This is a genomic window from Streptomyces sp. S063 (assembly GCF_002832675.1).
In the GTDB taxonomy this organism is placed as follows: domain Bacteria; phylum Actinomycetota; class Actinomycetes; order Streptomycetales; family Streptomycetaceae; genus Streptomyces; species Streptomyces sindenensis.
In genome coordinates, this window is the sequence record NZ_CP021707.1 from 1713175 (window position 1) to 1826513 (window position 113339).

Consider the following 113339-nt stretch of genomic DNA (forward strand, 5'->3'; position numbering starts at 1 on the left):
GCAAGGAGGGGGACGGCTCCGGCGACCAGCTCTACATCCAGGGCCACGCCTCCCCCGGCATCTACGCCCGCGCCTTCCTCGACGGGCGGCTCACCGAGCAGCACCTCGACAACTTCCGCCAGGAGTCCGGTGGCGAGGGCCTGCCCTCCTACCCGCACCCGCGGCGGCTGCCCTGGCTGTGGGAGTTCCCCACCGTGTCGATGGGCCTCGGCCCGCTCTCGGCCATCTACCAGGCGCGCTTCAACCGCTATCTGGCCAACCGCAGCATCAAGGACACGGCCAACTCGCACGTCTGGGCCTTCCTGGGCGACGGCGAGATGGACGAACCCGAGTCGACCGCCGCCCTGGCCCTCGCGGCCCGTGAGCAGCTCGACAACCTGACCTTCGTCATCAACTGCAACCTGCAGCGCCTCGACGGCCCGGTCCGCGCCAACTTCCGCGTGGTCCAGGAGCTGGAGGCGCAGTTCCGCGGGGCCGGCTGGAACGTCGTCAAGACGCTCTGGGGCAACGCCTGGGACGAGCTGTTCCAGCTGGACACCCAGGGTGCGCTGCTGCGCCGGCTGCGCGAGGTCCCGGACGCGCAGTTCCAGACGTACGCCACCCGCGACGTCGCCTACATCCGCGAGCACTTCTTCGGCACCGAGCCCGCCCTCGTCGAGCTGGCGAAGCTGCTCACCGACGCGAAGATCGCCGAGTGTTTCTACACCTCGCGCGGCGGCCACGAGGCCCGCAAGGTCTACGCGGCGTACCGGGCGGCGGTCGAGCACAAGGGCGCGCCGACCGTGATCCTGGCCCAGACCGTCAAGGGCTACACGCTCGGCAAGGGCTTCGAGTCCAAGAACGCCAACCACCAGATGAAGAAGCTGTCGATCGACGAGTTCAAGGGCATGCGCGAGCTGCTCGGCCTCCCGATCCCCGACAGCGCCTTCCAGGACGGCCTGGTCCCCTACGGCCACCCCGGCGCCGACTCCCCCGAGGTCCGCTACCTCCAGGAGCGCCGCGCCGCCCTCGGCGGCCCCGCCCCGGCCCGCCGGCTGCACGCCTCGGCGCCGCTGCCGCAGCCCGAGGAGCGCGCGTTCAAGGCCCTGTACAAGGGGTCCGGCAAGCAGGAGATGGCCACCACCATGGCGTTCGTCCGCCTGGTGAAGGACCTGATGCGGGACAAGGAGACCGGCAAGCGCTGGGTGCCGATCGTCCCGGACGAGGCCCGTACCTTCGGTATGGAGTCGCTCTTCCCGTCGGCCGGTATCTACTCGCCGCTGGGCCAGACGTACGACCCGGTCGACCGCGACCAGCTGATGTACTACAAGGAGGCCAAGGACGGCCAGATCCTCAACGAGGGGATCACCGAGGCCGGCGCCATGGCCGACTTCATCGCCGCCGCCACGTCGTACGCGACGCACGGCGAGACGATGATCCCGTTCTACATCTTCTACTCGATGTTCGGGTGGCAGCGGACCGGCGACCAGATGTGGCAGCTCGCCGACCAGCTCGGCAAGGGCTTCATCGTCGGCGCCACCGCCGGCCGGACGACCCTGACGGGTGAGGGCCTCCAGCACGCGGACGGCCACTCGCACCTCATCGCGGCCACCAACCCGGCCTCGCTCAACTACGACCCGGCGTTCGCGTACGAGGTGGCGGTGATCGTCAAGGACGGTCTGCGCCGGATGTACGGTCCCGACGCCGAGGACGTCTTCTACTACCTGACGGTCTACAACGAGCCGAAGCCCCAGCCCGCGATGCCCGAGGGCGTCGAGGAGGGCATCGTCAAGGGCCTGTACCGCTTCAAGGAGGGCACGCCCGCGACGGCGGACGCGCCGCGCCTCCAGCTGCTGGCCTCCGGTACGGCGATCCACTGGGCCCTGGAGGCCCAGGAGCTGCTGGCCGCCGACTGGGGCGTCACGGCCGACGTCTGGTCCGCCACCTCGTGGGGCGAGCTGCGCCGCGACGCGCTGGCGGCCGACGAGGCGCTGCTCCGCGGTGAGCAGCAGGTGCCGTACGTGACGCAGGCGCTCTCCGGCGCCCCGGGCCCGGTGCTCGCGGTCAGCGACTGGATGCGCCAGGTCCCGGACCAGATCAGCCAGTGGGTGGAGCAGGACTGGTCCTCGCTCGGCACGGACGGCTTCGGCCTCTCCGACACCCGTGACGCGGCCCGCCGCCACTTCGGCGTCGACGCCCGGTCGATCGTGGTGGCCTCGCTGGCCCAGCTCGCCAAGCGCGGCGAGGTCCCGGCCTCGGCGGTCAAGGAGGCCCGGGAACGCTACGGCCTCTGAGCCCGGCCTGACCCCCGGCCGCGGGGGCGGAGGTGCCCGACAGCACGTCCGCCCCCGCGGCCGTGCGCTGTCGCTGCCGCCACAATGGGCGCATGCGTGCTGCCCGGCTGATCAAAATGGTGCTGCTCCTGCAGGCCCGCCCCGCGATGACCGCCGCCGAGCTGGCGGCCGAGCTGGAGGTGTCGGAGCGTACGGTCACCCGGGACGCGCAGGCCCTGTCCGACGCGGGCGTCCCGGTGTACGCGGAGCGCGGCCGGGCCGGCGGCTACCGGCTCGTCGGGGGCTACCGCACCCGGCTGACCGGTCTCGCCCGGGACGAGGCGGAGGCGCTGTTCCTCTCCGGGCTGCCCGCCGCGCTGCGCGAGATGGGCCTGGAGGACGCGGCGTCGGCCGCCCGCCTCAAGGTGTCGGCGGCGCTCACGCCCTCCCTGCGCGACGCCTCGTCCTCGGCGGCCCGCCGTTTCCACCTCGACGCGCCCTCCTGGTACCACGAGCCGGAGACCCCCGAGTTGCTGCCCGCGATCGCCGACGCGGTCTGGGACGACCGGCTGCTGCGGGTCCGCTACCGCCGGGGCGGGGGCCGCGACCACGCCGGTACGGAGGTGGCGCGGGAGCTCGCTCCGTACGGCCTCGTCCTCAAGGCCGGGATCTGGTACCTCTGCGCCCGGGCGGGCGAGGACGTCCGGGTCTACCGGATCGACCGCTTCACCGCCGTGGAGGCGGCCGACGAGCGCTTCGAGCGGGACGAGGGCTTCGACCTGCCCGGTTTCTGGGCCGAGCGGGCCGCGCAGTTCGCCCGGTCCCTGCTGCGTACGGAAGTGACCGTACGGGTGTCCGAGCGCGGCGGGCGGATGCTCGCGTACGCCGGTGACCGGGCGGCGGCCGCCTCGGCGCTCGCGGAGGCCTCGGAGCCGGACCCGGACGGGTGGCGGACGCTGACGCTGCCGGTGGAATCCCTGGACGTGGCGTACGGCCAGCTGTTGGCGCTGGGACCCGAGTTGGAGGTGGTGGCGCCCGAGGAGCTGCGGGCGCGGTTCACCGAAGCGGCCGAACGCCTGCGCGAGTTGTATCGCTGAAAGGCTTCAATTCGGCTTCTGCGCGTGCGGGAGCCCCCGGCAGGCAGGATGCTGGACCCGTGATGGACGAAACGGGATTCTGGGAGATCATCGACAGCACCCGCGAGGCCGCCGAGGGCGACCCCGAGGACCATGCCGACCTGCTGGTGGAACGGCTGACGCGGCTCGATCCCGATTCCGTGCTGGACTTCGCCCGGCACTTCGAGGCCCGCTACAACCGCGCCTACGCCTGGGATCTGTGGGGCGCCGCGGCCGTGCTGCTGGGCGGGGCGAGCGACGACGCCTTCGACTGGTTCCGCTGCTGGCTCATCGGCCAGGGCCGGGAGGTCTTCGAGGGCGCGCTGCACGATCCGGACGCCCTGGCGGAGCTGCTGGACGACTTCGACGAGGAGATCGACGGGGACGGCGAGGAGCTGGGCTACGCGGCGGACGAGGCGTACGAGCAGCTGACCGGGGTGGTCGCGCCGGATCTGGGGCTGCCGCCGCAGCCCGCCGAGCCGCTGGGCTCGCCGGTCGACTTCGAGGACGAGGAGGCGCTCGCCGCCCGCTTCCCCGAGCTGTGGGACCGCTTCGGGCCGCGGTGATGCCCGGCGCTCAGGCGGGGCCGTGGGGGCCGTCGGGGCCGAGCGAGCGGCCCATGCAGACGTCGTCGACGTACCGTCCGTTCAGGAAGAACTCCCCGGGCAGCACACCTTCGACGGCGAAGCCCTCGGAGGCGTAGAGCGCGCGGGCGGGAGTGTTGTGGCCGAGCACCCGCAGGGTGATCCGGTTGGCGCCCTGGCGGCGGGCCTCGGCGAACGCGGCCCGCAGCAGGGTCCGCCCCACCCCGGCCCCGCGCGCCCAGGTCGCCACGGCGAGACCCCGTATCTGGCGGACATGGGCGTTGGAGGCGAGAGGGGTGGGCGGGACGAGGCGGATGTACCCGGCGATGCCGGTCTGCCCGCCCGCCGTCTCCGCCTCCACCACGAGGAAGTCCTCCGGCCCGTGCCCCTCGTCGAAGAAGGGCTCGTACGGAGGCACCGGCCTCGGCAGGACCGCGTGCAGCGTCGACCAGGTGGACCGGTCGAGCTCGGCGAGTGCGTCGTCGTCGGCGAGCACGGCGGGGCGGACGGGGCGGAGTACGGGGGCGGCCATGGGGTCACTGTGTCATGGGGTGTTCCCCGTGTTCGAGGCGTTTGATGGGGCAGGATGGGCCCATGCCGAGCTCCCGTATCGCCGTCAGCGGATCGTCCGGACTCATCGGAGCGGCGCTGGTGCGCTCGCTGCGCGCCGACGGCCACGAGGTGGCCCGCCTGGTGCGCCGGCCCGCCAGAACCGGCGACGAGGTCGAGTGGGACCCCCAGCGGGGTTACGTGGACGTGGCCGGCCTCGTCGGCTGCGACGCGATCGTGCATCTGGCCGGGGCCGGGGTGGGCGACCACCGCTGGACCGAGGCCTACAAGCGGGAGATCCGGGACAGCCGGGTCCTGGGGACCGCCGCTGTCGCCGAGGCCGTGGCCTCGCTCGACACTCCGCCCCGGGTCCTGCTCTCCGGGTCCGCCATCGGCTTCTACGGCGACACCGGGAGCTCCCCGGTGGACGAGACCGCGCCGCCCGGGGACGGGTTCCTGCCGTCGGTCTGCGAGGAGTGGGAGGCGGCCACCGCCGCCGCCGAGGAGGCGGGGGTGCGCACCGTGCACGCCCGGACCGGGCTGGTCGTCGGGCGCGAGGGCGGTGCCTGGGGGCGGCTCTTCCCCCTGTTCAAGGCGGGTCTCGGCGGGAAGCTGGGCAACGGCCGCCAGTACTGGAGCTTCATCGCCCTGCACGACCATGTCGCGGCGCTGCGCCACATCCTGGACACGGAGTCGCTGACCGGGCCGGTGAACCTGACCGGGCCGAGGCCGGTCACCAACGCCGAGGTGACGGCCGCGATGGGCCGGGTGCTGCGCCGCCCCACGCTGTTCCCCGCGCCGGCGCCCGCGCTGAAGCTGGTGCTCGGGGAGTTCGCGGAGGACGTGCTGGGCAGTCAGCGGGTGATCCCGGCGAAGCTGCTGGACTCCGGCTTCTCGTTCGCCTTCCCCGACATCGACGGGGCGATCCGCGCCGCACTGCGCTGAACCGGGCGGTCCGCACCGCACCGCGCCGAGCCGGGCGCGCGGCGGTCCGGGCCGGGGCCGTCCGGGCCGGGCGGCCGGGTCCGCGAGCGCCAACGGACCCCTCGCGCGCATCGGGCCGCGTGTGCGACCCCGTGCCCCGGTGCTCCCCGGCGCGCGTCTGACCCAGTATCAGCCATCCTCCTAGCCTCGATGCGAACTCCGGCTTTCCGGGGACCTGTTGGGGGCAAGAACCCCCCACCAGTCGCACCGACTCGGGGAGGGGCACGTGCGCAGCACGGCACATCACGCAGACGTGATCATCATCGGGGCCGGAATAGCCGGTCTGTCAGCGGCCCATCTGCTGACCGGGGCAGGGCTCGGCGTCCGGGTTCTGGAGGCCGAGCCCGGGTGGGCGGGCGGCTCGCCACCGACGAGGTGGACGGGTTCCGGCTCGACCGTCTCGGCCCGCTGCTCTGCACCTCCTGGCCCGAGCTGACCGGCACTCCGGGGCTCGGTGCCCCGGAGTTGCGGCAGTTCGCGCCGGGGGTTCTGGTGCACAGCGAGGGGCGCCGCCATCTCACCGGCGACATACGGAGCGCGAGGGGCGCACTCAGGTCGGCACGCACCCGATCGAGCGCCCCCTGGGTTCATCGCGCTCCGCGTACGCCCCGCGCGCTGCGGGGCTCCGCGCCTTCCGGGGCTCCCTTCTCCGGGGCAGCCGGTTCGGCGCAGGGCGTGTACGGGCACGAGCTCGGCGCTCCTGGGCGCGGTGGCGGCCGGGGCGGCGTGGTGACCGGCGCGATCGACCGGGCCCGGCTGGGCGCGGCGCTGCACCGGCTGGCCTTGGCGCCGGAGGCCCGGCTGCTGGCCCGCCCGGAACGGTCGGCCGCCGAGGCCCTGGCCGGTGTCGGGCTGCCCGGCCGTACCGTGGAGGGCATCCTGCGCCCGTTGCTCGCCGCGCTGCTCAGCGACCCGGCCCTCACCACGTCGAGCCGGTCCGCCGATCTGGCGCTGCGGGACTACGCGCGGGGCGGCCTGTGCGTACCGGCGGGCGGGTCGGCCGCGCTGCCGGAGCTGCTGGCGGCCGCGCTGCCGCCGGACACGGTCCGGACCGGGGTGCATGTGACGGCCGCCGACATCACCTCCGTACACACCAAGGAGCACGGCGAACTGGGCTGCCGCTCGCTGCTGCTGGCGACCGGGGCGGGGGCCGCGGCCGAGCTGCTGCCCGGGCTGCGGGTGCCGTCCTTCCACCCGGTGACGGTCCTTCACCACACCGCGTCCGCCGCGCCGCCCACGGGCAGGTCGCTGGTGCTGGACGGTGACCGGTCGGGCCCGGTGGCGTACACCTCGGTGATGAGCGAGGTCGACCCCTCGCGCGCGCCGGAGGGCCGGGCGCTGATCACCTCGACGGTGCTCGGGACCCCGCCGCCGGATCTGGACCGCTCGGTGCGGGCGCATCTGGCGGCGCTGTACGGCGTCGCCACGGACGGCTGGGAGCTGCTGGCGGCCCATCACGACCCGGAGGCGGTGCCCGCGATGGAGGCCCCACACGATCCGCGCCGCCCGGTGCGGGTGCTGGCCGGGCTGTACGTGTGCGGCGACCACCGGGACACGAGCACGGTCCGGGGCGCGCTGCACTCGGGCCGCCGGGCGGCGGAGGCGATCCTCACCGACCTGGGCGTCCCGGGCACCCATGGGGTAAGCCTCCCCCGGGCGGCGTGAGGCCGGCCGAAGGGCCTGCCCCGGGCCGCCCGAGCAGGGGGGGCCGCGTTGTGCCCCGGCCGCGTGAGACCGGGGCCGCCAGCGGCGGCGTGACGCGGACCGCAGGGTCTACGGGCCCGGGCCCGTGTCGCTCGTCCCGCCCGGCCTCCGCGGGCTCAGCCGAGAGCCGCGACCCGGTCGCGGTAGCCGCGTACGGCGACCGCGTCCCGGTAGGGCTCCAGGCTGCGCTCGAAGGCGCGGACGTACTCCGTGGCGCGCACCGAGCGCATCTCGGCCGCCTGCTGGGCCGCCTCCGCACCGAGCTGGCAGGCCTGCTCCAGCTCGCCGAGGCCGAGGCGGGCCGAGGCGAGGACCACCCGGCAGAACAGCCTGCTGCGGGCGTACGCCGGGGCGCGCAGCGCCAGCGACCGCTCGGCATGCTGGGCGGCGGCCCGGTACTGCTGGAGGTCGCGGTGGCAGTGGCTCAGCTCGTCGGCGAGCTGCGCCTCGTCGAAGGTGCGGGCCCAGTGCGGCACCTCGTCGCCGGGGCGCGCGGTCTCCAGGGCGTGTTCGGCGCGGGTCAGGGCGGCGGTGCAGGAGCGCGCCTCGCCGAGCACCGCGTGTCCGCGCGCCTCGACCGCGTGCAGCAGCGCCTGGACGAGCGGCGGGGCGGCCGAGCCGATGCCCTGCTGGGCGACGCGGGTGAGCTGGACGGCTTCCCTGCCGTGCCCGAGGTAGACGGCCTGCCGGCTCATGGTGAGCAGCACATAGGCGCCGTAGCCGCGGTCCCCGGCGGCCTGGGCGAGCCGGAGCGACTGGACGAAGTACCGCTGGGCGAGGCCGTGGGCGGCGATGTCGTACGAGGTCCAGCCGGCCAGCCGGGTCAGGTCGGCCACCGCGGCGAACAGCCGCCGCCCGGCGGCCTCGCCGTACGTGCCCCGGAGCATCGGCTCGGCCTCGTGCTCCAGATACCGCACGAGGGCCTGCCGGGCGTGCCCGCCGCCGTAGGCGTGGTCGAGGGTGCGGAAGAGCTCGCCGACCGAGCGCAGGGCGGCGATGTCCCCGGTGCCGACCCGCTGGCCGGGGCCGCGGTCGGTCTGGCGCTGGCGCGGGACCACGGGCAGCGCCCCGCCCCCGGGGTGCGTCCCGGCGGCGGGCGCGTGCGTCGCGGACGGGTGCGTGGCGGCGGGCCCGGACGGCGTGGACCGCTGTGGTCCGGCGGGCGGGCGCGGCAGGTTCCGGGGCTCGGTGCGCAGCGCCCCGTCCGTACGTCCGGAGCCGGTACGCCCCGGGTCCGTGCGCCCCGGCGCGGGGGCTCCGGCCTCTCCCCCGGCGCGGCGGGCGGCCCCGCCGTCCCGGGCCACCCATTCGTCGGCCCGGCCGATCAGCCAGTCGCGGCTGGGAACGACGAGCCCGGCGGGCGTGAAGGCGATCTTGCGCAGCTCCGTGTGCGTACCGGAGTCCTTGCGCCAGAGGCCGCTGACGATGTCGACCGCCTCGGCGGGGGTGGCCGCGAACTCCAGGCCCGCGTAGACGGGCGCGCAGGCGTCGAGCCCGAGGTCCTGCGCGGAGAGCCGCCGTCCGAGCCGCCGGGTGAACACCTCGGCGATCAGCGCGGGGGTGGTGCCGCGCGGCTGCTGCCCCCGCAGCCAGCGGGTGACCGACGTCTTGTCGTACCGCAGGTCGAGGCCGTGTTCGAGGCCGAGCTGATCGACCCGGCGGGCGAGGCCCGCGTGGGAGAACCCGGCTTCCGCGATGAGTGAGGCGAGTCGGCGGTTGGGCGTGCGCTGCGAGGGTCGTTCCGACATCAGCTGTACGGTCTCCTGCCTTCGGGGCCGGCCGGGCAGCCCTCATGGGAACGGCGCGAATTTAGCGGCCACCGGGGCGGCCACTGCCGCCCTTTGCTCCACGTTCATCCGATCGTGTGAGGATTCCGGACGGAGCTGACGGAAACGCCCGACACATGAGTGCACGCCCGGTGGGCCCGTGGGGCGGCCGTTCCACCTGCCGGGGGGCCATTCGGGCGACGGTCGTACAGTGGATGCGGGCGCGATCAGTGCAGGGCACCGTCACCCCGGGGACACCCCTCCGGGCCTGCGGGGCCCATAGAGGGAGGCATCGGTGAGCGAGCTGCGGTTCGTCCGTCTGGGCTTCGGCGAACAGGCCGTCGAGTACACGGAGGCCTGGCAGAAGCAGCGCGAGGTGCACGCGGACCGGTTCGAGGACCGGGTGCCGGACACCTGTCTGCTCCTGGAACACCCGCCCGTCTACACCGCGGGTCGCCGCACGGCGGACAACGAGCGTCCGCTGGACGGCACTCCCGTCATCGACGTGGACCGGGGCGGGAAGATCACCTGGCACGGGCCGGGCCAGCTCGTCGGCTACCCGATCCAGAAGCTGCCCCGCCCGGTCGACGTCGTCGCGCATGTGCGCCGGCTGGAGGACGCGCTGATCCGCACGGCCGCCGACTTCGGCGTGGAGACCTCCCGGGTGGAGGGCCGCAGCGGGGTGTGGGTGCTCGGCGATCCGGTGGAGCAGCGCCAGGCGCTGGGCGGGCTGTCGCTGGACTTCGACCCGAGGCTCCAGGACGAGGAGTTCGACCCCCGGCTGAACGGCCCGGAGTACGCCCCGTCCAACGCGGGCCAGCGCCGCGAGGACCGCAAGCTGGCCGCGATCGGCATCCGGGTCGCCAAGGGCGTCACGATGCACGGCTTCGCGCTCAACGTGAACCCGGACAACACCTGGTTCGACCGGATCGTCCCGTGTGGCATCCGGGACGCCGGGGTCACGTCCCTCTCGGGCGAGCTGGGCCGGGAGATCACGATCGAGGAGGTGCTGCCGGTCGTCGAGGGGCACCTGCGGGACATCCTGGAGAACGCGGATCTCGCACCGCGCGAGATCGAGCGGCCGCAGACCTCGGTCCCGGCCTGAGGGGCCACGGCCGCACCGGCCCGGGACCCACGGGCCGTACCGACCAGTAGCCCGGCCATCGCCATCGGCCGGGGAATAGGCCCCGTCGGCCGCAGGTTGGCCAGACGTAAGGCCGTTCGATGTAGGGGCGTACCCTGGTGTTCGCCGAAGAATCCAAAGTGAATCCCTCGCGCATCGCTCGCGCATCCCACGCGAACCCGACGCGAATCCAACGCAGCAGAGAGCAAAGGGGAGCCGGAGTGTCCGCTGTCGCACCCGACGGGCGCAAGATGCTGCGCCTGGAGGTCCGGAACAGCCAGACCCCCATCGAGCGCAAGCCCGAGTGGATCAAAACGCGGGCGAAGATGGGCCCCGAGTACAAGCAGCTCCAGCAGCTGGTGAAGGGTGAGGGGCTGCACACGGTCTGCCAGGAGGCGGGCTGTCCCAACATCTTCGAGTGCTGGGAGGACCGCGAGGCCACCTTCCTCATCGGCGGCGACCAGTGCACCCGGCGCTGCGACTTCTGCCAGATCGACACGGGCAAGCCGCAGGCGCTGGACCGTGACGAGCCCCGCCGCGTCGGCGAGTCCGTCGTCACGATGGACCTGAACTACGCCACCATCACCGGCGTCGCCCGCGACGACCTGGAGGACGGCGGTGCCTGGCTGTACGCGGAGACCGTCCGCCAGATCCACACGCTCACCGCGGAGCGGGAGGCCGGCGCGACCAAGGTCGAGCTGCTGATCCCCGACTTCAACGCGGAGCCCGAGCAGCTCGCCGAGGTCTTCTCCTCGCGCCCCGAGGTGCTCGCGCACAATGTGGAGACGGTGCCGCGGATCTTCAAGCGGATCCGCCCCGGTTTCCGTTACGAGCGCTCCCTGGAGGTCATCACCCGGGCCCGCGAGGCCGGTCTGGTGACCAAGTCGAACCTGATCCTCGGCATGGGGGAGACCCGCGAGGAAGTCAGCGAGGCGCTCCAGGACCTGTACGACGCGGGTTGCGAGCTCATCACGATCACGCAGTACCTGCGCCCCTCCGTACGGCACCACCCGGTCGAGCGCTGGGTGAAGCCGCACGAGTTCGTCGAGCTGAAGGACGAGGCCGACGCGATCGGCTACTCCGGCGTGATGTCGGGTCCGCTGGTGCGGTCCTCGTACCGCGCGGGGCGTCTCTTCCAGCAGGCGATGGACGCCCGCGGTGTCGCCGCCGGGACCGTCCAGGCCGCGCCGGCCGTGTGAATCCGCTCACGAGCGACCACCACGCCCCCGCCGCATGACCGAAGCGGTCCGTGCGCTCCCCGCAGGTGAGGGACGCGTACGGACCGCTTCGGCGTGCGCTCCACCGGAATCAGGGCTTCATTGGTGTTTGACCACCCGGTCACGCGCTGGTAACACCGAGCAGTGACCCTGGGTGCACGTGCGGCAGCGACCCCAGCAGCCGCCGCCGTCACCGCTTCCCGCACTCTTCCGCGCCACCGGGCGCGCCCATTCCGAGGGGGAACACCACGATGCAGGCCGCACCGGTCCGCGCCCACGCCCTTCCGTCCGTCACCACCGCCCTGCGCGCCGTCGAGTCGCTGCTGCTGAGCGGCGGCCAGCGCACCGCACGCCGCAACGCCTGGACGGCCGTCCTGGAGGACCGCCGCCGCGCCAAGGACCGGGTGGAGTCCCAGCACGTCCTGGACGCGGTGGCCGACCACCGCTCCTAGGCCGGCTCCCCCGCCCCGGGGCCGCTCGCCGCGTACCCGGACCGCTCCCGCGTTCCCGGACCGCTCCCACGTTCCTGGGTCGCTCCCCCGCCACGTAAACTTCAGTACATGGCGAGGAAGGCAAAAACTGAAGGCGCGGACAGCGCCGAGAACGCGGGGCGACTCAAGCAGATCGCCCTGACCTACAAGATGACCAGGCGGACCGACAGCAAGATCGGTCTTGTCGTCGCGGGTGTCGGAATCGTCACGTTCGGTGTCCTCCTCGGCATCGGCTTCGCGATCGGCCACCCGGTCTATCTGGGCATCCTGGGCTTCGTCCTGGCCGTCCTCGCGATGGCGATCGTCTTCGGCCGACGCGCCGAGCGGGCGGCCTTCGGCCAGATGGAGGGCCAGCCCGGAGCGGCGGCCGCCGTCCTGGACCGGATCGGACGCGGCTGGACGACCACCCCCGCGGTGGCGATGAACCGCAGCCAGGACGTCGTCCACCGGGCGGTCGGCAAGGCCGGCATCGTGCTGGTGGCCGAGGGCAACCCGAACCGGGTGAAGGGCCTGCTGGCGGCCGAGAAGAAGAAGATGGCCCGCATCGTGGTGGACGTGCCGGTGCACGACATCATCGTCGGCAACGGCGAGGGCCAGGTGCCCCTGAAGAAGGTCCGCACCAAGATGCTGAAGCTCCCCCGCGTCCTGACCGGCCCGCAGGTGACCACCACCAACGACCGGCTGCGCGCGATGGGCGACCTCATGAGCAACATGCCGCTGCCGAAGGGCCCGATGCCGAAGGGCATGCGGATGCCGCGCGGCGGAAAGATGCGCTGACGGCGGCGGCCGACGTACGTACACGACGGGGCGGCCCCGGGACCTTTCACCGGTCCGGGGCCGCCCCGTTTCTCATGTCCGTACGATCCGTACTGTCGAGGTCACATCCGGACCTGAACGGAGCGCGACAGCCGGTCGTGCAGCCCGCGCCCGTCGCGGTCCCAGACCAGCGCGGGGATGACGAGCAGGAGCAGCACGGTCCGCACGGCCACCCGCACGAACCCGAGCCGCCCGCCGTCGTCGGCGACCACGCGCACGCCCAGCAGCCGCTTCCCCGGGGTGCAGCCGATGGTGCCGACGGTCAGCAGACTCATCACGAGGAAGATCCCGAGCGCCCAGTTGCCCGCCGCCTGCTGGTCACCGCGAGCGAACAGCCCGTATGCGATCAGCATGCAAAGGGTCCAGTCGATGAAGATGGCTCCGAAGCGCCGGCCGAGCGGCGCGATCGAGCCGGGCCCCTCCTCGGGCAGCCCGAGGCCCTTGCCCCGGTGGCCGAAGTCGGCGCCCATCTCCTCGGCGGCCGCGCGGGGCCCCGAGAGCCACGATCCGATTGCTTGCCTGTTGTCCACCCGTCCACGGTACTGCGCCCGGGTTTGGGCCCGGCCGGGCGGGGCACGGAAACAGCCGCGCGGAGACCGCCGCTGAGATGCCGCCCACCACCGCCCCGGTTAACTTGGGCGAAACAAATGGGTCACGCTTGAGAAATCGAGTCTGCCTATGGTCGGGTCCAGCGTGCGCCACCGCACTGGCCGCACCACGAGCTACACAACCCCCGCCCCTCCCGGGTCGGGAGGAGGAGGAGTTGGATGTTCCAGAACGCCGACGAAGTGCAGAAGTACGTAGCGGACAACGACGTCAAGTTCATCGATGTCCGGTTCTGCGACCTGCCCGGGGTGATGCAGCACTTCACGATCCCGGCTGCGACCTTCGACCCGGCCGAGGAACTGGCCTTCGACGGTTCGTCGATCCGCGGCTTCCAGGCCATCCACGAGTCGGACATGGCGCTGCGCGCGGACCTGTCGACGGCTCGGGTGGACCCCTTCCGCCGCGACAAGACGATCAACATCAACTTCTTCATCCACGACCCGATCACGGGCGAGCAGTACAGCCGTGACCCGCGCAACATCGCCAAGAAGGCCGAGGCCTATCTCGCCTCGACCGGCATCGCGGACACCGCGTACTTCGGCCCGGAGGCCGAGTTCTACGTCTTCGACAACGTCCGCTTCCAGACGTCGGCGAACGAGAGCTTCTACCACATCGACTCCGAGGCGGGCGCCTGGAACACCGGTGCGCTGGAGAACAACCGGGGTTACAAGGTCCGCTACAAGGGCGGCTATTTCCCGGCCCCGCCGGTGGACCACTTCGCCGACCTGCGGGCCGAGATCTCCCTGGAGCTGGACAAGAACGGCCTCCAGGTCGAGCGCCAGCACCACGAGGTCGGCACGGCCGGCCAGGCGGAGATCAACTACAAGTTCAACACGCTGCTCGCCGCGGCCGACGACCTGATGCTCTTCAAGTACATCGTGAAGAACGTCGCCTGGCGCAACGGCAAGACCGCGACCTTCATGCCGAAGCCGATCTTCGGCGACAACGGCTCGGGCATGCACGTGCACCAGTCGCTGTGGCAGGGCGGCTCGCCGCTCTTCTACGACGAGCAGGGTTACGCCGGCCTGTCGGACATGGCCCGCTACTACATCGGCGGCATCCTCAAGCACGCCCCGTCGCTGCTGGCCTTCACCAACCCGACGGTGAACTCCTACCACCGCCTGGTCCCCGGCTTCGAGGCCCCGGTCAACATGGTGTACTCGCAGCGCAACCGCTCCGCCGCGATGCGCATCCCGATCACCGGCTCGAACCCGAAGGCCAAGCGCGTCGAGTTCCGCGCCCCGGACCCGTCCTCCAACCCGTACCTCGCGTTCTCCGCGCTGCTGATGGCGGGCCTGGACGGCGTGAAGAACAAGATCGAGCCGGCCGAGCCGATCGACAAGGACCTCTACGAGCTGGCTCCCGAGGAGCACGCCAACGTCCAGCAGGTCCCGACCTCCCTCCCGGCCGTGCTCGACGCCCTGGAGGCGGACAACGAGTACCTCCAGGCGGGGGGTGTCTTCACGTCGGACCTGATCGAGACCTGGATCGACTACAAGCGCACGAACGAGATCGCTCCGATCCAGCTGCGGCCGCACCCGCACGAGTTCGAGCTGTACTTCGACATCTAAACCACAGGTCGCCCTGACCGCGAGCCGTCGGCCGTGTCCCTCCGGGGGCGCGGCCGACGGCCGTTCCGTAGACCGAAGCGCCCGCGTGCGTCTTCTGCCCCGTCGCCGACCCCGTCCACGTCGCGCATCTCCCGATGGCACGCGGAATGGCCTGCTACGGCGAGGAGTTCAGCGCCTTGCGCGACGATTCCTCGCTCGGCCGGGCCGGGGCAGGAGCGCGAAGAGCCTGAGGCCGGAGAATGTCCGCCATGAGAGTCGGCCGCGCGTCAGAGCTCCCCGTCCTCCACATCCTTCGCCGACACCGCATAGCCCGGCACGGACGGCCAGCGGACCGTCAGGACCACCGACTCCTCCTCCGCGAACCATGAGTGATCGACTCCCCGCCCCCACACGACGTAGTCGCCCTGCTCCTCCAGCAGGACGTCGCGGCCCGGCAGTTCGACGCGGAAGCGGCCGCTGATGAGAACCAGCAGAGCCGTGCGCTCCTCGCCCCTCACCCACTGCGATCGTCTGTCGGCGCGCGGGTGGACGCCCCATTTGATCTCCACGGCCTCGCTGTGGCGCGGGTCGTCGGCGTCCTTGAAATGCCCGAGGAGCCATCCTCGGTCCAGTGCCGCGTCCTTGCCCGCGTTGCCTACGTACACGCTGTCGTTCACGTGGGGGAACGCTAGCAGCGCAGATCGTGCGGTGGCGCGGTATCGACGTTCCACGCCTCCCGCAGACCCCTGCCGCAGAAGACGTGGACGGAGTCGGCCTCGCGCACGATGGCGCACTCCGCTTTCGGGCGGGCCGGTCCGACGCATCGGCAGCTCCGCCTCCGTACGTTCACACGGTCCACCCGGAAGTCCTCACCGCAGCAGAGGCCGTGCCCGTCCCGCCCAGTACTCGTCCGCCGTGATGCCCAGCAGGACCACGTCGTGGTACGCGCCCGCGAAGTACTCGTGCTGGCGCAGGCGGCCCTCCTCCACGAAGCCGAGTTTGCGGTAGAGGGCCAGGGAGGCGTCGTTGAAGGCGTAGACCTCCACCTCGCACTTGTGGCAGCGCTGTTCGGCGAACATGTAGGTGAGGATCAGTTCCGTGGCCTCGAAGGCGTAGCCCTGGCGGCGGTGTTCGCGGGTGACCTCGATGCCCGTACGGAAGCGGCCCGCCCGGGTGTCCGTCTCGCCGACCGACACCGCGCCGACGAAGGCGTGCTCGAAGCGGGTCTCGATGACCAGTTGGTACGAGGACGCGTTCGGGGTGCGGCCGGCGCGCTCGGTGGCCCAGGCGCGGAAGCTCTCGTCCGAGCGCGGGGGCTCGACGACATCGGCGTTGCGGGCGTCCACGGTGTGCAGGGCCAGGGCCCGGAAGCCCTCCCAGTCCTGCGGTTCGATGCCTCGCAGGCGTACTCTCTCGCCGGTCCACAGGTCGGTCATCTCGCTCCAGCCGGATGGTGAGGGGGCAGGTCGGTCGGTCAGGTTACGTGGAGCTTGATCGTCCTCGCGCAGGCCAGGGACTCCATGTGTGTCGTGTCCACTTCCACGTCGTACGACACCCCTCGGTGCACCTTCTCCGCCTGTGCCGCCGCCATGCCTCGCGGGCGGTCACCCCGCGCGATCTCGCGGGCCTCCGCGACCGCACCCTCGCAGTGGACGCCCACCCACAGGACGTTCAGGCCCGTCAGCGCCTTCCGCCACGGTTCCTGGGAGGCCGGGCCGCCGAGGAACACGTCGTCGATGATCACCTTCGCGCCCGCCCGGACCGTCGCGGCCACGCCCTCGCGCCACGCCGTCTCCAGTCTCCGGAACTCCTCGCCGATGGCCACCCCGCCGTCCGCCGCGAACTCGATGCCTTCGCCCGCCGACCTCAGGGACGCGGGCAGGGAGTCCACGAAGGTGTCGATCGCGGCGGCGAGCCACGGGGTCGGCAGCTCCGCCTGGAGGCAGCGGGCGATGCCGGACTTGCCGGAGCTGGAGCCGCCGTTCAGCACGATCACCTGGGTTGTCACCCGGACACGGTAGAGGCAACGCGTGCGGTCTTCGACGTGTTTTCGGGCCGCCGGGCGCCACGTCCGGCCAGTCGGCAGCCCAGACAGCCCGGGTGCCCCGGTCGGGCGGCGGTGTCCCGCACCCTCCAGGGCCACTCGCTCTCGGGGCGAGGGCCGCTCGGCTTGCCCCAGCCGGCGAGGTGGAGGAGCCAGGTCAGCGCGCCCGCGCCGAGCGTGACGGCGGCGCCCGCGAGCGCCAGGGGCGCGGAGACCGTGGTCACGGCGACGCCCGTGAGCGTCAGGCCGATGACCGCGACCGTTGTACCCGCCCAACCGGCGGCCGTGTGGCCCAGGTCGACGTGGCCGTGTGCACTCATGACTCTCCCCGGAAAGCGGACAGTAGGCTGATCGAGAGACACTTTATCTCACGAACTAAGTTACTTAGATGCTAAGGGAATTTCTGCGTGGACGGCAATTCACGGCCGGACGCCGCCCCGGACCGGCCGAGCGCCACCCCGGAGCAGGCGCATGCCCGGATGGACCGGCTGATGGCGCTGGGCATCGTCGCCCAGCACGACATCGCGGGCCGGCTCGGGCTCAACATCACCGATCTGACCTGTCTGGGGTTCGTCCTGGAGGCCGAGGGCACGGGGACGGCCGCGACCGCCGGTGAGCTGGCCCGGCGCAGCAACCTGACCACCGGCGCCATCACGGGCGTCATCACCCGGCTGGAACGCGCCGGCTACGTACGCCGGGAGAGCGACCCGGCCGACCGCCGACGGGTCCGGGTGGTCGCCGACGAGACCGCCGCCGCCCGGCTCTTCGAGGTGTACGGCCCCAACTACCAGCGGTTCGCCGCCCTGTTCGCCGATTACGGACCGGACGAGATCGCCGTCCTCTCCGACTGGTTCGAGCGGGCCGCCGAGATCATGCGCATCTCGTTGGACGAGGTGCGCGGCGGTACGGACGCCTCTTAGGCGGGCCTGATCGTGGCCAGCTGCGCGAGCAGCAGGGTCAGGCGGTACGCCGTCCCGTAGTCGGGGGCCGTGAAGGCGACCGTACGGGCGCCCGCCGCGCGCGAGACGCCCGGCACGAGCATCGCCAGGTCGATGGTGTGCGGGCTCGCGAGGTCGACCTCCACGTCCAGCGGACCGGTGAGGGCCAGGGGCGGGATCTCCGTGCGGCGGGTCACCGCGTCCGCCGCCGCCCGGCGCAGCCTGTCCTGGGCCTCCTCCGGGTGCAGGGTCACCGCCGCCGCCATGCCCAGGGCCTCCTTGACCGGGACCGTGACCGTCCCGGGGGCCAGATCGGTCATCTCGGCGCAGGCCGCGTCGTCGCCGCTGAGCAGGACGACCGGTACGCCCAGGTGGCCGGCCATGGCGGCGTTGAGCCCGATCTCGCCCAGCGAGCGGCCCGCCACCCGTACGTCGAGGATCTCGCCGTTCATCGTGTGCGCCAGAACGCCCGGGCCTTCGCCCGCGCGGACGTGGTAGCCGACGAACAGCGCCGCGTCGGTCTCCTCGTCGAGCCCGGCGAGCATGTTCAGCGCGCGCGGCTTGCCCCGGACCAGGCGGGCGCGGCGGTCGAGTCGCTCCGGCAGGAGGTTGCGGAAGGTGCCGTGCGCGTCCGCCACCAGGACGTCGGCCGTGGGCTCGGCGTCCAGGACACCCGCGATCACCGCGTTCGCGTCGGCCGTCATCAGCTCCCGGCCGCGCTGGTAGTCGTAGCGCTCGGGGTTCGTCTCGGAGGAGTGGACGATCCCCGAGACGCCTTCCATGTCGACCGAGATGAGTGCCTTCATGGGGCTGGGATCCTACCTGGCGTCGTTCTGCCGGTCAGGCGCCCGCGAGGCTCGCCCGGGCCGCGTTCATGAACGCCGTCTTGGCCTCCTCCAGGTGCTCGTTGACCTCGACGTCCCCGATGTCGCGCCACACGGCGGCGTTCTCCTCCGCGCGTTCCGCCGAGCGTTGCGTGGCGCGCTGGGCGAGAGCCGTCAGGCCACCGCCCAGCGCCACGCCCGCGAGCGAGACGACCGAGGTCCACAGATCGGCAGCCATGGTGATGCCCCTTCCCCCGTGCCCTTGTGCGGTCGGAGCCATGGTCCCGTACGGGTGGAGCCCGGCAGCCGGGTGCCCCCGGACTCGTCGCTCGGCGGTCCGGGGGCAGTGGTCGGGGCGGCGGTCTGTTCGGTCAGCGGCCGTAGCGGATCAGGGCGCGAACCATGCGGCAGGTGGTGTCGGACGGCGGGTGGATGCCCATGCGCTCGGCGGTGATCCGTATCCGGTGGTTGCCGGCGCTGGAGGGCTGGTAGACCCCGCTGTCGAGCAGGGCGATGGCGAGGCGCATGGCCTTGAGGCGGCGGTTGTGGGAGACATACCACTCGCGGGGGCGGCCCGCGGGCAGCCGCTTCTTCGCGGGCGGCGCGGGGAGCGGCGGGTGGAAGGGCATCGGGAGCTGTCGGTCGAGCGGCTCGGTCGTGGCTGTGGCGACGGCCATCGGCATCCTCCTGGCAGCGTGGTGGAACCCTCACGAACTCCCTCCATTTTACTGCCCCCCACTGACAATCGCCCCTGGCCAGAGGCGCTTTCGGCAGTCCCTCGCGTACCCTTGGCCCCATGGAGATCTGGATCAATCCCGCCTGTTCCAAGTGCCGCGGCGCGGTGTCTCTGCTGGACGCCGAGGGGGCCGATTACACCGTCCGCCGCTACCTGGAGGACGTGCCCTCGCCCGAGGAGATCCGGGCCGTGCTGGACCGGCTCGGTCTGGAGCCGTGGGACATCACGCGGACGCAGGAGGCGGTGGCGAAGGAGCTGGGGCTCAAGGAGTGGCCTCGCGACGCCGGTTCGCGGGAGCGGTGGATCGTCGCCCTGTCCGAGCATCCCAAGCTGATCCAGCGGCCGATCATCACCGCCGATGACGGCACGGCCGTGGTCGCGCGGAGCGAGGAGGCCGTGCGGGACGCGCTGGGGCGGGGTGCCTGAGAACGGCGTGCCGGAGGGCGGGATACCGGAAGGCGGGGTGCCTGCGTGCGTGGGTCCGTTGACGAACCGCCAGGTCTCCGCCGGGATGGCGTTCTTCACCGACTTCGTCGTCACCGGTGCCGTGCGTGGTGCCGACGCCACGAGTACGCCGGCCGAGGTGACCGCGCTTCTCGGCGACGGGTTCGTCGAAAGCCGTACCGGGCTGGGGCAGTTGCTGCGCTGCTACGACCTGGTGGAGGTCGCGTGGGAGCGGGAAGGTGACGGCCTGCGCGGCTTCTGCATCACCGTGCAGACCCACCGGCTCGACGTCCCGTTGCCGGTCGACGAGCTCGCCGCGGACCTGGACCGGGCCGGCTTCCCGCTCGTGGAGGTCGCGCCCGACGGGGTCGGATGCCGGCGCTTCGTCCGGGCGGACAGCCGGGTGGGGGTACTGGTCGACGAGGAGAGCGGCCAGGTGCTGGCATTGACGGCACCCGCCTGGTTCGCGCCCGGCCCTCGCGGGGAGCCGTCGCCCTGGCCCCGGGAGGCCGGACGCGACCGGGTCCGGCATCTGGCCGGGCTCGGCGCGGCGGAGCGGGAGGCCTGGGCGCGGCGGCGGCAGCCCGACGAGGCGGACGCGGCGGCGCGCTGGTGGTGGTTCCTGTGGACCTCGTGCAGGCAGCTCCTGCCGGGCGAGGGTGCACAGAGATTCGGTCACGATCGTTCTGTCTGGCAGGAGTTGGGGCTCTGGCTGCTCGACGCGTGCGAGCTCGTCGGAGTCCTCGACCGTACGGACGCCGTCTGCGAGACCGTGCGGTACGGGCTGCTCGAACCGGATGCGGCCGTACGGGCCTGCCTGGACGCCGTCCCGGTGTCCCGGGCGGACGTGGCGACCCGGGAGTCGACTCCGTACACACGGGAGAACCTGGCGGCGGTCAACGCCTCCCGGGCCGCCAAGCGGCTCACCCTCGCGGCCGGGGAGCTGCTGCCCCGAGTACGGGACCGTGCGCTGCGGGCCGAGGTGGAGGCCTGGCTGGAGCTCCGGACCCGGCTGATGTGAGCCCCCGGGCCCGGCTGATGTGAGCCCCCGGGCGTGGGCCGGGCCGCCGTCTCAGCGTTCGTCCGTGCCCGCTCGCTTGGCCGTGGACAGGGCGATGCGGTTCCAGGTGTTGATCGTGAAGATCAGGGCCAGCAGGTGGGCCAGCTCCTCCTCGGTGAAGTGCGCCGCCGCCCGGTCGTAGACCTCGTCCGGCACCCCGGCGTCGCCGATCCGGGTGACCGCGTCCGTCAGCGCCAGGGCGGACCGCTCCCGGTCCGTGAAGAAGTGGTCCGCCTCCTGCCACACCGCGACCATGTGCAGCCGCTCCTCGCTCTCGCCCGCCTTGCGCGCGTCCGTGGTGTGCATGTGCAGGCAGTACGCACACCGGTTCAGGTGCGAGGCGCGGATCTGGACCAGTTCGACCAGGGCCGGGTCCAGGCCCTCGCGGGCCGCCGCGTCCAGGCCGATCACGGCCCGGAACGCCTTCGGGGCCGCCTTCGCGAAGTTCAGCCGGGGGGCCGCCGTGGTCGGGTTGGGCCGGACGGTGGTGGCCTCGGCGGTGGTGCGGTCGTTCGTCTTGATCTCCGTCGTCGTCATGGGTACGAATCTAGGGCGACAAGCGACTGGGTGTGGGGTGCACTTCTGTGATGGATTCATGGGTCAATTCGGCGGAGATCCTGGGCAGCGATCTGCCCCTGGAACTCTCCGGCACCGGTAACCGCCGGGCCTTGCTGATGGACGCGCTGCGCGAGGCCGTGCGCAGTGGGCGGCTCGCCCCGGGCACCCGGCTGCCGCCCTACCGTTCCCTCGCCGCCGACCTGGGCCTGGCCCGCAACACCGTCGCCGACGCGTACGCGGAGCTGGTCGCGGAAGGGTGGCTGGCGGCCCGGCAGGGTTCGGGGACCCGGGTCGCCGAGCGGGCCGCCCCCGTGACCCCGGTCCACCGGCCGCGCCAGCCCGAGCGCGTCGCCCGCCCGGTCCACGACCTGGTCCAGGGGCAGCCGGACCCCTCCGTCTTCCCGCGCACCGCCTGGCTGGCCTCGGCCCGGCGTGCGCTGGCCGCCGCCCCCGACGACGCGTTCGGGCCCGGCGATCCGCACGGACGGCCCGAGCTGCGGCGGGCCCTGGCCGGCTATCTCGCCCGGGTGCGCGGGGTGCGGGCCACACCGGATCGCATCGTGCTCTGTTCGGGCGCCGCGCACGGGCTGCGGCTCCTCGCGGAGGTGGTGGGCGGGCCGTGGGCGGCGGAGGAGTACGGACTGCCCTTCCACCGCGAGCTGCTCGCCTCCCACGGGGTCGGCACCCGGCCGCTCGGCGTGGACGCGGACGGCGCCCGGGTCGACGGGCTCACCCGCCGCGACCGGGCCGTACTCCTCACACCCGCCCACCAGTTCCCCACCGGCGGGCCGCTGCACCCCGCGCGGCGGGCGGCCGTCGTCGACTGGGCCCGGGCCACCGGCGGACTCGTCGTCGAGGACGACTACGACGGGGAGTTCCGCTACGACCGGCAGCCCGTGGGGGCCGTCCAGGGGCTCGATCCCGAGCATGTGGTGTTGGTGGGGTCCGTGAGCAAGAGCCTCTCCCCCGCCCTCCGGATCGGGTGGATGGTGCTCCCGCAGCGGCTCGTCGCCCCCGTCGTCGCGGCCAAGGGCGAGCGGGAGCAGTTCTCCAGCGCCACCGAGCAGCTGACGCTCGCGGACTTCGTCGAGTCGGGCGCGTACGACCGGCAGGTACGCCGGATGCGGCAGCGCCACCGTCGCCGGCGGGACCAGTTGGTGGCGGCCCTGGAGCGGCGGGCCCCGCACGTCCGGGTCACCGGGATCGCGGCCGGGCTGCACGCCGTGGTGGAGCTGCCGCCCGGCTCCGAGCGGTCGGTGGTCCGGGCGGCGGCCTGGCAGGGGCTCGCGGTGGAGGGCCTGGGCGACTATCTGCACCCGGGGGCTGAGGACGCCTCCCGTGGACCCGGAGACTCCCGTGGCCCCCATGGCCCCGGTGGCCCCCGCGGCGCCCATGCCGGTGGGGCCGGTGCCGTGCCTGCCGCCGACGCCTCCCTCGTCCCCCACCGCGACGGGCTCGTCGTCGGGTACGCGACCCCCGCCGAATCCGCCTACCCGGAGGCGCTCGACGCGCTGTGCCGCTCCCTGCCGCCGGCCGCCCCGCCTGCGGCTACGCCCGCGCCTGCGCCTCCGCCGCCGCCAGCAGCTCCGTGAGGTGGAGGCCGAAGCGCGCGTCGCAGGCGTGCGGCACTCCCGTACGTACCGCTTCGGCCAGGGCGTCCACCGCACCCCGGAACGCGGTCTCCGCGCCGGCCCAGCCAGGGACCGACGCCGTGCCCCGCTCGCCCCGCAACTCGATCTCGACGCCCGCCGCGCCGGGCGGGGCGCTCAGCCCGAGGGTCACCGTGCTGGACGCGCCGGAGGCGTGGCGCAGGATCAGATGCGTGGTGTCGGCCGGTCCCGCGGCGGCCGTCAGGTGCTCCACTTCGCCGAGGACCGGGATCAGCACGGAGAGCGCGTGCGGGCCGACGTCCCACAGGCCGCCCTTCTCGCGCCGCCACGGGGAGTCCGCGTACTCGCTGGCGGAACCGGCGGCGTAGAGCGACCCCAGCCACTGCGCGCGCGCCGTGAACCAGCCGCCCACCGCTGCCTGTTCGGCGATCCAGGCGGCGGTCTCGGGCGCGAAGCGCAGCGTGCAGAAGACGACCGACGCCACCCCTGACTTCTCCGCCGCCTCGGCCACCGCGCGGGCCCCGGCGACCGTCGTGGCGACCGGCTTGTCCATCAGCAGGTGGCAGCCCGCCTCCGCCGCCCGGACCGCGAGCGGGGCCTGGACGTCCGGCGGCAGCGCGAAGGCCACCGCGTCGCTCGCGTCCAGGAGCGCGTCGATGCCGTCCTCACCGACGTACGCCCGGGTCCCGTGGGCGGCGGCGAGCGCGCCCGCCGCCTCGGCCCTGCGGCCCCACACTCCGCTCAGCTCGACGCCGGGGTGGGCGGCGAGCGCGGGGGCCTGGGTGTTGCGGGCCCAGGGGCCGGTGCCGAGGAGGCCGATGCGCAGAGGAGGAGTGGTGTCCGCAGTCGTCATACGTGCCAGTGTGCCGGGCGCGGCGGGCGAGCGGACAGGGGCCGCCTCGCGCGTGGCCGCGAGCCGCGCCGGGGCTCGAACATCGCCGGACCCCACTGGGCGCCGGCCCCGAATGCGGTGGCGCGAAGCCACCCCGCCCCGTTACGTTTCCCGAGCCGGCCGCGGGACTCCGGCGCGACTCCCGGGACTTGCCTGTGAAGCGATGATTTCGTTGTTCGCGCCCCCATTCCCCGGTCGGCACTCCAGCCACCCGGGGGACGACCATGAACACGCCCGACAGCCGCGCCGACAGCGCCGCGGACCTCGTCGCCGCCGAGGACGTCCTCCTCTTCGTGAACGCGGCGATCACCGCGACCGGGCAGCGCGAGTTCCGCTCCCGCGCCGTCGACCAGCAGCTCTCCCTGGACTTCCTGCACACCTACGTACGGGTCAACTACCGGCGCGTGTACGCGGCTTCGCTGGCGCTGGACATCAACCACCACAACGCGGCGCTCATCGTGCGCCGACTGCTGGAGACGGCGGACGAGGCGAGCCCCGAGGAGCGGCGTACCGAGGGCCGGCTGATCGCGGCCCGGCTGGCGGCGCTGCCGCCGCAGCGCGTCTACCGGCTCTTCGGCGAGCTGCGCCGTGCCAAGGTCAACAACCGGCGCACCCGGGCCATCATGCGTAACTGGCTGGCGGCCCGGCCGGATCTGGGCCATGACGCCGTGAAGTACCGGGCCGGGCTGAAGACCGTCGCCCGGCACATCCATCTGCCCTGCCCCGAGGGGGGCGAACCACTCGCCGAGGTCGGGGCGTTCCTGTTCCGGCCCGGGCGGGCACGCCGTTACGAACATCGGATGCTGGATGCCTGGCGGCGCGCCCACTACGAGCAGGGGGCCGTGGCCGAGCTGCCGTTCACCGTGGCGGAGGGGTTCGCCGCCAAGCACGGGATGAAGCGCGAGGTGTTCCTGAAGCGGGCCGCGCCACGGATGACCCGGCTGGAGCGGCTGCGCACCCAGGAGCAGCGGACCGTGGGCGACCGGCGGCCGGATGCCGATCTGACCGTGATGCCGCTGACGCGGCTCGCGCTGTATGTGCTGTCGCTCGGCTTCGAGGAGCGCGCGGGGCGCCGGGCCGAGCTGACCGGCGCTCTGCGCGCGGCGGCCCGGCGGGCGGCGGGCGCGCACGCGGGGAGCTGGGGGCGGGTGCACGCGGTGCTGGACGACAGCTTCTCCTCGTCCGGGTCGGGGCAGAAGCGGCGTCGGCCGCTCGCCGTGGCGCTGGCCTGCCATCACCTGCTGGAGGTACTGGCCGCGCCGGGTGCGTACCGGGGGCTGTGGACCTCGGGGGCGGGCGACGCGCTGCTCGTACGCCCGTGGGGGCCGACCCCGCTGGGGATGCGGATCCTGGACGCGCTGGAGCCGGAGGGTGACGGGGCCGCCCCGGACCGGCTGGTGATCGTCTCGGACGGCTGGGACAACGCCCCGGCGGGGCTCGCGGGCGAGGTGCTGCGGGTGTGGCGGCACCGGCTGGACCCGGGGCGGCGTACGGCGGTGGTGCACGTCAACCCCGTATACGACGCGGAGGGTTTCGACGTGCGGCGACTGGCGGCGGGGGTGGCGACGGCCGGGATCCGGGACGCGGAGGATCTGCCCGCGCTGGTGGAGATCGCCCGGTTCGCGGAGGGGCGTACGGGGCCGGCGGAGCTGTACGCGTATCTGGACCGGCAGGTGGCCCGGTTCACCGGAGAGGGGGCTGCCTCGTGAAGCGGCCGGAGCCGGCACCGACGACCGTCCGCACCGCGCGGGCGCCCGGAGAGGACGTGACACCGTGAACCGGCTGGAGCTGACCGGATTCACCACCCGGCCGTCGCAGGTGTGGGGCGGTGTCCGGCTCGTCCCGCTGATCCGCGAGGCGTCGGTGGAGGGGCTGCGGCTGCACCGCGAGGTGTACGAGGGGCTCGGCGCGGGGATCGTCGAGCTGGACCCCCGCTCCCACTACATCTCGTACATCCCGCACGGGCTGGTCGCCGACTGGTCGGGCGAGGAGGACGGCGGCCGGGGCCCGGGGGCGGGCCGGCAGTCGGCCGCGTACGGCACCCAGTTCGGTGGCGGCGACGCGCCCCGGGCCATCCCCCTGCCGCCGGTGCCGCACCACCGGATGGCCAAGCGGCGGCCCGGCGACCGGCTGCGGTTCCTGCCGCTGCACCTGGCGCTGGAGGGGTATCTCGCGCTGCACTTCGGCGGTCCGTCGACCGCCTGGGAGGAGTGGTCGCGCACGGCCTTGCGCGACGGGCTCTCGCCGCGCGCCGAGGATGCCTACCTCGGGCGGTCGGTGCGCGGGCTCGGGGACGCGCTGCGGATATTCGAGATCCACCCGGACCAGTGCGGGGTGATGGTGTACGTCTCCGACGCGCTTGCCGCCGCGTTCGTGGTGCCGCACCCGGACGACTACCGGCTGCTGCACGCCTCGCTGGTGGAGGACCTCTACGGGGAGCTGGTGCACCAGTACGCGCTGTACGGGGCTCCGGTGGCCGACACTCCGGTGCGGATCGGGGGCGCGGACCACATCCGGGACCTGGGCGAGCTGCGGTCGGCCGCGCGGGCGCAGGAGCGGGCGTGGGCCGAGGCGCACGACACCCTGTTCGCCCGGGAGCTGCTGGACACCTCGTACGCGTTCGAGCGGGTGTACCGGATGAAGTCCTTCACCCTGTGGCGCTTTCTGCCGCCGTTCGTCCGGGACGGGGGCGGACAGCACATCGGGGAGACGATCACCGATCACAGGGGGCAGCTCGCCTACCTCAAGACGTTCCGGCTCTCCGACGCCCAGATCCGCCGGGGCCATCTGCTGCGGACCGTGGCCGGGGCCGACTGGCAGCTGGACCGGGCGGCCGCCGCGCTGGGGTCGAGCCGGGAGGAGCTGGTGCGCCGGATGCGGGCGGCCGGGTTCTCGGCCCTGCTCAGGAGCAGCCTCTGAAACGCGGCCTCCGAGGCCGCCCGCCCACCGCGGAAAACCGCAGGAAACCTCGGTAACACGGGGTTCACACATGGGCAACGGACGGGAAATCGCGCCTTGCCAAGCTGCGCTGCATAGACCGCTGCACCCGCAAAGGATGGCGTCCGTGACGTTCAAGGCTGAGTACATCTGGATAGACGGCACCGAGCCGACCGCCAAGCTTCGCTCCAAGACGAAGATCATGGACGGCGCGCCGTCGGGGGACGTGGCGGATCTACCCATCTGGGGGTTCGACGGCTCCAGCACCAACCAGGCCGAGGGCCACGCGTCCGACCGGGTGCTGAAGCCCGTCTTCACCTGTCCCGACCCGATCCGGGGCGGTGACGACGTCCTCGTGCTGTGCGAGGTCTTCAACATCGACATGACGCCGCACGAGTCCAACACGCGTGCCGCGCTGCGCCCGGTCGCCGAGCAGTTCGCGGGCCAGGCCCCGATCTTCGGTATCGAGCAGGAGTACACCTTCTTCGACGGCCACCGGCCGCTCGGCTTCCCCGAGGGTGGTTTCCCGGCCGCACAGGGCGGCTACTACTGCGGGGTCGGCGCGGACGAGATCTTCGGCCGGCAGATCGTGGAGAAGCACCTCGACAACTGCCTGGCGGCGGGGCTCGGGATCTCCGGCATCAACGCCGAGGTCATGCCCGGCCAGTGGGAGTTCCAGGTGGGCCCGCTGTCCCCGCTGGAAGTCTCCGACCAGCTGTGGGTTGCCCGTTGGCTGCTCTACCGCACCGCCGAGGACTTCAGCGTCTCCGCGACGCTGGACCCGAAGCCGGTCAAGGGCGACTGGAACGGCGCGGGCGCGCACACCAACTTCTCCACCAAGGCGATGCGCGAGGGCTACGACGCGATCATCACCGCGTGCGAGTCGCTGGGCGAGGGCTCCAAGCCGATGGACCACGTGAAGAACTACGGCGCGGGCATCGACGACCGGCTCACCGGTCTGCACGAGACCGCCCCGTGGAACGAGTACAGCTACGGCGTCTCCAACCGCGGCGCCTCGGTCCGTATCCCGTGGCAGGTCGAGCAGGACCGCAAGGGGTACATCGAGGACCGCCGGCCGAACGCCAACGTCGACCCGTACGTCGTCACGCGGCTGATCGTCGACACCTGCTGCACCGCCCTGGAGAAGGCCGGCCAGGTCTGATCCCGACACCGACCGCGTACGTGTGAGGGGCCCGCCGGTTCGCCGGCGGGCCCCTCCCGTGCAGGCGCGCGGGTCCCTCCCGCGTGAGCGCGCGGGCCCCTCCCGCGTGGGTCCGGCGGGCACCGCGTGAGGAACGTAACGCGAAGCGCCCGTATCGAGGGGCGAGAGGGGTCTGATGCACCGCCGCGATGTCTGCTTCAATGGAGCACATGGTCGGCTTCCAGTACATCGCGTCGGGTCGCAGCGACCTCGAACCGTTCTGGCCTTCCCGTCAGCACCATGATTTCGACCGGGTGTGTTGCCGCGCGTGGAACGCGCAGGCCCACTAAAGCCGCTCACCCCGGCCTTCGGTCCGCGCGTACGACGAACGTCCGTCCCTGACGACTTCTCGCGCGAAAGAGCTGACCCTCATGGCGAACACTCGTACTCTCTCCGCCGCGTCCGCCGCCACCTCGGCGTCCCCGGCATCCGCTGCGGCCCGTCCCACCGCCCGTTCCGTCCCCGCCCGTCCCCTGCCCGCGCACCCGAACCGGCACCGGCTGCGCGCGGTCGACCGCGAGGAGGTCGCGGCCCCGGCCGATGTGGCGGGCTTCCTCCCGCCCGGGGCCACGTGGCTGCCGGCCCCGCCGGACACCCTGCCCTCGCTGCCGGGCCGGCCGCCGATGATCGGGTACCTGGTGCTCGTGCCGGCCGACCGGCAGCCCGCGGACGCGGGGGCCGTCGCAGGCGCCGAGGAGGTGTCGGCCGGGCCGGTGCGGATCGACACCACCCGGCGTACGGCCTCCGTCGACGGGGTCGCCCTCGATCTCACGTATCTGGAGTTCGAGCTGCTGGCCCATCTGGTGGCACACCCGCACCGGGTGCATACCCGCGACCAGTTGGTGACGACGGTGTGGGGCTACGGGCATGTGGGCGACGGGCGCACCGTCGACGTCCATGTCGCCCGGCTGCGCCGCAAGTTGGGCGCGGAGTACCGCCGCTCGATCCAGACGGTCCGCCGGGTCGGGTACAAGTACACGCCCTGAAAGGCCGGTTCGGCCCATCCCAGCGCCGCACGACACAGCGCACCTCCGGCGGCCCCGGAGCACGGTTCCCGTCGACCGCGCTCCGGGGCCGCCCCGTGTGCTCGGGCCCGTACGGCGCCGCGCACCGGCTCTGCTGGCTCCTGTGCGGAGGCGTAGGGGGCGGGTGCGGGGGTGTTGCCAGGTACACCCCTGTCCGGTGGTGGACCGGCTGACGCTGCGAGGCCGGATCGGGTGAGACTGGCACCCGGACCGGGGATCGGCCCGGCTCCGGTGAGGGGAGAGGATCCACAATGAAGGTGATCACGGGGCGGTTGCGGCCGTCGATGCTGGCGGCGGGCCGGGGGCTGCTTCTGTTCGTGGCCGCCATGACGGTGTCCGTCGCCCTGTTCGTGCTGGCGGTGATCTCGATCTCCTTCATCCTGCTGGGCATCGGCGTGTTCACCACCCCGGTGGTGCTGGAGGCCGTCCGCAAGCACGCCAACCAGCGGCGGTTGTGGGCGATGACCTGGTCGGACGTGCGGATCCCGGTGCCGTACCGGCCGTTCCCGAGGGATCTGCGGCCGGGTGTCACCGGTCAGGTGGAGCGCACCACGCTGATGCTGAGGGATCCGGCGACCTGGCGGGACATGCAGTGGCTGCTGATCGACATGACCGTCGGTGCGGTGGTGGCGTTCCTGGGGGCGGCCCTGATGGTCTACCCGGTCGAGGGGCTCGTCCTCGCGGCGGGGTTGTGGCGGGTGTTCCAGGACGATCCGTACTGGTACGGGTTCGTGCCGGTGGACAGCCAGGCGACGGCTTTCGCGGCCCTGGCGCTGGGGATCGTGCTCTTCCACGTCGGGCTGTGGGCGAACAGGCCGCTGCTGCGGCTGCACTTCTCGCTCGCCCGTACGGTGCTGGCGCCGACCCAGGACGAGGAGCTGGCGCAGCGCGTCGAGCGGCTGACCGAGACCCGGCACGAGGCCGTGGACACCGCCGCCGCCGAACTGCGGCGCATCGAACGGGATCTGCACGACGGGGCGCAGGCCCGGCTGGTGGCGATGGGCATGAACCTGGGCACGATCGAGGCGCTGATCGAGAAGGATCCGGCGCAGGCGAAGAAGATGCTGGCGATGGCCCGGGAGTCGTCGGCGGAGGCGCTCACCGAACTGCGCGACCTGGTCCGGGGCATCCACCCGCCGGTCCTCGCGGAACGGGGCCTCGGCGACGCGGTCCGGGCGCTGGCGCTGCGGCTGCCGCTCGCCTCCGAGGTGACGGTGGAGCTGCCGGGGCGGGCGGAGGCCCCGGTGGAGTCGGCGGCGTACTTCGCGGTCAGCGAGGCCCTGGCGAACACGGTGAAGCATGCGGAGGCCGAGCGGGTGTACGTGGACCTGCACCATGCGGAGGGGATGCTCCGGGTCTCCGTGACGGACGACGGCAAGGGCGGAGCGGTGGTCGGATCGGGGTCGGGCCTGAGCGGGATCGAGAGGCGACTGGGTACATTCGACGGCGTCCTGGCCGTCAGCAGTCCCGCGGGCGGTCCCACCATGGTGACCATGGAGATCCCTTGCGAGTTGTCCTAGCCGAAGATCTCTTCCTGTTGCGCGACGGCCTGGTGCGCATGCTGGAGGCGTACGACTTCGAGATCGCCGCGGCTGTGGAGACCGGACCCGAACTGACCAAGGCACTCGCAGAGTTGGAGCCGGACGTCGCGGTCGTCGACGTCCGGCTCCCGCCGTCGCACACCGACGAGGGCCTCCAGTGCGCCCTGGCCGCCCGCCGGGCCCGGCCGGGGCTTCCGGTGCTGGTGCTCTCGCAGCACGTGGAGCAGTTGTACGCCCGGGAGTTGCTGGCGGACGGCAACGGCGGAGTCGGGTACCTCCTGAAGGACCGGGTCTTCGACGCGGACCAGTTCATCGACGCGGTACGGCGGGTGGCCGCGGGCGGCACGGCGATGGACCCGCAGGTCATCTCCCAGCTTCTGTCGCGCCGTTCGCAGGACAAGCCGATCGGCGGCCTCACCCCGCGCGAGCGGGAAGTGATGGAGCTGGTGGCGCAGGGCAGGTCGAACGCCGCCATCGCCGCGCAGCTGGTCATCACGGAGCGGGCGGTGGCCAAGCACACGTCGAACATCTTCGGGAAGCTGGACCTGCCCCCGTCGGACGACGACAACCGCCGGGTGCTGGCGGTGCTGGCGTATCTGGACCGCGGCTGAGCCGTTTCCCGTTCAGCCGGTGAACCAGCCCGCCGCGTCCAGCCGGAACGCGCCGCCCGGGGCCATCGTGCGGAGGTCCCGCTCCAGGGCGGCCAGCCGGTCCTCGCCGAGCGTCCGGGCCCAGTCCGCCCGCAGCCGGTCGAAGCCCTCGGCGGACCGGGCCAGCAGGTCGACGCCGTGCGGGGTGAGGCGGATGAGGGTGCGCCGGCCGTCGGCGGGGTCCGGCGCGCGCTCCACGTAGCCGAGGGTCTCCAGCTTGTCGACGGTCTTCCCGGCGGCCTGTTTGGAGACCCCGAGGCGCCGCCCGATCTCACTGATGGCCGCGCCGTCGGGGCCCACCGCCTGGAGGGCGAAGCCGTACGCGGGGCGGGTCTCGGGGTGCCCGTGCTCGGCGAGGTCCCGGTGCAGGGCGTCGATGATCGAGCGGAAGCCGGCGAAGAGCAGGAGCGGCAACTCGAAGCCGTTGCGAGACTCGACAACCTGGTTTACCTTTTTTTCGTCAACCATGTTGTCGATCATATCTCCGTAAGAGGTTCGCCATGCCCTTCGCCGATCTCACCCCCGATACCGCCCCGCCCGCATCGCGGCGCGCCCTGGAAGCCGTGACGGAGCGCCTCGGCTACCGGCCCGCCGCCGTCGCCCGGCTCGCGGCCTCGCCGCACACCCTGGACGGCTTCCTGAAGATCAGCGCGATCTTCGACGCCTGCACGCTGGACCCGCTCTCCCGCGAGGTCGTCGTCATGACGATGGCCACCCGCAACGACTGCCACGTCTGCGTCGCGATGCACACCGCGAAGCTGACCGCCCTGAGGGCCGGCCCGGCGCTCATCGCCGCCCTGCGTGACGGCACGGAGGCCCCGCTGCCCGACGAACGCCTCGACGCCGTACGGCGGTTCACGCTGGCGGTGCTCACCTCGGCCGGCGCGGTGGACGACGCGGACCTGCGGGACTTCCTGGCGTACGGCCACACCGAGCAGAACGCCCTGGAAGTGGTCCTGGGCATCGGCGCGTACACCCTGTCGACCCTGGCCAACCGGCTCACCGGGGCCCCGGTGGACGAGCAACTGGCGGCGTTCGCGCGATAGGCGGGGGTGAGGTGAACGGGTCGGGCTTCCCGTCCGTATGGGACGTCACGCTTCTCCCTCGAAGCAGAGGAGTCCCATGCGACGCATATCGCGCAAGAAACGTTCCACGCCGGCCAACCGGGCCATCGCCGCCTCCGTAGCCCTGATCCTGGGGGGAGGTGGGCTGGTCGCGGTCAATGTCTACGCCTCAGCGGGAGAAGGACCGTCCGGTTCTTCCCCGCCCACCCGGGCGCAGAGCGCCGGCAGCCGACTGTCCACCATCGACTGCCCCGAAGCCGTCAACGGACTGCCCGAGGTGCCGGACGGGGCGCGCGGGGAGGTCGACCGTGAACTCGCGGCGATGGATACCCAGATCACCGACGCCTACCGGCAGTTCGCGGACCGGAAGGAGCAGATAGCCCGCGACCCCGGGCTCGCGGAGAACGCCGTGCTCGGCCCGTTGCGCAACAAGCGGACGGCGAGCCTCGACCGTATCGGTATCGCCATCGGACGCGTGGGCGAGCGGCCGGCGGGACTGGAGAGCCTCGCCGGATGCAGCCTGCGCGCCGACGACAGCCGCCCCGGAAACGGCGACGGCACCAATGGCGGCGACGGCGGCCAGGATGACGGCCAAGGTCAGGACCAAGGCCAGAATCAAGGTCAGAACGAGGGCCAGGGGCAGGACCCCGGGCAGGGGCAGGACCCCGGGCAGGACCAGGGCCAGGGCGGCAACGGGCCCGTGGCCGCCGATTTCGTCGATATCCGGTCCGTCCAGCCAGGCGTCGACCGGCCCCGTCAGCGCCGCGGGGCGTCCCGGGGCACCTTCACCACCGACTGCGGCCGTAATGAGAACGGGAAATTCAACCCCGACAACGTCATCGTGGCGCCCGGCGTGAGCAACGGCGCGCACCATATGCACGATTACATCGGCAATCAGGCCAACGACGCCTTCGCGAGCGACGACGATCTGGCGGACGGCGCGACCACCTGCCGCAACCAGGGCGACCGCTCCACCTACTACTGGCCGGTCCTGCGTCTTCAGAACGGGCAGGACGAGGACGACGTGAACGCGGACGGCGGCGGCCGGGACCAGAACGTCGGGGAGATCCAGACCCCGTCCCAGGTGACACTGAAGTTCGTCGGCTCGCCCGTCGGCCGGGTCACCGCGATGCCGCGCTTCCTGCGGATCATCACCGGGGACGCGAAGGCGTTCACCAACGGCGACGCCAACGCCAACGCCTCGTGGAGCTGCACCGGATTCGAGGACCGCCAGCTCAAGGACAAGTATCCGATCTGCCCCGAGGGCAGTCAGGTGGTGCGGACGTTCGCCTTCCAGAACTGCTGGGACGGGCAGAACACCGACAGTGCCAACCATCGCACCCATGTGGCGTTCGCGCAGAGGAACGGCCGGTGCCCGAACGGGTTCCGGGCGGTGCCGCAGTTGGTGCAGCGCATCGTCTACGACGTTCCGCCGGGGCCGGGCTTCGCCGTGGACTCGTTCCCGGAGCAACTGCACAAGCCGATCACCGATCACGGTGACTTCATCAACGTTTTCGACGACCGGCTGATGAAGAAGATGGTGCGGTGCATCAACGACGGCCGCCGCTGCCGCTGACGCGGCGCGTGCGGCCCCCGTGAACCTGCGCGGTCAGCCCGGGTGGTGACCGGAGTGCCCGTCCTCGCTCCCCCCTCCGCCACCGTTCCCCGAGTGGTGGGGCGAGGCGGTCTCCACCGACCCCCCGAGCCGGCCGCGCAGCGCCGCGACCACGTCCGGTCCACCGACGGCGACCCACCGCCGTCCGACGAGGTACGAGCCCCCGTAGTCCTTGGCCTCGTTGATCCACTCCCGCTGGCCGCGGTCGGTGGCGAAGGTGGTGAGGACGTAACGCCCTTCGTCCGTCTCGCAGTTCGCCTGCCGGAGTTCGGCCGCGTCGGTCTGCACGTTCGGGGCGCAGCCGGCCTCCTCCGCCAGCTCCTCCAGCGTGCCCGTCGCGGCCGGCTTCGGCGTGGGCCGCTGCTGCCCCCTGCCGTCGTCGGCCGGTTCCGTGCTGCACCCGGCAAGGAGCAGAACTCCCGCCAGGACCAGGGCAGTTGCTCCGCCGCGCCGCGCGTCTCGCCATTCCGGTTCTGTCGCCATCGGCCCATCCTGCACCCGAATCCGGGCTCAGGGGTGGGCTACGGCAAGACTCACGAGATACGCCTCCTCGACCTGGCCGTCCGGGAACAGGGCGGTCAGCAGGGCCCGTTCGCGGTCGAAGAAGTCGCGGACCGCCACCGGATCGCCGATCAGGAAGTCGGAGTGGGTGGCCATGTTGGCGATATGCGCGTCCAGCGGTACGCGACGGCTCCAGGCCACCTGCCGGGTGCGGAAGTCGAGCCCGTCGGGCAGCACGGCACGGTGCCGGTCCCATACGTCAGGGGCTTTGGGGATGTCCACCCCGAAGAAGACCCGCATCCGGTTCTCCTGCTCGACCAGCCACTCCACCGTCGGGTCGCCGTCGTTCCACCACAGGGCGAGCGCACCGCCCGGCCGCAGCACCCGGCGGGTTTCGGGGACCGAGCGGGCGGGGTCGGTCCAGTGCCAGGCCTGGGCGTACGTGATCAGGTCCATGGAGCCGGTCCGCAGCGGCAGGTTGTTGCCGTCGCCCCGGACCAGGGGCACGTCCGGCAGGCTCCGGGCGAACTGCTCGGCCATCCCGTCGCCCGGCTCCACCGCGGTGACCCGGGCCCCGCGCTCGTACAACCGGGCCGTGCCGAGCCCCGTGCCCGCGCCGACGTCCGCCACCCGGGCCCCGGCGAGCGGGATCCCGGCCAGCTCCTCGACGGCGTCGAACAGGGCGGGCGGATAGGAGGGGCGGTGGGCGTCGTAGGCGGCGGCGACGGCGTCGAAGGAGCGGGCCTGCACGGGTTTCGTCATACAGCGATCATCGCGCGACGCCTCCCGGAACCACAGGGAAAGTCCCTGCACGCCTCTGGTCCGCCCGCATACCCCTCAGTACATTGACAACATGTCTAACACGCAGCCAGCGGCGGTCGCGTCGGAGCGGACGCACCTCAAGGCCCGCAAGGTGTCCTTCGCCTGGGAGAAGACCCCCCTGCACTGGGTGCCGGGCGATCCGTTCACCACGCACACCATCAACGTGCTCCATCTGCTGCTCCCCGCCGGGGAACGCTGGTTCATCCACGTCTACCGGCAGATCCTCCCGTACATCCACGACGACCGGCTCCGCGAGGACGTCATCGGGTTCATCGGGCAGGAGGCCGTGCACTCGCAGGCGCACGACGATGTGCTGCCGCATCTGCGGGAGTTGGGACTCGACCCGACCCCGTACACCGCGCAGGTCGACTGGTTCTTCGAGAAGCTGCTGGGGGACCGGACGCTGCCGCCGGGGCGGGCGTCGACGTGGTGGCTGATGGAGCGGGTGGCGATGATCGCGGCGATCGAGCACTACACCGCGTTCCTCGGCGACTGGATCCTCAACGCCGAGGCCCTGGACCGCAAGGGCGCCGACCCGACCATGCTGGACCTGCTGCGTTGGCACGGCGCGGAGGAGGTGGAGCACCGGTCGGTGGCCTTCGACGTCTTCATGCATGTGGACGGCGGCTACCGGCGGCGGGTGCGCACCTGGGCGGCGGCGTTCTCCGCGCTGGTGTTCCTGTGGCAGCGCGGCGCCCGGTTCTTCATGGAGAACGACCCCACGCTGCTGGACGGCAAGGCCTCCTTCAAGGCGTTCCACGCGAGCGGGAAGCAGGGCACGCTGCCGAGCACGGGATCGATCCTGCGCTCGGTCCCCAGCTATCTCAGCCGGTCCTACCACCCCTCGCAGGAGGGCAGTACGGCCCAGGCCGTGGACTATCTGACCCGCTCCCCCGCCGCTCTGGCCGCCGAGGCCGAGACGGCGAAGGGGGCCTGACCGATGGCGCTTCCCCGTCTCCGTACCGTCGTGCTGGTCTCCGGTGCCGCCCTGCTCACCCGGCGCGCCCTGAAACGCCGGATCGCCCGGTCCCCGCTGTGGCCGCTGCCCGCCCTGCCCGAGCCGATATCGGGTCACGCGAAGCGGCGCGCGACGGCGGTCCGCAAGCTGCTGGTCACCGGGCGGACCGAGGTGGCCGAAGGGGTCGTCCAGCTCCGGCTGGAGGGACCCGGCCTGCCGCCCTGGTCGCCCGGAGCCCATCTGGACCTGGTGCTGCCCTCCGGTCTGGTGCGGCAGTACTCACTGTGCGGCGACCCGGCGGACACCGGGGCGTACACGGTGGCGGCCCGGCTGGTGGCGGACGGCCGGGGCGGTTCGCGAGAGGTGCACGAACAGCTCCAGGAGGGCCTGGAGGTGGAGGTGCGCGGGCCGCGCAACCGTTTCCCGCTGACCGAGGCTCCGGGGTACGTCTTCGTCGTCGGCGGTATCGGGATCACCCCGGTGTTGCCGATGCTGCGGGCGCTGGCCGCGTCGGGGGCCGAGTGGCGGCTGCTGTACGGGGGCCGGTCGCGGGCGTCGATGCCGTTCCTGGAGGAGATCGAGAAGCTGGGCGCGGACGGGGACCGGGTCGCGGTCGTCACCCAGGACGAGGCGGGCCACCCGGACGTGGCGGGGGCGCTGGCGGACCTCGCCCCGGGGACAGCGGTCTACTGCTGCGGGCCCGAGCCGCTGATGGCGGCCGCCACCGCCGCACTGCCCGAGGGCTGCACCCTGCACCTGGAGCGGTTCTCGGCGGGGACGGGCGGCACGGCGGGCTCCGAAGGCGCCGAGGCGTTCGAGGTGGAGTTGCGGCGCAGCGGGCGTACGGTGCCGGTCGCGGCCGGGCAGTCGGTGCTGGCCGCCGTCCGCACGGAGCTGCCACATGTGGCGTACTCCTGCGAGCAGGGGTTCTGCGGGACCTGCCAACAGCGGGTGCTGGAGGGCGAGATCGACCACCGGGACGAGCTGCTCACCGAGGACGAGCGGGGCGACTCGATGCTGATCTGCGTCTCTCGGTGCCGGGGCGGGCGTCTCGTCCTGGACCTCTAGGGCCTCCTCGGGCGCACCCCGGATAGGCTGTTCGCATGACGACCGGGGTGCGGCGCAGGATGGGCGTCGACGAGCGCAGACAGCAACTGATCGGCGTCGCGCTGGACTTGTTCAGCCGCCGCTCGCCCGAGGACGTGTCGATCGATGAGATCGCAGCCGCGGCGGGCATCTCGCGTCCGCTGGTGTATCACTACTTCCCCGGGAAACAGAGCCTGTACGAGGCGGCGCTGCGGCGGGCCGCCGACGAGCTGGCGACCCGCTTCCTGGAGCCGCTCGAAGGGCCTTTGGGCGCACGGCTGTTGCGGGTGATGGGACGGTTCTTCGACTTCGTCGACGAGCACGGGCCCGGGTTCTCGGCGCTGATGCGCGGCGGGCCCGCGGTCGGTTCCTCGACGGCGAACGCCATGATCGACGGGGTGCGGCAGGCCGCGTACGAGCAGATCATCACGCACCTCGGGGTGGCCGAACCGCCCGCCCGGCTGGAGCTGGTGGTCCGCTCCTGGGTGTCGCTCGCCGAGTCGACGGCGCTGATCTGGCTGGACGGGCGGCGCATTCCGCGCGAGGAGCTGGAGGTGCAGCTGGTGCACGACTTCGCGGCGCTGGCCGCCGTGAGCGCCGCGTACGACCAGGAGATGGCGGGCATCGTGCTGCGGGTGCTGTCCCAGGAGCCGGCGGACGGCCCGTTCGGGGACCTGTTGGCCCGGCTCTCCGCGATCGCCCCGGACGTGCCCGCCGTACCGGCGCAGCGGCTGCCGAAGGCGTAGCGCTGCCGTCCGGCTCAGGCGGGCAGGCCGTTGCGGTGGGAGACGCGGCGGGCGGCGGCCAGCAGGGCGTGGATCTGCGGGCCCGCCTGGTCGATTTCGGTGACCGGGCGGGCGAAGGGCAGCCGCACGTCCTCGTGGCTGTCCGGGTATTCGAGTCGCAGGGTGACGCCGTACCGGTCCATCGCCAGCGGCACGGCCCGGGTCATGCCGCGCTCCGGGCGGGGGTGGACCAGGCGCAGCAGCAGCGGGACCAGTTCGGCGTGATCGTCGACGAGGTGGGTGAGCATGCCCGCCTCACAGGCGGCGATCGGGTCGGTCTCCGCCTCCTCCAGCTCCTCCAGGGTGACGAAGGTGCGCCCCTCGGCATCTTCCAGGACGGCCTGGCCGAACTCCATGCACGTGGACTGCTCGGTGTCGGTGCTGTACGGGGCGGCCAGTAGCCCGGTGACCGTGACGCGGGCGCGCAGCCGGTCGCGTACGGGAGTGGCGGCGATGTCCGTGAACTCCAGGCGGGCCGGGACGCGTTCGACGCCGGCCGCGTGGTTGCCGTCGTTCGGGGCGTGCAGGTGGATGTGGCCCATCGCTCCCGTGCCGTCCAGGCGGCGGACCTCGGTGTGCAGCCCGTCGCTGACCACCGTCATGGAGTGGGCGACGGTCAGGATCGACCGGACACGCTCGGCGCGGGTCGGCTGCGAGGCGCGGGGGCGGGAAAGACGCATCCGGGTTCTCCAGGGAGGGTCAGCGGAACCCAAGTGGTTACTTAGGTATGCCTAACCTTACTCACTGGCGGTGGACGCGGGTAGTCCGGGGGCGCGCGTGACGCTCACGCCCTGGTCGCAGCTGCGGTTCGGCCCCGGCAGGAGTGGGAGCCCGGCCCCGCTCAGAGCTGTAGTTCGGTGCGGAGGGCGGCGGCGAGGCCGACCTCCGCGTTGTCCGACCGGCCGCGCTCGAAGGCCCGCTGGTACGCCTCGTCACCGACGGCCGCCCGCGCCTGGCGTTCGCACCGCTCGCGGACCGGGCCCAGCTCGGGCGTGCCGCGCTGGGGGTGGCCGACCATCCGCCAGTACGCCTGCCCGGTGCCGTAGACCCGGGCGGCCTGGGCGCCCGCACCCTGGGCGGCGATGGCGGCGGCCAGCAGGTCCAGGCCCAGCGCGATGCCGAATCTGTCGCGGAGCCGGTGCTTGCCCGCGAGCATCGCCCGGGCGTGTGTGGCGGAAGCGTCCGGGCGGCCCTGGAGCAGGGCGATCAGGGCGAGCTGGTAATCCGCGTAGGAGCGGGTCCAGAACTCGCCGCCGCGTTCGCAGGCCCGGCGCAGCGCGGTGGCCGCCGCCTCGGACTCGGCGAGCCGGCCCAGTGCGGTGAGCGCGAAGACGATGACGAGGCGGCAGCGCAGCCGGTGGCCGGAGTCCACGGGGACGCCCTCGGTCATCCGCAGGACGCGCCCGGCCGCCTCCAGGGCCGCCTCGGGCTCCCCGGTCATCAGCTGTGTGATGCCGGTGAGATACGTGGCGCCGAGCATGCCCTCGTCGTCCCGGTCGTACAGGGCGGTGGCCGTGCAGAGCGCCCCGTACTTCTCGGCGGTCGCGAAGTCGCTCTGGAGCAGGGCCGCGACGCCCAGGACCCAGTGCAGCCTGGTCCGGCGGGGTCCCTCGGCGGGGCCCGCGTCCAGGGCGCGCTGGGCGTAGTTCCGGGCCTCGGCGAGGTGGCCGCAGCAGGCCCAGAAGAAGCCGACCCGGCCCGCCATCTCCTGGGCCCCTTCGACGTCGTGGGCGAGCAGGTGCTCCAGGGCGACGCACAGATCCAGGTGGGTGTCGGACACCTTGTGGTACCAGAACACCTGGTCCGGGCCGGTCCAGCCCTCGTGGGCGCGCCGGGCGAGGCCGAGGAAGCTTCGCGCGTGCCGGTCGGCGGCGGCGCGGGCCTCCCCCAGCTCGGTGAGCCACATCCGGCCGTACTCGCGCAGGGTGTCGAGCATCCGGTAGCGATCGCCGTCGCGCTGGACGACCGACTGGGCGACGAGCCCCTGGAGCGCCCGGTCCACTGCGTCGGGGGTGAGCGGCCCCCCGGCGCAGACCTCGCGGGCGACCTCCGCGTCGAAGTCGGTGCGCAGCGGGGTGAGCCGGGCCCACAGGAGGCGTTCCAGCGGGGTGCACAGCTCGTGGGACCAGCCGATGGCGGTGCGCAGGGTGCGATGGCGGCGGGGCCAGGCCGTCTCGTCGGCGAGGAGGTCGAGCCGGGAGGTGCCGGGGGCCGGGGACGCGCCGGGAGCGCTTGGGGCCCCGGCCGCGCAGGAGGAGCCGTACGCGCCGGCCACGCCGACGGTGACGCCCGGGACGTCGAAGCGGACGCCGATGCGGGTGGCGAGCTGGGCCACGCTGTGCCGGCCGATGCCCGCGGCGGCCAGTTCGATGGCGAGCGGAATGCCTTCGAGGCGGCGGCAGATCTCGGCGGCGGCCGCCTCGTCCCCGGGGGCGTCGAGGCCGGCCCGCGGGTCGGTGGCGCGCAGCCGGTCGGCGAAGAGCCGGAGGGCGTCGGGCGCGCCGTCGACCGGGAGCGGCGGCACCTCGACGACGTGCTCGCCGCGGGTGCCGAGCGGCTGCCTGCTGGTGACCAGGACGGTCAGGGCGGGCGAGGTGGTGAGGATCTCGGCCAGCAGGTGGGAGCAGGGGCCGCGGAGGTGTTCGGCGGAGTCGAGGACGAGCAGGAGGTGCTTGTCGCCGAGCCATTCGCAGAGCGCTTCGACGGGCATCCGCAGGGTGTGGTCGGCGAGCCCGACCGCGTCGGAGACGGTGGGGAGCAGCAGCCGGCCGTCGTAGAGCGGGGAGAGGTCGGCCCACCAGGCGCCGTCCGGGTAACGGTCGGCGACCGCGCGGACGGCCCGGAGCGCGAGCCGGGTCTTGCCGACCCCGCCGGGGCCGATCAGGGTGGTCATCCGCCGGGTGGTCAACGCGGTGTGCAGCCGGGCCAGTTCGGCCCGCCTCCCGACGAAGCTGCTCGTCTCCTCGGGAAGGTATCCCACCTTGGTCATCATCACCGTCCGCACGCTGGGGCAGGGTGCGCCGGCGGGCCGACGGCCGCGGGCCGGCCCCGCCCTTCCCCGGAGGGGCGGGCGGGGCCGGCCGGGCGGTACCGGGTACGGCTGTCGCGGCTCCGTTGCCGACGTCTGCCGTCACCGTAGTGCCGCGGGTGGTCAGCGCAGAGTGAAGACGGCCGCAGTGCGTCCCGGGACGGTGAAAGTGGCTGATTTCCCGTCGTACCTGGCTCGTTTGACCGTAAGATCCGCACCCTTGGCCTGGACCGGGTGCAGCGCGTACGTCTTCCCGGCCGGTGCGGCGAGCCGCTGGGTGGCGGTGTCCGGGGCGGCGTTGAGGACGACGACGAGCTTGCCGAGGCGCATGGTGATCACGCCGGGGTCTCGTCCTTGCCGGAGAGCGGGAAGGACAGGGTGGACTGCACCTGGTCGGCGGTGCGCAGGGAGAACTCCTTCTCGGTGGAACGGATGGTGAGCAGGTCGCGGTAGGCGGCCGAAGCCCCCTCGATCTGGCCGCAGTCGGGGGCGATGGTGCCGCGGTCGGCCAGGAGCGGCTTGGCGTACGACCACTTGTCCCGGTTGTCGGCGGCGGGCGGGAGGCCCCGTCCGAAGCCGTTGCCGTCGCGGCAGTCCCAGTGCAGGGCGTTGAACCAGTCGCCGCTGTCGTAGGAGTTGCGGTCCAGGGACTTGGAGCGCAGCAGGTCGCTGCCCGCCTGGGAGAGCGAGGGCCCCTGGGAGAGGACGGAGGCGGCCATGGCGACCACCTGGGCCCTGGCCCGCTCGGCGGCCGTGGCGTCGGCCGGGAGCTTGAAGGCGAGGGCGTCGAAGAGGGTCTCGTTGTCGTGGGCGTCGGAGTAGGCCAGCGCGTCACCGGGTACGGCCGCGTATCCGGCGGGCGCCCCGTTGTAGTCGACGTCGGAGCCCTTGACCGTGCGCCCGGAGGTGTCGGTGAAGGTGTAGTCGGCGAGGTTGCCGGTGAGGCCGACCTTGATCAGGTCCTGGTAGTGCAGCAGCCGGGCCTTCTGCTCGGCGCGGGTGCCGTTGGCGGGTGAGGAGTTGGGATCGGTGTAGAGGCCGGAGGCGAAGCCCTGGACGCCGGGGTCCTCGTCGAAGGGGCCGCCGCCGCGCACGGCGTCGCGGGCCCGGTCGGAGAAGGTGGCGATGCCGGTGCCGGCCATGTTCTTCTGGGTGGCCTGGACGAAGCGGGCGTCATCGGCGATCTCGCCGAAGTTCCAGCCCTCGCCGTAGAGGATGATCTTCTTGCCGTCGACGCCGTCCTTGGCGAGGGTGAGCCGGTCCAGCGCCTTGCGGACCTCAAGGATGTTGTCCTTGGGGTGGTGGCCCATCAGGTCGAAGCGGAAGCCGTCGACCTTGTACTCCTTCGCCCAGGTGACGACCGAGTCGACGACGAGCTTGCCCATCATGGTGTTCTCGGGCGCGGTGTTGGCGCAGCAGGTGGAGGTGGCGACGGTGCCGTCCTCCAGGAGCCGCTGGTAGTAGCCGGGCACGATCCGGTCGAGGACCGACTTGTCGTCCTGGCCGGAGGCGACGGTGTGGTTGTAGACGACGTCCATGACCGTGCGCAGGCCGGCCTGGTTGAGGCCCTGGACCATCTGCCGGAACTCGACCGTGCGTCGCGTGCCGTCCGGGTCGGAGGCGTAGGAGCCCTCGGGGACGGTGTAGTGGAACGGGTCGTAGCCCCAGTTGAAGCCGTCCTTGGCGGCGGCCCTGCTCACGCACTCCTGCTGCTTCTCGGAGTCGGGGGCGGGGCGGTCAGGTCGCAGTCGGGGGTCGCCTGGTCCTTCTTCTTCTCCGGGACGGTCCCGATGTCGAAGACGGGCAGCAGGTGGACGTAGCTGGTGCCGGAATCGGCGAGCTCCTTGAGGTGCCGCATGCCCTGGGAGCGGGTGTCGGTGAAGGCGAGGTATTCGCCGGGGTGCTTCGCCGTGCGGTCCGTGATCGAGAAGTCCCGGACGTGCAGCTCCTGGATCTGGGCGTCCCGCAGCGGGGTGGCGGCGGGCTTCTTCAGGCCGGACCAGCCGCGCGGCGCGAGCTTCGGGTCGGTGAGGTCGACGACGAGGCTGCGGGCGGAGTCGGCGGTCAGAGCGGTGGAGTAGGGGTCGGTGACCTTGTTGGTCACCAGTTTCCGGACGGTGGGGGCCCAGACGGTCACGGCGTACCGGTAGGGCTTGCCCCGCCAGCTCTTCTTCCCCGTGACGGACCAGACGCCGGTGCGGTCGTCACGCTTCATCGGGACGGTACGGCCGTCGAGTTCGAGCGAGACGGTCTGTGCGGTGGGGGCCCAGACGGAGAGCGTGGGCGTCGACTTCGCGAAGACCGGGCCGAGTTCGGCGGAGGCGGCCTTCTCGCCGTACAGGTCGTCCAGGATCCCGGCCGTCTGTACGCCGGTGGCGGCGAGCAGGGCCCCGTTGGCGGCGCGCTGGGTCGCGATCAGCTGGCCCCGCAGGGACTCGCGGACGCGGTCGCGGTCGCGGGCGTCGACGGTGAACGCCGGATAGTCCTTCAGATGGGGAACTCGGCCTTCTGCGCGTCGCTCAGCTCGCCCCGCTGGAGCCGCAGCCACTGCCCCTCGTCGGAGAGCGCCCCGTCGACGACGGAGATGCCGCCCTTCTTCGCGTACACGAGCTGCTGGCTGGTGGCGTCGGTGGCCTTCACCTTCCAGACGACGGTGTTCGCGTCGATCCACTGCGCCTCGGCCTTGGACAGGTCGGGGCCGCGCCGCCGCCGGTCTGCGGGAGGAGGTAGCCGGGCTTGCCGCCGAGCATCCAGACCTCGTGGCCGTAGGTGGCGAGGTCGAGGGACTGGTCGCTGGGCAGGTCCTTCTCGTCGCCCTTGTGCAGGATGTAGCTGAGGCTGGTGGCCCCGTCGACGAGCGGCACCTCGAAGGTGACCCCGTAGGCGTCCTTCTTCACCGGCATCAGCGGCTTGGCCCAGTCGGTGGGCTCCTTCGCGCCGGCCCAGGTGTGCAGCCCCCAGCCGTCGTAGTTCCCGTCCGGGCGGTGGTAGTGGAGAACCGCCTTCGTCGTGTCCTGCGGCGGGGTCTCGGGGGCTTGGGCCGTCTGCCCGTCCTTGCCCTGCTCGATCCAGACCTGGCCGGTCACGCCGAGGTCGATGGTCCGCCGCGGTCCGTCGGCCGTGCCGTTCTTCTCGACGGTGTACGGGACCGAGTCGGTGCCCTTCTCCAGGTCGATCCAGGCGAACGCGCCGTACGCGTCCCGCCCGATGAACTCGGCGGTCTTCTCGCCGGCCTTGAGCTGCCAGCCGTCGTAGTCGCCGTCGGGGCGCTGGTAGTGGACGACGGCCCGGTCGCGCTCGACGGCGACGGGCTTGCCGGGCGGCGGGGCCTGACCGGCGGTGGTGGAGGCGAGAGCGCTGGACGTACGCCCGGCGCGGTCGACGACGACGGCCTTGTAGCGCAGCGGGGTGCCCGCCTCGACGGTCTCGTCCAGGTGCTGGGTGACCTTGTACGGGGCGTGGTCGGCGGTCCCGAGGGTCCGCCACTTCCCGTTGCCGGTCTGGGCGGCGAAGACGACCCGGTTGAGCTGTCCCCCGTCCACGTCGGCGGTGATCTCGACAGTGCCGGTGGCGCCGGCGGCCGGGGCCTTCAGGGAGATGGCGGGCTTGGCCGCGGGGGCGCCGACGGTCCTGTCCGCCTTCAGCACGACGCTGGAGAGCGCGGGCACGGTGACGGTGACCTTCTTGTCCTCGCCGCTGCGGACCGTTCCGGAACCGCCGTACAGGGTACGGAAGTTCATATCGGCCGACTCGGTGGCGAACCGGACCTTCCTCGGGGTCGTCGCATTGTTGGAGGCGACGAGGTATTCGTACGGCCGCTTCGTCTCGATGCGCGAGGTGGCGTACACCGAACCGTCCGCGAGCCGCTCGATCTGGGTGCCGTCGCGCAGCGCCGGGTGCTCCTTGGCGAGCTTCGAGAGCGCGGCGATGGAGCGGTAGACGGGGTGCTTCGTGTCGTACGCGTCCGAGGCGTGCGTGCGGTCGGTGCCGAGCTGGTCGTCGTCGAGGTAGTCGGCGGTCTTCGAGGCGAAGAGGGTCTGGCGGGAGTCCTTGTCGCCGCCCGCGCCGGTGAAGCCCTGCTCGTCGCCGTAGTAGATCACCGGGTTGCCGCGGCCGAGGAACATCAGCTCGTTGGCGAGCCGGGCCCGCTTCAGCAGCTCGGCGTCATCGGCCTTCGGGTTGTCCTGCTTCAGGAAGGTCCCGATGCGGCCCATGTCGTGGTTGCCGAGGAAGGTGACCTGCTCGTAGGCGTTGGCCTTGTCGGTGGTGTAGCGGAAGTCGTTGCCGTACACCGAGGCGAGCCTGTCGGCGGGCGCGCCCTGGGAGGCGAACTGCCGGGCGGCCTCCTGGAACGGGAAGTCCAGCGTGGAGTCCAGGCGGCCCCGGGTGACGTACGGGGAGGTGACCTCGGTGTCGGCGGAGTAGACCTCGCCGAACATGAAGAAGTCATCCCGGCCGCGCTTGGCCGCGTAGGCGTCGAGCGCGGTGGCCCACTGGGTCCAGAAGTCCAGGTCGACGTGTTTGACGGTGTCGATCCGGAACCCGTCGATGTCGAAGTCGCGGACCCATTTCTGGTAGATCCTCTCCATGCCCTTCACGACCTCGGGACGCTCGGTCCACAGGTCGTCGAGCCCGGAGAAGTCGCCGTACTCGTTGGACTCGCCGGCCCAGGTCGAGTCACCCCGGTTGTGGTACATGGTCGGGTCGTCGAGCCAGGACGGGACCTTCTTCTCCGTGCCGGGGGCCTGCACCGGGGTGTACGGGAAGGAGTCCCGGTCCACCTTCTCGACGCCTCCGCGGTCGTCGAAGGGGCGGCCGTCCTTGTCGAGGTAGGGGAAGGCGCCCTTGGGCTTGTAGCCGTAGGCCTTCTCCGCGTAGTCGACGGTGTCGGCGGTGTGGTTGGTGATGACGTCGAAGAAGACCTTCATGCCCTTGGCGTGGGCCTTGTCGATCAGCTTCTCCAGGTCGGCGTTGGTGCCGAAGTGCGGGTCGACCTGGGTGAAGTCGGTGATCCAGTAACCGTGGTAGCCCGCCGACGCGTCCTTGCCGGTGCCCTGGACGGGCCGGTTCTTGAAAATCGGCGCCATCCAGAGGGCGGTGGTGCCGAGGCCCTTGATGTAGTCGAGCTTCTGGGTGAGCCCCTTGAGGTCGCCGCCCTGGTAGAACCCCTTGTCGGTGGGGTCGTGGCCGTGGTCCAGGCGCGAACCGGTCAGCCCGCCCCGGTCGTTGGAGGCGTCGCCGTTGGCGAAGCGGTCGGGCAGCACGAAGTAGAACTGCTCGCGGGTGAGGTCGTGCCGGGCCGCCTCACGGGCGAGCTTCGCGTCCGAAGGCGGGGACGGCGGCCGGGGTGACGCGGCGGCGGTGGCCGCCGGGACGACGGGCAGCAGCGCCACGCACAGGGCGGCCACCGCCCCTCGTCCGAGGGTGGTTCGGGACACGGAGGATGCTCCTCGGGGCTTGATCGGGTGCGGAGACGGGCCGGTGGCGACGCCACCGGCCCGCTGCGAGGGGTACGGGTCAGCCGCGCCAGACGTCGGCGGTCAGCGTGACCTTCCCGGAGGCCGGGACGGTGGCGGTGCGGTTGGCGCCGCTCTCCCAGGTGACGTTGCCGTTCGCGTCCTTGCGGACGTACTTGTAGGCGAACGTGGTCCCGGCGGGCAGGGCGACGTCCAGCTTCCACACGGGGTACGTGGCCGGGTCGAGCTTGGGCGCGTTCGCCGGGTTCCAGTTGCCGAGGGCGGCCTGGTCGCCGGTGACGTGGATGTTCTGGCCGGGCTGGGTGGTGGCGTCGACGCCGAAGGAGGCGCCGGAGGAACCGCTGCCGGGGCCCGGGTCGGGGTTCGTGCCGCCGCCCCCGGAGCACGTGCGGGCACCTGCGTGCAGGGCGACGGCGGTGCCGGCCGGGACCGTGGCGGTGAACTGACCGGAGCCGTTGACGGTGACGCCGTTGCCGGACTGGACGTCGCAGTAGTCACCGGCGGGCAGCGAGGTCTGGAAGGTCCGGCTCAGCGCGGAGCCCTCGTGGTTGATGGCGACGTACGCCTTGGTGCCCCGGCCGAAGGCGATCCGGTCGCCGCCGTCGTCCCACCAGTCGGTGACGCCCTGGCCGCGCGCCGCGTTGCGGAAGCCGACCATGGAGGAGATCTCGCGCCAGGCGTGCTGGCACTTCCAGCCGTCGCTGTAGCAGGCGTTGACCTGGCCGCCGCCGGGCGGACCGGCGGCGTAGTCGCTGAACTCGTAGCCGGAGTGGACGTCCGGGGAGCCGTACGGGTGAGCGAGCATGAAGACGTTGGCGAGGGTGTAGGCGGAGCCGTTCTTGTAGGTGAGCGTCTCGCCGTTGCGCTCGGTGTCGTGGTTGTCGACGAAGACGCCGGACTTGCCGGACTCCATGAAGCCCCAGGCCTCACCGAAGTTCTTCAGATGGGCGAGGTTCTCGTTGAGGAAGACCTGCTTGAGGCTCCGCCCGTAACGGAACTCCTGGACGTCCCCGGTGCCGAGGTACTCGGAGGGCGAGACGGCCTCGCCGGCCCCGTGGATCGCCTCCTGCTTCCAGTAGACGTTCGGGTTGGTCAGCCGGGACTTGATGTTGACCAGGTCGGCGGCGGGGATGTGCTTCGCGGCGTCGACCCGGAAGCCGTCCACGCCGAGCGAGAGCAGGTCGTTGAGATACCCGGCGATCTTGCCGCGGACGTAGTCCTCGCCGGTGTCCAGGTCGGCGAGGCCGACCAGTTCGCAGTTCTGGACGTTGGCGCGGTCGTTGTAGTTGGAGATCTCGGCCCGGCAGTCGTCCATGTCGCTGCCGGAGTAGAGGCCCGGGTAGTTGTACTTGGTGTACGCGGAGCCGCCGGTACCGGTGCCGTTGCCCGCCGCCATGTGGTTGATGACGGCGTCCGCGACGACCTTCACGCCGGCCGAGTGACACGTGTTGACCATGGCGGAGAAGGCGGCACGGTCGCCGAGACGGCCGGCGATCCTGTAGCTGACGGGCTGGTAGGAGGTCCACCACTGGCTGCCCTGGATGTGCTCCTGGGGCGGCGAGACCTGGACGTAGCCGTAGCCCGCCGGCCCGAGGGTGTCGGTGCAGGCCTTGGCTATGGAGGCGAACTTCCACTCGAACATCACGGCGGTGACGTCCTTGTCGCCCGGAGCGGCGGCCTGCGCGGGGGACGCGGCGCCGAATCCGGTGGGGACGACGAGGGCGGCGGCGCCGGCCACGAGGGCGAGCGCGGCAGACAGGGGTCTGCGTGCCATGTCTTTCCTCCTGCGGGTGGGGAAACGCGGGTGACGGTGCAGCCTCAGTCGGCAACGCGCCATGCCCTCAAGGCTCCTGAAGGTTCTTGCTGCAAGAATGCAAACCTTGCCGCGGACCAGACCGTACGAGGCCGTCAGGCACCGGTCAACCCTTTGGACATCCAGCGCTCACATCCACGAAACAAGCCATTTTTCTTCGCGGTTTCTTACTGCAAGGTCTTTCGCAAGATATTGCGGGCCTGTTACGTTGCCTCTGACTCCGGTCCGGTCGGCCGAGGGTTCCGGCCCGTCCGCAACGGTCCGGACTCCACGCGCCCGGCCGGCCGGGCCGGTCACGACAGAGAGAGGCACCCGGAGTCGCTACAACTCCCCGCCGGCCCTCCCTGGGCCGACTCCTGGTGCCTCTCCTGTACGTGTCCCTCTCGGGTCCTACGCGCGTACCGCCGCCGTCGAGCCCCGTACGACCAGCTCCGGTTGGAAGACGTACTCCGTGCGCTGCACCGGGCTCCCGCCGATCTCCTCCAGCAGCGCCCCCACCGCGGCGGCCGCCATCGCCTGCACGGGCTGGCGCACCGTGGTCAGCGGCGGGTCGGTGAACGCGATGAGCTGGGAGTCGTCGAAGCCGACGACGGAGACGTCGCGCGGCACGTCGAGTCCCCTCCCCCGGGCGGCGCGGACCACGCCCAGCGCCATCAGGTCGCTGCCGCAGACGATGCCGGTGCACCCCGCGTCCAGCAGGGCGCCCGCCGCCACCTGACCGCCCTCGACGCTGAACAGCGTGGAACAGACGAGCGTTTCGGCCTCGGAGCGGTCCATGCCGAGCACCGAGACGGCCGCCTCCACGAACCCGTCGCGCTTGCGGCGGGAGGGGACGTAGCGCTGCGGGCCGATGGCCAGGCCGATCCGGCGGTGGCCGAGGTCGGCGAGGTGCTGGAGGGCCATCCGTACGGCAGCGTTGTCATCGGGCGAGACGAACGGGGCGCTGATGCGCTCGTTGTAGCCGTTGATCAGGACGAACGGTACGCCGCGCTCGGTGAGCGCGGCGTACCGGCCCGGGTCGGCGGAGGTGTCCGCGTGCAGCCCGGACAGGAAGACGATGCCGCCGACGCCCCGCTCGACGAGCTGCTCGACGAGTTCGTCCTCGGTGGCCCCGCCCGGGAGCTGGGTGCAGAGCACGGGGGTGTAGCCGTGCCCGGCCAGCACCTGTTCGACGGACTGCGCGAACGCCGGGAAGATCGGGTTGGTGAGTTCGGGTGTCACCAGGCCGATCAGTCCGGCGCTGCGCTGCCGCAGCCGTACGGGGCGTTCGTAGCCCAGGATGTCGAGCGCCGCGAGCACCCGCTGACGCGTGGAGTCCGCGACGCCCTGCTTCCCGTTCAGGACCCGGCTGACCGTCGCCTCGCTGACCGCCGCCTGGCCGGCGATGTCGGAGAGGCGCGGCGCTGCCGTGGCCCTGGGCGCGGGGAGTGTCACACCGTCCACCACACCGTGGTGTCGGCGGGCAGCTCGGCCTCGGCGCCGTCCACGGTGACCGGGGAGCTGGCGAGCAGCACCCGGCCGCGGGCGGCGATCCGGACAGGGGCACCGGTGGTGTTGACGGTGCAGACGAAGCCGGGGCGGGCGAAGACGAGGACGCCTTCGGGGCCGTCCAGCCATTCGACGTCCGTGCCCGCGCCGAGCCCCGGGTGGTCACGGCGGGCGGCGATGGCGGCCCGGTACAGCTCCAGGGTGGAGCCCTCCACGCCGGTCTGCGCCTCGACGGACAGCTCGCCCCAGCCGGCGGGCTGCGGGAGCCAGCTGCCGCCGTCGCCGAAGCCGTACGACGTGCCCTCGCGGGTCCAGGGGATCGGGACGCGGCAGCCGTCGCGGAAGCCGTCCTGGCCCTCGGCGCGGAAGAACGAGGGGTCCTGGCGGGCCTCGTCGGGCAGGTCGGTGACGTCGGGCAGGCCGAGCTCCTCGCCCTGGTAGACGTAGGCGGAGCCGGGCAGGGCGAGCATCAGCAGGGAGGCGGCGCGGGCGCGGCGCAGGCCGAGTTCGCGGTCGCCGGGGGTGCGGATCTGGGTGCCGAGGCCGGCCGGGTTGGCGTACCGGGTGGCGTGCCGGGTGACGTCGTGGTTGGAGAGCACCCAGGTGGTGGGGGCGCCGACCGGGCGCATGGCGTCGAGCGAGGAGTCGATGACCTTGCGGAGCTCGGCGGCGTCCCAGGCGGTGGAGAGGTACTGGAAGTTGAACGCCTGGTGCATCTCGTCGTGGCGCACGTAGTTGGCCGTGCGCTCGACGGTCGGCGTCCACGCCTCGGCGACGGCGATCCGCTCGCCCGGGTACTCGTCGAGGATGGTGCGCCAGCTGCGGTAGATGGCGTGCACGCCGTCCTGGTCGAAGAACGGCATGACGTCGTTGCCGAGCAGCTTGAGCTGGTCGTGGGTGCCGAGGTCGGGCAGGCCCTCGGCCTTGACGAGGCCGTGGGCGACGTCGACGCGGAAGCCGTCGACGCCCATGTCGAGCCAGAAGCGCAGGATCGAGCGGAACTCGTCGGCGACGGCCGGGTGTTCCCAGTTGAAGTCGGGCTGCTCGGGGGCGAAGAGGTGGAGGTACCAGTCGCCGGGGGTGCCGTCCGGATTCACCGTACGGGTCCAGGCGGGGCCGCCGAAGATGGACTCCCAGTCGTTGGGCGGGAGTTCGCCGTTCGCGCCCTTTCCGGGGCGGAAGTGGTAGCGCTCGCGCAGGGCGGAGCCGGGGCCCTCGGCCAGGGCGCGCTTGAACCACTCGTGCTGGTCGGAGGAGTGGTTGGGGACCAGGTCGACGATGACGCGCAGGTCCAGGGCGTGTGCCTCGCGGATCAGCGCGTCGGCGTCCAGCAGGTTGCCGAACATGGGGTCGATGGCCCGGTAGTCGGAGACGTCGTATCCCGCGTCGGCCTGCGGGGAGGCGTAGAAGGGGGAGAGCCACACCGCGTCGACGCCCAGGTCCTTGAGGTGGGGCAGGCGGGCGGTGACGCCGGGGAGGTCGCCCATTCCGTCGCCGTTGCCGTCGGCGAAGCTCCGCGGATAGACCTGGTAGATCACCGCGTCCTGCCACCAGCCGGTGCGGTGGCCCGGGGCGTCGTCGGACGTGCCGGTGGAGGGGGCAGCGAGATGCTGGGTCATGTCGTCCCTGGGGTGTCTGGGTGGGGAGCGGCGCCGATGACCGGGTCGGGGTTTCCGGCGCCGCCGTGACGGGTGCGGTGGTGCGTGCGGGTGCGGGCGTCCTGGTGGTGTCAGCCCTTGACGGCTCCGGCGGACATACCGGTGACCAGGTGCTTCTGGGCGAAGAGGAAGACCAGGGCGGCCGGGATGGCGATGAGCACGGAGGCCGCGGTCATGGGGCCCCACTGGGCTCCGTACTGGTTGACGAACTTCTGGAGCCCGCCGGCCAGCGTGAGGTTCTCGTCGCCGACCAGGAAGGCGGAGGCGTAGGCCACTTCGCCCCAGGCGGTGATGAAGGAGTAGAAGGCGGTGACGGCGAGGCCCGGCTTGGCCAGCGGCAGGATCAGCCGGAAGAAGGTGCCGAACGGGGTCAGCCCGTCGACCTCGCCCGACTCGTCGATCTCGCGCGGGATGGTGTCGAAGAAGCCCTTCATCATCCAGGCGCAGAACGGCACCGAGATGGTGAGGTAGGTGATGACGAGACCGGTCGGCTGGTTGAGCAGCCCGAGGGTCGACATGATGTTGTAGATCGGCACGATGAGGACGGCGACCGGGAACATCTGGGTGATCAGCAGCGTCCACATCAGCCCGCGCTTGCCGGGGAAGCGGAAGCGGCTGACGGCGTAGCCGGTGGTGGCGGCGACGAAGACGCCGATCACCGTGGAGAGCGCGGAGATGATCACGGAGTTGGCGAACCAGTTGAGGAACTCGGTGTCGCGGATGAGGTTCGTGTAGTTGACGAACGTCGTCTCGCGGAAGAAGTCCGTGGTGGTCGCGTACTTCGCGGGCTTGAGCGAGGTCAGCAGGACCCACAGCACCGGGAAGACCGCGATCACCGAGGCGACGATCAGGGTGAGGTGCAGGACCACGGAGGCGAGCGGGGAGCGCTCGCCGCGGAGGCGGACCTTGCGGACGGCGTGCCGGGCGGTGGTGTCGGTCACGGTGGTCACCAGTTGTCTCCCTGGGAGCGCAGGACCCGCCGGTAGACGACGGCGAAGACCATCAGGAGGACGAGGATCAGCACGCCCCACGTGGAGGACTGCGCGTAGTCGCGCGGGCTGATCTCGAAGGAGAACTTGTACGCCTGGGTCACCAGGATCTGGGTCGCCTCACCGGGTCCGCCGCGGGTCAGCAGGAAGATCACCGGGAACATGTTGAAGGTCCAGATGGTGGAGAGCAGGACCACCGTGGTGGAGACCGGGCGCAGTCCGGGCAGCGTGATGTGGCGGAAGCGCTGCCAGGCGGTCGCGCCGTCCATCTCGGCCGCCTCGTACTGCTCGGAGGGGATGGACTGGAGTCCGCCGAGGAGGGCGACCATCATGAACGGGACGCCGAGCCAGACGTTGACGGCGATGACCGCGAACTTCGCCCAGGTCGGGTCGTTCAGCCACGGGACGGCGTCGATGCCGGCGCCGCCGAGGATCTTGTTGAGCAGGCCGCGCTCCTCGTTGTAGAGGAAGCGCCAGGCGAAGACCGAGACGAAGCCGGGGATGGCCCAGGGCAGGATGAGGGCCATGCGGTAGGCGGAGCGTCCGGCGATGCGGCGGTTGAGAATGTTCGCCAGGGCCATGCCGAGGACGAACGTGATGCTCACGCAGGAGACCGTCCACACCAGTGTCCAGCCGAGCGTGCCGAGGAACTGCGAGCCGGTCAGCGCGTCGACGTAGTTGTCGACGCCGATGAACTCGTAGGTGGCGGGGATCTCGTTGACCCCGATGGAGCGGGCGACGTTGCGCTCGTCGGCGTCGGTCATCGAGAGGTAGATGCCGCGGACCAGCGGGTAGCCGATGATCACGCCGATCACGAGGACGACCGGGGCGACCATGGCCCAGGCGTACCAGTGGACCGACAGGGCGCGCCGGAGGCGGCCGGGGGTCGGCGGTGGGGTGCCAGTACCGCGGCTCCGGCCGCGGGCGGTGTTCCCGCCCGCGGCCTTCACCACCGACTGGCTGGTGTGGACAGCCATGAGTCGGCCAACCTTCCTGTTACTTCCAGTCCTTCAGGAGCTTGCGGTACGAGTCGCCGGTGGCCTTGGCGGCCTTCTCCGGCGTGGTCTGGCCGGTGAGGACCTTGGTGTACTCGACGCGCAGCGGCTCGAAGAGGCTGCCGCCCTCGGGGATCCAGGGGCGCTCGACGGCGGTCTCGACGACCGGCTTGAAGAAGCCGACGATCTCGCTGTCGACCGCTTCCTTCTTGGCGTACGCGGAGGTGCGGGTGGGCAGCAGGTTCAGCTCGCCGGCGGCGGTGGCCTGGCTGTCCACAGAGGTCATGTACTCGACGAAGGCGTAGGAGGCGTCGAGGTTCTTGGAGCCGGCGTAGACGGCGAGGTTGTGGCCGCCCTGCGGGGCGCCCTGGGCGGCGGAGCCGGCCGGGACCGGGGCCACGCCCAGGTTGTCCTTGTCCGTGAACTCACTGCCGGTCAGGGTGTCGGCGACGGCCCAGGGGCCGTTGATCATCATCGCGACGTCGCCGTTCTTGAACGCCTGCATCATGTTCTCCCAGCCGTCCGAGGCGTCCGTCTTCGCGGTGCCGTCGTCGACCAGTTCCTTGACCGCCTTGAACGCCTTGACGCCCTCGGGCTTGTCGATGGTGACGCTCTTGGAGCCGGCGTCGACCATGTCGCCGCCCTCGCCGTACAGGAAGGAGAGGAAGTAGTACGGGTCGTCGCCGCGGAGGTAGAGGCCGGTCTTGCCGGTCTTGTCCTTGATCTTCTTGGCGACGGTCTTGAGGTCGTCCAGGTTGGCGGGCGCCTCGACACCGGCCTCCTTGAACATCTTCTTGTTGTAGAAGATGCCCATGGAGTCGATGACCTGCGGGACGGCGTAGGTCTTGTCCTCGTACTTGGTGGAGGCGACCGCCTGCTTGAGGAAGTCGTCCTGGTTCTTCAGGGCGGCGGTGCCGTCCAGCGGGGCCAGGTAGCCGAGGTTGGCGAAGTCCGGCGTCCAGGCGACCTCGGAGCGGATCACGTCGGGCGCGCCGTCGCCGGCCTGGGCGGCGTTCTTGAACTTGTTCTGTGCCTCGCCGAAGGGCACGTTGACGTACTTGACGTCGACCTTCGGGTGCTTCTTCTCGAAGCCTTCGGCGAGCTTCTTGAAGACCTTGTCCTCGCTGCCGACGCTGGAGGTGTCCCACCAGGTGACGGTGCCGGAGAGCTCGCCCGAGCTCTTGCTGCCGCCGGACTCGTCGTCGCTGCCGCAGGCGGTCGCCGCGAGCGCCAGGGCCGCGACCAGGGCGGTGGCCGTTATGCCACGTCGCATCTGAACTCCTTCAACTGCCGTACCGCTCCGTCGCGGCGCCGGGTCGACGTGAACGTAACAAGGATGAAAGACGACCGAAAGACCTTGCGGAAGATTTCTGCAAGCCTTGGTGATCGTTACATTCGCGTGTCCTCAAGGTTGCCGTCAAGCCCCTTGACGACGGCCGTCCGCCCCTGGCAGGGGCGGGCAGGCCTGGCCCTATCCGCAGGGCGACGGTCCGGACGCGGTCCGCGATCCAGGGCCGCAAGTCCTTGCAAGGCGTTGCCGGAGAAGCACCCGGAGCCCCCTCCCGCCCGGTCCCGCGCACAGTGGGCAATCCGACACGGGCCCGGTACAGTCGCATCCCATGACCGCACGGCTTGCCGATATCGCAACTCAGGCGGGGGTCAGTGAAGCGACGGTCAGCCGAGTCCTGAACGGCAAGCCCGGAGTCGCGGCGGCCACCCGCGAATCCGTCCTCGCGGCGCTCGACGTCCTCGGCTACGAACGTCCGGTGCGGCTGCGCAGGCGCAGCGCGGGGCTGGTCGGCCTGATCACCCCGGAGCTGGAGAACCCGATCTTCCCGGCGCTGGCCCAGGTCATCGGCCAGGCGCTGACCCGGCAGGGCTACACCCCGGTGCTGGCCACCCAGACCCCCGGCGGCTCCACCGAGGACGAGCTGACCGAAATGCTGGTGGACCGGGGCGTCTCGGGCATCATCTTCGTCTCCGGACTGCACGCGGACACCTCGGCCGATATGCAGCGCTACGAGCAACTGCGCGGCCAGGGGGTCCCCTTCGTCCTGGTCAACGGATTCTCCGCGAAGGTGCAGGCGCCGTTCATCTCCCCGGACGACCGGGCGGCGATGCGACTGGCGGTGACGCATCTGGTGGCGCTCGGCCACACCCGGATCGGCCTGGCGGTCGGCCCCAAGCGCTTCGTGCCGGTGCTGCGCAAGATCGAGGGCTTCCACGCGACGATGCGGGAGCAGCTGGGCCTCGCCGAGGAGGAGATCGAGGAACTGATCCAGCACTCCCTGTACACGCTGGAGGGCGGCCAGGCCGCCGCCACAGCCCTGATGGGGCGCGGCTGCACGGCGGTCGTCTGCGCGAGCGACATGATGGCGCTCGGGGCGATCCGGGCGGCCCGCCGGGAGTCCAGGGAGGTCCCCCGGGATCTCTCCGTGGTCGGCTACGACGACTCGCCCCTCATAGCGTTCACGGACCCGCCGCTGACCACGATCCGGCAGCCGGTGACGGCGATGGGCCAGGCCGCGGTCCGTACGCTGCTGGAGGAGATCGGCGGAACCCCGGCCCCGCACAGCGAGTTCGTCTTCATGCCCGAGCTGGTGGTACGCGGCACGACGGCCGCCGGACCCGCAGGCGGGTCGGGGTCGGCTTCTCGTCCTTGAGGCGCAGGACGTGCGACCGGAACCCGACCGGAGGATGATCGTAGGCAGAGGAAGCTCTATGGAAGACTCTCTGCCTATGGGTGAAACACAGGTGACAGCACAGGAAGGCCGGTCGACGGCCGGTCCTTCACCCATCGCGGCCGAAGCGGCCCCCGAGACCGCTGCCGTCCCGTCCACCCCTCCCCCGGCCACCGGGAAGACCGGATGGCGGGCGCGTATCCGCTCGCTGCGGACGCCGGGCCGCCCCCGGCTCTGGTTCGAGATCCTGCTCATCGCGGTCAGTTACTGGCTGTACTCGCTCGTGCGCAACGCCGTCCCCGAGCAGAAGGCCGCGGCCCTGCGCAACGCGGACTGGATCTGGTCGGCGGAGAAGTCCCTGGGTCTCGCCTTCGAGGAAACGGTCAATCACGCGGTGAATTCCGTGACCTGGCTGATCGTGTCGATGAACTACTACTACGCGACGTTGCACTTCGTCGTGACCATCGGCGTCCTCGTCTGGCTGTTCCGCCGCCACCCCGGCCGCTACGCCGCGACCCGGCTCGTCCTCTTCGCGACGACGGCCGTGGCCCTGCTCGGCTACTACCTCTACCCCCTGGCGCCACCCCGTCTGATGAACGGTGCGAACTTCATCGACACCGTGCTCGTGCACGAGACGTGGGGCTCGATGGCCTCGGGCAACTTCAAGAACATGTCGAACCAGTACGCGGCGATGCCGTCGATGCACATCGGCTGGTCGCTCTGGTGCGGTCTGACGATCTTCGCCCTGGCCTCGGTGCCGTGGGCCCGCGTCCTGGGGCTGCTCTACCCGACGCTCACGCTGGTCGTCATCGTGGCCACCGCCAACCACTTCTGGCTGGACGCGGTGGGCGGCATGGTCTGCCTCGCGTTCGGTTACGCGGTCTCCCGCGTCTGGTACGGCTCGCTGCCGCACCGGCTGCCGAAGGGGGTGCCCGGGACGGCGAAGGGCCGGCTGACCGGACTGCGCGCGGCGCGCCTGCCCCGCCCGGCCTCCGAGCCGGACCCGAAGCCGCGGACGGAGCCGGGGGCGGAGTCCGAGCCGGAGGCGGCCGGGGCGCGCAGGTCGTAGTCCTCGCACGGCGAGGAACGCGGTGGGGGCGGACATGATGTCCGCCCCCACCGGGCTTCGGGAACACCCGCCCCTCAGCCCGCCGCCCCGTAGAACCGCTCCTCCACCACCGCCCGAGCCCGCCGAGTGATCCGCCGGTAGTCGTCCAGCATGTCGCCGACGTGCCCCGGCTCGTACCCCAGATACCGGCCCACCGCCGCCAGCTCCCGCGCGTCGGACGGGAACGTGTCGCCCGGCCGCCCCCGCACCAGCATCACCGCGTTGCGCACCCGCGCCGCCAGCACCCACGCCTCGTCCAGGGTCTGCGCCTCCTCGGCCGGGAGCAGGCCGGCCGCACACGCGGCGGCCAGCGCCTCGCGCGTACGCGTCGTACGCAGGCCGGGCTCCGCCCACCCGTGCTGCATCTGGATCAGCTGGACGGTCCACTCGACATCGCTCAGCCCGCCCCGCCCCAGCTTCGCGTGGAGCGTGGGGTCCGCACCGCGCGGCATCCGCTCGGACTCCATCCGCGCCTTGAGCCGCCGGATCTCGCGTACGGCGTCCTCGCCCAGCCCCTCCATCGGATACCGCAGCGGATCGACCAGATCGACGAAGGCGCGCCCCAGCTCCTCGTCGCCCGCCATGTGTTCGGCCCGCAGCAGCGCCTGGCTCTCCCAGACCAGGGACCAGCGCCGGTAGTAGGCCTCGTACGACTTCAGCGTGCGGACCATCGGGCCGGTCCTGCCCTCCGGACGCAGATCGGCGTCGATGAGCAACGGCGGGTCCGCGGTGGGCAGTTGGAGCAGCCGCCGCATCTCCCCCACGACCGCGTTCGCCGCCCGCCCGGCCTCCTCGTCACTCACGCCCTCGCGCGGCTGATGGACGAAGAGGACGTCGGCGTCGGAGCCGTAACTCAGTTCGTGTCCGCCGAAGCGGCCCATGCCGATGACGGCGAACCGGGTCGGCAGGGTGTCGCCCCACCGCTCGCGGACGGCGGCCCGCAGCGCGCCCGCGATGGTGACGGCGTTGAGGTCGGTGACGGCGGAGCCGACGCGGTCGACGAGGGCCCCGTGGTCCTGCTCGGCGGGGCTGTCCTCGGTCCCGTACGAGCCGATGAGATCGGCGGCCGTCGTACGGAACAGTTCCCGGCGGCGCACCCCGCGCACCACCGCGACCGCCGACTCCGCGTCACTCGCGCGCCCCACCGCGGCCAGCACCTCCTGCTCCAGGTGCTCCCGGGTGCGCGGCTTCAGCCCCTCCGGGTCGCCGAGGATCGCCACCGCCTCCGGGGCCCGCATCAGCAAGTCCGGGGCGAGGCGGCCGGCGGAGAGGACCCGGGCGAGGTTCTCCGCGGCGGCGCCCTCGTCGCGGAGGAGCCGGAGGTACCACGGGGTCTTGCCGAGCGCGTCGGACACCTTGCGGAAGCCGAGGAGCCCGGCGTCCGGGTCGGCGGAGTCCGCGAACCAGCCGAGGAGCACCGGCAGGAGGGTGCGCTGGATGGCGGCCTTGCGGGTCACCCCGGAGGAGAGGGCCTCCAGGTGCCGCAGGGCGGCCGCCGGGTCGGCGTACCCGAGGGCTTCCAGGCGGATCGCGGCGGCCTTCGCGCTGAGCCGGGACTCGCCGGGCGCCAGCTGGGCGACGGCGTCCAGCAGCGGCCGGTAGAAGATCTTCTCGTGCAGCCGCCGTACGACGGAGGCGTGCCGCTTCCAGGCCTTGTTCAGCTCGGCGACCGGATCGGTGCGCATCCCGAGCGACCGGCCGAGCCGCCGCAGATCCGCCTCGTCCTCGGGGACCAGGTGGGTGCGGCGCAGCCGGTGGAGCTGGATGCGGTGCTCCATGGCGCGCAGGAAGCGGTACGCCTCGTCCAGCTGGGCGGCGTCCGCGCGGCCGACGTACCCGCCCTCGGCGAGCGCCCGCAGCGCCTCCAGGGTGGAGCCGCTGTGCAGCGAGGCGTCGCTGCGCCCGTGCACCAGCTGGAGGAGTTGGACGGCGAATTCGACGTCCCGCAGCCCGCCGGGCCCGAGCTTGAGCTCGCGCTCGATGCGGTCGGCGGGGATGTTGTCGACGACCCGGCGGCGCATCTTCTGCACGTCGGGGACGAAGTTCTCCCGGTCGGCGGCCCCCCAGACGAGCGGCGACACCGCCTCGACGTACTCGGCGCCCAGCTCGGGGTCGCCGGCCACCGCCCGGGCCTTCAACAGGGCCTGGAACTCCCAGGTCTTGGCCCAGCGCTGGTAGTAGGCGAGGTGGGAGCTGAGGGTGCGCACGAGCGGCCCGTTGCGGCCCTCGGGGCGGAGGTTGGCGTCGACCTCCCAGATGGTGCCCTCGACGGTGGTGTCGGAGCAGATCCGCATCATGTGCGCGGCCAGCCGGGTGGCGGCCTGCATGGCCTTGGTCTCGTCGACCCCGTCGCGCGCCTCCCCGACGAAGATCACGTCGACGTCGGAGACGTAGTTCAGCTCCCGCCCGCCGCACTTGCCCATGGCCACGACGGCGAGCCGGCACCGCGCGGCGTCCTCGGGCGCGGCGGTGCGCGCGATGGCGAGCGCGGCGCGCAGGGTGGCGGTGGCGAGGTCGGCCAGCTCGGCGGCGGTCTGGGCGAGACCGGTCGTCCCGCAGACGTCCCGGGCGGCGAGGGTGAGCAGGCACCGGCGGTAGGCGACCCGCAGCGAGTCCGGGTCGACGGCGTCGGCGAGCCCCTGCTCGAACTCGGCGACGCCGGGGTTCAGGTCGGCCGATTCGTAGGTGACGAGCGCCTGCCAGTCACGGGGGTGCCGCGCCAGATGGTCCCCGAGCGCCTCGGAGGCGCCGAGGACCCCGAGGAGCCGGTCGCGCAGGGGCTTGGCGGTGACGAGGGTGTCGAGCAGCACCTGCCGCTCGCTCTCCTCCCCCGCCTCCACGATCCGGACCAGTCCGCGCAGGGCCAGATCGGGGTCGGCGGTGGCCCCGAGCGCCTCCAGGAGGACCGGATCGGACCGTACGGAGGCGAGCGCGTCCAGGTCGAGGAGCTGCTCGGCGGCGGACGGGTCGGTGAATCCGTGCCGCAGCAGCCTGGTGAACGTACTGCTTCTGCGCCCCGGCGCGGTCGTCATCCCGTGCTCTCCTGCCAGCCGAACCCGAACTGCTTACCTGCTCGCCGCTCCCTCGCCGCGTCACAGCTCTCCGAGCCTAGTCCCGCGCCGATGAATTCGGGGCGGCGGCGGAGTCCACCCACGGGGGAAACACCTGACAGCACCCCCGTGACAGCACCGTTCGACGCCCCCCGGAGGAACGATGTCCACGACCGAGCAGCCCCCGGCCACCGAGCTGGACGCCCGCTACAGCAGCGAGGGCGCGACGGCCCGCCCCTGGCCGGAGACGGCCGCCGTTCTGGCGGGCGCCCCGCTGTACTGGCTCTCCACGGTCCGCCCCGACGGCCGCCCCCACGTCACCCCGCTCATCGGCGTCTGGTCCCAGGGCGCCCTCCACTTCTGTACGGGCCCGCAGGAGCGCAAGGCACGCAATCTGGTGACCAACCCCGAGGTGGTCCTGACGACGGGTGCGAACACCCTGGATTCCGGATTCGACGTCGTGGTGGAGGGCCGGGCGGACCGGGTGACGGACCACGGGCGGCTGACCGCCCTGGCCCGGGAGTGGGAGGCGAAGTACGGCGCCGACTGGCACTTCGACGTCGAGGACGGCAGCTTCGTCCAGGCGGAGTCGGGCCACGCCCATGTGTTCGCGGTCCGCCCCCGTACGGCGTTCGGCTTCGGTAAGGGGGAGCCGTACAGCCAGACGCGCCACCGCTTCACGTGACCGGCCGGGCCGTCCCGACGACGACGGTGGCGTACAGCTCCTCGGAGACCCGGACCCGCGGGGTGAGACCGGCGGCGCGCAGGATCTCCACCGCCACGTCCCGCTGCCGCTCACTGGCCTCCACCAGCAGGCTGCCGCCCGGGGCGAGCCACGCGGGCGCCTCGGCCGCGACCCGGCGCATGACATCGAGGCCGTCGCCGCCCCCGTCGAGGGCGACGCGCGGTTCGTGGACGCGGGCCTCGGCGGGGAGCAGCTCGACATCGGCGGTCGGAACGTACGGAACGTTGGCAAGGAGCACATCGACGCGGCCGCGCAGGCGGACCGGAAGGGGGGCGAAGAGATCACCCTCGTACACCTCTCCCAGGTCGCCGACGTTGCGCCGGGCGCAGCGTACGGCGGCGGGTTCGACGTCACAGGCGTGCAGGTCGACCCGGTCCAGGGCGGTGGCGAGGGCGACGCCGAGCGCACCCGAACCGCAGCAGAGGTCGACGACGACGGCCCGGCGGGGTGCGAGGGCCGCGGCCTGCGCCACGAGGAACTCCGTACGCCGCCGGGGCACGAAGACCCCGGAGTCCACGGCGATGCGGCGGCCGTGGAACTCCGCCCAGCCCAGGACGTGTTCGAGCGGGAGCCCGGCGGCGCGGCGCTCGACGAGGGCGGACAGTTCGTCGGGGGAGGCGGCGGCCTCGTGGAGGAGGCGGGCCTCGTCCTCGGCGAAGACGCAGCCGGCGCGGCGGAGGGCCAGGACGGTGGTGGAGAGCGAGCTGACGGGGTGAACCGGCATACGAGCGAAGCCTTTCGGGAAAACCGATGGGCGCTCGGCGATTCGTCCTAGGCCGGCCGGTCAGCTGCTGGTGCTGCCGGTCGTCCGACGTGATCGCGCGGGGTGAGCACCCAGCCTGATCCAGCGGTAATGGGTCTCACCTCCTCGGTCGGTCTCCTCGTTCCCCGTGGCGTACGGGGGTCGTAACAGTACAACAGCCCGCTCCCTCGCCCGTGCGGGGCGCGGAAGCGGGCTGGACGAGCGGTAGGGCGGCTCAGAGATCCACGCTGTCCCGCGACTTCGTCGGCGTCAGGAACAGCGACGCGATGACACCGATCACGGCGATACCGGCCGAGATGAGGAAGATGTGGCCGGTGGCGTCCCCGTACGCGGCCCGCACGACCGACCGCGAGGCTGGCGACGATGGCGAGGGCGGGTGCCAAGGGGGCCGGCGCGGCGGGACGCGGCCACCTCGGCGCCCGTCTCAGGAGTCCGGCTGGTCGGAGTCCGGCTGGTCGATGCGGATCTCGTAGGCGATCTCCCAGCGGATGTCCGGCACGACGACGTCGGCCGTCTCCACGGGGCGGCCCTCGCGGTCGAAGTAGGTGCGCTCGATCTCGATGACCAGGTCGCCGATGGAGATCCCGAGCAGGTTGGCCTGTTCACGCGTCGCGCGGGCCGGGCGGGGCAGTTCGATGCCGGTGGCGATGTCCACCCCGATGGAGCGCATGCGCCGTACGACGCCCATCTTGCCGTGCGGCCCCATCTCCGGGAGCAGGACCGGCGTCCCGCCCGTGATGGCCATCGGCTCCCAGCTCTTGGCGAGTTGTACGGGCATGCCGTCGGCGAGGAACTCGTAGTCCGTCACGACGCAGAGGTCGCCGGGCTCGATCGCCAGGCGCTCCGCGATGTCCTCGGGAGCGGGGACCCGGGCCGTACTGGTGCACTCCCAGTCCGCCTCGTGGTCGAGCTCGGCCATGTCCGAGGCGAACGGACTCTTGTTCCGCTGCTCGCGGTGGCGTGAACGGATCATGCGCCGACGCTCGCGGGCCCGGCGGACATACGTACCGGAGCCGGCGCGGCCTTCAAGAATGCCCTCGATGATCAGACGCTCCATGGCCCGCTGCGCCACGGACTGACCGACGCCGTACTCCTCGGCGAACCACGCCCGGGACGGCAGCTTGTCACCGACGGCCCATTCACCGGCTCGGATGCGAGCCCGCAGCTTGTCCGCCACCTGCAAGTACGGCGTATCACGTGGCATTTGAGCAGCTCCGTGTGTTCGGCGTCGATATGGGCGTCGCTGGTTGACAAAGCTAACCCATCAGGTTGAAGCTGAATATTCAGCATTACATGGAGTGACGTCCGTTCACCAGGGGAGAAGTGTGCGCTCTGCACAAGCGCGGGTCGCGGCGCTGACCGGCATGCTCGGCGCCGCCACGGGCACCGAACCGCGCGTCGCCGCCGACCTGCACGCTTTCCGCGTCGAGGCCGATCTCCCCGCCGAGTTGAGCACGACCGCGCAAACGGCCGTCCTCGCCGCCCTGGCCACGGCGGACCGCTACGGACACACGCGTACCCGCGCCGCCGAGTACGTCTGGGCCGAGATCAGCAGAGAGGCGAACGTGACCACGACCGAAACCCCCGACACGGCCTACCGCGCCCTGCTCGGCCACACGACGACCTGCACCGCCTGCCGGACCGGGGAGATCTGCCCCGACGCGGCCAAGCTCGTCCGCGTCTGGCGGGAGACCCGTCGATGAGGGCCGGCATCGATGAGCGCTCCCGGCCACATCAGCCCCACCACGCCCACCATCCGCACCAGCGACGGAGGCACCTGATGCGCAGCACCCACCAGGCGTTACCGACACCACCGGGGAGGCCCGGATGATCACCCTCTCCGCAACCGACGTCCTCGACTGCGAGGCGTGCTGGAACGCCCCGGTCACCGCCGCCCGGCAGACCCCCGCCGGCCGCGACCTTCTCTGCGAGGAGTGCGCGGAGGGCGATTACCCGCGCCGCGTCGACCTCTTCCCGCCGTTCGGCATCTACGGCCTGACGACCCGCAAGCTCCTGAACGACGGCCGCCACGGCAGCGGCCCCCCGAAGCTCTCGCCCGACCCGGGCCCACCGCTGCCCAACCCTCCCCCGGCCCCGTCACCGCCGGGAACACCGCCGGTGTAGGGCCCGCACTCCCGCCCTGCCCGCGCCCCGCGCTCGGATCAGCCGCCGAGGAGCTCGGGGTACGGGCAGGGCCCCGGCGGGGTCACCAGGTGGCAACAGTCGCCGCGTGGTGATCCGCGATGACCGCACGATCTATCGGCGCGTCGTGGGGAATCTGCAGGGACACACCCGCCAGGGCGCTGTACAACCGGTGTCCGGCCAGGCTCGGCGCGACCTGGACCACCAGATCGGAGTCGATGGCCAGCAGTCCGCTGTCGAACAGGCGGTGCACGTCCGACCGCAGCATCAGTCCCTCCTCCACGCGGTGATGCTGCGTGTCGGAGAACGGGCGCACGTGGGCGGCCTCCAGCACCTCCGCCGGTGCTGCCCCCCGTAACAGCGCAGACCAATCCGTACTGGCGGACCAACGCGCGACGGAAGGCATCCTGACCTCGCCGCACCGCTGCTGTGGAGCGCCGTGTTCCGCCGGGAAGTTCCGGAGGGCGCTGCTCAGGTTGTCAAAACCCGGGGCATCCGGATGCCGCGTCGACGCGATGTGATCGATGGCGGACGTGGTGCCGAGCTCTCGGCCTCCGTCATGGCAGGAGCATACGGACGGGCACTGACATCAACCCCGGCGACAACGTCGGCCCGAATGCGTAAGGTGACAGTCTTCGGCAGGCGGAAGCCTCCTGGAGTCCCCCGAGGCTGTGCCGATCACCATGCGCCCCGACACCACCCCCGCCCGGCTCCGGCTCGACCTCGCCCTGGACGGGCTGGCGGACGCCTTCGGCGGTATGACCGCGCGCGCCGACGAGGTCCAGTGCGACTGCCACTGGGGCAGCCCTACGGAACTTGCGTTGCTGAAGACCCCGGACGTGGCCCTCGCTCCGGATCTCCTCCGCCGCACCTGGGACGCCCCCGACTGGGCCGACCACGGGGCAGTGCTACGCCGGATCCTGCCCCAGTTCGCCCGGGTGTTGGTGGGCGGCGAGGTGGAGCCCATGTTCGGTATGCACGAGGTCGGCCGTTCGTTCGCCCGAGGACACTGGCAGCGGTGGCCCACGCGGCAGTGCTCTGCGGTCCGGGAGTTCCTGCACGCCTGGTGGGCCCACAGCCTCCTGGATCCGGCGCCCGCCGTTCCCGTCCACGAACTGTTCGCCCTGTGCGCCGAGGCCTCGTCCACGACGGGCCCCTGGCTCACCGTCTGGGAGTCGCTCGACGGCGAGGTGCCCGATCGGCACCTCGCCGAGGCTGTCACCGCGTGGGAGTACGGCCTGCTGGGCGACCAACTGCCCTGGGACGCATGGGACGACGAGGACGAGAGTGGCCTGCGGGGCGAGCTGACCACCTGGCTCGTCCGCCACGCGCCGACACGGCTGCGCACCCGGGAGGGCTGCGGAACTCTGCTCCACCGCATCCGGCTGATCGGGCTCTCCGGCCCGGCCCGATGGGAGGACCCGCACTGGCCGGGCCACCGGTACTGAACCAGCCGCCCCTCGGATCCGGTGACTGTGCGGCGCCTCCGGGACGACCCGGAGTGCACGCAGGCACAGCGCGGCTTCCCGGAAGCCCTTCAGAAGCTCATAACGGCCATGCGGTCGTCCTGGCCCCCTCTGAAGCCGCTCCGCGTGAACCGCGGGCTCCGTCGGGTGCCGTGACGAGGAGGAGAAGTTTGGATCAGCTCGCAGGCCATGGTCTAGGCGGGTGCGTCGCGGGCGGACAGTTCCACGGTCAGTTCCATACAGCGCAGGCGGGCTGGCGAGAAGTCGTAGGGCATTTTGCCGGTGGCCTCCAACACACCCATGGCCCCGCCGAAGGCAGAGGCTGAACCGTTCTCTTCGTCATCCCCGGTCTCGGGGTGCGCAGCGTCCCAGGCGTCGAAGAGGGCGTCGTCGTCCTCGTCGAGATCGGACTCCTCGATGACGGCGTGCAAGGCGGTTTCGAAAGCGTGCCGTTCGGCGGCCACGTGGGCCACCCGTGGGTCGTCGACGGCGACGCTGTCGTCGAGCGTCTCCTCGGCGTTGTCGATGCGGTCGGACTCCTCCCGCAGAGCGGAATGCGTGGCCAGGGCGACGAACCGCGTGGCCTGGACGGCTGCTCCGAGGGGGCCGAAGATCCGCTCGGTGACCAGCAGAGTGTCCAGGTCGGCCTGGCGCAGCGACCCCTCGGGCAGGCCCTTGAGGCGATCGGTGACGAGGTCGGAGAGCAGTCCCATCCGGCTGCCCTCGACGCGCATCCGCCGCACGGCGGTCCGTTGGCGCCACAATTCCGCCTCCTGTGCGGCGAGGGATTCCTCCACGCGCTCCAGCATGGTCTCGATACCGTCTCCGCCGTGCTCACCGGCGGAATCCTCGCCGGTGGCGAAAGCGTCGCGGATGTCCTCCAGCGCGATCCCGGCGCCGGCCATCCTGCGGATCCACAGCAGACGGATCATGTCCTCGTACCCGTAGCGGCGGCGGTCATCGCGGCCCCGCTCGGGCTCGGGGAGCAGACCGATCTCGTGGTAGTGGCGAATCGCCCGCGGCGTGCAGCCGGCGAAGGCGGCCGCGTCGCCGATCTTGACCTGACGGGGTGGCACGAAAGACGCGGGCATGGGCGGGGGCCTTCTCTCCAGGGGGCGGGACGTATGTCCACCGGACCACATGACGCTGCGGAAGGTGCAACTCTCCCCCTGGAGGGCATAGCCGTCAATTCTGAACGAACTGCTCAATAGCTGTTCCCTCTGCCGGCGCCATCGCCGGCAGAGGGAACTTTCCTGAAGACGGAAACCTCTCCGGCGCCCTGGGGCATCCTGTTGTCCGACGCATGGTGCAGCCCTACTCAGTAGACACGACGACGGGTCCGAAGATGCAGCTGATCGAGGAATTCATTTCCAGATACATCAGAGAATACGACTTCTACAGCCAGGCTGCCCGGCTGGCCGCCGAAACGCTGGAAAGCAACCTCCACAGGTCAGGCATCCGCTGTATCGTGACACATCGCGCCAAGGACATATCCCGGCTGGCCGAGAAATGTGAGAAGCGCAACGCAGAAGATCCCTACAAGGAAATCCAGGACATCTACAGCGACATCGTCGACCTGGCAGGCGTACGCGTCGCCCTCTACTTCCCCGGGGACCGGGACCGCGTGGACAGAATCATCAACAGGTTCTTCCACCTCCTGGAGGAGAGGCGAGATTTCCCGGATCCCGCGAAGGCAAACCCCTCCAAGAAATTCTCCGGTTACTCCGCCGCGCACTACAGGGCCCAGCTCTCCGAACGCAGCCTGGGGGACAGCGACAAGAGGTACGCCAAAGCGCGAGTGGAGATCCAGGTCGCCTCGGTTCTGATGCACTCGTGGTCCGAGGTCGAGCACGACCTCATCTACAAGCCACTCGAAGGAGGCCTCTCGCAGGAGGAGCTCCACATTCTGGACCAACTCAACGGGCTGGTCCTGGCCGGTGAAATCGCCCTCGAAATGCTGCAGAAGGCAGGAGAGGTCCGTGTCGCCAGCACCGACCGCACCTTCCTCAACCATTACGAACTCGCCGCCCATATACTCGCTCACGCAAACCAGGAACGCAAAAGCCCGGTCGGAGAGTCGGGAATCGGCCGTGTCGACCTCCTCTTTCAGCTTCTCACCGATCTGGAGTTCAACACACCCAATTCGCTGGCACCCTTCATTTCATCCCTCCACGAAAACCTGGAGGAGCGCCCACTGGCCGATCAGGTGATTGATGCGATAATCTCAGAGGATCCTGGGCGGTACCGGAGGTTCGAGGAAATCCAATTCCAGATGAGCTTCTCGTCCATGAACCCCCCTTCTTCCGACCAGCCCACAGTGTCCGATGAAATCGTCGGCCGGTTCTGGTCCAAATGGACAGCGCTGGAGAAGACCCTGCGTGCGCTCGCTGTCGTGGACCCCGAGGACACCCGCTTCATGGGGGTGGGGGCTCTCATCAACAGGATCCCGAACCTCACCGAACCCCTCAAGCGCGAACTCGACTACCTGCGGCGGATCCGGAACGACCTGGTCCACAGCGGCGAAATACCCGGGGCTGCTTTCCTTCAGGAAGCGATCGAGAGGATCGTCGCCGTCACGGCTCGGCTGTCCAAGCTGAAGGAGCCTCCGCAGGCCGGGTGAGCAGCCGCCCGCCTCGGCGATCCCGCGACCGCCCGCAACCCACCGGAACGCCCCGGGCCGGAGGCTCATCGCCTCCGGCCCGGGATCACACCTCGACGACCTCAGCCGTCCGAACTACCGCTACAGCACCGGCAGAAGCGCCTTCAGCTCGAAGGCCGTGACCTCGCTCCGGTACTCCTCCCACTCCTGCTTCTTGTTGCGCAGGAAGAAGTCGAAGACGTGCTCGCCCAGGGTTTCGGCGACCAGTTCGCTCTTCTCCATCAGCGAGATCGCCTCGCCCAGGTTCTGCGGGAGCGGTTCGATGCCCATCGCGCGGCGTTCGGCGTCGGAGAGGGCCCAGACGTCGTCGTCGGCGCCGGCCGGGAGTTCGTAGCCCTCCTCGATGCCCTTGAGGCCCGCGGCGAGCAGGACCGCGTACGTCAGGTACGGGTTGGCGCCGGAGTCGATGGAGCGCACCTCGACACGGGCCGAGCCGGTCTTGCCGGGCTTGTACATCGGTACGCGGATGAGCGCGGAGCGGTTGTTGTGGCCCCAGCAGATGTACGAGGGGGCCTCGCCGCCCGCGCCGGCCGCGCGGGAGGAGCCGCCCCAGATGCGCTTGTAGGAGTTGACCCACTGGTTGGTGACGGCCGAGATCTCCGCCGCGTGCTTCAGGAGGCCCGCGATGAACGAGCGGCCCACCTTGGAGAGCTGGTACTCCGCGCCCGACTCGTAGAACGCGTTGCGGTCGCCCTCGAAGAGGGAGAGGTGGGTGTGCATGCCCGAGCCCGGGTACTCCGAGAACGGCTTCGGCATGAACGTCGCCTGCACGCCCTGCTCCAGCGCCACCTGCTTCATCACCAGACGGAACGTCATGATGTTGTCCGCCGTGGAGAGCGCGTCCGCGTACCGCAGGTCGATCTCCTGCTGGCCGGGGGCGCCCTCGTGGTGGCTGAACTCCACCGAGATGCCCATCGATTCGAGCATCGTGATCGCCTGCCGGCGGAAGTCCATGCCGACGTTCTGCGGCGTGTGGTCGAAGTAGCCCGAGCTGTCCGCCGGCGTCGGGCGGGCGCCGTCGACCGGCTTGTTCTTCAGCAGGAAGAACTCGATCTCGGGGTGCGTGTAGAAGGTGAAGCCCAGGTCGGACGTCTTGGCCAGGATCCGCTTCAGGACGTAGCGCGGGTCCGCGAAGGACGGCGAGCCGTCCGGCATCAGGATGTCGCAGAACATCCGTGCCGTACCGGGGGCCTCCGCGCGCCAGGGCAGGATCTGGAAGGTGCCCGGGTCCGGCTTGGCGATCATGTCCGACTCGTAGACCCGTGCGAAGCCCTCGATCGCCGAGCCGTCGAAGCCGATGCCCTCGTCGAAGGCCTGCTCCAGCTCGGCCGGGGCGACGGCGACGGACTTGAGGAACCCGAGGACGTCGGTGAACCACAGCCGCACGAAGCGGATGTCGCGCTCCTCAAGGGTCCTGAGGACGAATTCCTGCTGCTTGTCCATTGCCACATCCTTGCAGTTCAGACGGTCCGTGCACCACCGCCCGGGGTAGGGGGACACTTCAGTATCGCGACCCGGGATTTCCCCCAGATTACGCACACGGTGTGAGAGAGAGCACTCGGCCACCCACTACGATCGGCGACCGAGCGGCGGACAGCTTCGGGGCCCGCTCCCCCTGCGGCTTCCCGCCTGTCCGCGCCCCCCGGTCCACGGACCGTTCCCCGCCTCCCGGCCCCTTCGCAGAAGGACTCACACGACATGAGTTTCGACCCCCGGTACCCCCAGCCCCAGGCCCCCGACCCTCGCGCGCGCTCCACCCGCAACCGGGCCGTCGCCATAGGGCTGAGCGCCGCCGTCGTGGCCGGTCTCGTCGCCTTCGGCTCGTTCATGCTCCTGGAGAACTCCGCGGCCGACGAGAAGTCCGACAACGCCTCGGCAGCCCACGACGGCAAGCACCCCGGCGGGCACGGCGACGCCAAGGGCGGGGCCATCGAGGGACTGAAGTCCTGGGACGCGGCGAAGCTGACCCGCAACCACGTGGCGGGGACCGTCGACTATCCGATGAAGCCTCCGGTCGGCGGCGACCACAACCCGTCCTGGATGAACTGCGACGGCGACGTATACGAAAAGGCCCTCCCCGACGTCAACGCGGTCCACTCCCTGGAGCACGGCGCGGTCTGGGTCACGTACAACGACAAGGCCGCCGACGGCGACGTGGCCGCGCTCGCGCAGCGCGTCAGGAAGACCCCGTTCACCCTGATGAGCCCGTACGCCGGCCAGGAGGGCGCGATCACGCTCAGCGCCTGGGGCAAGCAGGTCACCGTGGACTCCGCCGACGACCGGCGGGTGGACCAGTTCCTCGCCCAGTACGTCCAGGGCGCCCAGACGCCCGAGCCCGGCGCCCCCTGCACCGGCGGGCTGGAAACGGCACCGCGGTGACGGACACGGCTGACGCGGCAGAAGCGGCTGACCCGGCAGTCGGTGCGGAACGGCGGAAGACCGCGCGGGTGCGGTGGGCGGCCGGGGCAGCCGTTGCCCTGGCCCTGCTCTTCGCCGGGGCCGCCGCCGTCGCCTCCGCCCGTGAGGACGGTTCGGCGCCCCGCGCGGCCGGCGCACCCGCCCCGGACTCCGCCGACGCAGGGTTCGCCCGGGACATGGCCGTCCACCATCAGCAGGCCGTCGAGATGTCGTTCATCGTCCGCGACCGTACGAAGGACGAGGACGTACGCCGTCTCGCGTACGACATCGCCAACACCCAGGCCAACCAGCGCGGCATGCTCCTCGGATGGCTCGACCTCTGGGGGCTGCCCAAGGTCGCGGGCGGCGACGAGCCCCCGATGGCCTGGATGGGCGGCAGCGACGGGGACCAGCACGCCCACGGCGGGCATCATCCGGACGGTGACGGCGACGGTGTGCTCATAGCGGGGATGGCTTCCCGTTCCGAGCTGGAGCGGCTCGCGCGCCTCGACGGCGAGGAGGCCGAGGTCTTCTACCTCCAGCTCATGACGGACCACCACAAGGGCGGCGTCGCCATGGCCGAGGCCTGTGCCTCCCGGTGCACCGTCCCGGTGGAGCAGCGGCTCGCCCGAGGCATGGTCGAGGGGCAGCAGTCCGAGCTGGGGCTCATGCGCGACATGCTCACCGAGCGCGGGGCGAAGCCGCGTACCTGAGAAGCCGCGCGGGGGAGCATGTCGCGCGGGTGAGCATGTCGCGCGGGGGCCCGGGGCATACCGCCCCCGCGTCAGCTTGCGTCCCCGGGCCTGCGCACCCGAACGGGTGATTGCGGTCGCGCCTGCCCTCCCGGCCGATGACGATGGGTGCGCTCGGGGCCGTACGGCAGTGCCATCGGCACGCAGGAGGAAATCCCCCATGACGACCGCCAAAGACATCATGCACAGCGGGGCCCGCTGGATCCCGGCCCACGAGACCCTCGACCGTGCGGCGCAGCTGATGCGCGAGCACAACGTGGGGGCCCTGCCCGTCTCCGCCGACGGCGACTCGGACCGGATGATCGGCATCATCACCGACCGCGACATCGTCGTCGGCTGTGTGGCCAAGGGGCACGACCCGTCGAAGGTCACGGCGGGCGATCTCGCACAGGGCACGCCCCGTTGGATCGAGGCGGAGGCCGACGTGGACGCGGTCCTGGAGGAGATGCAGACCCACCGCATCCGCCGGCTTCCCGTCGTCGAGAACAAGAAGCTGGTCGGCATGATCAGCGAGGCCGACCTCGCACAGCACCTCACCGAGGAGCAGATCGCGGGCTGGGCGGAGAAGGTCTACTCCCGCGGCTGACTCCCGGCCGAGGAGCCGAATCGTGAGCGGGACGGTTGCCCGGCGCCCCCGCTCCGCCTCTGGCGGAGGGGTGCCGGGCCACTGTCCGTGTGTATACCCGCCGGGGGTAGGGTGGCCCGCATGGCGGTCAGGACGCGGAGCGGGGGCGTGACGTACGGGCAGCTGATGCTGTTCGCCGCTCTGCTGTTCGGCATCGTCACCATGCATACGGTGGGGCATCCGGCCGAGCACGGCGGAGCCGTCGCGATATCGGCCGCGTCCTCGCCGATGGAGGCATCCGCGTCGTCGGACACGCCGTCGCCGTCGGCCGCCGCGGCCGGGCACCCCTCGCCACACGGCTCCCCCGGGGCCGATGCCCCCATGAGCGGCATGGATCCGCTCTCCGTCTGCCTCGCCGTCCTCGGCGTCTGGGGCCTCGCCCTCGTCGGTTCCTGGCTGCTCGGGCCACGCGTCGGCGGGCGGCCTCTCGGTACGCCGGCGGGGGCGGGGCTCCCGCACGCGCTGCGGCCGAATCCGCCTCCCCCGATATCGGTGCTCGCCGGCGCCTCGGTGCTGCGTATGTAGGAGTGGGCGTCTCACCTCCGCCCCTTCACCTTCACCCGAACCACAGCACTTCAGAGGTGTCTTCAGCATGCCCATGCACCAACTCCCTCGCCGCGCCGTGCTCGGCGCCGCGCTCGCCGTCGCCGGTACGGGAGCCCTCGCCGCCTGTTCCGACGGCGGCAGCGGCCACGGCGGCGCCCACTCCCCCGGCGGTGGAGCCCAGGACTCCGGTACGTACGTCTCGCCCGGCGGCAAGGAGGTCGAGGCCGCCGAGGCGGCGCGCGGCTCCGGGCCCGTACGGAAGGTCTCCCTCACCGCCACCCGGACCCGGCTCGATCTGGGCGGCGGCGCCACCGTCGCCTCCTGGGCCTACGGGGACCGGCTGCCCGGGCGCGAGGTGCGCGTGACCGCCGGGGACACCCTCGCCCTCACCCTCGCCAATCACCTTCCGCAGCCCACCTCCCTGCACTGGCACGGGCTCGCACTCCGCAACGACATGGACGGCGTCCCCGGGCTGACCCAGCGGAGCATCGCCCCCGGGGCCGCGTTCGCCTACCGGTTCGCCGTACCGCATCCGGGGACGTACTGGTTCCACCCGCACTCCGGCGTCCAGCAGGACAGAGGGCTGTACGCACCGCTGATCGTCGAGGATCCGAAGGAACCGCTGGCGTACGACAAGGAGTGGGTCGTCGTCCTCGACGACTGGGTCGACGGGGTGGACGGGTCCACTCCGGACGCCGTTCTCGAAGAGCTGTCCGGAGGCATGAGCGGCGGCGGGCACGGCGGGATGGATCACGGCGCGCACACCATGCCGAACGACAAGAAGGAGGAGGAGGAGAACCCGGAACCGGGTGTCGGCGGGCCCTCGCGGATGATGATGGGCGCCCGCAGTGAGCTGCTCGGTGGCGATGCCGGTGATGTCGCCTATCCGCACCATCTCGTCAACGGGCGGGTCGCGGACGATCCGGAGACGTTCCGGGCGCGGCCGGGTGACCGCATTCGACTGCGGATCATCAACGCCGGCGGCGACACCGCCTTCCGTGTCGCGCTCGGCGGGCACCGGATGACCGTGACGCACACCGACGGGTTCCCGGTCCGGCACACCACGGGGGACGCGCTGCTGCTGGGGATGGGCGAGCGGTACGACGTCCTCGTCACCGCCGGCGACGGGGTGTTCCCGCTGACGGCGGCGGCGGAGGGGAAGAAGGCGGCCGCCCTCGCCGTCCTGCGGACCGGGAGCGGGGCCGCGCCCGACGCCTCCGTACGGCCGAAGGAGCTGGAGGGGAAGGTGGTGCAGGCGGGGCGGCTGGTCCCGGACCCGTCCGTGGCACTGCCCACCCGGCTGCCGGACCGGACGATCCGGATCCGGCTCACCGGCGGGATGGCGCGGTACGACTGGGCCTTCGACGGGCAGCCGTACGACGCGAAGCGGCGGCGGCCGGTGGAGGCGGGCGAGCGGGTGCGGCTGATCTTCGACAACGGGACGGCGATGTGGCATCCGCTGCATCTGCACGGGCACACCTTCGCCCTCGGCGGGAACGCCGCCGGGGCCCGCAAGGACACCGCCATCGTGCTGCCGCACCGGTCGCTGACGGTGGACTTCGACGCCGACAATCCGGGGCTGTGGATGGTCCACTGCCACAACGTCTACCACGCGGAGGCGGGGATGATGACGGTCCTCGGTTACCGGGGCTGATCTCCCGCGCCCCGCCGTGGTGCGGCGCGGACAGCCGCTCCCACCTGCGGTTCCGGTGGGCCGGAGCAGATTTTGCCCGGCCCACCGGGACATCGCGTCAGAAAGACGATTACACTGGTGGACGTGCCTCAACTACGCCTCGCACTGAATCAGATCGACTCGACCGTCGGCGACCTCGCCGGCAACTCCGAGGCGATCGTCCACTGGACCCGGCACGCCGCCGAGCAGGGCGCCCACCTTGTGGCGTTCCCCGAGATGGTGCTGACCGGATACCCCGTCGAGGACCTGGCCCTGCGGTCGTCCTTCGTCGAGGCCTCGCGGCAGGCGCTCCGCGCGCTGGCCGCCCGGCTCGACGCGGAGGGCTTCGGCGAACTGCCGGTCGTCGTCGGCTACCTGGACCGCTCCGAGCACAACGCGGCGCGCTACGGGCAGCCGGCCGGGTCCCCGCGCAACGCGGCGGCCGTGCTGCACCGCGGCGGGATCGCGCTCAACTTCGCCAAGCACCACCTGCCGAACTACGGGGTGTTCGACGAGTTCCGGTACTTCGTGCCGGGCGACTCGATGCCCGTCGTCCGGGTCCACGGCATCGACGTGGCCCTCGCGATCTGCGAGGACCTGTGGCAGGACGGCGGGCGCGTCCCGGCCGCCCGGTCCGCCGGGGCAGGGCTGCTGCTGTCGATCAACGCCTCGCCGTACGAGCGGGACAAGGACGACACCCGGCTGGAGCTGGTCCGCAAGCGGGCCCAGGAGGCCGGCTGCACGACGGCCTATCTGGCGATGATCGGCGGCCAGGACGAGCTGGTGTTCGACGGTGACTCGATCGTCGTCGACAAGGAGGGCGAGGTCATCGCCCGCGCCCCGCAGTTCTCCGAGGGCAGCGTGATCCTCGACCTGGAGCTGCCCGCGGCTGCCGCCGAAGCGCTGTCGGGCGTGGTGGACGACGGGCTGCGGATCGACCACGTGGTGATCTCCGACGAGCCGGTCGCCGCTTACGAACCGGAGCTGACGGGCGGATACGCGGAGCGGTTGGAGGACGAGGAGGAGATCTACTCGGCGCTGGTCGTGGGGCTCCGTGCGTACGCTGCGAAGAACGGTTTCAGCAGTGTGCTGATCGGGCTCTCCGGCGGCATCGACTCGGCGCTCTGCGCGGCCATCGCGTGCGACGCGCTCGGAGCGCAGAACGTGTACGGGGTCTCGATGCCGTCGAAGTACTCCTCGGAGCACTCCAAGGACGACGCCGCCGAGCTGGCACGGCGTACCGGGCTCAACTTCCGCACGGTGCCGATCGCGCCGATGTTCGACGCGTACATGGGGTCGCTGGAGCTCAGTGGGCTGGCGGAGGAGAACCTCCAGGCGCGGCTGCGCGGTACGACGCTGATGGCCCTCTCCAACCAGGAGGGGCCGATCGTGTTGGCCCCCGGCAACAAGTCGGAGCTGGCCGTCGGCTACTCCACGCTGTACGGGGACGCGGTCGGCGCGTACGGGCCGATCAAGGACGTCTACAAGTCGTCGGTGTTCCGGCTGGCCAAGTGGCGCAACCGGGCGGCGGAGGAGCGGGGGCAGACCCCGCCGATCCCCGAGGCCTCGATCACCAAGCCGCCGAGCGCGGAGCTGCGGCCGGGGCAGGTCGACACGGACTCGCTGCCGGACTACGAGGTGCTCGACGCGATCCTGGAGCTGTACGTGGACCGCGACCGGGGCATGGACGAGATTGTCGCGGCCGGGTTCGACGCTGAGCTGGTGGCGAAGACGTTGCGGATGGTGGATACGGCGGAGTACAAGCGGCGACAGTATCCGCCGGGGACGAAGATCTCGCCGAAGGGGTTCGGGAAGGACCGACGGTTGCCGATCACGAATCGCTGGCGCGAGTCGTCCTAGCGCGGATGGCGGTTGCCGGGGGCGTCCGGCGGCCGCCTCTGTCCTCGAACGCCGACGGGCCGGCCACCCACGTGGGGTGGCCGGCCCGTCGGCGTGCCGGTTCCGTCCTCAAACGCCGGACGGGCTGGAGTGGGTGCCGGACGGGCTGGAGTGGGGCGCCGGGTGGGTTGCCACCACTCGGGAGCGGGGCTTCCCCTCGCCCCGGTCCAGGAATCCCGCCGTCGCCGCGATCGCCAGGCCCGCCACCGCCAGCACGGCGCCCACGAACGCCGGGGACGTCCAGCCCCAGCCTGCCGCGATCGCCACGCCGCCCAGCCACGCGCCGCCCGCGTTGGCGAGGTTGAAGGCGGAGTGGTTGGAGGCGGAGGCCAGGGTGGGGGCGTCCTTCGCCTTGTTCATCACCAGCATCTGGAGCGGGGTCGTCGTCATGAAGCCGACGGCGCCCAGCAGCACCACCATCGCCAGCGCCGCCCACTGCACGTGCACCGTGAACGGGAACGCCACCAGGACCAGCGCGAGTGCGCCGAGCGATCCGTACAACGTCGGGCGCAGGGCGCGGTCCGTGAGGGGGCCCGCGGCCAGGGCGCCCAGGGTCATGCCGATGCCGAAGAGCGCCAGGACCAGGGTGACGGAGGACTCGCCGAAGCCCATCGCCTTCGTGGTCATGGCCGAGAGGTAGGAGTAGACCGCGAAGACCCCGGCGAAGCCGAAGACGGCGGTGAGCAGGCCGAGGAGCACCTGGCGGTTTCCGAGGGCGCGCAGTTCTCGTCGGACGTCCTGGTGGGCCTCGACCGGGATGGGGGGCACCAGGCGGGCCAGGGCCGCCATCGCGGCCAGCCCGATCGCCGCGACGACGAGGAACGTGGCCCGCCAGCCGAGGTGCTGGCCGAGGAGGGTGGCGGCGGGGACGCCGACGATGTTCGCCACCGTCAGGCCGAGGAACATCGTCGCCACCGCCCGCGCCTGGCGGCCCTCGGCGACCAGCCGGGCGGCGACCACCGCGCCGACGCCGAAGAACGCGCCGTGCGGGAGGCCGGCGAGGAAGCGGCCCGCGACCAGCCAGCCGAAGTCGGGCGCGAGCGCCGAGGCGAGGTTGCCGATGGTGAACAGCGCCATCAGGAGCAGCAGCATCCTCTTGCGCGGGACACGGGAGCCCAGGCCGGTGAGGAGCGGAGCGCCGAGGACGACGCCGATCGCGTACGCCGACACGAGGTATCCGGCGGTGGGCACGGACGTGCCGAGGTCGTCCGCCACGTTGGGCAGCAGGCCCATCATGACGAACTCCGTCGTGCCTATGCCGAAGGCGCTCACGGCCAGGGCGAGGAGGGCCAGGGGCATGGGGAGAGCCTTTCGCGGTCACGCGGGTCAGGGGCAGGGCAGGGCAGGGCAGGGCAGGGCAGGGCAGGGCAGAACGAAGAGCCGTCGCCTCGGCGTGGACGCCGGGCGACGGCTGAGTCTCGTTTATGTATGCGACTGGAACAAATTGTCGCAGACGTTTTATGCCGGGCGGTGAACGGGCGGTTGCGTGGCCGTGATCACAGTTCCACGCGGGCCGCGATCGGCAGATGGTCGCTGTCGGTCGCCGCGAGGGTCCAGGAGGCCATCGGCTCGACGCCCTTGACCATGATCTGGTCGATCCGGGCCATCGGGAACGAGGCGGGCCAGCTGAAGCCGAATCCGTCGCCCGCCGCGCCCTGGGTGGAGCGCATCTGCGCGGTGACCGCGTTCAGCGAGCGGTCGTTCATCGTGCCGTTCAGGTCGCCGAGGAGGACGACGCGCTCCACGCGTTCGTCGGCGATGGCCTCGCCGAGCGCGTCGGCGCTGTCGTCGCGCTGGTTGGCGGTGAACCCGGCGTGCAGCTTCACGCGGACGGACGGCAGATGGGCCACGTACACCGCGACCTCGCCCTGCGGGGTCCTCACCGTCGAGCGCATCGCCCGGGTCCAGCCCATCTTGATGTCGACGGGCTTGGTGTCGGCCAGCGGGTACTTGCTCCACAGGCCCACGGTGCCCTGGACCGAGTGGTAGGGGTAGCGGCCGGCCAGGGACTTCTCGTACGTGGAGACCTGCCGGCCCGGGAGTTCCTGGAGGGCCACGACGTCCGCCCCGGATCCGGCGACCTGCTGGGCCGTGCCCTCGGGGTCGGGGTTGTCCGCGTTGACGTTGTGGGTGGCGACGGTGAGGTCGCCGCCGCCGCCGGACTTGTCGGTGAGCAGGCCGCCGAACATGTTGAGCCAGACGACCGCGGGCAGCAGGAGCGCGATCGTCGCGGTCGCGGAGCGGCGGAGCAGGCCCAGGACCAGCAGCACCGGGATGAAGACGGCGACCCACGGCAGGAAGGTCTCGATGAGGCTGCCGAGGTTGCCGAGCCGGTTGGGGATCTGCGCGTGGACGACCATCAGCAGAGTCAGCAGGACCGAGCAGAGGGCCAGGAGGATGCCGCGCCGCCAGACGCCCCGGTCGTTCCGCAGCCTGTCCCACAGGCCCCGGAAGCGGGATCCGCGGGCTCCGGGCTGCTTCGCGCTGCCGTTGTCCGTGTCCGCCCCGTACGCCTGCACCATCGCGCTGTCCTCACTGCCTTGCCGTGCACATCGCCGCGCTCTCGACCCTAGGTGATGAGCGGCGCCTTTCCCGCCGCCGACCTGACGGCCCGCCGCCGGGCCGCCGACGTGGCGGGTCCGGCCGGTGTCCCGCCTTCGACGACCGTACGGAGATGCCGTACGGAGATCAGGACGACGGAGGCGGGACGACGGGTTCCGGCCCGGGGCCCGCCGGGGCGCCTTGTGACAGAACGATCACACTCGTGCCGCGGGGGCGAGCCCCTCCAGCAGGGTGGTGATGATGCGGTCCGCGAGGTCGTCGGGCAGCGGCGCGTCGGGACGGTGGGCCGTACGGACGAGCATGGGGCCGACGAAGAGGTCGTCGATGAGCTCCACGTCGAGGTCGTCGCGCAGCTCCCCGGCCGCCACCGCGCGCCGCACCGCCTCCAGCATCGCGGCCCGGCGGGGGGCGATGGCCGTGTCGTGGTACTCGTTCCACAGCTTCGGGTGGCTCTTCATCTGCGCGAAGATGTTGTGCAGCAGCACCGAGGAGCGCTGGGCGAGGCCCCGGGTGCGCAGGGATTCCAGCATGACGCGGAGGTCGGCGAGGCCCTCGGTGCCGGAGACCGGCGGGTCGTCGGGCTCCATGTCCCGTACGACGTCGACGAACAGCTCCTCCTTGCCCGACCAACGACGGTAGATCGTGGCCTTGCCGACGCCCGCCGTACGCGCGATGCGCTCGATGGAGAGGCCCGCCAGAGGTTCGCCCGCCTCCAGGAGAGCGATCACGGCGTCCAGGATCGCCCGTTCCGCCGCGGCGGAGCGGGGGCGTCCGCGGCGGGGCTCCGCGTCCGGCGCCCGGGTCGGAGCCCCTGCCGGCGTCCCGGTCGGTGCCCCGGTCCGCGGTTCGCCCCCGTTCCCTGCCCCGCGCCCGTCCCGCTCGCCGTCCTGGCCTTGCACCGTGAAGCCGCCTCTCGCCGCGCCGTCGTCGCCGTATGTCCGTCGCCCCGATTCTCGCCGACCCGGGGGCGCGGATCGACGGGACCCGTCGGGGCGACCGGTCAGCGGGTCAGCTGCTCCGCCGGGGGCCGGGTCTCCTCGGGGGCCCCGGTCGTCGCCGGAGGACGGCCGGGCAGGAACAGGCCGACGACCACGGCGCCGATCAGGGCCACGGCCGCCGAGCCGAGCGCGGTCACGTGCATGGCGCTGATGAACGCGTCGTTGGCAGCGGCGACCAGGGGCTTTCCGGCCACCGGGCCGAGTTTCTCGGCGACGCCGAGCGTGGCCTCGATGGACTCGCCCGCCACGTCCCTGACCCGCGCCGGGACCGCGCCGAGGTGGCCCTCGATGCCCCCCCGGTAGACGGTCGAGAGCACCGAGCCCAGAACCGCGATGCCGAGCGCCCCGCCGACCTGGCGGAAGGTGTTGTTGATGGCCGAACCGGAACCGGCCTTCTCGCGGGGCAGCGCCTGCATCACGGCAACGGTGACGGGCGGCATGATGTGCGCCATCCCGGTGCCCTGCACGAAGAAGACGAGGCACATCACCCACACCGGCGTACCGGCGTCGAACAGGGCGAACGACGCGAGCCCGGCCGCGACGAGCAGCATGCCGGCCGTACAGACCGCACGGGCGCCGAAGCGGTCGACGACCAGCCGGGCCCGGGGCGCGAAGACCATCTGAGCGGCCGCGAGCGGAACGATCAGCAGGCCCGACTCCAGGGCGGTGTAGCCGCGCACGCTCTGGAGGTAGAAGGCCGAGAAGAAGGTCACGCCCATGAGGGCGAAGAAGACCAGGGCTATGGCGGCCACGGCGGCGGAGAACGCGGGCTTCCGGAAGTACGTGATGTCGATGGCCGGGTGGCTGCTGCGCTTCTCGTGCCAGACGAATCCGGCCAGCACGAGCAGCCCGCCGACGATGGCGAGGAGCACGGTGGTGTCGGTGAAGTCGGCCAGCTCGCCGCCCCGGATGATCCCGTACACCAACAGGACCAGGCCCACGATGGAGAGCGCGACGCCCAGCGGGTCGACCTTTCCGGGGTTCGGGTCCCGGGAGTCGGGGACCAGGATCGCCATGGCGATCAGGGCGATGACGACCACGGGGACGTTCACCAGGAAGATCGAGCCCCACCAGAAGTGCTCCAGGAGCAGTCCGCCGGTGATCGGGCCGATGGCGATGCCGAGACCGACGCTGCCCGCCCAGATGCCGATGGCCTTGGGCTGCTCGTCGCGCTCGAAGACGTTCATCAGGACGGCGAGGGTGGCGGGCATCACGAAGGCGGCGCCGAAGCCCATCAGCGCCCGCCAGGTGATGAGCTCGCCGGGCGAGGCGGAGAAGGCGGCCAGCGCGGAGCCGAGGCCGAAGACCAGGATGCCGGCCAGGAGGACCTTCTTGCGGCCGATCCGGTCGCCGAGGAGGCCCGCGGTGAACAGCAGTCCGGCGAAGACGAGCGTGTAGGAGTTGATCGCCCACTCCAGCTCGCTCTGCGTGGCGCCGATGCCGGTGGGGGCGGGGCTCGCGATCGTCTTGACCGCGACGTTCAGGATCGAGTTGTCCAGCACCACGATGAGCAGGCTGAACATGAGGACGGTGAGGATCCACCAGCGGCGGCGGTGGATCGCCTCGGGAACACGGGGCGTGGCGGGGGCGCCGGACGGTATGGGCATGGGGACGAGCCTAACCTCATTTCGATACGAGACCGTCTCGTATTGTTAAAGCTTTGCCCAACGGAGCCGTACGGATGGGGTGTGCGGGCCCGCTTCCCGAGTGCCCGTGGGCCCACTTCCCGAGTGGTGGGGCGGGATGCCACCATGGAAGGGATCCGGGGACGCCGTCAGGGCGCCTCGAGATGACGAAGGAGCCGTTGGCCATGTCGCTTCAGGCTGCGCAGAATCAGCCCTCCCCCGCCGGTGGGAGCCGGCCCTCCCCCGCCGACAGCAGCAAAGCGCTGTACGGAGGGAAGTCCACCCGTCGCATCACCGTCCACGACATCGCCGCCGCCACCGAGCGCGGCGAGAAGTGGCCCATGCTGACCGCCTACGACGCGATGACCGCGTCCGTCTTCGACGAGGCCGGGATCCCGGTCATGCTCGTCGGCGACTCCATGGGCAACGTCCACCTCGGCTACGAGACCACCGTGCCCGTCACGATGGACGAGATCGCCATGCTGTCCGCCGCCGTCGTACGGGGCACCAAACGCGCCCTGATCGTCGGCGACCTGCCCTTCGGCTCGTACCAGGAAGGCCCCGTCCAGGCGCTGCGCAACGCCACCCGGCTGGTCAAGGAGTCGGGCGTCGGCGCGGTCAAGCTGGAGGGCGGCGAGCGGTCCCACGAGCAGATCCGGCTGCTCGTCGAGGCCGGCATCCCGGTCATGGGTCACATCGGCCTGACCCCGCAGTCCGTCAACGCGATGGGCTACCGGGTCCAGGGCCGCGGCGAGGAGGCCGCCCAGCAGCTGCTGCGGGACGCCAAGGCCGTCCAGGACGCGGGCGCGTTCGCCGTCGTGCTGGAGCTGGTCCCCGCCGAGCTGGCCGCCGAGGTCACCCGGACGCTGCACATCCCGACCGTCGGCATCGGCGCCGGCGCCGGGACCGACGCGCAGGTGCTCGTCTACACGGACATGGTCGGGCTGACCGGCGGCAAGGTGCCGCGCTTCACCAAGCAGTACGCCGACCTGCGCAAGGTGCTCGGTGACGCGGCGAAGGAGTTCGCGGACGAGGTCGTCGGGGGCACGTTCCCGGCGGCGGAGCACACCTTCCACTGATCCACCGGGTCGCCGCCGCTCCCCGGCGGCGGCGACCACCGACCATTTCCCGCACCACCGACAGCCCGCCGACATCCCCCATCGGCGGGCTGTCGCACGCCCGGAGCCCGCCCGCGGCCCGTGTCGGCGGGCTGTCGGTGAGCTGTCGGTGGGCGCTGGTCTGCTGGTGGGCATGGAACGAATCGACAAGAACCCCAGCAGCGGCCGGAACGCCGTCGAGGTGCGGGGGCTGGTCAAGCACTACGGCGAGACCAAAGCTCTGGACGGCGTGGACCTCGATGTGCGCGAGGGCACCGTCCTCGGTGTGCTCGGCCCCAACGGCGCCGGCAAGACCACCCTCGTACGCTGCCTGTCCACCCTGATCACCCCCGACGCCGGCCACGCGGTCGTCGCGGGCTACGACGTGGTGAAGCAACCCCGGCAGCTCCGCCGCACCATCGGCCTCACCGGGCAGTACGCCTCGGTCGACGAGAAGCTCTCCGGCTGGGAGAACCTCTACATGATCGGGCGGCTGCTCGATCTGCCCCGCAAGCAGGCCCGGGCCCGCGCCGACGAGCTGCTGGAGCGGTTCTCGCTCACCGAGGCCGCCAAGCGGGCGTGCATGGAGTACTCCGGCGGGATGCGCCGCCGGCTCGACCTGGCCGCCTCGATGATCGGCAGCCCGGCCGTGCTGTATCTGGACGAGCCGACGACGGGGCTCGACCCCCGGACCCGTAACGAGGTCTGGGACGAGGTGCAGCGGATGGTCGCCGAGGGTGCCACCGTCCTGCTGACCACGCAGTACATGGAGGAGGCCGAGCAGCTCGCCAAGGAGCTGACGGTCATCGACCGGGGGAAGATCATCGCCCGGGGCGGGGTCGACGAGCTCAAGGCGAAGGTCGGCGGCCGCACCCTGCACATCCGGCCCTCGGACCCGGCGGAGCTGGCCGCGATGGCGCAGGCGATCCGGGAAGCCGGGCTCGACGGCGTCGCCGGGGCGCAGGCCGTGCCGGACGAGGGACTGCTGTACGTGCCGATCCTCAGCGACGAGCAGCTGACCGCCGTCATCGGACTGCTGGGCGTACGCGGCTTCTCGCTCGCCCATGTCTCCACCGCCCTGCCCAGCCTGGACGAGGTGTTCCTCGCGATCACCGGCGACAAGTCCTCTCCCCTCTTCGACCCCGCTCCCCAGGAGGCCGCCGCATGAGCAGCACCACCACCACGACACCGGCCGCCGCTCCCGCCGGGCCCCCGGCTCCCGCGCCCGCGAAGGCGACCGTGGCCGACGAGGGCCGGATCGGGCTGCGGGCCAACCTCCGGCACATCGGGGCCCTGGCGCGGCGCAACATGCTCCAGATCAAGAAGGACCCGGAGTCGATGTTCGACGTCCTTCTGATGCCGGTCATCTTCATCCTGCTCTTCGTGTACGTCTTCGGCGGCTCGGTCGGCGCCAGCCTCGGCGGGAACCGGCAGGAGTACGTGAACTACCTGGTGCCGGGGCTGATGGCGATGATGGGGCTGAACATCGCCATGGCCGTCGGGACCGGCGTCAACGACGACTTCCGCAAGGGGGTGATGGACCGGTTCCGGACGATGCCGATAGCCCGGTCCTCGGTGCTCATCGCCAAGATCGTGGTCGAGCTGGGCCGGCTGATGGTCGCCATGTTCATCCTGCTGGTCATGGGGTTCGTCGTCGGCATGGAGCTGCACGGCTCGGTGTTCGGGCTCCTCGCGGCGGTCGCGCTGTCGGCGGTGTTCGGCGCCGCCATCATGTGGATCTTCATTCTGCTCGGGCTGTCCATGAAGACGGCCCAGGCTGTTCAAGGGACGGCGATGCTCGTGCTGATGCCCCTGCAGTTCGGATCCTCGATCTTCGTGCCGACCCAGACCATGCCGGGCTGGCTCCAGGCCTTCACCGACTACAACCCGCTCTCCAACCTCGCCGACGCGGCGCGGGCGCTCATGCAGGGCGGCCCGGTCGGCGACTCGGTCTGGTGGACGCTCGCCTGGGCCGCCGGCATCACGCTGGTGATGGCTCCGCTGGCGGTGGCCAAGTTCCGCAAGAAGGCCTGAGCCGAGGGACGTCACCCCAGCGGGCGCACCCGCCGGTACGTCTCCGCCAGAGCGGTGGCCTCGTCGAGGGTGAGGCCACCGCCCTGCTCGTACGCCCGGGTGTACGCCGCGTCGTCGAGGCGGGCCCGCACGGCCTCCTCGGCCTCGGCCAGGTTGCGGCGCTCGATCATGGTCGGAACGTACCCGGGGGACAGCAGCGCCGCCTGGAGGCCCAGCAGCCGGGCGGCGTCCGCGCACGCCTGCTCCTCGGCCCCGCTCTCGGAAGCAAGCCCGGCCAGGGCCCGGGCGATCGCCGTCAGGTGGGCCGAGGGCATGTTGGGGGCGATCATCGTGGACAACCGGTCCCGCGAACGCTCCAGCGCGGTCACGGCGTTGCGCAGGGCGGCGGCGTAGGCGCCCTCCAGGTTGTCCAGCCAGGCCAGCATCCCGAAGACGAACCCACTGAAGACGGCGATGTCGCCCCGGGTGAACTCGTCCTTGATCATCTCCACCTGTGCGCGGGCCTCGGCCACCCGGCCCTGCGCCCCGAGGACGAAGGCCAGATGCATGCGGGCGACCGGCATGGCCTCGTGGTTCGAGAACCGGTCCCCTTCGCAGACCTCCCGCAGCACGGCCTCGGCCTCCGGCAGCCGGCCGAGCTCGGCGAGCGGCCCGGCGTACCGGGCGCGCAACAGCGCCACCTGGGACCGGGCACCGATCTTCTGCGCGTACTCCACGGCGGCGGCGTAGTCGTCCAGGGCCTCGCGGAAGCAGCCCGTCCGTTCGTTGGCCTCGCCGCGGGACGCCAGGGCCTCGGCCGTGCCCCAGTCGTCGTCGAGCCGGGTGAAGATCTCCAGGCTCTCGTCGGCGTCGACGTGCGCCAGGTCCGCGTGACCGGAGTGACCGGCCAGAAAGTTGGCGCGCAGTTGGAGCGCGGCGGCCAGCTCCCACTCGTAGCCGTAGGCGCGGCAGGTCCGCACCGTCGCGTCCAGCGCCTCGCGGGTGCGGGCCATGTCCCCGGTGAACATGTTCGCGTACATCCAGAACGTGCCGGGCATGCGGCAGGTCTGCGGCTGTCCCGGCCGGTAGGCGCCGGCGATGATCTGCAGCCGCTTCTGCCCTTCGGCGTCCGACCAGGCGGAGAAGACGTCGTCCACGCTGCCCAGCTGGATCAGCGCCGAGCCGCGCCGCGCCTCCGCGAGTTGGTCGTCGTCCATCGGCGGCGGTCGGTCGGTGGCCGCCTCCGGCAGCGAGGGGGCCCGGACCCCGGGCCGGGCGAACGGGTCGGGGCCGAGCGAGGAGGCGGCCTCGGCCCACTGCCGGGCATCCGCGCGCAGGTCGCGCAGCATCCAGTACCAGGACATCGACAGCACGATGCACAGGGCCTCGTGCTCGTCCCGGGCGGCGACGGCGTGGCGGAGCGCGGTGCGCAGGTTCTCGTACTCGCGGCGGATGGCCGCGATGGCCGCGCGCTGCCCCGCCCCCCGCATCGCCGGCCCGGTCGTCCGCGCCAGCTCCCGGAAGTGGACGAGGTGGCGCCGGCCCACCGCGGCCCGCTCCCCCGCTTCGTCGAGGCGTTCGGCGGCATACTCCCCGACCGTCTCCAGCAGCCGGTAGCGCATCTCCCCGTCCTCACCGGGTGCGGCGACCACGAGGGACTTGTCGACGAGGGAGCCGAGCAGGGCGGCCACGTCGAGGCTGTCGACGGCGGGGCCGCCCGGTCCGGCGGGCAGGGCGCAGACCTCCTCGGCGGCGGCCAGCGAGCAGCCCCCGGCGAAGACGGAGAGGCGGCGCAGGACGGCGCGTTCGGCGGCGTCGAGCAGGTCCCAGGACCAGTCGACGACGGCGCGCAGGGTCTGCTGGCGGGGCAGCAGGGTCCGGCTGCCGTTGGTGAGGAGGCGGAAGCGGTCGTCGAGCCGGTCGGCGATCTGGCGGGGGCTGAGCATCCGCAGCCGGGCGGCGGCCAGTTCGATGGCGAGCGGCAGCCCGTCCAGCCGGCGGCAGATCTCGGCGCAGGCGGCGGCGGTCGCCTCGTCCGCGTCGGTACGGAAGCCGGGGCGGGCGGCGGCCCCGCGCTCGGCGAGCAGCCGCAGGGCCATCGGGTCGGGCAGCGGGTCGACGGGGCGGACGAACTCGCCCGGCACGCCGAGGGGTTCGCGGCTGGTGGCGATGACGGTGAGCTGAGGGCAGTGGGTGAGGAGGTGCTCGGTGAGGGCGGCGGCGGCGCCGATGACGTGCTCGCAGTTGTCCAGCAGGAGCAGCATCCGGCGCGGGGCGCAGTGTTCGGTGAGGCGTACGAGGGGGTCGTCGCCGACGCGTTCGACGGCGCGCAACTCCTCGGCGCCCGCCCCGCGCAGCACGGTCTCGCGGGCGCCGAGCGCGGTCAGGACGGCCTCGGGCACGGTGTCCGGGTCGTCGACGGGGGCCAGTTCGGCCAGCCAGACGCCGTCGGGCCAGGCCTCGGCGACGGCCTCCGCGGTCTCCTGCGACAGCCGGGTCTTGCCCGCGCCCCCGGGCCCGAGCAGGGTGACCAGCCGGGCGCGACCGAGGTCCTCGCGCAGGGCGGCCATGTCGGTGTCGCGCCCGACGAAACTGGTGAGCCGGGCGCGGAGGTTGCCGGGGGCGGGCGGGTACGCGGCGGGGGCCTCACCGCCGAGGGCGGCCGGACCACCGGGGCCGGGCGTGGGGTGCGGGTGCTGGGCCGGTCCCGCCGCGGCATCCGGGGCGGGCGACGCCGCCGGGCGGGCGGAAGGCTCCGACGCGGGCCGGGTCCCGGTGCCAGGAGCGGCCGAGGCCGAGGACCGGGAGACCGGTTCCGGCGCCCCCGGGGTCCGGGCATGAGGCCGCGGCGCGGGCGCACCCGGGGAGCGGGGAAACGGCTCCGGGTGGAGCAGTTCGGTGTGCAGGGCGCGCAGGGCCGGCCCGGGGGCGGTGCCGAGGCGGCCGTCGAGCAGGGTGCGGACCTCCTCGTACGCGGCCAGCGCCTCGGCGGGGCGTCCGGCGTCCCGCAGGGCCCTGATGCGCAGCGCCTGGAGCGGTTCGTCGAGCGGGTGGGTGTCGCAGAGCACGGCCAGCTCCGGCAGCGCCTCCCCCGGTCTCCCGAGGGCGAGGAGCGCCCCGAGCGCGGCCCGCCGCGCGTCGAGCCTGCGGGCCTCCCAGCGGGACGCGATCGCCGTACGGTCGGGCAGATCGGCGAGGGCGGGCCCGTTCCACAGGGCGAGGGCCTCCCCCAGGACGGCGAGGGCGCCGGCGGCGTCGCCGTCCTCCAGGGCCCGGCTCCCCTCCGCCGCCAGCCGCTCGAAGCGGTGCAGGTCCACGGCGTCCGGCTGGGTGGCGAGCCGGTAGCCGCCCGCCACGGATTCGACGGCGCCGCGGCCCAGGGCCCGCCGCAACCGGCCGACCAGGGCCTGGAGCGCGCCGGCCGCGTCGGCGGGCGGGTCACCGTCCCACACCTCGTCGACGAGGTGTCCGGCCGGGACGGTCCGGCCGGGGCGCAGTGCGAGGACGGTGAGCAGGGCGCGCAGCCGCGCCCCGCCGAGGGTGACGGCCGTGCCGTCGTCGCGGAGTGCCCGGGTGGTACCGAGGACGCAGTAGTGCACGGAGCCCATTGTCCGTGACGGGCGGCGGACCGGCGTTGACCGGGTGGAACTCCACAAGCGGTCGCGGACGTTCCAGCCGTGCCGGACCGTACGATCACCCCGTCCCCTGCCCCAGGAGTCGAACGCCGATGACCACCGCAGCCACTCGCGGCGACCGGAGGATCAGCCCGGTCTTCCTCGGTATCGCCGCCGTCACCGCGGTCGCGGGCTGGGCGGTGTGGACGGACTTCGCGGACGCCACCGGCTTCGCGGTCTTCCTGTTCGTCACCGGGGCCTGGGTCGTCTCGCTCTGCCTCCACGAGTACGCGCACGCCCGCACCGCGCTGCACAGCGGGGACCTGTCGGTGGGGGCGAAGGGCTATCTGACGCTCAATCCGCTGAAGTACACGCACGCGCTGCTGAGCGTCGTGCTGCCGGTGCTCTTCGTGATCATGGGCGGGATCGGGCTGCCCGGCGGTGCGGTCTACATCGAGCGCGGCCGGATCCACGGCCGGTGGAAGCACAGCCTGATCTCGGCGGCGGGCCCCCTGACGAACGTGGCGTTCGCGCTTCTCTGTACGGCCCCGTTCTGGCTGGACGCGCTGGACGGGGTGCCGCGTGCCTTCCAGTACGCGCTGGCGTTCCTGGCGATGCTCCAGGTGACGGCGGCGATCCTGAACTCCCTGCCGATTCCGGGGCTGGACGGCTACGGGGTGATCGAGCCCTGGCTCTCGTACAGGATCCGCCGCCAGGTGGAGCCGATCGCTCCGTTCGGGCTGATCGCGGTGTTCGCGATCCTGTGGATCCCCGAGGTGAACATCGCCTTCTTCGACGCGATCCACACGCTGCTGCGGGCGCTGGGCGTCGAGGAGTACCAGCGGTACTGCGGATATGACCTGTACCGCTTCTGGCGGGGACTCTTCGACGAGCAGGATCCGGGCTGCGCGGTCGGCTGACCGCGCGGCCCGGGTCGCCGTGTCAGACCGCCGGGGCGGTGGGCCCGCCGGCCGGGGCGGTGGGGCGAGCGGCCCGGGACGCCCGCACGGCGGCGGCGAGAATCGCGACCACGACGCCGCCGAAGGCCCAGGCGCCGAGAATCCAGAGGGCGCCGGTGGTGGCGTTGCCGTCGAAGTAGACGGTGTTGCGCACCACGGTCGTCCCGGCCCCCGGCGGGAGCGCCTGACCGATCGCGCTCCAGAACGGCGGCAGCAGCGAGGACGGGTACACCCCGCCGGAGCTGGGGTTCCCCAGGATCGTGAAGATCAGGATGGTGAGGCCGAGGCCGATCGTGCCCGCCACCGACTGGAGGGCGACGCCCACCGCGCCGGAGGCGAACACCACGAGGGTGCCGATCCCGACGAGTTCCCAGAACGCGCCCGGCAGGCAGTCCAGCACCGGGCCCACGATGATCGCGCCGCCGATGCCCGAGACGAAGCCGTACGGCAGCATCGCCGCCAGCCGGACGAAGGTGCGGCGCAGGGTGGGCTTCTTCGAACCGGCCGCCATGTTCAGGGCCGAGGCCGCGAGATAGCCGCCGATGGTCCAGCTGAGGACGATGTAGAAGGAGGAAAGGCCCCGCGAGTCCCCGGCGGCGGGCGGCCGGATGTCTCGGACGACGATCGTCCGGTTCTCCGCCCGGGCGACCTCCTGAAGGATCTCGGTGGCCGCGGCGGTGGCCGAGGGCCCGCCCGCCGACGCCACGATCAGGGTGTCGGTGCGGCTCGCCGGATCCACCACGAGGGCGGCATCCGTACGGCGGTCGAGCAGCCGCGCGCGTGCCTCGGCGCGGTCCTGGACGGCCGTGACCCGAAGCGGGTCGCCGGGCAGCGCGTCGAGGCGGGCCACCAGATCCCGCTCCACGGCGGGCGGGGCGACCAGGGTGATCGGTACCCGGTGCGGCTCGGGTGCGTGGAAGGCGCCCATGTAGGAGAGGGCGAAGCCCAGTTGCAGCAGGAGCACCCCGAGCATGACAAGAGCGGCCCGGGTCGAGACGGCGTCCCGCACTTCCTCCCAGAATCCCTGGGTACGGTCCCCCGCCTGCACGGTCGACCCCGAAACGTCGTCCCTCGCGTCTGCCACACGGCCTCCCTCGTCCGGTTCCGCCACGTCCGTGGCAGGGCCGTCACATGCTCGGCCCCCGGCGGCGCCGGCCGGCCGGGGCACGCCCGGGGAGAGGCGGGCTCGACCTGATTGGCGGAAGCGGGAGCGGGGAGCGGTGGAGCGGGGAGCGAGGTGGGATCAGCCCGCGTCGGAGGCGGTCGCGGTGGTGGTGGCGGTGGCCAGGCGGTGCCTGCGTACGTAGAACCAGGTCATGTTGGACGAGAGACCCGCGATGAGCACCCAGACGATCCCGAGCAGGCTGCCCTGGACGAAGGAGACCACGGCTGCCACGACGGCGAGGACGCAGACGACGAGGGCGTAGAGGGCGATGCGGGGCATGGGGATCGGCTCCTGTCGGGAACGGGTCGCGCTCCCTGCCGGGAACGGTCGCGGTCCCGTCCAGTGTCCCCCATGCCCCGTTGTGCCCCGTCCCGGGGAGCGCCCGGCCCCGTTGCCGAAGCGCCCGCCGGGGCCGGTCCGGTCAGACGTCGGTGGTGCGCAGTCCGGCGTGGGCCTTGTAGCGGCGGTTGACCGAGATCAGGTTGGCGACCAGCGACTCGACCTGGTGGGCGTTGCGCAGCCGGCCGGCGAAGATGCCCCGCATTCCGGGGATCCGGCCTGCCAGCGCCTGGACGAGGTCGGTGTCGGCGCGCGCCTCGCCCAGGACCAGCACATCGGTGTCGATCTCCTCGATGGACTCGTCCTGGAGCAGCACGGCCGAGAGGTGGTGGAAGGCGGCGGTGACCCGGGAGTCCGGCAGCAGGGCCGCGGCCTGTTCGGCGGCGCTGCCCTCCTCGGGCTTGAGGGCGTAGGCGCCCTTCTTGTCGAAGCCGAGCGGGTTGACGCAGTCGATGACGAGCTTGCCCGCGAGCTCCTCGCGCAGGGACTGGAGCGTCTCGGCGTGGCCGTCCCACGGCACGGCGACGATCACGATGTCGCTGCGCCGGGCGCATTCCGCGTTGTCCGCGCCCTCGACGCCGAAGCCCAGCTCGGCCGCCGCCTGCTCGGCGCGGGCCGCGTCCCGGGAGCCGAGGGTGACCTTCTGTCCGGCTCGGGCGAGCCGGTAGGCCAGGCCACGGCCCTGCGGTCCGGTTCCGCCGAGCACACCGACGCTCAGGCCGGATACGTCGGGGAGGTCCCAGGGGTCCTTGGCGGGGGGCTTGGGCGCGCTGCCGCTGCTGTCCTGTGTAGTCATGGGCCGACCCTACTGCCAGGTAGAAGCGAGGGGAGCGGCCCGTGGGAATGCGCCCGTACCGGTTCGGCCCGCCGGTGCCGTTCCGCGCTCCGTCCTCCGTTCGGGTGAGGGGCGGGCGACCGGGGCGGGCGGGGCGGCGGGCCGGGGCAGGATGCCGGGCCATGGATGCCGTACGCGTCGCCCTGCTCCGCGATGTGCTGGCCGGGACCCGGTGGCCGCAGGACGCCCGCCGGTTCGCGCTGGCCCTGCGCGCCTCCGTCGTCCCGCGCGGCGGCGGCCTGCTGCTGGCGGGGACCGAGGCGTACGAGCCGTGGCATCTGGCGGCCCATCTCTCCGACGAGTCCGCCTGGTCGGGGCTGCCGGAGCTGACGCCCACCCTCGTCCGGCACCGGGTGGCGGCGGGCGACCCGGAGCACCTGGCGGTCGGGCTCGGCCGGATCGCGGCGGCGGGGCGGGGCGAGACGGTGCTGCTGGTCGCACCGGAGCGGCCGGGCGAAGGCCTGCTGGAGCGGGTGCACGACGCCCGGCGGGCCGGGGCACGGGTGCTCACCCTGGACGGCGGGGACCCCGAGGTCGGCGGCCTGGCGCACGAGTCGCTGGTGGTCGCCGGGGACGACGCCGTGGACCTCGACATCGTGCAGCACCTGGTGAGCGCCGCCGCAGGGGAGAACGGGAGGCCTCCGGCGGGCGGCCGGCGCACGTTCCGGGACCGGCTCGCCCTGCTGGCCGACCGGCTGACCCAGCCACCGCCGGCCCGCTGGTAGCCGGACCGGGCCCACCGCAGGGGTGCGGGCGGAAAACCCGCTTGCCCGCCCCACCCCGTTGTCCGGATCATGGCCCTTCGTGACCTCAGCGCCTCCCCCGCCCCCGGCCTCCCCCTCGTCCCCACCGCCGCCACGGCCGGGGCGGTTGCGTGCCCTGCTGCCCGATCTCTCGCCGTGGCGTTCCTCGCCGGATTTCCGGCTGCTGTGGGTGCAGGGCCTGATCACGTACTTCGGCAGCTTCATGGCGCTCATCGCGCTGCCGCTCCAGATCAAGGACCTCACGGGCTCCCCGCTCGCGGTCGGGGCGATGGGCGCGGTGGAGCTGGTGCCGCTGGTGGTCTTCGGGCTGTACGGCGGGGCGCTCGCGGACTCGGTGGACCGCCGCCGGGTCATCCTGCTGACCGAGGCCGGGCTCGGGGTGCTCGCCGCGATCCTGCTGGTGAACGCCCTGCTTCCGGAGCCGCTGCTGTGGCCGCTGTACGTGGTGGCCGGCGGGGTCTCCGCGCTCGCCGGGCTCCAGCGGCCGGCGCTGGACTCCCTGATGGCCCGGATCGTGCCGCACGCCCAGCAGACGGCGGCCGCCGCGCTGAACTCGCTGCGCTGGCAGATCGGAGCGATCGCGGGCCCGGCGCTGGCCGGTCTGGTGGTGGCGTACGCCGGTCACGGCACGGCGTACGCGGTGACGGTGTGCACGTTCGCCGCCTCCGTCGTGCTCTGTCTGCGGCTCGCCCCCGCGCCGCCCGCCGAGGAGGCGGCGAAGCCGTCGCTGCGCGGGATCGTCGAGGGGGCTCGGTACGCGTGGAGCCGGCCGGTGCTGCTGGGGACGTACGCGATCGATCTGGCGGCGATGTTCTTCGCCTTCCCGAACACGATCTTCCCGTTCCTGGCGGACGAGCTGGACGCGGAGTGGTCGCTGGGGCTGATGTACGCGGCGGGCTCGGTCGGCTCGCTGGTGCTGGGGCTGACCAGCGGCTGGACGGGCCGGGTCCGCAGGCACGGGCTGTTCGTGGTGTTCGGGGCGGCGGCGTGGGGGCTGGCGATCGCGGCGGCGGGCTGGTTCTCCAGCGTGTGGGTGGTGCTGATCTGCCTGGCCGTGGCGGGGGCGGGCGACATGCTGAGCGGGCTGGGGCGCGCGACGATCTGGAACCAGACCATCCCGGAGGAGCTGCGGGGGCGGCTGGCCGGCATCGAGGTGTTGTCGTACAGCGTCGGCCCGCAGCTGGGTCAGGTGCGGGCCGGGGCGATGGCCGGCTGGACCGGGACCCGGTCGGCGATCTGGACGGGCGGGGTGGCGTGCGTGGCGTCGGTGGCGCTGTTGACCGCCGCGTTGCCGAAGTTGGTGCGGTACGACTCGGAGACGGATGAGGACGCGGTGCGGAGGCGGGAGGCCCGGCTGGAGGGGTGACCCGGTTCCGGGGCTCCGCCCCGCGCCCCGCTCCTCGAACGCCGGAGGGGCCGAGAGGACGTCCTCAATCGCCGGACGGGTTCGGGTTGCCGCCGGGCGGGTTTGAAGGGCCCTTCTCCTCGTCGTGCCATTTCGGGTCCGTGTCCCACTCGAGGTTGCGGTCGCGCGCGGTGTCCATCGCGTGCTGGGCCGCCTCGCGGGAGGTGTAGGGGCCGAAACGGTTCAGCGCCGGGCACTCCGGGCCTTCCTCGACCTTCTTGTGCTTCAGGCAGTAGTACCACTCGCCCGGTTTGCCGACCGTGCGCTTCTTGAACAGGGCCATCGACGGCTCCTTTCCTTACCGCCATGGTGCCCCGACGCCGCTGGTTAGACTCGCTGGCATGTCTGGCCAGTCGCTTCTCGTACCAGGGGAGATCACTCCCGTCCGTTCCGTACCCGGAAACATCCGGCGCCCCGAGTACGTGGGGAAGCCGGCTCCGACGCCGTACACCGGCCCGGAGGTCCAGGACGCCGACACCATCGAGCGGATGCGCGTCGCGGGCCGTATCGCCGCGCAGGCGATGGAGGAGGCCGCCAAGCACATCGCCCCGGGCGTGACCACGGACGAGCTGGACCGGGTCGCCCACGAGTTCATGATCGACCACGGCGCGTACCCCTCCACCCTCGGCTACCGGGGCTTCCCGAAGTCGCTGTGCAGCTCGCTCAACGAGGTCATCTGCCACGGCATCCCCGACTCCACCGTGCTGCGCGACGGGGACATCGTGAACCTCGACGTCACCGCGTACATCAACGGGGTGCACGGCGACAACAACGCCACCTACCTCTGCGGTGACGTGGACGAGGAGTCCCGGCTGCTCGTCGAGCGGACCCGGGAATCGCTGAACCGGGCCATCAAGGCGGTCAAGCCGGGGCGGCAGATCAACGTCATCGGCCGGGTCATCGAGTCGTACGCCAAGCGGTTCGGCTACGGAGTCGTCCGCGACTTCACCGGCCACGGGATCAACACCTCGTTCCACTCCGGCCTGATCATCCCGCACTACGACAGCCCGCACGCCACCACCGTGATGCAGCCGGGCATGACGTTCACCATCGAGCCGATGCTGACGCTGGGCACCCACGAGTACGACATGTGGGAGGACGGCTGGACCGTGGTGACGAAGGACCGGAAGCGGACGGCCCAGTTCGAGCACACGCTGGTCGTCACGGAGACCGGAGCGGAGATCCTCACCCTTCCGTAATCACCCCGAACTGTCCGATATCGGGCCCTCCGCCCTTTCCTGGCGTTTTTTTTTACCGACAAGCAGTCGGGAACCAGTTGACTTAGGTAAACCTAAGTAGGAGGATCGGCGTATCGGCACGCGCCGCCGCACCGTCGCGGCGGCCGCCTGCCGGTATCTCCGTCTCTCTCTGGACTCTCCCTCCCCTCGGTCCCCGGAGGCCCGCCTTGGACGCAACCGCCACCGTCACTCCCTTCTCGACGCTCATCCGCACCGCGTCGCACGAGCAGCACACCGAGGCCGAGACCTCGACCTTCATGAGTGACCTGCTCGGCGGGCGGCTGGGAGTGGACGCGTACACGCGCTACACCGAGCAGCTGTGGTTCGTGTACCGGGCGCTGGAGGAGGGCGCGGAGGCCCTGCGCGAGGACCCGGTCGCCGGTCCGTTCATACAGCCCGAGCTGATGCGCTCCGCCGAGCTGGAGCGCGACCTGGCGCATCTGCGCGGTGCCGACTGGCGCGAGGGGCTCGAACCGCTGCCCGCCACCGCGGCGTACGCCGCCCGGGTCGCGGAGTGCGCGCGCACCTGGCCCGCCGGTTACGTCGCCCACCACTACACGCGCTACCTGGGCGACCTGTCGGGCGGTCAGATCATCCGCGACAAGGCGGAGAAGACCTGGGGCTTCGAGCGCAAGGGCGACGGCGTCCGGTTCTACGTCTTCGAGCAGATCACCAACCCGGCCGCCTTCAAGCGGGGTTACCGCGAGCTGCTGGACGGCGTGAACGCGGACGACCTGGAGAAGCAGCGCATCATCGAGGAGTGCAAGCGCGCCTTCGCGCTGAACACCGCGGTCTTCCGCGAGCTGGGCGAGGTCTTCCCGCTCAGCGCGTAGCAGCCGTCGTACGGCGCGCGGTGACCGTCGTACGGTCTTCCGCCGCCCGGGTTCAGCCCCGGGCGGCCATCAGGACGCGGCCCCCGACCTCCACCGTGCCGTCCGGCGCGGGTGCGGTGAGGATCTGGGAGCCGCGTCCTTGCGTGATGTTCAGGGCCCGGCCGAGCTGGGCGCTCAGCAGCATGGCCGCGGCCCCCGTCGCCTCGTCCTCGACGATTCCCTCCCCGCCCCGCCTCGGGAAGGCCCGCGCGCGCACCCGTCCGGCCGCCTCGTCCTCCCAGGCCCAGGCGTAGAGCCAGCCCTCGCCGGGCGGCGGTCCCGGCAGCGCCTCGACCTCGGCGGCGCTCGCGTACTGCTGGAGCGTGCGCGGCGGGGCCCATTCGGGGCGGGCGGTGATCCAGGTGAACTCGCCGTCCTGGCGCGCGAAAACGTCCCCGACGGCCAGTTCCAGGATCTCCAGGTCCAGCAGCCAGGCCGCGCCCACGAGCGGGTGTCCGGCGAACGGCAGCCGGAGCCCCGGGGTGTGGATGTCCACCCGGCCGCGCTCCGGGTCGTCGACGAACACGGTCTCGCTGAAGCCCAGTTGACAGGTCAGCCGCTGCCGGGATGCCTCGTCGGGGTGGCCGCTTCCGTCGCGTACGACGCCGAGGGCGTTGCCGTACCGGCCGTCGGGTCCGCAGAACACCCGCAGAACGTCGATGCCCCGGGGTACGTCGTAGTCGTTCACCAGGGCATTCAAGCACTGCCGGGCGCGGGGGCGGGAAGGGAGCCCGGTACGGCGGCGGGGCCGGTGCGGCGAGCGGGTGTGCTCGCCGGACCGGCCCCGGGGGATGTGCGAGTGGATCAGGCGGTGGTGTCGCGGCGGCGGCGCGCCGCGATCACGACTCCGGCACCGGCCGCCACGACGACGCCGGAGCCGGCGATCAGGGCGCCGGTCGGGACGTCGGAGCCGGTGGAGGCGAGGGCGCCGGAGCCGCCGACCGAACCGCCGGTGGAGCCGCCGCCGACCGTGCCGCCGCCAGTGGTCGAACCGCCCGCGGTGGAGCCTGAACCGCCGGTGGAGCCCGCACCGCCGGTGGAGCCCGCACCGCCGGTGGAGCCGGAGCCGCCGGTGGCATCACCCGGGAGCTGGGCGTCCTCGTCGATGGAGACCGCGACGTTCAGCGCGTCGAGCGCCTCGCCCTTCTTGTAGAAGCCGCCGAACGCCTTGGCGCCGTCGGCGGTGAGCGTCGCCGGAATGTCCGTGAGGTTCACGATGCCGCCCTTGGCGGCGAGCGCGCCGGCGGGCACCTTCAGGTCGGCCAGGGACAGGGCGGTGAACTTGCTGACCTTGCCGCTCTTCTCGTCCTTGGAGGAGACGTCGGCGAGGAGCGTGCCGGAGGTGCCCTCGACGTCGACCTTCAGGTTGCTGAGGGACAGGTCGAGGAGGTACCCGCCCCGGGTCTCGTGGCCGAGGAAGCGCACTTTGCCCTGGAACGCGGCGTCGAGGGTGTTCTTGTCGGCGTCGAGGAGACCGGTGGCCTTGGTGAACCGGTAGCTGTCGCCGTTGGCGGACGCGCCGTCGCTCGTCACGATCTTGCCGTGCGCGATGTTGCCGACGACGTACTTGCGGAATGCCTCCCTGACGCCCCAGTTGAGGATGCCGTCGACGACCGGGCCGCTGACGGGCTCGGCGGTCCCGGAGGCGGTGGGGGTCGGGTCGGCGCTCGGGTCCTTGGTCGGGTCCGGGTCCTTGGTGGGGTCGGTGGTCGGGTCCGGGTCCTTGGTGGGGTCCGTGGTGGGGTCCGGGTCCTTCGACGGGTCCGGGTCCTTCGTCGGGTCCGGGTCCTTGGTCGGGTCCGGGTCCTTCGTCGGGTCGTCCGACGGGGACGGGCTCGGTGCCGCGGTCTTGAGCGACAGCGTCGCCGGGTCGAGTTCGGCGCCTTCCGCGTAGAAGCCGGCGAAGGCTTCCGAGCCCTCGGCGGTCAGCTTGGCCGGAATGTTGGTGAAGACCGTCTCGCCGTTCGCGCCGCGACCACGCTCGGCGCCGGTGATGTCGAGGGCGGCGATGGGGGCGTCGTCCTGGGAGACGACGGTGCCGTCCGTCTTCTTGCTCGTGAAGTCGGCGGTGATCGTGCCGGTCTCCCGGCCCGTGCCGACCTTGATGTCGCTCAGCTTGACGTCGAGCACGCCGTGGTGGCCCTCGAACCGGACGCCGCCCTTGACCGCGGTGTTGGAGGCGTGCGTCCCGAGGTCGTACGAGCCCTTGCCGTCGACGAAGGTGAACACGCCGTTGCCGTCGGCCTGCCGGGCACCGTCGGACACGGTGATCTTGCCCTGGGCGATCGGGCTGACGATGTACTTGCGGAAGGACTCCTTGATGCCCCAGTCCAGGGTGCCGTCCACGATCTCGAACTTCGGGGCGGCGGGGGCGGCGGCCGGGGAGCCGGCGGCGAGGGCCGGGAGGGCGAAGGCGGTGGCGCCGAGGGCGGCGGCCGTGGCGACGGCCGCGGCCAGGGCTATGGGGCGGCGGGTTGCTGCCATGTCGGTGTGTCTCCTAAGGGGACCGGGGGCGGAAGAGAAACGTGGGGGGAGGGGGTGAGGATCCATAAGGCACGCGAGGGGTACCGGGTTCAGGAAGCCTGGGGGGAGTCGGGGGCCGCGGAGGCGTCGGCGGCCTCGGGGGCCGGCTGCGCGGACCGGCGGCGCAGGAGGAGGAACGCCGCCACGGCTCCGAGAAGGAGCAGCGCGCCGCCGCCGACGGCCGCCCAGGTGCCGGCGCCCGGGCCGGAGCCGGAGGAGGCGGCCGCCGGTGCGGCGGAGGGCTCCTCGGCGGCCTTCCTCGTGGGCTCGGCGGCCGCGGTCGGCTCGCTGCCGAGGTCGGGCAGCGCGGGCAGCCGGGCGTTCTCATCGACGGCCACGGCGAGCGAGACCGGGTCCATCGCGGTGCCCGCCCGGTACATGGAGCCGAACGCCCTGGAGCCTTCGGCGGTGAGAGTGGCGGGGGCTTCGGTCAGGGCGGCGAGGCCGTCCTTGGGCGCGAAGTCCTCGGCCTCGAAGGTGACGATCGGGACGTCCTCGGCGGTCTTGCCGCCGCTGGTGACGTCGGCCGAGAGGGTGCCCTCACCCTTGGCGACGACGACGGTGACGGCGGCGAACCCCAGGTCGAGGCCGTGGGCGCCGGTGAAGCGGATGCTGCCGCCGAACTCCGCGTCCAGCGTCTCCTTCTTCGCGTCGTACGTTCCCTGGCCCTGCGGGAAGCGGAAGAGGGCCCCGCCGTCCTCGGCGCCGTCGGCGAGCGTCCACTTGCCCTGGCCGATGGAGCCGGTGACGTACTCGCGGAAGGTGCGGCGCACGCCCCAGTCGACGGCGGCGTCCTCGAAGCAGCCCGCCTTCTCCTTGCCCCGCTTCTCCGCCTTGCCCTTCCTCTCGCCCTCGTCCTTCTTGTTGTCGGGGGCGGAGGGCTTCGGATCGGCGGCGCCCCTGGTGTCGACGGAGAGGCTGATCGGGTCGAGCGGGGTGCCCTCGGTGTAGTAGCCGGCGAAGGCGGAGGCGCCCTCGGAGGTCAGCGTGGTGGGAACGCCGGTGAGGGCGATGGGGGTGGAACCGCCCTTCATGTCGATCCCGCCGAGGCCGAGCCTGGCCAGGGGCACCTGGGAACGGCTGGAGACCTTGCCGGTCCCCCGCTCCTTGCTGACCATGTCCGCGTGGAGCATGCCGCTGCCGCCGCTGATGCGGATCGTGGGGCGGCTGATCGTGAGGTCCAGCTCATGGCCGCCGTCGGCCTTCTCGTGGCCGGTGAAGTGCACGCCGCCCAAGAAGCCGGCGGTGAACGCCCCGGAATCCGGGTCGTAGAAGCCGGTTGCCGAGTGGAAGCGGAACTGGCTGCCGCCGACCGTGGCCGCGCCACCGGTCAGGGTCCAACGCCCTTTCGCGATGGGCCCGGTGACATAGCTCTGGAAGGACGCCTTGATGCCCCAGTCCAGCCGTCCGCCCTGCACCGTGCGGCTTGCCGCTTGCGCGGTGGCGGCGGGGAGCAGGGCTCCCAGCAGGACCGCGAGGAGCGCGACGGCGAGCGCGCGGGTGGATCTGGGCGACGGCATGAGGGACCCTCCGAGGACTGGATAGGTAGGTAAGGCTAACCTAAGCTACTCCCAGGCTGTGCCGGAACCCCTCCGCCACCTCCACCCTCTCCACGCACCCGAACTACCCACCGCACGCAGCAGAACGACAGGACGGTGCCTCAGTGCGCATCTCGCAGGACTTCGCCCCGACGGGCCCGGACGCCGCGATGACGGCCCGCCGTCGCCCGGCCCGGGGCAGGGCTGCCGCCGTGCTCACCGCCGCCGTCGCCCTCGCCCTGGTGCTGACCGGCTGCGGCGGCGATGCGGCGCCGGAGCCCGTGTCCGCCAAGAGCTCCGCCGACGCGGACCGGGTCGAGCCGCTGGCCGGTACGCCCGCGCCGAAACTGCCGGTGACGGTCGACTCGGCGGACGGCAAGAAGGTCACGATCGACTCCACCGACCGGATCGTGCCGCTGACGGGGTCGCTCAGCGAGATCGTCTTCACCCTCGGCTTCGGCAAACAGGTCGTCGCCCGGGACATCACGGCCACCTTCGAACAGGCTGAGAAGCTGCCGGTGGTGACCCGGGCCCACGACGTCTCGGCGGAGAGCGTGCTCTCCCTGAAGCCGACGATCGTGCTGGCCGACACCACCACGGGACCGTCCGAGGCCATCGACCAGATCCGGGACGCGGGCACCCCGCTGCTCGTCGTCGAGCCCGCCAAGGGGCTGTCCGACGTGGGCCGCCGCATCGACACCGTCGCCGAGGCCCTCGGCGTACCGTCGGCCGGTACGGAGCTGAAGGAGCGCACGGAGAAGCGGATCGCCGACGTCCAGAAGTCCATCCCGGACCGCGCCGACGGCAAGAAGCCCCGGGTCGCCTTCCTCTATCTGCGCGGTTCGGCCTCGGTCTATCTGCTCGGCGGCGCGGAGTCCGGGGCGAGTTCGCTGCTGGAGGCGGCGGGCGCGGTCGACGCCGGGAAGGAATCGGGGCTGGACAAGGACTTCACCGCCATCACCAGCGAGGCGCTCGCCAAGGCCGCCCCGGACGCGATCCTGTTGATGACCAAGGGGTTCGAGTCGGTCGGCGGCATGGACGGCCTGGTGAAGATCCCGGGGATCGCGGAGACCCCGGCCGGCATGGACCGCCGGGTCGTCACGGTCGACGACGGCGTGCTGCTGAACTACGGCCCGCGCACCGACCGGGTGCTCACCGAGATCGTCGAGCAGCTGTACGCGAAGGGCGGAAAGGGACAGTGACCACCTCGTACGAGGAACGCACCGGCCCCGTGGAGAAGCCTTCGGACGGACCGGCGAAGGGCGCCGCGCCCGAGGCCCCCGGCGTCAAGTCCCCGCGCGGCCAGGCGTATCTGCTCACCGTGGGGCTCTCCCTCGCCCTGCTCGCCGGCTGTCTGCTGTCGGCGGCGATCGGCGCGTACAGCATCCCGCTCGGGGACGTCCTGTCCTCCGTGCAGCACCGGATCGGGCTCGGCGGGCAGGCGTTGGACCGGGTCGGCGAGAGCGTCCTGTGGAACGTGCGGCTCCCCCGGGTCGCCCTCGCGGTGCTCGTCGGCGCGTCGCTCGGCTGCGCGGGCGCCCTGATGCAGGGCGTGTTCGGCAACCCGCTCGCCGAACCCGGCGTGATCGGGATCTCGGCGGGCGCGGCCGTCGGCGCGGTCGCCTCGATCGCGCTCGGCCTGACCTTCTTCGGCAACTGGACCATCACCGTCTTCGCGTTCGTCGCGGGGCTGGCCACCGTGCTGCTCGTCTACGCGCTGTCGCGCTCCGGCGGCCGGACCGAGGTGGTGACGCTCATCCTCACCGGTATCGCCGTCAACGCCTTCGCGGGCGCGCTGATCGGTCTGTTCATCTTCTTCGCGGACAACGCGCAGATCACCCAGATCACCTTCTGGCAGCTCGGTTCGCTCTCCCAGGCGACCTGGCCCAAGGTACTGGCCGTGCTGCCGTGCGCGCTGGCCGGGCTGCTCATCGCCCCGTTCCACTCGCGCAAGCTGGACCTGCTGGCGCTGGGCGAACGGCCCGCCCGGCACCTGGGTGTGGACGTGGAGCGGTTGCGGATCGTGCTGGTCCTGGTGGTGGCGCTGCTGACGGCCGCCGCGGTCGCCGTGGCCGGGATCATCTCCTTCGTCGGGCTGCTCGTCCCGCATCTGCTGCGGATGGCGAACGGCCCCGGTCACCGCTTCCTCGTCCCGGGCAGCGCGCTCGGCGGTGCCCTGATGCTGGTGGCGGGCGACCTCGCGGCCCGCACCGTGGCGGCCCCCGCCGAACTGCCGCTCGGGGTGCTGACCGCGCTCTTCGGCAGCCCGTTCTTCTTCTGGCTGCTGCGCAGGACCCGTCGTAAGCAAGGTGGTTGGGCATGAGGACGCTGAGAGATCTGTTCGCGGTGCGCACTCGGGAGCTGCCCTCGCCCGTCGCACCCGGCTCCCCCGCCGTGGAGGCCGCCGGGCTCTCGGTCCGCCTCGGGCAGCGGCAGGTGCTGGACTCCGTCGACCTGACCGCGCACCGCGGTGAGGTGGTCGCCCTGGTCGGGCCGAACGGGGCCGGCAAGTCGACGCTGCTGGCCGCGCTCGCCGCCGATCTGGCCCCCGGTAGCGGTGAGGTGCGGATCGACGGCCGCCCGGCCACCGCGTGGTCCGCGCCCGAACTGGCGCTGCGCCGCTCGGTGCTGCCGCAGGCCGCCGTGCTGTCCTTCCCGTTCCCGGTGGAGGACGTCGTACGGATGGGGCGCGCGCCCTGGGCCGGTACGGAGCGGGAGGGCGAGGACGACGAGGCGGTGGCCGCGGCGATGGCGGCGACCGAGGTGACCCGGTTCGCGGGCCGCCCGTTCTCGGCGCTGTCGGGCGGGGAGAAGGCGCGGGTGGCGCTGGCCCGGGTGCTGGCCCAGCGGGCCCCGCTGATGCTGCTCGACGAGCCGACCGCCGCCCTCGACCTGCGCCACCAGGAGCTGGTGCTGCGGATCTGCCGGGAGCGGGCCGCCGCCGGGGACGCGGTGGTCGTCGTCCTGCACGATCTGGGGCTCGCCGCCGCCTACGCAGATCGGGCGGCCGTCCTGCACGACGGGCGGATCGCGGAACTGGGCCCGCCCGAGGCGGTGTTCAGCGGCGAGCTGCTCGGCGAGGTCTACCGGCAGCCGGTGGAGGTCTTCCCCCACCCGCGTACGGGCACACCGCTGATCGTGCCGGTACGTCAGAACTGAGGCGGGTCCAGGGCTTGTCCGGCCGGCAGGTCACGGTGTGGACGCTGTATCCGGTCCGTGCCCGCACGCCCGTCGTGGCCCCGGTAGGGTTTCGACGGTCAGTGCGGGCGACGGATGCGGAAGGCGCAGAAGCAGCGGATGACGAGACACCCTGGGCTGGGCCGGCTGACGGCGGGGCTCGCGACGGCGACGGTGCTGTGCCTGACGGCGACCGGCTGTGTGACGGTGCACGGGGAGCTGGAAGTGCTGCCCGGGGCGAAGAAGTCCGAGGCCGCCCGGGCGCTCGAGGACTTCACCGCCGCCTACAACGCGGCGGACAAGGCGTTCGATCCGGCGCTGGACGCGGACCGGGTGACGGGCTCGCTCGGCGCGATCAACCAGGCCGGGCTGAAGGCCCGCCAGACGTACAACCCCGACGGCAACAAGGCGCACAAGCCGTTGGTGCTGGACGACGCGACGTACGTCATCCCCAAGAAGGCGGGCTGGCCGCGCTGGTTCCTCGCGGACACCGACTCCAACCGGGACCAGGACGGCGGGAAGCTGGACACCCGCTGGCTGGTGGTGTTCGTGCGGACGGGCCCCGACGCGCTCTGGAAGGCGGCCTACCTCGGAGTGCTCCCGGCCTCCCAGGTGCCGGAGTTCGCCCTCGACGGGGACGGGCTCGCCACCCCGGTGAAGCCGCAGGACGAGGAGCTGGCCGTGGCGCCCGCGGATCTGAGCGCCTCGTACACCGGCTATCTGCAGAACGGCACCCCGGACGTGTTCACCCCGTCCACCTCGACCTCCGGCTGGCGCGAGACGCGCCGCACCACACGGCGGGCGGGGTTCTCGTACCAGTACATCGACCAGCCGCTGACGGGCAGCACGTTCGCGCCGCTGGGGCTGCGCACCGAGGACGGCGGGGCGCTGGTCTTCTTCACCAGCAAGCACTTCGAACGGCAGGTGGCCGCGAAGGGGCTGCGGCCCGAGGTCAATCCGGATGTGAAGGCGCTGCTCACCGGCGAGGTGAACAGCACCCTCACCAAGGAGCGGATCTCCAGTCAGCTGGTGCACGTGCCGCCGCGGGCCACGGGTGCGGGTGCCGGTGCGGACGCGGGCTCCGGCGGCAAGGTGCGGATGCTGAACCGGCTGCCGGGCCTGATCGCGGCGAAGGGCGAATAGCGCCTCCGCGTGCCTCGGTGCCTCGGCTCAGCGGCTCAGCGGCCAGGCGATCGCGTCGTGGTCCAGCTCGCTCTGCTCGGCGCTGCCCGCGTACCGCGCGCAGGCCTCGGTGAGCGTCTCCAGCAGGGTCAGCGGGTCGGGCAGCTCGTGCTCGGGCCCGCGCACCCAGTGGACGTCCAGCTCACCGGGGAGCCGGGCGGGCGGCAGGAGGACATAGCTGCCCCGGCAGTGCCAGCGCAGCCCTGGGTGGGCGTCCATCGTCTCGGGGTGGCAGTCCAGCTCGCAGGGCCACCACTCGTCCTCGTCCTCGGGGGTGCCGCGGGTGGCGGTGAAGAAGAGCATCCGGTCCTCGCCGGACTCGGCGACCGGACCGACGTCGATGCCCGCGTCGAGAAGACGCTCCAGGGCGCTGCGGCCGGCGGTGAGCGGGACGTCCAGCACGTCGTGGATCATGCCGGTCGCGGTGATGAAGTTGGCCTGCGGCTGACCGGCGGCCCAGCGCTCGATCTGGGCCCGGTCGGTGGTCGACTGCGTCTGCCAGGCGAAGGAGACGGGGTGCCGGGCGGGGGTGGGACAGCCGATGCGTTCGCACGAACATCGGTATCCGATGGGGTGGGCGGCGGGCGCGATCGGCATGCCCGCGTCGGCGACCGCCAGGAGCAGCGCCACCCGGGCCGACTCGTCGGTGTCGGCCCCCGATGATTTGGGACGTCGCCGGAGCCACTGGGAGATCCTGCTCTCTGTGCCGCGGAAACGGCCGGAATCGGCGCCCATCTATCCCCTCACCTCAGCAGTTCACCTCAGCGTTGTCTGTCCATGGTCGCACCATCCTGCGCTTCGGGTGGCCAGAGTTCACCAGCGGGGCCGTGCACCACTGCACCGAGTGAGCACCATCACGCCCGATCTCGTCATATTTCGGATACGACGGGAGGGGGTCGGGAGTCATGTCCGCGGAGCGAGCCCGCCCACCGCGTAGTCGACGATCTCGTCGGCGTACGCGTGGGTGAGCGGCAGGGTCCGGAGCAACCAGCGGTGCATCAGCGGGCCGATGAGCAGCTCCAGGGCGATCCGGGGATCGACGTCGGCGCGTACGTCCCCGGCCTCCTGGGCGGCCCGCAGCCGTGTGACGTACAACGCGAGCTGCGGGTCGAGCAGCTTGTGGACGAATTCGGCGCCGAGCTTCGCGTCCACGATGCCCTCGGCGGTCAGCGCGCGGGTGGGGGCCTCCAGCGCCGGGTCGTTCAGCTCGTCGACGGTGGCCCGCAGGACGAGCTTGAGGTCGGCGACCAGGTCACCGGTGTCGGGGATGCCCGGGGCGGTCTCGCCGGACCGCGCTTCCCCGCCGGCCCCGGCCCCGGCCTCCTCGGCGGCCCGGCCCGCCAGGTCCAGGAAGGCGTCCATCAGCACGGCGGCCTTGGAGGGCCACCAGCGGTAGATGGTCTGCTTGCCCACCCCGGCGCGGGCGGCGATACCCTCGATCGTCGTACGCCCGTATCCCACCTCCGTGACGAGGGCGAGGGCGGCGTCATGGATGGCGCGGCGGGAGCGGTCGCTGCGTCGGCTGGAGTCGGGTGCCTTGGTGGGTGCCATGCGGCCAATCTACCCCGGACGAACCGATACGTATCGTCTTGGAATGTCCCCGGTGGTGCTCCCGAGCGGCGTTCCTTGTGGTGGCTTCCGCGATGTCCGGTGAACCACCCGTCGAATCGCTGCGGATCCGGCGCGCACAGCGCACCATGGGCTCACGCACAGACCGTGCGCATCCCACCGTTCCGCGGCTCCGGCCGCCGATCGCGAGGAGCCGGATGTGAACCGTGACGCCACCCCTCGTCGCTACCTGATGTGCGCTCCGACGCACTTCCGGGTCACCTACTCCATCAACCCGTGGATGGACCCGTCCAAACCCGTCGACCTGCCGCTGGCCCAGACCCAGTGGGAGGATCTGCGCGACCGCTACCGGAGCCTCGGCCACACCGTCGAGCTGCTCACCCCCCGCCCCGACCTGCCCGACATGGTCTTCGCCGCCAACGGGGCCACGGTGATCGGCGGCCGGGTGCTCGGCGCGCTGTTCGCGTACCGGGAGCGGTTCGAGGAGGCCGGGGCCCACCGGGACTGGTTCCGGGAGAACGGCTTCGCCGAGGTCCATGAGCCGGAGCACGTCAACGAGGGCGAGGGGGACTTCGCCGTCACCGCCTCCTACCTGCTGGCCGGGCGCGGTTTCCGCTCCAGCCCGCTCTCGCACATGGAGGCCCAGGAGTTCTTCGGGGCGCCGGTCATCGGCCTCGATCTGGTGGACCCGCGCTACTACCACCTGGACACCGCGCTCTGTGTGCTGGACGCGGCGGCCGACGAGATCATGTACTACCCGGACGCGTTCTCCGCGGGCAGCCGGGCGGTGCTGCGCCGGCTGTTCCCGGACGCGCTGCTGGCCGAGGAGGCGGACGCGGCGGCGTTCGGGCTCAACTCGGTCAGCGACGGACGCCACGTGCTGCTGCCGCAGGGCGCGACCGGGCTGCTCGATCCCCTGCGGGACCGGGGCTACGAGCCGATCCCGATGGACCTGGGCGAACTGCTCAAGGGCGGCGGCAGCGTGAAGTGCTGTACGCAGGAGCTGCGCGGCTAATCTTCGGCTCCTTCGGTGCCTTCCGGCGGCCAGGGATCGCCCCAGGCGACGTCCCTGGCCGCCCGGTACAGCTCGCCGTGGCGCTTGCTCACCGTGGCGCGGGCCGGCCCCTCGTCCCGGGTGCACAGCTCCAACTGGACCAGGCCCTTGCGGATCTGCGGTTTCCGGGTGATCCGGGCGGGCGCCGGGGCGGCGGGGAAGCGGGTGCCGACGACGTAACTGAACTTCTCGTCCTCGTGGCTCAGCGAGCCGCCCTTGACCTGCCGGTGCAGCGAGGAGCGGCTGACCCGGGCCGAGAAGTGGCACCAGTCGGTGCCGGGCGCGATCGGGCAGGCGTCGCTGTGCGGGCAGGGGGCCGCGATCCGCAGCCCGGCGGCGGTCAGCCGGTCGCGGGCCTCGATGATCCGGGCGTAGCCGTCGGGGGTGCCGGGCTCGACGATCACCACGGCCTGCCCGGCCTCGGCGGCCGCGTCGACCAGCTCGGTCCTGGCGGCGGCCGGAAGTTCCTTGAGGACGTAGCTGACGGTGATCAGGTCGGCCGGGGCGAGCTCCAGGGCCGCCCCGATCCGGGCCCGCTCCCAGCGCGCGGCGCGGAGCGACGGCACACCGGATGCCTCGGCCAGTTCCCGGCCGAGCGCGAGGGCCGGTTCGGCCCAGTCCAGGACGGTGGTGGCCGGACCCTCCCAGGCCCCGGCGACCGCCCAGCTCGCGGCTCCCGTGCCGCCGCCGATGTCGGTGTGGGTGGCGGGGACCCAGTCGGGCGCGGCCTCGACCAGGGCGTCGAGGGCGGACCGTACGGCTTCGAAGGTGGCGGGCATCCGGTACGCGGCGTACGCGACGACGTCGGAGCGGTCCCGCAGGATCGGGGCGTTCGTCGGGGTCTCCCCGCGGTAGCTGGCGATCAGCCGGTCGACGGCCTGCGCGGCCTGCTTGGGCGGCAGCCCGTCGAGCAGCCCGGCCAGCGCCGCGCGCAGGGACTGTGCGGTGGGGAGAGTGACGTTCACCGGCGAATTGTAGGCGGAGGCGGCCCGCCAGCCCCATTCCGCTTCGCCGTCGCCGGAGGGGGTACGCGGGGACGTACGCGAGCGGGACGGGGCCGGGCGGGCCCGCACCCGGGGTCCACGTAACCGGTACGGAACAGGAATCCGGCGAACTCCACGCGCCCTGAGGCCTGTTGCTACGCTGACCCGCGCGTGACGGCACCAGATCAAGATGGTCCAGCGGGGGAGCCATGAGGCAGAAGATCGTGCGGCTGACGCTGGTCGGCGGGGTGGTCTTTCTCGCCCTGCTCCTGCTGCTGGCCACCTGCGGCGGCGATCCCGAGGGCAGGAAGAAGGACGACGGCGCAGCCACCGCCACGGCGAAGCCGGTGCTGCCGAGCGCGGGCCCGGTGACCCGGCTGACCGTTCCGCCCCAGTACGCGACGGACCGGGGGTGGGAGATCATCGGCGCCTCCCCCGATGTCGCCGTCTCCCACTCGACGGGTCTGCTGGCCTATCTGGAGCGGTCCCAGGGGAACCGCTACCGCCTGCGCACGGTCGACACGGCCACCGGCGAACTGGGCTGGCGCGGTCAGGCCTGGCGCCCGCCGGACCCGCTGCACTACCCGAAGCTCGCCACAGTGGCCAAGGGCGACCGGCAGTACTTCGTGACCTGGTCGTACGGGAAGGTCGGCGACGGTCTTTCGCCGGAGGAGACCTTCCTCGCCCTGGATCTGTACGACGTGACGAACGGGAACCGGCAGCGTGTCGAGGTGCCGTGGTCCGGGGCCCCGAAGGTGACCACGACCGGCCCGGGCATCGTGATCAGCGACGCCAAGGCGAACACCACCCTGGTGGACCCGGTCACCGGCGAGGTGTCCGAGCTGGGCGCGGACAAGCTCGGGTATCCCAAGGGCTGCCCGGCCTGCCAGCAGCTGACCGAGGTGCACGGGCGGACCGCCGACGGCCTGCTGGTGGGCGGGGCGCGGGAGTTCTGGGTGCGCGGTGGCTGGTTCAGCCGGAACGTCGCGCCCCAGGGCACCGAGAAGGACAGCGGGGTGGTGACGTCGATGACCCCGGACCACGTACTGGCGAAGTGGCAGCCCGCGAAGAAGACCAAGCGGGCGGCGACCCATGAGCTGTGGGCGGTGCACGACGCGGCGACCGGGAAGGTGCTCACCTCGGTGGAGTGCCACAAGCCGGCCATAAAGCCGGGGCGCTACCCGCAGGCGGTCCTCTCCCCCTCGGGCGACTACCTGATCGCCGGGAACCTGGCCTTCGACCTGGAGGCCAAGCAGGGCCGTTGCTTCGAGGACGAGGGCGGTACCGCGCATCTGACGCTGGCCACGGTGACGGACGACGGCATCGCGTACGGGGCCGAGAACGCGCGCGACGCCTCCGAGGCGCTGTCCGGCGGCGGGCTCCCGGTCACGATGGACTTCGCGACCTGGAGCACCGAGCGGCTGTCGCGCAACGCCCGGCTGCCGGGTACGGAGACGACGGGGGTCGGGGTGTTCCGCTGGACCGACCGGCAGGACCGTACGCATCTGATCGGCTATCCGCGCACGGGCTGAATCCCCACCGGCCGGGCTCTCCTCGGGCGGCTCCTCGGCGGCTCAGAGGCCGTCGGCCTCGCGTCCCGCGCGCTGCCAGGGGCGGCACAGGAGCAGGAAGCAGGCCACCGCCGCGACCGCGCAGCTCACCTGCACGACGGCCATCGGGACGGCCGTGTCCTCCCCCGCGATGCCGACCAGCGGGGAGGCGACGGCCCCGATGAGGAACGAGGTGGTGCCGAGCAGGGCGGAGGCGGAGCCCGCCGCGTGCTTGGTCCGCATGAGGGCCTGGGCGTTGGTGTTCGGCATCGCGAGGCCCATCGCCGACATCAGCACGAACAGCCCGGCGGCGACCGGGACGAGGCCGACCTCGCCGAAGACGCCGGTCGTCATGAGGAGCAGCGCGACGGCGGCCAGCACGATCACGGCGAGGCCGAGGCCGAGCACCTTGTCGAGGCGGAACCGGCCCACGAGGAGCTTGCCGTTGATCTGCCCGACGACGATCAGGCCGATGGAGTTGAGCCCGAAGAGCAGGCTGAAGGTCTGCGGCGAGGCCCCGTAGATCTCCTGCACGACGAACGGGGAGGCGGAGATGTACGCGAACAGGACGGCGAAGGCGAGCCCGCCCGCGACCATGTAGCCGGTGAAGACCCGGTCGGCGAGCAGCCCGCGCATGGTGCGCAGGGCGTCGGTGACCCCGCCGGTGTGACGGGCGGCGGGCGGCAGCGTCTCGTGCAGCCACTTCCACACCACGAAGGTGAGCACGATGCCGACGGCGGTCAGCACGACGAAGATGCCCCGCCAGTCGGTGACCCGTAGGACCTGCCCGCCGATCAGCGGCGCGACGATCGGGGCGGCGCCGGAGATCAGCATCAGGGTGGAGAAGAAGCGGGCCATCTCCACGCCGTCGTAGAGGTCGCGCACCACGGCCCGCGCGATGACGATCCCGGCCGCGCCCGCGAGCCCCTGGAGGAGGCGGAAGCCGATGAGGAGTCCGGCGGTGGGGGCCAGGGCGCAGACAGCGGTGGCGAGGACGTACACGACCATGCCGAGGAGCAGCGGTGTGCGGCGCCCCCAGCGGTCGCTCATCGGTCCGACGACGAGCTGGCCGAGCGCCATTCCGGCCAGGCACGCGGTCAGCGTGAGCTGGACGGTGGCGGCGGGTGCGCTCAGGGAGTCGGTGACGGCGGGGAGCGCCGGGAGGTACATGTCCATCGACAGCGGCGGCAGGGCGGTGAGCCCGCCGAGGACCAGGGTGACCAGGAGTCCGGTGCGCCGGGCGGCCTTCGCCGCCGGGGCGGGAAGGCCGGGGGTCTCGGGGCCGGTCCCGGAGGAGGGTATGTGCTCTTGCTGGGCCCGGCCGACGCCGCTCTCCGGCATTCTCATCTCCACATCGTTGAATCCGCATCTATGCTCTCAGCTCGACCGGAGTGGTCGATACCTTTTTCGGGTGGGCTGAGGTGGCGGACATGGGTGACAGGGTGCGCTGGGGCGTTCTGGCGACGGGCGGCATAGCCGCGACTTTCACGGCGGACGTACAGGGGCTGCCGGACGCCGAGGTGGTGGCCGTCGCCTCGCGTACGGAGGCCTCGGCGCGGGCCTTCGCCGACCGGCACGGGATCGCCCGGGCCTACGGGAGCTGGGCGGAGCTGGTGGCCGACGACACGGTGGACGTGGTCTACGTGGCCACCCCGCACTCGGCGCACCACGCGGCGGCCTCGCTCGCGCTGAAGGCCGGAAAGCATGTGCTGTGCGAGAAGGCGTTCACGCTCAACAGCCGGGAGGCGAAGGAGCTGGTCGCGCTCGCCCGGGAACGCGGCCTGTTCCTGATGGAGGCCATGTGGACCTACCTCAACCCGGTGGTCCGCCGGCTGACCGAGCTGGTCCGGGACGGGGCGATCGGCGAGATCCGTACCGTCCAGGCGGACTTCGGCTTCGCGGGCGACGTCGCCCCGGGCCACCGGCTGCGCGACCCGGCCCTCGGCGGCGGGGCCCTGCTGGACCTCGGGGTCTACCCGGTCTCCTTCGCCCACCTGCTGCTGGGCGAGCCGGACCGGATCCAGGCCGACGCGCTGCTCTCCCCCGAGGGCGTGGACCTGAACACGGGCATGCTGCTCGGCTGGGACTCCGGTGCGACCGCGCTGCTGTCCTGCTCGATCGTCGGCCACCATCCGACGGCGGCCACCGTGATCGGCACGCGGGGCCGGATCGACCTCCCGCGCGACTTCTTCCACCCGGACCACTTCGTACTGCGGCGGGCGGGTGCGGAGCCGGAGACGATCACGTCGGGGCCGGGCCCGCAGGGGCTGTCCGGCATGCAGTACGAGGCGGTCGAGGTGGCACGCGCGGTGCGGGCGGGCGAGGTCGAGTCCGCGCTCGTCCCGCTGGAGGGCTCGCTGGCGGTGATGCGGACGCTCGACGCGGTACGGGACCGCATCGGCGTCCGCTACCCGGCGGATCTCTGAGCCCTGTTATGCGGGAGTGAGCCCAGGGTTCCCCGCCTCCGTGACGAACGAGGCAGCGGTGGTGACGGGCGCGCCGGGGGTCGTGACGGCCGCGACCGTACGGAAGTCGGCGCGGGCCTCCCCCGTGCCGAGGGTGACGAGCGCGTAGCCGCGCCGCCCGTTGTAGTGCTTGAGGTGCGGGTTGGCGCGGGTCTGGTTCTCCCAGTTGGCGGGCCGGTCCGCGCCGTTCTTGCCGCTGGCGATGGAGGTGGTGACGATCTCCGTGCCGACGGTGCGCGACGCGGGGTCGTCGAAGTCCTTCTTCAGGTCGAAGGCGTAGGAGACGTGGACGTCGCCGGTGAGGACCATGAGGTTGTCCACCCCGGCGGCCTCGGCCCCGGCCAGGACCCGCTGCCGGGAGGCGGGGTAGCCGTCCCAGGAGTCCATGGAGAGCTTGTAGGCGTCGGCGGGCACATCGCGCCGCCGGGCGAAGGTGACCTGCTGCGGGACGACGTTCCAGGTGGCGTTCGAGGCCCGCCAGCCGTCGATCAGCCAGCGTTCCTGGGTGGCCCCGGTCATGGTGCGCGCCGGGTCCTCGGACTCCGGGCCGGGAGTGCGCCAGCCGTCGCCGTACGCCTGGTCGCTGCGGTACTGGCGGGTGTCGAGGATGTCGAACTGGGCGAGCCGGCCGAAGCGGAGGCGGCGGTAGAGCGTCATGTCGGGTCCGGTGGGGCGCTGCGGGGTGCGCAGCGGCTGGTTCTCCCAGTACGCGCGGTACGCGGCGGCCCGGCGGAGCAGGAACTCCTCGGGGGTCACGTCGTTCTCGGGGATCTCGCCGGCGTAGTTGTTCTCGGTCTCGTGGTCGTCCCAGGTGACGACGAAGGGGTGGGCGGCGTGGGCGGCGCGCAGGTCCGGGTCGGACTTGTAGAGGGCGTAGCGCAGCCGGTAGTCCTCCAGCGTCGTCGTCTCGCGGTTGAAGAGGTCCGGGAGGCGGCGGTCGGTGTAGTTGCGGGCCCCGCCGGTGGCGTTGACGGCGTACTCGTAGAGGTAGTCGCCGAGGTGGAAGACGACGTCGACGTCCTCGGCCGCGAGGTGGCGGTGGGCGGTGAAGTACCCGTCGTGGTACGCCTGGCAGGAGACGGCGGCCAGGGTGAGGGAGCTGTTACGGGCGCCGGGGGGGGGGCGGTGCGGGTGCGGCCTACCGGGCTGGTCCAGCTGCCGGTGCGGAAGCGGTAGTGGTAGACGCGGCCGGAGTCGAGGCCCTGGACCTCGGCGCGGACGCTGTGGCCGAACTCGGGATGGGCGGTGACCGATCCGCGCCGCTCGATACGGCGGAAGCGCTCGTCCCGGGCGACCTCCCAGCGCACCTCGATGCGGCCGCGCGGCAGTCCGCCGCCCGGTTCGAAGGGGCGGGGCGCGAGTTTGGTCCAGATCAGGACGGACGTGGGGTGCGGATCACCGGAGGCGACGCCGAGGGTGAAGGGGTCCTCGGCGATCCGGCGGGCGTCGGCCTCGGCGGCGCTCGCCGTGCCGGCGGCGGGCAGGTTGACCGCGAAGGCGAGCGCGGCGGCGGCCCCGGTGGCGGTCAGGAAGCGCCGGCGACCCACCCCCGGTTCCAGTAAGCGGGCGGCGGCGCGGAGTTCGATGGCTCGGGTGGTCTGATCGGGCGTCATGATGGTCGGTGCGGCTGTCATATGCCCTCCTCGGCCCGGATGCTGTCGGGCTTCATGGCAGCGGGAGGGGACGACTCACCGTTGTCACGTGCACAACATCCGCATGGCGGGTCGATGAGCACCGCGTGCCCTGTGCACGGATCTGTCCCGTACGCTGCCGGGCCATGAACACAGAGCAGACAGCGCGGGCAGGGGCGA

The 113339-nt window shown here is 72.0% G+C and carries 101 protein-coding genes and 2 pseudogenes (2 of these 103 only partly in view); 55 read left to right on the top strand and 48 right to left on the bottom strand.

The features are described 5' to 3' along the window. The 3 genes from aceE to CCZ36_RS07680 all read left to right on the top strand — a co-directional run. Nucleotides 1–2273, top strand: partial view of a pyruvate dehydrogenase (acetyl-transferring), homodimeric type gene (aceE, locus tag CCZ36_RS07670; protein ID WP_069737912.1) — the 3' portion only. Its footprint begins 400 nt before the window's first position; the window shows 2273 of its 2673 coding nt (coding positions 401–2673); its start codon lies beyond the left edge, outside the window; the stop codon is at nt 2271–2273. Nucleotides 2274–2365: 92 nt separating this feature from the next. After that, nucleotides 2366–3349, top strand: a complete 984-nt coding sequence (locus CCZ36_RS07675) for a helix-turn-helix transcriptional regulator (RefSeq protein ID WP_069743751.1) — start codon at nt 2366–2368, stop codon at nt 3347–3349. A 62-nt stretch (nt 3350–3411) separates the two neighbouring features. After that, nucleotides 3412–3933 (top strand): DUF4240 domain-containing protein, encoded by a 522-nt coding sequence (locus CCZ36_RS07680; protein WP_069737914.1) that lies wholly within the window; start codon nt 3412–3414, stop codon nt 3931–3933. A gap of 10 nt (nt 3934–3943) precedes the next feature. Here the strand turns inward: CCZ36_RS07680 and CCZ36_RS07685 are convergent, their stop codons facing one another. After that, complete coding sequence (locus CCZ36_RS07685; RefSeq protein ID WP_069737915.1) at nt 3944–4483, bottom strand: GNAT family N-acetyltransferase; 540 nt, start codon at nt 4481–4483, stop codon at nt 3944–3946. A 62-nt stretch (nt 4484–4545) separates the two neighbouring features. Between CCZ36_RS07685 and CCZ36_RS07690 the strand changes: the two genes are divergently transcribed. The 3 genes from CCZ36_RS07690 (at nt 4546) to CCZ36_RS07695 (ending at nt 7149) form a co-directional block, all read left to right on the top strand. Further along, on the top strand, nt 4546–5445 hold the full coding sequence (locus CCZ36_RS07690) for a TIGR01777 family oxidoreductase (protein WP_128817279.1): 900 nt from the start codon (nt 4546–4548) through the stop codon (nt 5443–5445). 292 nt (nt 5446–5737) lie between these two features. Continuing rightward, nucleotides 5738–5920, top strand: coding sequence for an FAD-dependent oxidoreductase (locus CCZ36_RS36890; RefSeq protein ID WP_443069839.1), 183 nt, complete (start codon nt 5738–5740; stop codon nt 5918–5920). Next, a complete protein-coding gene (locus tag CCZ36_RS07695; protein ID WP_443069795.1) occupies nt 5833–7149 on the top strand; it encodes an FAD-dependent oxidoreductase in 1317 nt (438 codons plus the stop codon). The genes CCZ36_RS36890 and CCZ36_RS07695 overlap by 88 nt, the downstream gene beginning before the upstream one ends. Before the next feature lie 155 nt (nt 7150–7304). Here CCZ36_RS07695 and CCZ36_RS07700 read toward each other — a convergent pair whose 3' ends face one another. Further along, a complete protein-coding gene (locus CCZ36_RS07700) occupies nt 7305–8936 on the bottom strand; it encodes a regulator (RefSeq protein ID WP_128817281.1) in 1632 nt (543 codons plus the stop codon). A 313-nt stretch (nt 8937–9249) separates the two neighbouring features. Between CCZ36_RS07700 and lipB the strand changes: the two genes are divergently transcribed. From lipB to CCZ36_RS07720, 4 genes are all read left to right on the top strand, one after another. Next, on the top strand, nt 9250–10059 hold the full coding sequence (lipB, locus tag CCZ36_RS07705) for a lipoyl(octanoyl) transferase LipB (protein WP_069737919.1): 810 nt from the start codon (nt 9250–9252) through the stop codon (nt 10057–10059). Nucleotides 10060–10298: 239 nt separating this feature from the next. Beyond that, a complete protein-coding gene (gene lipA / locus CCZ36_RS07710; protein ID WP_069737920.1) occupies nt 10299–11276 on the top strand; it encodes a lipoyl synthase in 978 nt (325 codons plus the stop codon). Nucleotides 11277–11545: 269 nt separating this feature from the next. Then, a complete protein-coding gene (locus CCZ36_RS07715; RefSeq protein WP_069737921.1) occupies nt 11546–11746 on the top strand; it encodes an SCO2195 family GlnR-regulated protein in 201 nt (66 codons plus the stop codon). Nucleotides 11747–11854: 108 nt separating this feature from the next. Next, the gene (locus tag CCZ36_RS07720; RefSeq protein WP_006123960.1) at nt 11855–12562 is read left to right on the top strand and encodes a DUF4191 domain-containing protein; all 708 of its coding nucleotides are present in this window, start codon (nt 11855–11857) and stop codon (nt 12560–12562) included. Nucleotides 12563–12663: 101 nt separating this feature from the next. On the opposite strand, the gene CCZ36_RS07725 is transcribed toward CCZ36_RS07720, so the two are convergent. Next, complete coding sequence (locus CCZ36_RS07725; RefSeq protein ID WP_069737922.1) at nt 12664–13071, bottom strand: RDD family protein; 408 nt, start codon at nt 13069–13071, stop codon at nt 12664–12666. 297 nt (nt 13072–13368) lie between these two features. Here CCZ36_RS07725 and glnA (CCZ36_RS07730) point away from each other — a divergent pair, with 297 nt between their 5' ends. Continuing rightward, entirely contained in the window at nt 13369–14778 is a 1410-nt protein-coding gene (glnA, locus tag CCZ36_RS07730; protein ID WP_069737923.1) for a type I glutamate--ammonia ligase, read from the top strand. Nucleotides 14779–15044: 266 nt separating this feature from the next. Here the strand turns inward: glnA (CCZ36_RS07730) and CCZ36_RS07735 are convergent, their stop codons facing one another. The 4 genes from CCZ36_RS07735 to CCZ36_RS07750 form a co-directional block, all read right to left on the bottom strand. Next, nucleotides 15045–15434, bottom strand: coding sequence for a signal peptidase I (locus tag CCZ36_RS07735; protein ID WP_069737924.1), 390 nt, complete (start codon nt 15432–15434; stop codon nt 15045–15047). Between the two features lie 192 nt (nt 15435–15626). Further along, on the bottom strand, nt 15627–16193 hold the full coding sequence (locus CCZ36_RS07740) for a GNAT family N-acetyltransferase (protein ID WP_069742807.1): 567 nt from the start codon (nt 16191–16193) through the stop codon (nt 15627–15629). A 38-nt stretch (nt 16194–16231) separates the two neighbouring features. Beyond that, nucleotides 16232–16765: a chloramphenicol phosphotransferase CPT gene (gene cpt, locus CCZ36_RS07745; RefSeq protein WP_069737926.1), complete on the bottom strand. Its 534-nt coding sequence runs from the start codon at nt 16763–16765 to the stop codon at nt 16232–16234. Then, a complete protein-coding gene (locus CCZ36_RS07750; RefSeq protein ID WP_069737927.1) occupies nt 16762–17121 on the bottom strand; it encodes an HGxxPAAW family protein in 360 nt (119 codons plus the stop codon). The genes cpt and CCZ36_RS07750 overlap by 4 nt, the downstream gene beginning before the upstream one ends. An 87-nt stretch (nt 17122–17208) precedes the next feature. Between CCZ36_RS07750 and CCZ36_RS07755 the strand changes: the two genes are divergently transcribed. Beyond that, entirely contained in the window at nt 17209–17721 is a 513-nt protein-coding gene (locus CCZ36_RS07755; RefSeq protein ID WP_069737928.1) for a MarR family winged helix-turn-helix transcriptional regulator, read from the top strand. Here CCZ36_RS07755 and CCZ36_RS07760 read toward each other — a convergent pair. The 3 genes from CCZ36_RS07760 to CCZ36_RS07770 all read right to left on the bottom strand — a co-directional run bounded on the left by CCZ36_RS07760 (nt 17718) and on the right by CCZ36_RS07770 (nt 19240). Beyond that, the gene (locus CCZ36_RS07760) at nt 17718–18545 is read right to left on the bottom strand and encodes a M55 family metallopeptidase (RefSeq protein ID WP_128817283.1); all 828 of its coding nucleotides are present in this window, start codon (nt 18543–18545) and stop codon (nt 17718–17720) included. The two genes, CCZ36_RS07755 and CCZ36_RS07760, sit on opposite strands and share 4 nt — an antisense overlap. A gap of 34 nt (nt 18546–18579) precedes the next feature. After that, nucleotides 18580–18801: a hypothetical protein gene (locus tag CCZ36_RS07765; RefSeq protein ID WP_069737930.1), complete on the bottom strand. Its 222-nt coding sequence runs from the start codon at nt 18799–18801 to the stop codon at nt 18580–18582. Between the two features lie 133 nt (nt 18802–18934). Beyond that, nucleotides 18935–19240, bottom strand: coding sequence for a hypothetical protein (locus CCZ36_RS07770; RefSeq protein ID WP_006123979.1), 306 nt, complete (start codon nt 19238–19240; stop codon nt 18935–18937). Nucleotides 19241–19359: 119 nt separating this feature from the next. On the opposite strand from CCZ36_RS07770, the gene CCZ36_RS07775 reads away from it, so the two are divergent. Next, nucleotides 19360–19725 carry an arsenate reductase family protein gene (locus CCZ36_RS07775; protein ID WP_128817285.1) on the top strand — a complete coding sequence of 122 codons (366 nt, stop codon included), beginning with the start codon at nt 19360–19362 and terminating at the stop codon, nt 19723–19725. Nucleotides 19726–19774: 49 nt separating this feature from the next. Next, the gene (locus CCZ36_RS07780) at nt 19775–20764 is read left to right on the top strand and encodes a hypothetical protein (protein ID WP_237302605.1); all 990 of its coding nucleotides are present in this window, start codon (nt 19775–19777) and stop codon (nt 20762–20764) included. 51 nt (nt 20765–20815) lie between these two features. Here the strand turns inward: CCZ36_RS07780 and CCZ36_RS07785 are convergent, their stop codons facing one another. Beyond that, a complete protein-coding gene (locus tag CCZ36_RS07785; RefSeq protein WP_069737932.1) occupies nt 20816–21340 on the bottom strand; it encodes a carboxymuconolactone decarboxylase family protein in 525 nt (174 codons plus the stop codon). Between the two features lie 50 nt (nt 21341–21390). On the opposite strand from CCZ36_RS07785, the gene pdxR reads away from it, so the two are divergent. Next, nucleotides 21391–22953 (top strand): MocR-like pyridoxine biosynthesis transcription factor PdxR, encoded by a 1563-nt coding sequence (gene pdxR, locus CCZ36_RS07790; RefSeq protein WP_128817287.1) that lies wholly within the window; start codon nt 21391–21393, stop codon nt 22951–22953. Here the strand turns inward: pdxR and CCZ36_RS07795 are convergent. Further along, nucleotides 22910–23824 (bottom strand): Gfo/Idh/MocA family protein, encoded by a 915-nt coding sequence (locus CCZ36_RS07795; protein WP_128817289.1) that lies wholly within the window; start codon nt 23822–23824, stop codon nt 22910–22912. The two genes, pdxR and CCZ36_RS07795, sit on opposite strands and share 44 nt — an antisense overlap. A gap of 263 nt (nt 23825–24087) precedes the next feature. Here CCZ36_RS07795 and CCZ36_RS07800 point away from each other — a divergent pair, with 263 nt between their 5' ends. The 6 genes from CCZ36_RS07800 (at nt 24088) to CCZ36_RS07825 (ending at nt 31178) form a co-directional block, all read left to right on the top strand. Then, complete coding sequence (locus CCZ36_RS07800) at nt 24088–25572, top strand: hypothetical protein (protein ID WP_069737935.1); 1485 nt, start codon at nt 24088–24090, stop codon at nt 25570–25572. A gap of 64 nt (nt 25573–25636) precedes the next feature. After that, nucleotides 25637–26782, top strand: coding sequence for an ARPP-2 domain-containing protein (locus tag CCZ36_RS07805; protein WP_128817291.1), 1146 nt, complete (start codon nt 25637–25639; stop codon nt 26780–26782). A 145-nt stretch (nt 26783–26927) separates the two neighbouring features. Next, on the top strand, nt 26928–27962 hold the full coding sequence (gene glnII, locus CCZ36_RS07810) for a glutamine synthetase (RefSeq protein WP_069742798.1): 1035 nt from the start codon (nt 26928–26930) through the stop codon (nt 27960–27962). A gap of 410 nt (nt 27963–28372) precedes the next feature. Further along, entirely contained in the window at nt 28373–28987 is a 615-nt protein-coding gene (locus CCZ36_RS07815) for a winged helix-turn-helix domain-containing protein (protein WP_069737938.1), read from the top strand. A 290-nt stretch (nt 28988–29277) separates the two neighbouring features. Beyond that, entirely contained in the window at nt 29278–30546 is a 1269-nt protein-coding gene (locus tag CCZ36_RS07820; RefSeq protein ID WP_069742796.1) for a sensor histidine kinase, read from the top strand. Then, nucleotides 30531–31178: a LuxR C-terminal-related transcriptional regulator gene (locus CCZ36_RS07825; protein WP_069737940.1), complete on the top strand. Its 648-nt coding sequence runs from the start codon at nt 30531–30533 to the stop codon at nt 31176–31178. Before CCZ36_RS07820 ends, CCZ36_RS07825 begins: the two co-directional genes overlap by 16 nt. A gap of 12 nt (nt 31179–31190) precedes the next feature. Here CCZ36_RS07825 and CCZ36_RS07830 read toward each other — a convergent pair whose 3' ends face one another. After that, on the bottom strand, nt 31191–31685 hold the full coding sequence (locus CCZ36_RS07830; RefSeq protein ID WP_069737990.1) for a MarR family winged helix-turn-helix transcriptional regulator: 495 nt from the start codon (nt 31683–31685) through the stop codon (nt 31191–31193). Nucleotides 31686–31717: 32 nt separating this feature from the next. Here CCZ36_RS07830 and CCZ36_RS07835 point away from each other — a divergent pair, with 32 nt between their 5' ends. Together CCZ36_RS07835 and CCZ36_RS07840 are read left to right on the top strand one after the other, a co-directional pair. After that, nucleotides 31718–32263, top strand: coding sequence for a carboxymuconolactone decarboxylase family protein (locus tag CCZ36_RS07835; protein WP_128817293.1), 546 nt, complete (start codon nt 31718–31720; stop codon nt 32261–32263). A gap of 76 nt (nt 32264–32339) precedes the next feature. After that, nucleotides 32340–33857 (top strand): DUF1996 domain-containing protein, encoded by a 1518-nt coding sequence (locus CCZ36_RS07840; RefSeq protein ID WP_128817295.1) that lies wholly within the window; start codon nt 32340–32342, stop codon nt 33855–33857. A 33-nt stretch (nt 33858–33890) separates the two neighbouring features. On the opposite strand, the gene CCZ36_RS07845 is transcribed toward CCZ36_RS07840, so the two are convergent. Beyond that, nucleotides 33891–34379: a hypothetical protein gene (locus CCZ36_RS07845; protein ID WP_128817297.1), complete on the bottom strand. Its 489-nt coding sequence runs from the start codon at nt 34377–34379 to the stop codon at nt 33891–33893. Between the two features lie 27 nt (nt 34380–34406). Further along, a complete protein-coding gene (locus tag CCZ36_RS07850; protein WP_069737944.1) occupies nt 34407–35159 on the bottom strand; it encodes a class I SAM-dependent methyltransferase in 753 nt (250 codons plus the stop codon). Between the two features lie 91 nt (nt 35160–35250). Here CCZ36_RS07850 and CCZ36_RS07855 point away from each other — a divergent pair, with 91 nt between their 5' ends. Genes CCZ36_RS07855 through CCZ36_RS07865 form a run of 3 tightly spaced genes read left to right on the top strand, consistent with a single transcriptional unit; the run spans nt 35251 to nt 38009 of the window. Then, nucleotides 35251–36156, top strand: a complete 906-nt coding sequence (locus CCZ36_RS07855; protein WP_069742792.1) for a metal-dependent hydrolase — start codon at nt 35251–35253, stop codon at nt 36154–36156. 3 nt (nt 36157–36159) lie between these two features. Continuing rightward, entirely contained in the window at nt 36160–37245 is a 1086-nt protein-coding gene (locus CCZ36_RS07860; RefSeq protein ID WP_128817299.1) for a PDR/VanB family oxidoreductase, read from the top strand. Nucleotides 37246–37280: 35 nt separating this feature from the next. Next, complete coding sequence (locus CCZ36_RS07865) at nt 37281–38009, top strand: TetR/AcrR family transcriptional regulator (protein ID WP_069737947.1); 729 nt, start codon at nt 37281–37283, stop codon at nt 38007–38009. A gap of 14 nt (nt 38010–38023) precedes the next feature. Here the strand turns inward: CCZ36_RS07865 and CCZ36_RS07870 are convergent, their stop codons facing one another. From CCZ36_RS07870 to CCZ36_RS07910, 9 genes and pseudogenes are all read right to left on the bottom strand, one after another. Further along, complete coding sequence (locus tag CCZ36_RS07870) at nt 38024–38728, bottom strand: DUF2470 domain-containing protein (protein ID WP_128817301.1); 705 nt, start codon at nt 38726–38728, stop codon at nt 38024–38026. 161 nt (nt 38729–38889) lie between these two features. Continuing rightward, nucleotides 38890–41040: an ATP-binding protein gene (locus CCZ36_RS07875; protein ID WP_128819413.1), complete on the bottom strand. Its 2151-nt coding sequence runs from the start codon at nt 41038–41040 to the stop codon at nt 38890–38892. Nucleotides 41041–41199: 159 nt separating this feature from the next. Continuing rightward, nucleotides 41200–46514: pseudogene (pulA, locus tag CCZ36_RS07880) on the bottom strand (pullulanase-type alpha-1,6-glucosidase). 79 nt (nt 46515–46593) lie between these two features. After that, nucleotides 46594–48327 (bottom strand): carbohydrate-binding module family 20 domain-containing protein, encoded by a 1734-nt coding sequence (locus CCZ36_RS07885; RefSeq protein ID WP_128817303.1) that lies wholly within the window; start codon nt 48325–48327, stop codon nt 46594–46596. Between the two features lie 429 nt (nt 48328–48756). Beyond that, nucleotides 48757–49812 (bottom strand): LacI family DNA-binding transcriptional regulator, encoded by a 1056-nt coding sequence (locus CCZ36_RS07890; protein ID WP_069737952.1) that lies wholly within the window; start codon nt 49810–49812, stop codon nt 48757–48759. Next, nucleotides 49797–51473 carry a glycoside hydrolase family 13 protein gene (locus tag CCZ36_RS07895; protein ID WP_069737953.1) on the bottom strand — a complete coding sequence of 559 codons (1677 nt, stop codon included), beginning with the start codon at nt 51471–51473 and terminating at the stop codon, nt 49797–49799. Before CCZ36_RS07895 ends, CCZ36_RS07890 begins: the two co-directional genes overlap by 16 nt. A 110-nt stretch (nt 51474–51583) precedes the next feature. Next, the gene (locus tag CCZ36_RS07900; protein ID WP_069742786.1) at nt 51584–52462 is read right to left on the bottom strand and encodes a sugar ABC transporter permease; all 879 of its coding nucleotides are present in this window, start codon (nt 52460–52462) and stop codon (nt 51584–51586) included. Further along, nucleotides 52459–53478, bottom strand: coding sequence for a carbohydrate ABC transporter permease (locus CCZ36_RS07905; RefSeq protein ID WP_069737955.1), 1020 nt, complete (start codon nt 53476–53478; stop codon nt 52459–52461). The genes CCZ36_RS07900 and CCZ36_RS07905 overlap by 4 nt, the downstream gene beginning before the upstream one ends. A 19-nt stretch (nt 53479–53497) precedes the next feature. After that, nucleotides 53498–54769: an extracellular solute-binding protein gene (locus CCZ36_RS07910; RefSeq protein ID WP_069737956.1), complete on the bottom strand. Its 1272-nt coding sequence runs from the start codon at nt 54767–54769 to the stop codon at nt 53498–53500. Between the two features lie 346 nt (nt 54770–55115). Between CCZ36_RS07910 and CCZ36_RS07915 the strand changes: the two genes are divergently transcribed. Further along, entirely contained in the window at nt 55116–56159 is a 1044-nt protein-coding gene (locus CCZ36_RS07915; protein ID WP_069742785.1) for a LacI family DNA-binding transcriptional regulator, read from the top strand. A gap of 76 nt (nt 56160–56235) precedes the next feature. Beyond that, the gene (locus CCZ36_RS07920; protein ID WP_128817305.1) at nt 56236–57246 is read left to right on the top strand and encodes a phosphatase PAP2 family protein; all 1011 of its coding nucleotides are present in this window, start codon (nt 56236–56238) and stop codon (nt 57244–57246) included. Between the two features lie 74 nt (nt 57247–57320). Here the strand turns inward: CCZ36_RS07920 and CCZ36_RS07925 are convergent, their stop codons facing one another. Next, nucleotides 57321–60317: a bifunctional [glutamine synthetase] adenylyltransferase/[glutamine synthetase]-adenylyl-L-tyrosine phosphorylase gene (locus tag CCZ36_RS07925; protein ID WP_128817307.1), complete on the bottom strand. Its 2997-nt coding sequence runs from the start codon at nt 60315–60317 to the stop codon at nt 57321–57323. A gap of 181 nt (nt 60318–60498) precedes the next feature. Between CCZ36_RS07925 and CCZ36_RS07930 the strand changes: the two genes are divergently transcribed. Continuing rightward, nucleotides 60499–61020: a pyridoxamine 5'-phosphate oxidase family protein gene (locus CCZ36_RS07930; protein WP_128817309.1), complete on the top strand. Its 522-nt coding sequence runs from the start codon at nt 60499–60501 to the stop codon at nt 61018–61020. Here CCZ36_RS07930 and CCZ36_RS07935 read toward each other — a convergent pair. From CCZ36_RS07935 to CCZ36_RS07940, 3 genes are all read right to left on the bottom strand, one after another. Then, nucleotides 61013–61804, bottom strand: a complete 792-nt coding sequence (locus CCZ36_RS07935) for a putative protein N(5)-glutamine methyltransferase (protein ID WP_069737961.1) — start codon at nt 61802–61804, stop codon at nt 61013–61015. The two genes, CCZ36_RS07930 and CCZ36_RS07935, sit on opposite strands and share 8 nt — an antisense overlap. Before the next feature lie 253 nt (nt 61805–62057). Beyond that, the gene (locus tag CCZ36_RS36400; protein WP_256094822.1) at nt 62058–62183 is read right to left on the bottom strand and encodes a hypothetical protein; all 126 of its coding nucleotides are present in this window, start codon (nt 62181–62183) and stop codon (nt 62058–62060) included. Between the two features lie 84 nt (nt 62184–62267). After that, on the bottom strand, nt 62268–63047 hold the full coding sequence (locus CCZ36_RS07940; RefSeq protein WP_128817310.1) for a GntR family transcriptional regulator: 780 nt from the start codon (nt 63045–63047) through the stop codon (nt 62268–62270). A 160-nt stretch (nt 63048–63207) separates the two neighbouring features. On the opposite strand from CCZ36_RS07940, the gene CCZ36_RS07945 reads away from it, so the two are divergent. Together CCZ36_RS07945 and CCZ36_RS07950 are read left to right on the top strand one after the other, a co-directional pair. Beyond that, nucleotides 63208–63546, top strand: a complete 339-nt coding sequence (locus tag CCZ36_RS07945) for a hypothetical protein (protein WP_069737991.1) — start codon at nt 63208–63210, stop codon at nt 63544–63546. 124 nt (nt 63547–63670) lie between these two features. Next, nucleotides 63671–63967 (top strand): hypothetical protein, encoded by a 297-nt coding sequence (locus CCZ36_RS07950; protein ID WP_128817312.1) that lies wholly within the window; start codon nt 63671–63673, stop codon nt 63965–63967. An 82-nt stretch (nt 63968–64049) separates the two neighbouring features. Here the strand turns inward: CCZ36_RS07950 and CCZ36_RS36670 are convergent, their stop codons facing one another. Beyond that, nucleotides 64050–64391, bottom strand: a complete 342-nt coding sequence (locus CCZ36_RS36670) for an HNH endonuclease signature motif containing protein (protein ID WP_335755793.1) — start codon at nt 64389–64391, stop codon at nt 64050–64052. Between the two features lie 277 nt (nt 64392–64668). Here CCZ36_RS36670 and CCZ36_RS07960 point away from each other — a divergent pair, with 277 nt between their 5' ends. After that, nucleotides 64669–65433: a hypothetical protein gene (locus CCZ36_RS07960; protein ID WP_164873607.1), complete on the top strand. Its 765-nt coding sequence runs from the start codon at nt 64669–64671 to the stop codon at nt 65431–65433. Between the two features lie 212 nt (nt 65434–65645). On the opposite strand, the gene CCZ36_RS07965 is transcribed toward CCZ36_RS07960, so the two are convergent. After that, complete coding sequence (locus tag CCZ36_RS07965; RefSeq protein ID WP_128817316.1) at nt 65646–66542, bottom strand: MerR family transcriptional regulator; 897 nt, start codon at nt 66540–66542, stop codon at nt 65646–65648. A 212-nt stretch (nt 66543–66754) separates the two neighbouring features. On the opposite strand from CCZ36_RS07965, the gene CCZ36_RS07970 reads away from it, so the two are divergent. Next, nucleotides 66755–68071 carry a GTP pyrophosphokinase gene (locus CCZ36_RS07970; protein ID WP_237302607.1) on the top strand — a complete coding sequence of 439 codons (1317 nt, stop codon included), beginning with the start codon at nt 66755–66757 and terminating at the stop codon, nt 68069–68071. A 120-nt stretch (nt 68072–68191) separates the two neighbouring features. Here CCZ36_RS07970 and glnA (CCZ36_RS07975) read toward each other — a convergent pair whose 3' ends face one another. Further along, the gene (gene glnA / locus CCZ36_RS07975) at nt 68192–69553 is read right to left on the bottom strand and encodes a type I glutamate--ammonia ligase (protein WP_069737966.1); all 1362 of its coding nucleotides are present in this window, start codon (nt 69551–69553) and stop codon (nt 68192–68194) included. 255 nt (nt 69554–69808) lie between these two features. On the opposite strand from glnA (CCZ36_RS07975), the gene CCZ36_RS07980 reads away from it, so the two are divergent. The 6 genes from CCZ36_RS07980 (at nt 69809) to CCZ36_RS08005 (ending at nt 75962) form a co-directional block, all read left to right on the top strand. Further along, nucleotides 69809–70489 carry a DUF3105 domain-containing protein gene (locus CCZ36_RS07980; RefSeq protein WP_069737967.1) on the top strand — a complete coding sequence of 227 codons (681 nt, stop codon included), beginning with the start codon at nt 69809–69811 and terminating at the stop codon, nt 70487–70489. Next, the gene (locus CCZ36_RS07985) at nt 70486–71220 is read left to right on the top strand and encodes a DUF305 domain-containing protein (RefSeq protein WP_237302608.1); all 735 of its coding nucleotides are present in this window, start codon (nt 70486–70488) and stop codon (nt 71218–71220) included. The genes CCZ36_RS07980 and CCZ36_RS07985 overlap by 4 nt, the downstream gene beginning before the upstream one ends. Before the next feature lie 199 nt (nt 71221–71419). After that, entirely contained in the window at nt 71420–71845 is a 426-nt protein-coding gene (locus CCZ36_RS07990) for a CBS domain-containing protein (RefSeq protein ID WP_069737969.1), read from the top strand. 120 nt (nt 71846–71965) lie between these two features. After that, nucleotides 71966–72409 carry a hypothetical protein gene (locus CCZ36_RS07995; protein WP_164873490.1) on the top strand — a complete coding sequence of 148 codons (444 nt, stop codon included), beginning with the start codon at nt 71966–71968 and terminating at the stop codon, nt 72407–72409. Nucleotides 72410–72476: 67 nt separating this feature from the next. Then, entirely contained in the window at nt 72477–74084 is a 1608-nt protein-coding gene (locus tag CCZ36_RS08000) for a multicopper oxidase family protein (RefSeq protein ID WP_128817318.1), read from the top strand. A 123-nt stretch (nt 74085–74207) separates the two neighbouring features. Then, nucleotides 74208–75962: an NAD+ synthase gene (locus CCZ36_RS08005; protein ID WP_128817320.1), complete on the top strand. Its 1755-nt coding sequence runs from the start codon at nt 74208–74210 to the stop codon at nt 75960–75962. A gap of 108 nt (nt 75963–76070) precedes the next feature. Here CCZ36_RS08005 and CCZ36_RS08010 read toward each other — a convergent pair whose 3' ends face one another. The 4 genes from CCZ36_RS08010 to CCZ36_RS08025 form a co-directional block, all read right to left on the bottom strand. Next, the gene (locus CCZ36_RS08010; RefSeq protein WP_069742759.1) at nt 76071–77300 is read right to left on the bottom strand and encodes an MFS transporter; all 1230 of its coding nucleotides are present in this window, start codon (nt 77298–77300) and stop codon (nt 76071–76073) included. A gap of 197 nt (nt 77301–77497) precedes the next feature. After that, nucleotides 77498–78523 (bottom strand): endonuclease/exonuclease/phosphatase family protein, encoded by a 1026-nt coding sequence (locus CCZ36_RS08015; RefSeq protein WP_069737973.1) that lies wholly within the window; start codon nt 78521–78523, stop codon nt 77498–77500. A 234-nt stretch (nt 78524–78757) separates the two neighbouring features. After that, nucleotides 78758–79462: a TetR/AcrR family transcriptional regulator gene (locus CCZ36_RS08020; protein WP_069737974.1), complete on the bottom strand. Its 705-nt coding sequence runs from the start codon at nt 79460–79462 to the stop codon at nt 78758–78760. 101 nt (nt 79463–79563) lie between these two features. Further along, entirely contained in the window at nt 79564–81168 is a 1605-nt protein-coding gene (locus tag CCZ36_RS08025; protein WP_128817322.1) for a DHA2 family efflux MFS transporter permease subunit, read from the bottom strand. Nucleotides 81169–81371: 203 nt separating this feature from the next. On the opposite strand from CCZ36_RS08025, the gene panB reads away from it, so the two are divergent. The 3 genes from panB to CCZ36_RS08040 all read left to right on the top strand — a co-directional run bounded on the left by panB (nt 81372) and on the right by CCZ36_RS08040 (nt 84317). After that, complete coding sequence (panB, locus tag CCZ36_RS08030; protein WP_069737976.1) at nt 81372–82265, top strand: 3-methyl-2-oxobutanoate hydroxymethyltransferase; 894 nt, start codon at nt 81372–81374, stop codon at nt 82263–82265. Between the two features lie 172 nt (nt 82266–82437). After that, complete coding sequence (locus tag CCZ36_RS08035; protein WP_069737977.1) at nt 82438–83451, top strand: ATP-binding cassette domain-containing protein; 1014 nt, start codon at nt 82438–82440, stop codon at nt 83449–83451. Beyond that, nucleotides 83448–84317 carry an ABC transporter permease gene (locus CCZ36_RS08040; protein WP_069737978.1) on the top strand — a complete coding sequence of 290 codons (870 nt, stop codon included), beginning with the start codon at nt 83448–83450 and terminating at the stop codon, nt 84315–84317. The genes CCZ36_RS08035 and CCZ36_RS08040 overlap by 4 nt, the downstream gene beginning before the upstream one ends. 11 nt (nt 84318–84328) lie before the next feature. Here CCZ36_RS08040 and CCZ36_RS08045 read toward each other — a convergent pair whose 3' ends face one another. Beyond that, the gene (locus CCZ36_RS08045; protein WP_128817324.1) at nt 84329–87895 is read right to left on the bottom strand and encodes a BTAD domain-containing putative transcriptional regulator; all 3567 of its coding nucleotides are present in this window, start codon (nt 87893–87895) and stop codon (nt 84329–84331) included. A gap of 128 nt (nt 87896–88023) precedes the next feature. On the opposite strand from CCZ36_RS08045, the gene CCZ36_RS08050 reads away from it, so the two are divergent. Further along, nucleotides 88024–88830, top strand: coding sequence for a site-2 protease family protein (locus tag CCZ36_RS08050; protein WP_128817326.1), 807 nt, complete (start codon nt 88024–88026; stop codon nt 88828–88830). Nucleotides 88831–88852: 22 nt separating this feature from the next. On the opposite strand, the gene CCZ36_RS08055 is transcribed toward CCZ36_RS08050, so the two are convergent. From CCZ36_RS08055 to npdG, 3 genes are all read right to left on the bottom strand, one after another. Next, entirely contained in the window at nt 88853–89953 is a 1101-nt protein-coding gene (locus tag CCZ36_RS08055) for an ABC transporter permease (protein ID WP_176735263.1), read from the bottom strand. Nucleotides 89954–90112: 159 nt separating this feature from the next. Then, nucleotides 90113–90313 carry a hypothetical protein gene (locus CCZ36_RS08060; RefSeq protein WP_069737980.1) on the bottom strand — a complete coding sequence of 67 codons (201 nt, stop codon included), beginning with the start codon at nt 90311–90313 and terminating at the stop codon, nt 90113–90115. Nucleotides 90314–90455: 142 nt separating this feature from the next. After that, nucleotides 90456–91169, bottom strand: a complete 714-nt coding sequence (npdG, locus tag CCZ36_RS08065; RefSeq protein WP_069737981.1) for an NADPH-dependent F420 reductase — start codon at nt 91167–91169, stop codon at nt 90456–90458. A 161-nt stretch (nt 91170–91330) separates the two neighbouring features. Here npdG and CCZ36_RS08070 point away from each other — a divergent pair, with 161 nt between their 5' ends. Then, on the top strand, nt 91331–91933 hold the full coding sequence (locus CCZ36_RS08070) for a hypothetical protein (protein WP_128817328.1): 603 nt from the start codon (nt 91331–91333) through the stop codon (nt 91931–91933). Nucleotides 91934–92078: 145 nt separating this feature from the next. Further along, nucleotides 92079–93338, top strand: a complete 1260-nt coding sequence (locus CCZ36_RS08075; protein ID WP_079134139.1) for an MFS transporter — start codon at nt 92079–92081, stop codon at nt 93336–93338. Nucleotides 93339–93402: 64 nt separating this feature from the next. Here CCZ36_RS08075 and CCZ36_RS08080 read toward each other — a convergent pair whose 3' ends face one another. Then, nucleotides 93403–93660, bottom strand: a complete 258-nt coding sequence (locus CCZ36_RS08080; protein WP_069737984.1) for a hypothetical protein — start codon at nt 93658–93660, stop codon at nt 93403–93405. Between the two features lie 58 nt (nt 93661–93718). Here CCZ36_RS08080 and map point away from each other — a divergent pair, with 58 nt between their 5' ends. Both map and CCZ36_RS08090 read left to right on the top strand, forming a co-directional pair. After that, entirely contained in the window at nt 93719–94576 is an 858-nt protein-coding gene (gene map / locus CCZ36_RS08085) for a type I methionyl aminopeptidase (protein WP_069742754.1), read from the top strand. A gap of 206 nt (nt 94577–94782) precedes the next feature. After that, complete coding sequence (locus CCZ36_RS08090; RefSeq protein WP_128817330.1) at nt 94783–95448, top strand: biliverdin-producing heme oxygenase; 666 nt, start codon at nt 94783–94785, stop codon at nt 95446–95448. Between the two features lie 52 nt (nt 95449–95500). Here CCZ36_RS08090 and CCZ36_RS08095 read toward each other — a convergent pair whose 3' ends face one another. The 3 genes from CCZ36_RS08095 to CCZ36_RS08105 form a co-directional block, all read right to left on the bottom strand. Next, nucleotides 95501–96175 carry a PhzF family phenazine biosynthesis protein gene (locus tag CCZ36_RS08095; RefSeq protein WP_069737987.1) on the bottom strand — a complete coding sequence of 225 codons (675 nt, stop codon included), beginning with the start codon at nt 96173–96175 and terminating at the stop codon, nt 95501–95503. A gap of 116 nt (nt 96176–96291) precedes the next feature. Continuing rightward, on the bottom strand, nt 96292–97971 hold the full coding sequence (locus tag CCZ36_RS08100) for an HtaA domain-containing protein (protein WP_128817331.1): 1680 nt from the start codon (nt 97969–97971) through the stop codon (nt 96292–96294). A gap of 89 nt (nt 97972–98060) precedes the next feature. Continuing rightward, entirely contained in the window at nt 98061–99530 is a 1470-nt protein-coding gene (locus CCZ36_RS08105) for an HtaA domain-containing protein (protein ID WP_128817333.1), read from the bottom strand. Between the two features lie 143 nt (nt 99531–99673). Between CCZ36_RS08105 and CCZ36_RS08110 the strand changes: the two genes are divergently transcribed. From CCZ36_RS08110 to CCZ36_RS08125, 4 genes are all read left to right on the top strand, one after another. Next, nucleotides 99674–100750: a heme/hemin ABC transporter substrate-binding protein gene (locus tag CCZ36_RS08110; protein ID WP_128817335.1), complete on the top strand. Its 1077-nt coding sequence runs from the start codon at nt 99674–99676 to the stop codon at nt 100748–100750. After that, nucleotides 100747–101871 (top strand): FecCD family ABC transporter permease, encoded by a 1125-nt coding sequence (locus tag CCZ36_RS08115; RefSeq protein WP_128817337.1) that lies wholly within the window; start codon nt 100747–100749, stop codon nt 101869–101871. The genes CCZ36_RS08110 and CCZ36_RS08115 overlap by 4 nt, the downstream gene beginning before the upstream one ends. Further along, a complete protein-coding gene (locus CCZ36_RS08120) occupies nt 101868–102707 on the top strand; it encodes a heme ABC transporter ATP-binding protein (RefSeq protein ID WP_069740391.1) in 840 nt (279 codons plus the stop codon). The genes CCZ36_RS08115 and CCZ36_RS08120 overlap by 4 nt, the downstream gene beginning before the upstream one ends. Nucleotides 102708–102845: 138 nt before the next feature. Further along, nucleotides 102846–103868 (top strand): hypothetical protein, encoded by a 1023-nt coding sequence (locus CCZ36_RS08125; RefSeq protein ID WP_128817339.1) that lies wholly within the window; start codon nt 102846–102848, stop codon nt 103866–103868. Nucleotides 103869–103895: 27 nt separating this feature from the next. Here the strand turns inward: CCZ36_RS08125 and CCZ36_RS08130 are convergent, their stop codons facing one another. After that, nucleotides 103896–104642 (bottom strand): bifunctional DNA primase/polymerase, encoded by a 747-nt coding sequence (locus tag CCZ36_RS08130; RefSeq protein WP_069740390.1) that lies wholly within the window; start codon nt 104640–104642, stop codon nt 103896–103898. Nucleotides 104643–104810: 168 nt separating this feature from the next. Then, nucleotides 104811–105458, bottom strand: coding sequence for a TetR/AcrR family transcriptional regulator (locus tag CCZ36_RS08135; protein WP_128817341.1), 648 nt, complete (start codon nt 105456–105458; stop codon nt 104811–104813). Nucleotides 105459–105573: 115 nt separating this feature from the next. Here CCZ36_RS08135 and ddaH point away from each other — a divergent pair, with 115 nt between their 5' ends. Then, nucleotides 105574–106491 carry a dimethylargininase gene (gene ddaH / locus CCZ36_RS08140; protein WP_370738595.1) on the top strand — a complete coding sequence of 306 codons (918 nt, stop codon included), beginning with the start codon at nt 105574–105576 and terminating at the stop codon, nt 106489–106491. Here the strand turns inward: ddaH and CCZ36_RS08145 are convergent. After that, a complete protein-coding gene (locus tag CCZ36_RS08145; protein ID WP_128817342.1) occupies nt 106488–107495 on the bottom strand; it encodes a small ribosomal subunit Rsm22 family protein in 1008 nt (335 codons plus the stop codon). The two genes, ddaH and CCZ36_RS08145, sit on opposite strands and share 4 nt — an antisense overlap. A gap of 227 nt (nt 107496–107722) precedes the next feature. Here CCZ36_RS08145 and CCZ36_RS08150 point away from each other — a divergent pair, with 227 nt between their 5' ends. Further along, complete coding sequence (locus CCZ36_RS08150) at nt 107723–109045, top strand: hypothetical protein (protein WP_069740387.1); 1323 nt, start codon at nt 107723–107725, stop codon at nt 109043–109045. Nucleotides 109046–109087: 42 nt separating this feature from the next. Here CCZ36_RS08150 and CCZ36_RS08155 read toward each other — a convergent pair whose 3' ends face one another. After that, nucleotides 109088–110404: a multidrug effflux MFS transporter gene (locus CCZ36_RS08155; protein ID WP_069742744.1), complete on the bottom strand. Its 1317-nt coding sequence runs from the start codon at nt 110402–110404 to the stop codon at nt 109088–109090. A gap of 89 nt (nt 110405–110493) precedes the next feature. On the opposite strand from CCZ36_RS08155, the gene CCZ36_RS08160 reads away from it, so the two are divergent. Continuing rightward, nucleotides 110494–111489 carry a Gfo/Idh/MocA family protein gene (locus tag CCZ36_RS08160; protein WP_069740385.1) on the top strand — a complete coding sequence of 332 codons (996 nt, stop codon included), beginning with the start codon at nt 110494–110496 and terminating at the stop codon, nt 111487–111489. A 6-nt stretch (nt 111490–111495) separates the two neighbouring features. On the opposite strand, the pseudogene CCZ36_RS08165 reads toward CCZ36_RS08160, so the two are convergent. Next, nucleotides 111496–113162 (bottom strand): annotated as a pseudogene (locus tag CCZ36_RS08165) (alkaline phosphatase D family protein). 143 nt (nt 113163–113305) lie between these two features. Here CCZ36_RS08165 and CCZ36_RS08170 point away from each other — a divergent pair. Continuing rightward, a protein-coding gene (locus tag CCZ36_RS08170) for an SDR family oxidoreductase (RefSeq protein ID WP_128817344.1) crosses the window boundary here: on the top strand, nt 113306–113339 show its 5' end (the start). Its footprint extends 776 nt past the window's final position; 34 of the gene's 810 nt are visible here — the first part of the coding sequence; its start codon is at nt 113306–113308; its stop codon lies off the right edge, out of view.

Bases quoted from the DNA above. Each gene is read 5' to 3' on its own strand.
- CCZ36_RS07675 (WP_069743751.1), top strand. From the start codon at position 2,366: ATGCGTGCTGCCCGGCTGATCAAAATGGTGCTGCTCCTGCAGGCCCGC.
- CCZ36_RS07680 (WP_069737914.1), top strand. From the start codon at position 3,412: ATGGACGAAACGGGATTCTGGGAGATCATCGACAGCACCCGCGAGGCC.
- CCZ36_RS07685 (WP_069737915.1), bottom strand. From the start codon at position 4,483: ATGGCCGCCCCCGTACTCCGCCCCGTCCGCCCCGCCGTGCTCGCCGAC.
- CCZ36_RS07690 (WP_128817279.1), top strand. From the start codon at position 4,546: ATGCCGAGCTCCCGTATCGCCGTCAGCGGATCGTCCGGACTCATCGGA.
- CCZ36_RS07700 (WP_128817281.1), bottom strand. From the start codon at position 8,936: ATGTCGGAACGACCCTCGCAGCGCACGCCCAACCGCCGACTCGCCTCA.
- CCZ36_RS07715 (WP_069737921.1), top strand. From the start codon at position 11,546: ATGCAGGCCGCACCGGTCCGCGCCCACGCCCTTCCGTCCGTCACCACC.
- CCZ36_RS07720 (WP_006123960.1), top strand. From the start codon at position 11,855: ATGGCGAGGAAGGCAAAAACTGAAGGCGCGGACAGCGCCGAGAACGCG.
- CCZ36_RS07725 (WP_069737922.1), bottom strand. From the start codon at position 13,071: ATGGGCGCCGACTTCGGCCACCGGGGCAAGGGCCTCGGGCTGCCCGAG.
- glnA (WP_069737923.1), top strand. From the start codon at position 13,369: ATGTTCCAGAACGCCGACGAAGTGCAGAAGTACGTAGCGGACAACGAC.
- CCZ36_RS07740 (WP_069742807.1), bottom strand. From the start codon at position 16,193: ATGACCGACCTGTGGACCGGCGAGAGAGTACGCCTGCGAGGCATCGAA.
- CCZ36_RS07750 (WP_069737927.1), bottom strand. From the start codon at position 17,121: ATGAGTGCACACGGCCACGTCGACCTGGGCCACACGGCCGCCGGTTGG.
- CCZ36_RS07760 (WP_128817283.1), bottom strand. From the start codon at position 18,545: ATGAAGGCACTCATCTCGGTCGACATGGAAGGCGTCTCGGGGATCGTC.
- CCZ36_RS07765 (WP_069737930.1), bottom strand. From the start codon at position 18,801: ATGGCTGCCGATCTGTGGACCTCGGTCGTCTCGCTCGCGGGCGTGGCG.
- CCZ36_RS07770 (WP_006123979.1), bottom strand. From the start codon at position 19,240: ATGGCCGTCGCCACAGCCACGACCGAGCCGCTCGACCGACAGCTCCCG.
- CCZ36_RS07775 (WP_128817285.1), top strand. From the start codon at position 19,360: ATGGAGATCTGGATCAATCCCGCCTGTTCCAAGTGCCGCGGCGCGGTG.
- CCZ36_RS07785 (WP_069737932.1), bottom strand. From the start codon at position 21,340: ATGACGACGACGGAGATCAAGACGAACGACCGCACCACCGCCGAGGCC.
- pdxR (WP_128817287.1), top strand. From the start codon at position 21,391: ATGGATTCATGGGTCAATTCGGCGGAGATCCTGGGCAGCGATCTGCCC.
- CCZ36_RS07795 (WP_128817289.1), bottom strand. From the start codon at position 23,824: ATGACGACTGCGGACACCACTCCTCCTCTGCGCATCGGCCTCCTCGGC.
- CCZ36_RS07800 (WP_069737935.1), top strand. From the start codon at position 24,088: ATGAACACGCCCGACAGCCGCGCCGACAGCGCCGCGGACCTCGTCGCC.
- CCZ36_RS07815 (WP_069737938.1), top strand. From the start codon at position 28,373: ATGGCGAACACTCGTACTCTCTCCGCCGCGTCCGCCGCCACCTCGGCG.
- CCZ36_RS07820 (WP_069742796.1), top strand. From the start codon at position 29,278: ATGAAGGTGATCACGGGGCGGTTGCGGCCGTCGATGCTGGCGGCGGGC.
- CCZ36_RS07830 (WP_069737990.1), bottom strand. From the start codon at position 31,685: ATGGTTGACGAAAAAAAGGTAAACCAGGTTGTCGAGTCTCGCAACGGC.
- CCZ36_RS07835 (WP_128817293.1), top strand. From the start codon at position 31,718: ATGCCCTTCGCCGATCTCACCCCCGATACCGCCCCGCCCGCATCGCGG.
- CCZ36_RS07840 (WP_128817295.1), top strand. From the start codon at position 32,340: ATGCGACGCATATCGCGCAAGAAACGTTCCACGCCGGCCAACCGGGCC.
- CCZ36_RS07845 (WP_128817297.1), bottom strand. From the start codon at position 34,379: ATGGCGACAGAACCGGAATGGCGAGACGCGCGGCGCGGCGGAGCAACT.
- CCZ36_RS07850 (WP_069737944.1), bottom strand. From the start codon at position 35,159: ATGACGAAACCCGTGCAGGCCCGCTCCTTCGACGCCGTCGCCGCCGCC.
- CCZ36_RS07855 (WP_069742792.1), top strand. From the start codon at position 35,251: ATGTCTAACACGCAGCCAGCGGCGGTCGCGTCGGAGCGGACGCACCTC.
- CCZ36_RS07860 (WP_128817299.1), top strand. From the start codon at position 36,160: ATGGCGCTTCCCCGTCTCCGTACCGTCGTGCTGGTCTCCGGTGCCGCC.
- CCZ36_RS07865 (WP_069737947.1), top strand. From the start codon at position 37,281: ATGACGACCGGGGTGCGGCGCAGGATGGGCGTCGACGAGCGCAGACAG.
- CCZ36_RS07870 (WP_128817301.1), bottom strand. From the start codon at position 38,728: ATGCGTCTTTCCCGCCCCCGCGCCTCGCAGCCGACCCGCGCCGAGCGT.
- CCZ36_RS07875 (WP_128819413.1), bottom strand. From the start codon at position 41,040: ATGATGACCAAGGTGGGATACCTTCCCGAGGAGACGAGCAGCTTCGTC.
- CCZ36_RS07885 (WP_128817303.1), bottom strand. From the start codon at position 48,327: ATGGCACGCAGACCCCTGTCTGCCGCGCTCGCCCTCGTGGCCGGCGCC.
- CCZ36_RS07895 (WP_069737953.1), bottom strand. From the start codon at position 51,473: ATGACCCAGCATCTCGCTGCCCCCTCCACCGGCACGTCCGACGACGCC.
- CCZ36_RS07905 (WP_069737955.1), bottom strand. From the start codon at position 53,478: ATGGCTGTCCACACCAGCCAGTCGGTGGTGAAGGCCGCGGGCGGGAAC.
- CCZ36_RS07910 (WP_069737956.1), bottom strand. From the start codon at position 54,769: ATGCGACGTGGCATAACGGCCACCGCCCTGGTCGCGGCCCTGGCGCTC.
- CCZ36_RS07915 (WP_069742785.1), top strand. From the start codon at position 55,116: ATGACCGCACGGCTTGCCGATATCGCAACTCAGGCGGGGGTCAGTGAA.
- CCZ36_RS07920 (WP_128817305.1), top strand. From the start codon at position 56,236: ATGGGTGAAACACAGGTGACAGCACAGGAAGGCCGGTCGACGGCCGGT.
- CCZ36_RS07925 (WP_128817307.1), bottom strand. From the start codon at position 60,317: ATGACGACCGCGCCGGGGCGCAGAAGCAGTACGTTCACCAGGCTGCTG.
- CCZ36_RS07930 (WP_128817309.1), top strand. From the start codon at position 60,499: ATGTCCACGACCGAGCAGCCCCCGGCCACCGAGCTGGACGCCCGCTAC.
- CCZ36_RS07935 (WP_069737961.1), bottom strand. From the start codon at position 61,804: ATGCCGGTTCACCCCGTCAGCTCGCTCTCCACCACCGTCCTGGCCCTC.
- CCZ36_RS07940 (WP_128817310.1), bottom strand. From the start codon at position 63,047: ATGCCACGTGATACGCCGTACTTGCAGGTGGCGGACAAGCTGCGGGCT.
- CCZ36_RS07945 (WP_069737991.1), top strand. From the start codon at position 63,208: ATGCTCGGCGCCGCCACGGGCACCGAACCGCGCGTCGCCGCCGACCTG.
- CCZ36_RS07950 (WP_128817312.1), top strand. From the start codon at position 63,671: ATGATCACCCTCTCCGCAACCGACGTCCTCGACTGCGAGGCGTGCTGG.
- CCZ36_RS36670 (WP_335755793.1), bottom strand. From the start codon at position 64,391: ATGCCTTCCGTCGCGCGTTGGTCCGCCAGTACGGATTGGTCTGCGCTG.
- CCZ36_RS07960 (WP_164873607.1), top strand. From the start codon at position 64,669: ATGCGCCCCGACACCACCCCCGCCCGGCTCCGGCTCGACCTCGCCCTG.
- CCZ36_RS07965 (WP_128817316.1), bottom strand. From the start codon at position 66,542: ATGCCCGCGTCTTTCGTGCCACCCCGTCAGGTCAAGATCGGCGACGCG.
- CCZ36_RS07970 (WP_237302607.1), top strand. From the start codon at position 66,755: ATGGTGCAGCCCTACTCAGTAGACACGACGACGGGTCCGAAGATGCAG.
- glnA (WP_069737966.1), bottom strand. From the start codon at position 69,553: ATGGACAAGCAGCAGGAATTCGTCCTCAGGACCCTTGAGGAGCGCGAC.
- CCZ36_RS07980 (WP_069737967.1), top strand. From the start codon at position 69,809: ATGAGTTTCGACCCCCGGTACCCCCAGCCCCAGGCCCCCGACCCTCGC.
- CCZ36_RS07990 (WP_069737969.1), top strand. From the start codon at position 71,420: ATGACGACCGCCAAAGACATCATGCACAGCGGGGCCCGCTGGATCCCG.
- CCZ36_RS07995 (WP_164873490.1), top strand. From the start codon at position 71,966: ATGGCGGTCAGGACGCGGAGCGGGGGCGTGACGTACGGGCAGCTGATG.
- CCZ36_RS08000 (WP_128817318.1), top strand. From the start codon at position 72,477: ATGCCCATGCACCAACTCCCTCGCCGCGCCGTGCTCGGCGCCGCGCTC.
- CCZ36_RS08010 (WP_069742759.1), bottom strand. From the start codon at position 77,300: ATGCCCCTGGCCCTCCTCGCCCTGGCCGTGAGCGCCTTCGGCATAGGC.
- CCZ36_RS08015 (WP_069737973.1), bottom strand. From the start codon at position 78,523: ATGGTGCAGGCGTACGGGGCGGACACGGACAACGGCAGCGCGAAGCAG.
- CCZ36_RS08025 (WP_128817322.1), bottom strand. From the start codon at position 81,168: ATGCCCATACCGTCCGGCGCCCCCGCCACGCCCCGTGTTCCCGAGGCG.
- panB (WP_069737976.1), top strand. From the start codon at position 81,372: ATGTCGCTTCAGGCTGCGCAGAATCAGCCCTCCCCCGCCGGTGGGAGC.
- CCZ36_RS08035 (WP_069737977.1), top strand. From the start codon at position 82,438: ATGGAACGAATCGACAAGAACCCCAGCAGCGGCCGGAACGCCGTCGAG.
- CCZ36_RS08040 (WP_069737978.1), top strand. From the start codon at position 83,448: ATGAGCAGCACCACCACCACGACACCGGCCGCCGCTCCCGCCGGGCCC.
- CCZ36_RS08050 (WP_128817326.1), top strand. From the start codon at position 88,024: ATGACCACCGCAGCCACTCGCGGCGACCGGAGGATCAGCCCGGTCTTC.
- CCZ36_RS08060 (WP_069737980.1), bottom strand. From the start codon at position 90,313: ATGCCCCGCATCGCCCTCTACGCCCTCGTCGTCTGCGTCCTCGCCGTC.
- npdG (WP_069737981.1), bottom strand. From the start codon at position 91,169: ATGACTACACAGGACAGCAGCGGCAGCGCGCCCAAGCCCCCCGCCAAG.
- CCZ36_RS08070 (WP_128817328.1), top strand. From the start codon at position 91,331: ATGGATGCCGTACGCGTCGCCCTGCTCCGCGATGTGCTGGCCGGGACC.
- CCZ36_RS08080 (WP_069737984.1), bottom strand. From the start codon at position 93,660: ATGGCCCTGTTCAAGAAGCGCACGGTCGGCAAACCGGGCGAGTGGTAC.
- map (WP_069742754.1), top strand. From the start codon at position 93,719: ATGTCTGGCCAGTCGCTTCTCGTACCAGGGGAGATCACTCCCGTCCGT.
- CCZ36_RS08100 (WP_128817331.1), bottom strand. From the start codon at position 97,971: ATGGCAGCAACCCGCCGCCCCATAGCCCTGGCCGCGGCCGTCGCCACG.
- CCZ36_RS08105 (WP_128817333.1), bottom strand. From the start codon at position 99,530: ATGCCGTCGCCCAGATCCACCCGCGCGCTCGCCGTCGCGCTCCTCGCG.
- CCZ36_RS08120 (WP_069740391.1), top strand. From the start codon at position 101,868: ATGAGGACGCTGAGAGATCTGTTCGCGGTGCGCACTCGGGAGCTGCCC.
- CCZ36_RS08125 (WP_128817339.1), top strand. From the start codon at position 102,846: ATGACGAGACACCCTGGGCTGGGCCGGCTGACGGCGGGGCTCGCGACG.
- CCZ36_RS08130 (WP_069740390.1), bottom strand. From the start codon at position 104,642: ATGGGCGCCGATTCCGGCCGTTTCCGCGGCACAGAGAGCAGGATCTCC.
- CCZ36_RS08135 (WP_128817341.1), bottom strand. From the start codon at position 105,458: ATGGCACCCACCAAGGCACCCGACTCCAGCCGACGCAGCGACCGCTCC.
- CCZ36_RS08150 (WP_069740387.1), top strand. From the start codon at position 107,723: ATGAGGCAGAAGATCGTGCGGCTGACGCTGGTCGGCGGGGTGGTCTTT.
- CCZ36_RS08155 (WP_069742744.1), bottom strand. From the start codon at position 110,404: ATGCCGGAGAGCGGCGTCGGCCGGGCCCAGCAAGAGCACATACCCTCC.
- CCZ36_RS08160 (WP_069740385.1), top strand. From the start codon at position 110,494: ATGGGTGACAGGGTGCGCTGGGGCGTTCTGGCGACGGGCGGCATAGCC.